Source organism: Pantoea sp. ACRSC (assembly GCF_022346785.1).
Taxonomy (GTDB): domain Bacteria; phylum Pseudomonadota; class Gammaproteobacteria; order Enterobacterales; family Enterobacteriaceae; genus Pantoea; species Pantoea alvi.
The window spans coordinates 113757-226190 of the sequence record NZ_JAKRNN010000003.1 but is presented as its reverse complement, the minus strand read 5'-3'; the positions used below and the strand labels follow the sequence as shown (position 1 = coordinate 226190).

The 112434-nt window shown below is 60.3% G+C and carries 102 protein-coding genes and 1 pseudogene (2 of these 103 running past the window's edge); 40 read left to right on the top strand and 63 right to left on the bottom strand.

Annotated elements, in window-relative coordinates; genetic code table 11:
• The 4 genes in view from tauD to tauA are tightly spaced (at most 11 nt apart) and all read right to left on the bottom strand, a layout consistent with a single transcriptional unit that may run on beyond the window.
• A protein-coding gene (gene tauD, locus MHZ97_RS05815; protein ID WP_103796378.1) for a taurine dioxygenase crosses the window boundary here: on the bottom strand, positions 1-61 show its start. Its footprint begins 779 nt before the window's first position; only the first 61 of its 840 coding nucleotides appear in the window; its start codon is at positions 59-61; the stop codon falls past the left edge of the window.
• On the bottom strand, positions 58-885 hold the full coding sequence (gene tauC, locus MHZ97_RS05810; protein WP_103796377.1) for a taurine ABC transporter permease TauC: 828 nt from the start codon (positions 883-885) through the stop codon (positions 58-60). Before tauC ends, tauD begins: the two co-directional genes overlap by 4 nt.
• Positions 882-1649, bottom strand: a complete 768-nt coding sequence (tauB, locus tag MHZ97_RS05805) for a taurine ABC transporter ATP-binding subunit (RefSeq protein ID WP_224481600.1) — start codon at positions 1647-1649, stop codon at positions 882-884. The genes tauC and tauB overlap by 4 nt, the downstream gene beginning before the upstream one ends.
• Before the next feature lie 11 nt (positions 1650-1660).
• A complete protein-coding gene (tauA, locus tag MHZ97_RS05800) occupies positions 1661-2641 on the bottom strand; it encodes a taurine ABC transporter substrate-binding protein (RefSeq protein WP_199187330.1) in 981 nt (326 codons plus the stop codon).
• A 237-nt stretch (positions 2642-2878) separates the two neighbouring features.
• On the opposite strand from tauA, the pseudogene MHZ97_RS05795 reads away from it, so the two are divergent.
• Positions 2879-3858 (top strand): annotated as a pseudogene (locus tag MHZ97_RS05795) (LacI family DNA-binding transcriptional regulator).
• A 1-nt stretch (position 3859) separates the two neighbouring features.
• Here MHZ97_RS05795 and MHZ97_RS05790 read toward each other — a convergent pair.
• A complete protein-coding gene (locus MHZ97_RS05790) occupies positions 3860-4462 on the bottom strand; it encodes a LysE family translocator (protein WP_103796373.1) in 603 nt (200 codons plus the stop codon).
• A gap of 58 nt (positions 4463-4520) precedes the next feature.
• On the opposite strand from MHZ97_RS05790, the gene MHZ97_RS05785 reads away from it, so the two are divergent.
• The 3 genes from MHZ97_RS05785 to MHZ97_RS05775 all read left to right on the top strand — a co-directional run bounded on the left by MHZ97_RS05785 (position 4521) and on the right by MHZ97_RS05775 (position 6683).
• Positions 4521-5537, top strand: coding sequence for a hydrolase (locus MHZ97_RS05785; RefSeq protein WP_239314885.1), 1017 nt, complete (start codon positions 4521-4523; stop codon positions 5535-5537).
• Complete coding sequence (locus MHZ97_RS05780; RefSeq protein WP_033753035.1) at positions 5534-5752, top strand: YheU family protein; 219 nt, start codon at positions 5534-5536, stop codon at positions 5750-5752. Before MHZ97_RS05785 ends, MHZ97_RS05780 begins: the two co-directional genes overlap by 4 nt.
• A 61-nt stretch (positions 5753-5813) precedes the next feature.
• Positions 5814-6683, top strand: coding sequence for a phosphoribulokinase (locus tag MHZ97_RS05775; protein ID WP_103796371.1), 870 nt, complete (start codon positions 5814-5816; stop codon positions 6681-6683).
• Positions 6684-6908: 225 nt separating this feature from the next.
• Here the strand turns inward: MHZ97_RS05775 and MHZ97_RS05770 are convergent, their stop codons facing one another.
• Positions 6909-7313, bottom strand: coding sequence for an OsmC family protein (locus tag MHZ97_RS05770; protein ID WP_103796370.1), 405 nt, complete (start codon positions 7311-7313; stop codon positions 6909-6911).
• Positions 7314-7614: 301 nt separating this feature from the next.
• Here MHZ97_RS05770 and crp point away from each other — a divergent pair, with 301 nt between their 5' ends.
• Together crp and MHZ97_RS05760 are read left to right on the top strand one after the other, a co-directional pair.
• A complete protein-coding gene (gene crp / locus MHZ97_RS05765) occupies positions 7615-8247 on the top strand; it encodes a cAMP-activated global transcriptional regulator CRP (RefSeq protein ID WP_000242758.1) in 633 nt (210 codons plus the stop codon).
• Between the two features lie 58 nt (positions 8248-8305).
• On the top strand, positions 8306-10381 hold the full coding sequence (locus MHZ97_RS05760) for a YccS/YhfK family putative transporter (RefSeq protein ID WP_103796368.1): 2076 nt from the start codon (positions 8306-8308) through the stop codon (positions 10379-10381).
• Here the strand turns inward: MHZ97_RS05760 and MHZ97_RS05755 are convergent, their stop codons facing one another.
• From MHZ97_RS05755 to ppiA, 5 genes are all read right to left on the bottom strand, one after another.
• Positions 10382-11602, bottom strand: coding sequence for an aspartate aminotransferase family protein (locus MHZ97_RS05755; protein ID WP_103796367.1), 1221 nt, complete (start codon positions 11600-11602; stop codon positions 10382-10384). It abuts the gene before it with no gap.
• An 88-nt stretch (positions 11603-11690) separates the two neighbouring features.
• Positions 11691-12266, bottom strand: a complete 576-nt coding sequence (locus MHZ97_RS05750; protein WP_239314886.1) for an aminodeoxychorismate synthase component II — start codon at positions 12264-12266, stop codon at positions 11691-11693.
• A gap of 41 nt (positions 12267-12307) precedes the next feature.
• A complete protein-coding gene (locus MHZ97_RS05745) occupies positions 12308-12904 on the bottom strand; it encodes a putative adenosine monophosphate-protein transferase Fic (protein WP_239314887.1) in 597 nt (198 codons plus the stop codon).
• Positions 12891-13073: a YhfG family protein gene (locus MHZ97_RS05740; protein ID WP_033753059.1), complete on the bottom strand. Its 183-nt coding sequence runs from the start codon at positions 13071-13073 to the stop codon at positions 12891-12893. Before MHZ97_RS05740 ends, MHZ97_RS05745 begins: the two co-directional genes overlap by 14 nt.
• A 112-nt stretch (positions 13074-13185) precedes the next feature.
• Positions 13186-13758, bottom strand: a complete 573-nt coding sequence (ppiA, locus tag MHZ97_RS05735) for a peptidylprolyl isomerase A (protein ID WP_103796364.1) — start codon at positions 13756-13758, stop codon at positions 13186-13188.
• Positions 13759-14020: 262 nt separating this feature from the next.
• Here ppiA and tsgA point away from each other — a divergent pair, with 262 nt between their 5' ends.
• The 4 genes from tsgA (at position 14021) to cysG (ending at position 19725) form a co-directional block, all read left to right on the top strand.
• Positions 14021-15199, top strand: coding sequence for an MFS transporter TsgA (tsgA, locus tag MHZ97_RS05730; RefSeq protein WP_103796363.1), 1179 nt, complete (start codon positions 14021-14023; stop codon positions 15197-15199).
• A gap of 212 nt (positions 15200-15411) precedes the next feature.
• A complete protein-coding gene (gene nirB, locus MHZ97_RS05725) occupies positions 15412-17952 on the top strand; it encodes a nitrite reductase large subunit NirB (protein ID WP_103796362.1) in 2541 nt (846 codons plus the stop codon).
• Positions 17949-18275 (top strand): nitrite reductase small subunit NirD, encoded by a 327-nt coding sequence (gene nirD / locus MHZ97_RS05720; RefSeq protein WP_103796361.1) that lies wholly within the window; start codon positions 17949-17951, stop codon positions 18273-18275. Before nirB ends, nirD begins: the two co-directional genes overlap by 4 nt.
• 85 nt (positions 18276-18360) lie before the next feature.
• A complete protein-coding gene (gene cysG / locus MHZ97_RS05715) occupies positions 18361-19725 on the top strand; it encodes a siroheme synthase CysG (protein ID WP_239314888.1) in 1365 nt (454 codons plus the stop codon).
• Positions 19726-19849: 124 nt separating this feature from the next.
• Here cysG and trpS read toward each other — a convergent pair whose 3' ends face one another.
• From trpS to pilM, 12 genes are all read right to left on the bottom strand, one after another.
• The gene (gene trpS, locus MHZ97_RS05710) at positions 19850-20854 is read right to left on the bottom strand and encodes a tryptophan--tRNA ligase (protein WP_103796359.1); all 1005 of its coding nucleotides are present in this window, start codon (positions 20852-20854) and stop codon (positions 19850-19852) included.
• A gap of 13 nt (positions 20855-20867) precedes the next feature.
• On the bottom strand, positions 20868-21548 hold the full coding sequence (locus tag MHZ97_RS05705; RefSeq protein WP_103796358.1) for a phosphoglycolate phosphatase: 681 nt from the start codon (positions 21546-21548) through the stop codon (positions 20868-20870).
• Positions 21532-22215, bottom strand: coding sequence for a ribulose-phosphate 3-epimerase (rpe, locus tag MHZ97_RS05700; protein WP_103796357.1), 684 nt, complete (start codon positions 22213-22215; stop codon positions 21532-21534). The genes MHZ97_RS05705 and rpe overlap by 17 nt, the downstream gene beginning before the upstream one ends.
• A 67-nt stretch (positions 22216-22282) precedes the next feature.
• Positions 22283-23095 (bottom strand): adenine-specific DNA-methyltransferase, encoded by an 813-nt coding sequence (gene dam / locus MHZ97_RS05695; protein WP_103796402.1) that lies wholly within the window; start codon positions 23093-23095, stop codon positions 22283-22285.
• 94 nt (positions 23096-23189) lie between these two features.
• A complete protein-coding gene (locus MHZ97_RS05690; protein WP_239314889.1) occupies positions 23190-24242 on the bottom strand; it encodes an SPOR domain-containing protein in 1053 nt (350 codons plus the stop codon).
• 72 nt (positions 24243-24314) lie between these two features.
• Positions 24315-25403 carry a 3-dehydroquinate synthase gene (gene aroB / locus MHZ97_RS05685; RefSeq protein ID WP_103796355.1) on the bottom strand — a complete coding sequence of 363 codons (1089 nt, stop codon included), beginning with the start codon at positions 25401-25403 and terminating at the stop codon, positions 24315-24317.
• A gap of 38 nt (positions 25404-25441) precedes the next feature.
• On the bottom strand, positions 25442-25963 hold the full coding sequence (gene aroK, locus MHZ97_RS05680; RefSeq protein WP_033753090.1) for a shikimate kinase AroK: 522 nt from the start codon (positions 25961-25963) through the stop codon (positions 25442-25444).
• A 361-nt stretch (positions 25964-26324) separates the two neighbouring features.
• On the bottom strand, positions 26325-27608 hold the full coding sequence (gene hofQ, locus MHZ97_RS05675) for a DNA uptake porin HofQ (protein ID WP_239314890.1): 1284 nt from the start codon (positions 27606-27608) through the stop codon (positions 26325-26327).
• On the bottom strand, positions 27547-27930 hold the full coding sequence (locus MHZ97_RS05670) for a HofP DNA utilization family protein (RefSeq protein WP_239314891.1): 384 nt from the start codon (positions 27928-27930) through the stop codon (positions 27547-27549). The genes hofQ and MHZ97_RS05670 overlap by 62 nt, the downstream gene beginning before the upstream one ends.
• Positions 27920-28414, bottom strand: coding sequence for a hypothetical protein (locus MHZ97_RS05665; protein ID WP_239314892.1), 495 nt, complete (start codon positions 28412-28414; stop codon positions 27920-27922). Before MHZ97_RS05665 ends, MHZ97_RS05670 begins: the two co-directional genes overlap by 11 nt.
• The gene (locus MHZ97_RS05660) at positions 28407-28949 is read right to left on the bottom strand and encodes a PilN domain-containing protein (RefSeq protein WP_239314893.1); all 543 of its coding nucleotides are present in this window, start codon (positions 28947-28949) and stop codon (positions 28407-28409) included. The genes MHZ97_RS05665 and MHZ97_RS05660 overlap by 8 nt, the downstream gene beginning before the upstream one ends.
• Entirely contained in the window at positions 28949-29764 is an 816-nt protein-coding gene (gene pilM / locus MHZ97_RS05655) for a pilus assembly protein PilM (RefSeq protein WP_239314894.1), read from the bottom strand. Before pilM ends, MHZ97_RS05660 begins: the two co-directional genes overlap by 1 nt.
• A 117-nt stretch (positions 29765-29881) precedes the next feature.
• Between pilM and mrcA the strand changes: the two genes are divergently transcribed.
• Positions 29882-32431 carry a peptidoglycan glycosyltransferase/peptidoglycan DD-transpeptidase MrcA gene (mrcA, locus tag MHZ97_RS05650; protein WP_224481597.1) on the top strand — a complete coding sequence of 850 codons (2550 nt, stop codon included), beginning with the start codon at positions 29882-29884 and terminating at the stop codon, positions 32429-32431.
• Positions 32432-32663: 232 nt separating this feature from the next.
• Here the strand turns inward: mrcA and nudE are convergent, their stop codons facing one another.
• A complete protein-coding gene (gene nudE / locus MHZ97_RS05645) occupies positions 32664-33230 on the bottom strand; it encodes an ADP compounds hydrolase NudE (RefSeq protein WP_103796401.1) in 567 nt (188 codons plus the stop codon).
• A gap of 392 nt (positions 33231-33622) precedes the next feature.
• Between nudE and MHZ97_RS05640 the strand changes: the two genes are divergently transcribed.
• The 5 genes from MHZ97_RS05640 to pckA all read left to right on the top strand — a co-directional run bounded on the left by MHZ97_RS05640 (position 33623) and on the right by pckA (position 39717).
• Positions 33623-35758: an intracellular growth attenuator family protein gene (locus MHZ97_RS05640; RefSeq protein WP_239314895.1), complete on the top strand. Its 2136-nt coding sequence runs from the start codon at positions 33623-33625 to the stop codon at positions 35756-35758.
• 85 nt (positions 35759-35843) lie between these two features.
• Entirely contained in the window at positions 35844-36506 is a 663-nt protein-coding gene (gene yrfG, locus MHZ97_RS05635; RefSeq protein ID WP_103796347.1) for a GMP/IMP nucleotidase, read from the top strand.
• 12 nt (positions 36507-36518) lie between these two features.
• Entirely contained in the window at positions 36519-36926 is a 408-nt protein-coding gene (hslR, locus tag MHZ97_RS05630; RefSeq protein WP_103796346.1) for a ribosome-associated heat shock protein Hsp15, read from the top strand.
• 19 nt (positions 36927-36945) lie between these two features.
• Positions 36946-37818 carry an Hsp33 family molecular chaperone HslO gene (gene hslO / locus MHZ97_RS05625; protein ID WP_239314896.1) on the top strand — a complete coding sequence of 291 codons (873 nt, stop codon included), beginning with the start codon at positions 36946-36948 and terminating at the stop codon, positions 37816-37818.
• A gap of 279 nt (positions 37819-38097) precedes the next feature.
• A complete protein-coding gene (pckA, locus tag MHZ97_RS05620) occupies positions 38098-39717 on the top strand; it encodes a phosphoenolpyruvate carboxykinase (ATP) (protein WP_239314897.1) in 1620 nt (539 codons plus the stop codon).
• Positions 39718-39753: 36 nt separating this feature from the next.
• Here pckA and envZ read toward each other — a convergent pair whose 3' ends face one another.
• Positions 39754-41112: a two-component system sensor histidine kinase EnvZ gene (gene envZ / locus MHZ97_RS05615; RefSeq protein WP_103796344.1), complete on the bottom strand. Its 1359-nt coding sequence runs from the start codon at positions 41110-41112 to the stop codon at positions 39754-39756.
• Positions 41109-41828 carry a two-component system response regulator OmpR gene (ompR, locus tag MHZ97_RS05610; RefSeq protein WP_001157751.1) on the bottom strand — a complete coding sequence of 240 codons (720 nt, stop codon included), beginning with the start codon at positions 41826-41828 and terminating at the stop codon, positions 41109-41111. Before ompR ends, envZ begins: the two co-directional genes overlap by 4 nt.
• A gap of 531 nt (positions 41829-42359) precedes the next feature.
• On the opposite strand from ompR, the gene yjbE reads away from it, so the two are divergent.
• From yjbE to MHZ97_RS05590, 4 genes are all read left to right on the top strand, one after another.
• Positions 42360-42599 (top strand): exopolysaccharide production protein YjbE, encoded by a 240-nt coding sequence (gene yjbE, locus MHZ97_RS05605; RefSeq protein ID WP_103796343.1) that lies wholly within the window; start codon positions 42360-42362, stop codon positions 42597-42599.
• Positions 42600-42753: 154 nt separating this feature from the next.
• The gene (gene greB / locus MHZ97_RS05600; protein ID WP_239314898.1) at positions 42754-43230 is read left to right on the top strand and encodes a transcription elongation factor GreB; all 477 of its coding nucleotides are present in this window, start codon (positions 42754-42756) and stop codon (positions 43228-43230) included.
• A 100-nt stretch (positions 43231-43330) separates the two neighbouring features.
• Complete coding sequence (locus tag MHZ97_RS05595) at positions 43331-45658, top strand: Tex family protein (protein ID WP_103796341.1); 2328 nt, start codon at positions 43331-43333, stop codon at positions 45656-45658.
• 134 nt (positions 45659-45792) lie between these two features.
• On the top strand, positions 45793-47484 hold the full coding sequence (locus MHZ97_RS05590; RefSeq protein ID WP_239314899.1) for an alpha-amylase family glycosyl hydrolase: 1692 nt from the start codon (positions 45793-45795) through the stop codon (positions 47482-47484).
• On the opposite strand, the gene MHZ97_RS05585 is transcribed toward MHZ97_RS05590, so the two are convergent.
• The gene (locus MHZ97_RS05585) at positions 47485-47754 is read right to left on the bottom strand and encodes a YdgH/BhsA/McbA-like domain containing protein (protein WP_103796339.1); all 270 of its coding nucleotides are present in this window, start codon (positions 47752-47754) and stop codon (positions 47485-47487) included. It abuts the gene before it with no gap.
• Between the two features lie 169 nt (positions 47755-47923).
• Positions 47924-48700, bottom strand: a complete 777-nt coding sequence (bioH, locus tag MHZ97_RS05580; protein WP_239314900.1) for a pimeloyl-ACP methyl ester esterase BioH — start codon at positions 48698-48700, stop codon at positions 47924-47926.
• Between the two features lie 35 nt (positions 48701-48735).
• Here bioH and gntX point away from each other — a divergent pair, with 35 nt between their 5' ends.
• A complete protein-coding gene (gntX, locus tag MHZ97_RS05575) occupies positions 48736-49416 on the top strand; it encodes a DNA utilization protein GntX (protein WP_239314901.1) in 681 nt (226 codons plus the stop codon).
• A 58-nt stretch (positions 49417-49474) separates the two neighbouring features.
• The gene (gene nfuA / locus MHZ97_RS05570) at positions 49475-50050 is read left to right on the top strand and encodes a Fe-S biogenesis protein NfuA (RefSeq protein WP_239314902.1); all 576 of its coding nucleotides are present in this window, start codon (positions 49475-49477) and stop codon (positions 50048-50050) included.
• Between the two features lie 43 nt (positions 50051-50093).
• Here the strand turns inward: nfuA and malQ are convergent, their stop codons facing one another.
• From malQ to glpE, 4 genes are all read right to left on the bottom strand, one after another.
• Positions 50094-52166: a 4-alpha-glucanotransferase gene (malQ, locus tag MHZ97_RS05565; RefSeq protein WP_103796335.1), complete on the bottom strand. Its 2073-nt coding sequence runs from the start codon at positions 52164-52166 to the stop codon at positions 50094-50096.
• Positions 52167-52497: 331 nt separating this feature from the next.
• Positions 52498-53256, bottom strand: coding sequence for a DeoR/GlpR family transcriptional regulator (locus MHZ97_RS05560; protein WP_033753150.1), 759 nt, complete (start codon positions 53254-53256; stop codon positions 52498-52500).
• A 32-nt stretch (positions 53257-53288) separates the two neighbouring features.
• The gene (gene glpG, locus MHZ97_RS05555) at positions 53289-54113 is read right to left on the bottom strand and encodes a rhomboid family intramembrane serine protease GlpG (RefSeq protein ID WP_239314906.1); all 825 of its coding nucleotides are present in this window, start codon (positions 54111-54113) and stop codon (positions 53289-53291) included.
• Positions 54114-54146: 33 nt separating this feature from the next.
• Entirely contained in the window at positions 54147-54473 is a 327-nt protein-coding gene (gene glpE / locus MHZ97_RS05550; protein WP_239314903.1) for a thiosulfate sulfurtransferase GlpE, read from the bottom strand.
• A 227-nt stretch (positions 54474-54700) separates the two neighbouring features.
• Here glpE and glpD point away from each other — a divergent pair, with 227 nt between their 5' ends.
• The gene (gene glpD, locus MHZ97_RS05545; RefSeq protein WP_103796333.1) at positions 54701-56209 is read left to right on the top strand and encodes a glycerol-3-phosphate dehydrogenase; all 1509 of its coding nucleotides are present in this window, start codon (positions 54701-54703) and stop codon (positions 56207-56209) included.
• A gap of 1268 nt (positions 56210-57477) precedes the next feature.
• Here the strand turns inward: glpD and glgP are convergent.
• From glgP to asd, 6 genes are all read right to left on the bottom strand, one after another.
• Positions 57478-59925, bottom strand: coding sequence for a glycogen phosphorylase (gene glgP / locus MHZ97_RS05540; protein ID WP_103796332.1), 2448 nt, complete (start codon positions 59923-59925; stop codon positions 57478-57480).
• 21 nt (positions 59926-59946) lie between these two features.
• Positions 59947-61380, bottom strand: coding sequence for a glycogen synthase GlgA (gene glgA, locus MHZ97_RS05535; RefSeq protein ID WP_103796331.1), 1434 nt, complete (start codon positions 61378-61380; stop codon positions 59947-59949).
• Positions 61381-61450: 70 nt separating this feature from the next.
• Entirely contained in the window at positions 61451-62737 is a 1287-nt protein-coding gene (glgC, locus tag MHZ97_RS05530; RefSeq protein WP_103796330.1) for a glucose-1-phosphate adenylyltransferase, read from the bottom strand.
• A 10-nt stretch (positions 62738-62747) separates the two neighbouring features.
• Positions 62748-64724 (bottom strand): glycogen debranching protein GlgX, encoded by a 1977-nt coding sequence (glgX, locus tag MHZ97_RS05525; RefSeq protein WP_239314904.1) that lies wholly within the window; start codon positions 64722-64724, stop codon positions 62748-62750.
• Positions 64721-66904 (bottom strand): 1,4-alpha-glucan branching enzyme, encoded by a 2184-nt coding sequence (gene glgB / locus MHZ97_RS05520; RefSeq protein ID WP_239314905.1) that lies wholly within the window; start codon positions 66902-66904, stop codon positions 64721-64723. Before glgB ends, glgX begins: the two co-directional genes overlap by 4 nt.
• A 357-nt stretch (positions 66905-67261) precedes the next feature.
• On the bottom strand, positions 67262-68371 hold the full coding sequence (gene asd / locus MHZ97_RS05515; RefSeq protein WP_103796327.1) for an aspartate-semialdehyde dehydrogenase: 1110 nt from the start codon (positions 68369-68371) through the stop codon (positions 67262-67264).
• Positions 68372-68589: 218 nt separating this feature from the next.
• Here asd and MHZ97_RS05510 point away from each other — a divergent pair, with 218 nt between their 5' ends.
• Together MHZ97_RS05510 and MHZ97_RS05505 are read left to right on the top strand one after the other, a co-directional pair.
• The gene (locus MHZ97_RS05510; RefSeq protein ID WP_103796326.1) at positions 68590-69183 is read left to right on the top strand and encodes a YhgN family NAAT transporter; all 594 of its coding nucleotides are present in this window, start codon (positions 68590-68592) and stop codon (positions 69181-69183) included.
• Between the two features lie 114 nt (positions 69184-69297).
• Positions 69298-70038, top strand: coding sequence for a carbonic anhydrase (locus MHZ97_RS05505; RefSeq protein WP_103796325.1), 741 nt, complete (start codon positions 69298-69300; stop codon positions 70036-70038).
• Positions 70039-70078: 40 nt separating this feature from the next.
• Here MHZ97_RS05505 and gntU read toward each other — a convergent pair whose 3' ends face one another.
• From gntU to MHZ97_RS05485, 4 genes are all read right to left on the bottom strand, one after another.
• Positions 70079-71419, bottom strand: a complete 1341-nt coding sequence (gene gntU / locus MHZ97_RS05500) for a gluconate transporter (RefSeq protein ID WP_103796324.1) — start codon at positions 71417-71419, stop codon at positions 70079-70081.
• A 2-nt stretch (positions 71420-71421) separates the two neighbouring features.
• Positions 71422-71958, bottom strand: coding sequence for a gluconokinase (gene gntK, locus MHZ97_RS05495; RefSeq protein ID WP_103796398.1), 537 nt, complete (start codon positions 71956-71958; stop codon positions 71422-71424).
• 139 nt (positions 71959-72097) lie between these two features.
• Entirely contained in the window at positions 72098-73093 is a 996-nt protein-coding gene (gene gntR, locus MHZ97_RS05490) for a gluconate operon transcriptional repressor GntR (protein WP_103796323.1), read from the bottom strand.
• A 92-nt stretch (positions 73094-73185) separates the two neighbouring features.
• Entirely contained in the window at positions 73186-73881 is a 696-nt protein-coding gene (locus tag MHZ97_RS05485; protein ID WP_103796322.1) for a pirin family protein, read from the bottom strand.
• A 353-nt stretch (positions 73882-74234) separates the two neighbouring features.
• Here MHZ97_RS05485 and MHZ97_RS05480 point away from each other — a divergent pair, with 353 nt between their 5' ends.
• Complete coding sequence (locus MHZ97_RS05480; RefSeq protein WP_239314658.1) at positions 74235-74726, top strand: GNAT family N-acetyltransferase; 492 nt, start codon at positions 74235-74237, stop codon at positions 74724-74726.
• A gap of 32 nt (positions 74727-74758) precedes the next feature.
• On the opposite strand, the gene ggt is transcribed toward MHZ97_RS05480, so the two are convergent.
• Positions 74759-76513 carry a gamma-glutamyltransferase gene (gene ggt / locus MHZ97_RS05475; RefSeq protein ID WP_103796319.1) on the bottom strand — a complete coding sequence of 585 codons (1755 nt, stop codon included), beginning with the start codon at positions 76511-76513 and terminating at the stop codon, positions 74759-74761.
• Positions 76514-76700: 187 nt separating this feature from the next.
• On the opposite strand from ggt, the gene MHZ97_RS05470 reads away from it, so the two are divergent.
• Positions 76701-76979, top strand: a complete 279-nt coding sequence (locus MHZ97_RS05470) for a DUF2756 domain-containing protein (protein WP_103796318.1) — start codon at positions 76701-76703, stop codon at positions 76977-76979.
• Here the strand turns inward: MHZ97_RS05470 and ugpQ are convergent.
• From ugpQ to MHZ97_RS05420, 10 genes are all read right to left on the bottom strand, one after another.
• Positions 76976-77719, bottom strand: coding sequence for a glycerophosphodiester phosphodiesterase (ugpQ, locus tag MHZ97_RS05465; protein ID WP_239314659.1), 744 nt, complete (start codon positions 77717-77719; stop codon positions 76976-76978). The genes MHZ97_RS05470 and ugpQ overlap by 4 nt on opposite strands.
• Entirely contained in the window at positions 77716-78789 is a 1074-nt protein-coding gene (locus MHZ97_RS05460) for a sn-glycerol-3-phosphate import ATP-binding protein UgpC (protein WP_224481594.1), read from the bottom strand. The genes ugpQ and MHZ97_RS05460 overlap by 4 nt, the downstream gene beginning before the upstream one ends.
• A gap of 2 nt (positions 78790-78791) precedes the next feature.
• Positions 78792-79637, bottom strand: a complete 846-nt coding sequence (gene ugpE / locus MHZ97_RS05455) for a sn-glycerol-3-phosphate ABC transporter permease UgpE (RefSeq protein WP_239314660.1) — start codon at positions 79635-79637, stop codon at positions 78792-78794.
• Entirely contained in the window at positions 79634-80521 is an 888-nt protein-coding gene (ugpA, locus tag MHZ97_RS05450; RefSeq protein WP_103796315.1) for a sn-glycerol-3-phosphate ABC transporter permease UgpA, read from the bottom strand. The genes ugpE and ugpA overlap by 4 nt, the downstream gene beginning before the upstream one ends.
• A 61-nt stretch (positions 80522-80582) precedes the next feature.
• A complete protein-coding gene (gene ugpB, locus MHZ97_RS05445) occupies positions 80583-81899 on the bottom strand; it encodes a sn-glycerol-3-phosphate ABC transporter substrate-binding protein UgpB (protein ID WP_103796314.1) in 1317 nt (438 codons plus the stop codon).
• 414 nt (positions 81900-82313) lie between these two features.
• Positions 82314-83027, bottom strand: a complete 714-nt coding sequence (gene livF / locus MHZ97_RS05440) for a high-affinity branched-chain amino acid ABC transporter ATP-binding protein LivF (protein WP_103796313.1) — start codon at positions 83025-83027, stop codon at positions 82314-82316.
• Between the two features lies 1 nt (position 83028).
• A complete protein-coding gene (gene livG / locus MHZ97_RS05435) occupies positions 83029-83796 on the bottom strand; it encodes a high-affinity branched-chain amino acid ABC transporter ATP-binding protein LivG (RefSeq protein ID WP_103796312.1) in 768 nt (255 codons plus the stop codon).
• Positions 83793-85061 (bottom strand): high-affinity branched-chain amino acid ABC transporter permease LivM, encoded by a 1269-nt coding sequence (locus MHZ97_RS05430; RefSeq protein WP_103796311.1) that lies wholly within the window; start codon positions 85059-85061, stop codon positions 83793-83795. Before MHZ97_RS05430 ends, livG begins: the two co-directional genes overlap by 4 nt.
• Positions 85058-85984, bottom strand: a complete 927-nt coding sequence (gene livH / locus MHZ97_RS05425; RefSeq protein ID WP_239314661.1) for a high-affinity branched-chain amino acid ABC transporter permease LivH — start codon at positions 85982-85984, stop codon at positions 85058-85060. The genes MHZ97_RS05430 and livH overlap by 4 nt, the downstream gene beginning before the upstream one ends.
• A gap of 71 nt (positions 85985-86055) precedes the next feature.
• Entirely contained in the window at positions 86056-87183 is a 1128-nt protein-coding gene (locus MHZ97_RS05420; protein WP_103796310.1) for a branched-chain amino acid ABC transporter substrate-binding protein, read from the bottom strand.
• A gap of 401 nt (positions 87184-87584) precedes the next feature.
• Between MHZ97_RS05420 and panM the strand changes: the two genes are divergently transcribed.
• On the top strand, positions 87585-87971 hold the full coding sequence (panM, locus tag MHZ97_RS05415) for an aspartate 1-decarboxylase autocleavage activator PanM (RefSeq protein ID WP_239314662.1): 387 nt from the start codon (positions 87585-87587) through the stop codon (positions 87969-87971).
• 39 nt (positions 87972-88010) lie between these two features.
• Here the strand turns inward: panM and rpoH are convergent, their stop codons facing one another.
• The 4 genes from rpoH to ftsY all read right to left on the bottom strand — a co-directional run bounded on the left by rpoH (position 88011) and on the right by ftsY (position 92218).
• Positions 88011-88868: an RNA polymerase sigma factor RpoH gene (gene rpoH / locus MHZ97_RS05410; RefSeq protein ID WP_033753215.1), complete on the bottom strand. Its 858-nt coding sequence runs from the start codon at positions 88866-88868 to the stop codon at positions 88011-88013.
• Between the two features lie 245 nt (positions 88869-89113).
• Positions 89114-90097 (bottom strand): permease-like cell division protein FtsX, encoded by a 984-nt coding sequence (ftsX, locus tag MHZ97_RS05405; RefSeq protein ID WP_103796396.1) that lies wholly within the window; start codon positions 90095-90097, stop codon positions 89114-89116.
• Positions 90087-90755 (bottom strand): cell division ATP-binding protein FtsE, encoded by a 669-nt coding sequence (gene ftsE, locus MHZ97_RS05400; RefSeq protein WP_033753218.1) that lies wholly within the window; start codon positions 90753-90755, stop codon positions 90087-90089. The genes ftsX and ftsE overlap by 11 nt, the downstream gene beginning before the upstream one ends.
• Positions 90756-90760: 5 nt before the next feature.
• Positions 90761-92218: a signal recognition particle-docking protein FtsY gene (gene ftsY / locus MHZ97_RS05395; protein ID WP_239314663.1), complete on the bottom strand. Its 1458-nt coding sequence runs from the start codon at positions 92216-92218 to the stop codon at positions 90761-90763.
• Between the two features lie 235 nt (positions 92219-92453).
• On the opposite strand from ftsY, the gene rsmD reads away from it, so the two are divergent.
• Both rsmD and MHZ97_RS05385 read left to right on the top strand, forming a co-directional pair.
• Positions 92454-93053: a 16S rRNA (guanine(966)-N(2))-methyltransferase gene (gene rsmD, locus MHZ97_RS05390; protein WP_103796307.1), complete on the top strand. Its 600-nt coding sequence runs from the start codon at positions 92454-92456 to the stop codon at positions 93051-93053.
• Complete coding sequence (locus MHZ97_RS05385; protein ID WP_033753227.1) at positions 93043-93315, top strand: DUF1145 family protein; 273 nt, start codon at positions 93043-93045, stop codon at positions 93313-93315. Before rsmD ends, MHZ97_RS05385 begins: the two co-directional genes overlap by 11 nt.
• A 69-nt stretch (positions 93316-93384) precedes the next feature.
• Here MHZ97_RS05385 and MHZ97_RS05380 read toward each other — a convergent pair whose 3' ends face one another.
• Positions 93385-93741 (bottom strand): DUF2500 domain-containing protein, encoded by a 357-nt coding sequence (locus MHZ97_RS05380; RefSeq protein WP_239314664.1) that lies wholly within the window; start codon positions 93739-93741, stop codon positions 93385-93387.
• A 158-nt stretch (positions 93742-93899) separates the two neighbouring features.
• Between MHZ97_RS05380 and MHZ97_RS05375 the strand changes: the two genes are divergently transcribed.
• Together MHZ97_RS05375 and MHZ97_RS05370 are read left to right on the top strand one after the other, a co-directional pair.
• Complete coding sequence (locus MHZ97_RS05375; RefSeq protein ID WP_103796305.1) at positions 93900-94529, top strand: lysoplasmalogenase; 630 nt, start codon at positions 93900-93902, stop codon at positions 94527-94529.
• Between the two features lie 86 nt (positions 94530-94615).
• Complete coding sequence (locus MHZ97_RS05370) at positions 94616-96913, top strand: zinc/cadmium/mercury/lead-transporting ATPase (protein ID WP_239314665.1); 2298 nt, start codon at positions 94616-94618, stop codon at positions 96911-96913.
• A gap of 12 nt (positions 96914-96925) precedes the next feature.
• Here MHZ97_RS05370 and tusA read toward each other — a convergent pair whose 3' ends face one another.
• Complete coding sequence (gene tusA, locus MHZ97_RS05365; RefSeq protein WP_103796303.1) at positions 96926-97177, bottom strand: sulfurtransferase TusA; 252 nt, start codon at positions 97175-97177, stop codon at positions 96926-96928.
• A 202-nt stretch (positions 97178-97379) separates the two neighbouring features.
• On the opposite strand from tusA, the gene MHZ97_RS05360 reads away from it, so the two are divergent.
• Both MHZ97_RS05360 and MHZ97_RS05355 read left to right on the top strand, forming a co-directional pair.
• Positions 97380-98045, top strand: coding sequence for a 7-cyano-7-deazaguanine/7-aminomethyl-7-deazaguanine transporter (locus MHZ97_RS05360; RefSeq protein WP_103796302.1), 666 nt, complete (start codon positions 97380-97382; stop codon positions 98043-98045).
• Between the two features lie 117 nt (positions 98046-98162).
• Positions 98163-98717: a DcrB family lipoprotein gene (locus tag MHZ97_RS05355; RefSeq protein ID WP_103796395.1), complete on the top strand. Its 555-nt coding sequence runs from the start codon at positions 98163-98165 to the stop codon at positions 98715-98717.
• Positions 98718-98976: 259 nt separating this feature from the next.
• Here the strand turns inward: MHZ97_RS05355 and iolC are convergent, their stop codons facing one another.
• Complete coding sequence (gene iolC / locus MHZ97_RS05350) at positions 98977-100890, bottom strand: 5-dehydro-2-deoxygluconokinase (protein WP_239314666.1); 1914 nt, start codon at positions 100888-100890, stop codon at positions 98977-98979.
• Between the two features lie 535 nt (positions 100891-101425).
• Between iolC and iolD the strand changes: the two genes are divergently transcribed.
• From iolD to MHZ97_RS05330, 4 genes are all read left to right on the top strand, one after another.
• The gene (gene iolD / locus MHZ97_RS05345) at positions 101426-103366 is read left to right on the top strand and encodes a 3D-(3,5/4)-trihydroxycyclohexane-1,2-dione acylhydrolase (decyclizing) (RefSeq protein ID WP_103796300.1); all 1941 of its coding nucleotides are present in this window, start codon (positions 101426-101428) and stop codon (positions 103364-103366) included.
• Between the two features lie 58 nt (positions 103367-103424).
• A complete protein-coding gene (locus MHZ97_RS05340; RefSeq protein WP_239314667.1) occupies positions 103425-104441 on the top strand; it encodes a Gfo/Idh/MocA family oxidoreductase in 1017 nt (338 codons plus the stop codon).
• Positions 104442-104498: 57 nt separating this feature from the next.
• Positions 104499-105395: a myo-inosose-2 dehydratase gene (gene iolE / locus MHZ97_RS05335; RefSeq protein WP_239314668.1), complete on the top strand. Its 897-nt coding sequence runs from the start codon at positions 104499-104501 to the stop codon at positions 105393-105395.
• 230 nt (positions 105396-105625) lie between these two features.
• On the top strand, positions 105626-106465 hold the full coding sequence (locus MHZ97_RS05330) for a MurR/RpiR family transcriptional regulator (RefSeq protein ID WP_103796297.1): 840 nt from the start codon (positions 105626-105628) through the stop codon (positions 106463-106465).
• 69 nt (positions 106466-106534) lie between these two features.
• Here MHZ97_RS05330 and iolB read toward each other — a convergent pair whose 3' ends face one another.
• Positions 106535-107350, bottom strand: a complete 816-nt coding sequence (iolB, locus tag MHZ97_RS05325; RefSeq protein ID WP_103796296.1) for a 5-deoxy-glucuronate isomerase — start codon at positions 107348-107350, stop codon at positions 106535-106537.
• 84 nt (positions 107351-107434) lie between these two features.
• A complete protein-coding gene (locus MHZ97_RS05320; RefSeq protein WP_103796295.1) occupies positions 107435-108940 on the bottom strand; it encodes a CoA-acylating methylmalonate-semialdehyde dehydrogenase in 1506 nt (501 codons plus the stop codon).
• Between the two features lie 399 nt (positions 108941-109339).
• Here MHZ97_RS05320 and MHZ97_RS05315 point away from each other — a divergent pair, with 399 nt between their 5' ends.
• Complete coding sequence (locus MHZ97_RS05315; protein WP_239314669.1) at positions 109340-110155, top strand: TIM barrel protein; 816 nt, start codon at positions 109340-109342, stop codon at positions 110153-110155.
• Between the two features lie 90 nt (positions 110156-110245).
• Here MHZ97_RS05315 and MHZ97_RS05310 read toward each other — a convergent pair whose 3' ends face one another.
• Positions 110246-111463 (bottom strand): MFS transporter, encoded by a 1218-nt coding sequence (locus MHZ97_RS05310; protein WP_239314670.1) that lies wholly within the window; start codon positions 111461-111463, stop codon positions 110246-110248.
• A gap of 194 nt (positions 111464-111657) precedes the next feature.
• Between MHZ97_RS05310 and MHZ97_RS05305 the strand changes: the two genes are divergently transcribed.
• Positions 111658-112434, top strand: the 5' portion of a protein-coding gene (locus MHZ97_RS05305) for an AI-2E family transporter (RefSeq protein ID WP_103796292.1). 270 nt of this gene lie beyond the right edge of the window; only the first 777 of its 1047 coding nucleotides appear in the window; the start codon lies at positions 111658-111660; the stop codon falls past the right edge of the window.

Genomic DNA, 112434 nt, shown 5'->3' with positions numbered 1-112434 from the left:
CATTCGTCACCTGCGCGCCGATATAAGGGCCGAGCGCGGTAATGTTCAGCTTTTCGTTCATTGTTGTTCTCCGTTCCAGGGCGTCAACCGACGCTGCAGGGCGCGCAGCCCCAGTTCTAAGGTAAAGGCAATCAGCGCAATCACCGCGATACCCGCCAGCACCACGTCGGTCGCCAGAAACTCGCCGGCGGACTGCACCATAAAGCCAAGCCCGCGCGTCGCGGCGATCAGTTCGGCGGCCACCAGCGTCGACCAGCCGACGCCAAGACCGATGCGCAGACCGGTCAGGATCTCCGGCAGCGCGCCAGGCAGGATCACCCAGCGCAGTAGCTGCCAGCGGCTGGCGCCCAGCGACTGAGCGGCGCGAATGCGCACCTGCTGCGTATTGCGCACCCCCGCCAGGGTCGAGAGCGTTACCGGCGCAAAAATCGCCAGATAGATCAGCAGGATTTTGGAGGTCTCCCCGATGCCGAACCAGATCACCATCAGCGGCAAATAGGCGAGCGGCGGGACGGGGCGGTAGAGCTCAATCAGCGGGTCGAGCAGGCCGCGCACCGCCGGACTCAGGCCCATCGCGATGCCGACCGGAATGCCGATGGCCGCCGCGGCGAACAGGGCAACCAGCATGCGCGTCAGGCTGGCAGCGAGATGCTGCCACAGCGTGGCGTCCATAAAGCCCTGCGGACTGGCGATCAGCAGCAGCTTGCTCAGCACCTGCTGCGGCGCCGGCAGAAACAGCGGGCTAATCAGGCCCAGCGCCGTGATGCTCCACCAGATCAGCAGCAGCAGCGCCAGACTCAGCAGGCTCAGGCTGAACGAGCGGGAAAAAGGCCAGCGCAAGCGCCGACGCGCCACCGTGGTTTTGTCGTTGATCACCGCGCTCATGCAAAGGCCTCCCGCTGCTCGAATACCCGGCTCAGCACATATTCGCGCTGCGCAATAAAAGCGGGATCGGATTTAATGGCGCGGCAGGGTTCGCCGGCGGCAAAACGCTGCCCGAAGTTAAGCTTCAGGCGCTCCAGGATGCGGCCCGGCCCGGGCGAAAGCAGCAGCAGCTCGCTGGCGAGAAACACCGCCTCTTCGATATCGTGCGTGATAAGGAAAATTTGCTTGCCGCTGTCGCGCCACAGCGTCAGCAGCAGCGTCTGCATCTGCTCGCGGGTAAAGGCGTCCAGCGCGCCGAAAGGCTCGTCGAGCAGCAGCAGCTGCGGATCCGCCGCCAGCGCGCGGGCGATGCCGACGCGCTGCCGCTGGCCGCCGGAGAGCTGCCAGATGGGGCGGTTTTCCGCCCCTTCCAGCCCGACCTTTTTAATCAGCCGGCGTGCGATGGCGTTACGTTCGCCGCGCGCCATCCCGGCGAGCTGCAGACCAAAAGCGACGTTGTCCAGCACGTTACGCCACGGCAGCAGCCCCTCATGCTGAAACACCACGCCGCGCTCCGCGCCTGGCCCGCTGATGGTTTTCCCCTCCAGCGTGATGCTGCCGGACTCCACCGGCAAAAAGCCGGCGATCAGGTTAAGCAGCGTGGTTTTGCCGCAGCCCGAGGGACCGAGCGCCACCAGCAGTTCGCCTTTATCGATCTGCAGATTAATATCCTGCAGCGCCGGGCGTCCGTCATAACGGGCGTTGAGGTGAGCGATGCGCAGCATGAGGCTTCTCCTTACTGTTTCGCCAGCGGCTCGACAAAGCGGCTGGTTACGAAGTCGCTGTAGTCAGCATTCGCCTGCGGCACTTTGCCCTGCTCTTTCAGGAAGTGCGCCGTATCGACAATTGCTTTATTTACCGGCTTGCCCAGCTGTTCAATCTGCTGCTGCGCCGTGAGATAGGTATTGCCTTTCACCAGCTCCGGCACCTGCGCTTCCGGCACGCCGCTCAGGCGAGACAGCTTGCTCAGGTTAGCCGGCTGCTTCAGCCAGCCATCCGGGTTATCGATATAGGATTTCTGCGCCTCAAGGGCGCTGCGGGCGAAGGCGGTCACCACGTCAGGATGCGCTTTGGCAAAATCTTTGCGCACCACCCAGACGTCAAGCGTCGGCGAGCCCCACTGCCCGACCTGAGAGGAGTCCGTCAGCACTTTGCCCTCTTTCTCCAGCTGGTTGACGGCGGGCGCCCAGACGTAGGCGCCGTCGATATCACCGCGCTGCCAGGCGGCGATAATCGCGGGCGGCTGCAGGTTCACCAGCTGCACCTCGGTCGGCTTGATGCCCCAGTGCTTCAGCGCTGCCAGCAGGCTGTAGTGGGTAGTGGAAATAAAGGGCACGGCGATGCGCTTGCCAATAAGATCTTTCGGGCCGCTGATGCTTTTCTTCACCACCAGCGCCTCAGAGTTGCCGAGCTGGGAGGCCAGCAGGAACGCCTCGATGGGCAGCTGCTGCGTGGCGGCTACCGCCAGCGGGCTGGAGCCGATATTGCCGATCTGCACATCCCCCGACGCCAGCGCGCGCAGCACGCCTGCCCCGCTGTCAAACTTGCGCCAGTCAACGGTCGCGCCGCTCTCTTTGGCAAAGGTGTTATCCGCCTGCGCCACCTTGGCCGGCTCGGCGGAGGTCTGATACGCCACCGTCACGTTGACGGCCTGCGCCTGAAAAACCAGCAGCGAAAGCGCTGCGGCCAGAAGGGTTAAAGGTGTTTTTACTGCCATGATGTCGCACTCCGCCGGGGTCCTGTGATGGGCGCAGTGTCGCCAGCGACGATGATTTCATAAAGGAATTAAAAATTATTCTTAATAAACAGATGTTCTTAGATCATGATCGGCAAAGCTGATGCGAAATCTGGCATTAGATCCCCCATTATTCAGACAAAATGGCAGGCGCTCACATTGCCGCTGTGCTATTGATAGAGCTCTATTATTAACTGGTGTAAAAAGGGTTGCGGCAACATGTCCATCGAGAAGGTCGCGCTGCTGGCGGGCGTATCAAAAGCAACGGTCTCCCGCGTGCTTAACCAACATCCCGGGGTTAAAGCGGATACGCGCGATCGGGTGCTGGCGGCGATCTCCGCCAGCGAATATCAGCCTAATTTACTGGCGCGCCAGCTGCGTACCGCCCAGAGCAATATGCTGCTGGTGCTGATATCCGATATCACTAACCCCTTCTGCTCGCGCGTGGTGCAGGGCATCGAGGCGGAAGCGGAGGCGCAGGGCTACCATATACTTCTTTGCAACTCCGCCTCGCAGCTGCGGCGTGATTCCGCCTGGCTTGGGCTGCTGACCGGTAAAGTGGTGGATGGGGTGATCACCATGGATGCGGCGTCCGCGCTAAAGGATATCGCCGCCATTATCGGCGACGCGCCTGGGTGCAGTGTGCGGAATACGATCCCGCGATACCCGCCTCTTCCGTCGCTATCGATAACCGCGACGCGGCGCAGGAAACGGTGCGCTATCTGGCGGGCAAAGGCCGCCGCCGTATCGGGCTGGTAAACAGCGATATGCGCTACCTCTATTCGCATCAGCGTGAGGCGGGCTATCGCGCAGGGCTGGAGGCGCTGGCGCTGCCGTGGCACGGCGTCGCCTATGCCGAGGAGATTTCATGCGAAGCGGGCAGCCGGGCGCTGCGTCAGCTTTTGCAGCAGCCCGAACCGCCCGACGCGGTGCTGGCGGTCTCGGACGTGCTGGCGGTGGGCGTTATACACGCCGCGCTGGAAGCGGGTCTGCGCGTACCGGAAGATCTTGCGGTGGTGGGCTTTGACGGCATTCCCTTCACCAGCAGCCTGAATCCGCCGCTTACCACCGTCGAACAGCCGATGTATCAGCTTGGCGCGCGCAGCGTTCAGCTTTTGCTGCAGCGCATCCGCCGTCCGGCGTCGCCAGTAACCCATGAGGTGTTGCCGTGGAAGCGCGTCGAGCGCGCCTCCAGCTAGCTCAGCGCCAGATTAGCAGCACGCAGGCGGCGGTCAGCAGCCCCATCGCCAGGTTAAAGAGGGTCCAGGCGCGGCGGCTGCGCAGGATGCGGCCAATCAGCGCGCCAAAGCCGATCCAGATAACCCCCGCCACCAGGTTAACCAGAAACATGCCGAAGCTGATGGCCGTGACCGAGTGCAGGTAGGCGGAGCCGGCGAGGCTGAAGCTCGCAACCGCCCCCAGCGCCATCAGCCAGGCTTTTGGATTGATCAGCTGCAGCAGACCGCCCTGCCAGAACGGCATCGGTTTCGGCGGCGCGTCGCCGCTCTCCAGCTCTTCATAGGCGGCGGTGGCGATTTTCCACGCCAGCCAGAGCAGATAAAGACTGCCGGCGATTTTCAGGATAAGGTGCAGCGCGGGATAGAGCAGGATCAGGCCGCCAACGCCGAACGCCACCATCAGCAGCATCACCTGCATGCCGATCATAATGCCGATCATTAACGGCAGCGTGCGCCAGAAGCCGAAATTGGCGCCGGACGCGGTGAGTAACATATTATTAGGTCCTGGCGTGATAGCGGCCACCCAGAGAAAACCTAACATTGAGAAAAACAGGCTCAGTTCCATGAACGGGCGCTCCTTACCCCCAGATTCGCAACAAGCCTAACGAAGCTAACAGTGTGATATGGATCAGACAAGTACTGGCGATATGAATTTTACTCCTGACGCATCGACGAGCTTTATGCCGCCGCGCGCCCTGCGCAATCCCCATCTGCAGACGGTGCTGCCGCGGCTGGTGCGTCGCCGTCTGCTGCTGCGTCCGCACTGGCAGCGCCTCGACCTGCCGGACGGCGACTTTGTCGATCTCGCCTGGAGCGAAGATCCGCAGCAGGCGAGCCATAAGCCGCGCGTGGTGCTGTTTCACGGTCTGGAGGGCAACTTCCACAGCCCTTACGCTCACGGGCTGATGCACGCCTGTCAGCGCCACGGCTGGCTCGGCGTGGTGATGCATTTTCGCGGCTGCAGCGGCGAGCCGAATCGCCTGCATCGCATCTATCACTCCGGCGAAACCGAAGACGCCGCCTTTTTTCTGCGCTGGCTGAAAACGCGCTGGGGCGAGGCACCAACCGCCGCGGTAGGGGTGTCGCTCGGCGGTAATATGCTGGGCTGCCTGCTCGGCGCGCTGGGAGACGACGCGCCGCTCGACGCAGGGGTGATCGTTTCCGCGCCGCTGCTGCTGGAGCCGTGCAGCCTGAAGCTGGAACAGGGCTTCTCACGCTTTTATCAGCGCTATCTGCTCGACCAGCTGAAAAAGAACGCCGAGCGCAAGCTGCGCGCCTGGCCGGGCACGCTGCCGGTAGACCTGCCGCAGCTCAGGGCGCTGCGTCGCCTGCGCGACTTCGACGACGCCATTACCGCTCGCGCCCACGGCTTTCTTGACGCGGCCGACTATTACCGTCGCGCCAGCGCCATGCCGCTGCTGAAAAATGTGCGCAAGCCCTTGCTGATCATTCACGCGAAAGACGATCCTTTTATGACTGACGAGGTGATCCCGCAGGCGGAACAGCTCTCAGCCAGCACGACCTATCAACTCACGCCGCATGGCGGACACGTTGGCTTTGTCGGTGGCACGCTGCGTCAACCGCAGATGTGGCTCGAGCAGCGTGTGCCGCAGTGGCTTACACAGTGGCTCTCATCATGATTATTCCCTGGCAACAGCTCGATCCCGATACCCTTACCAACCTGATTGAAGCCTTTGTGCTGCGCGAAGGCACCGACTACGGCGAGCAGGAGCGCAGCCTGGCGCAAAAGGTGGCCGACGTGCGCCGCCAGCTGGAGCGCGGCGACGTGGTGCTGGTCTGGTCGGAACTGCATGAAACCATCAATATTATGCCACGCAGCGAATTTCGCGGCTGATGCGCCAACGCACTTTTCGTGTTAACAATGCTCATCGCCCGACTTCACAGGGAGCTTTTTTATGTCAGCACGACACCCGATTATTGCGGTAACCGGCTCAAGCGGCGCCGGCACCACCACCACCAGCCTGGCGTTTCGTAAAATTTTTCAGCAGCTCAATCTGCACGCCGCCGAGCTGGAGGGCGACAGCTTCCACCGCTATACGCGGCCAGAAATGGATATGGCGATCCGTAAGGCGCGCGATTTAGGACGCCATATCAGCTATTTCGGCCCGGAGGCCAACGACTTCGGCCTGCTGGAGCAGACCTTTACCGACTACGGCAACGCGGGCAAAGGGCAGTCGCGCAAATATCTGCACACCTACGACGAAGCCGTGCCCTGGAATCAGGTGCCCGGCACCTTTACGCCCTGGCAGCCGCTGCCGGAAAATACCGACGTGCTGTTTTATGAAGGGCTGCACGGCGGCGTGGTGACGCAGCAGCATAACGTGGCGGAGAAGGTCGACCTGCTGGTGGGCGTGGTGCCGATCGTTAACCTGGAGTGGATCCAGAAGCTGGTGCGCGACACCAGCGAGCGCGGCCACTCACGCGAGGCGGTGATGGACTCGGTGGTGCGCTCGATGGAGGATTACATCAACTTCATTACGCCGCAGTTTTCACGCACCCATATTAACTTCCAGCGCGTGCCGACCGTTGATACTTCAAACCCGTTTGCCGCGCGCGAAATTCCGTCGCTGGATGAGAGCTTCGTGGTCATTCACTTTCGCGGGCTGGAGAATATCGACTTCCCCTATCTGCTGGCGATGCTGCAGGGCTCGTTTATTTCGCATATGAATACGCTGGTGGTGCCGGGCGGCAAGATGGGTCTGGCGATGGAGCTGATTATGGCGCCGCTGGTGCAGCGGCTGATGGAAGGCAAGCAGATCGCCTGACCAGGTCTGGCGCGGTCGCGGGTAGCAAGGCCCGATCGCAAAGATGCAAAAAACGGCCTCCCTGCCAGCTCGCCCCGCGCGTATACGCCCCTCATCCTTGAGGGGCGCCCGTAAACGGGCCAACGCGTTGCGTTGTTCAAAAACGCTCCCGGCGTTTTTGTCCATGGCGCGGGACGCTTTGCTCTTCGGCCCTTGCCACCCGCTCCTTACGTACAGTGCGCTTTTTTACAGCGCGACCACTTCATAGCTATGGGTAATCTCAACGCCCTTGCCCAGCATCAACGCCACCGAACAATATTTTTCCGCCGAGAGATCTACCGCGCGCGCCACGGCTTTATCGCTCAGCGCCTTGCCGGTCACCACAAAATGCAGATTGATATGGGTAAACAGGCGCGGCGCCTCTTCACGACGCTCCGAGGTCAGTTTAACCTCACAGTCCACTACCTCGTTGCGGCCCTTCTGCAATATGGAAACCACATCGATGGCGCTACAGCCGCCCGTCGCCATCAGCACCATTTCCATTGGACTTGGCGCTTTATCGCCGGAGTTACCGTCCATCAGGATCTGATGCCCTGACGCCGACTCGCCGAGAAAGGTTAATCCTTCGATCCACTTCACTCTTGCCTGCATGTTTCCACCTCAAGAATAGCCCTTTTGCCGCCAGAGTACGCGTTCACCTGGCAAACAGCAATCCAGAGTAATCCCCCCTTTGCTGAAGCGAGACAACAGAAGACAGTCGGCAAAAGCTGTGCTACAAACAGTGCTGAAAATAGTTCGTTCTGTTAAGGACGAAGACGGGACACATCAAGCGCCTGGCGCAAAATAAGGCCCGAATAATCTCCTTTAGGGGAAACGCTTAAAGCTTTCATCGCCTTGCAGGGACAAGTTCCCCCCGCGTTTTGGGCACGATTACAACAGAGGATAATAGCGAATGGTTCTCGGCAAACCGCAAACAGACCCTACACTCGAATGGTTCCTGTCCCATTGCCATATTCACAAATATCCATCCAAAAGTACGCTGATTCATCAGGGTGAGAAGGCTGAAACCCTCTACTACATCGTGAAAGGTTCCGTTGCGGTGCTGATCAAAGATGAAGAGGGCAAAGAGATGATCCTCTCTTACCTGAATCAGGGTGATTTTATCGGCGAGCTTGGCCTGTTTGAAGAAGGCCAGGAGCGTAGCGCCTGGGTACGCGCGAAAACCGCGTGCGAAGTAGCGGAAATTTCCTACAAGAAATTCCGTCAGCTTATTCAGGTGAACCCGGATATTTTAATGCGTCTCTCTTCGCAGATGGCGCGCCGTCTGCAGGTTACCTCGGAAAAAGTGGGCAATTTAGCTTTCCTCGACGTGACCGGACGTATTGCACAAACCCTGCTTAACCTGGCGAAGCAGCCAGACGCCATGACGCATCCCGACGGCATGCAAATCAAAATTACTCGTCAGGAAATTGGCCAAATCGTTGGTTGCTCACGCGAAACCGTGGGCCGCATTTTGAAAATGTTGGAAGACCAGAACCTGATTTCCGCACACGGCAAAACCATTGTCGTTTACGGCACCCGCTGATTTCCTCTCACTCACGGCGTGATGTTACCGTCACGCCGTTACTGCCTGTAGTGAAGTGATGTGGCGTCGAATCATCTATCACCCCGAAGTTAACTATGCCCTGCGGCAGACGCTGGTGCTCTGCATTCCGGTGGCGCTCGGCTGGCTGTTCGGCGATCTGCAAAAAGGCCTGCTCTTCTCTCTTGTACCCGCCTGCTGCAACGTTGCGGGTCTGGATACGCCCCATAAGCGCTTCTTTAAGCGTCTGATCGTTGGCGGCTCGCTGTTCGCCCTCGGCAGCTTTCTGATCCAGCTGTTAACCCTGAAAGGCGTGCCGCTGCCTGTCGTGCTCTTTGCGCTGCCGCTGCTGCTGGGCGTCACCGGCGAAATCAGCCCGCTTCACGGCCGCCTGCTCTCCGGCACGCTGGTGGCGGCTATCTTTACCCTGAGCCTGATTGGCCGCATGCCGATCTACGTGCCGCCGCTGCTCTATATCGGCGGCACGCTCTGGTACGGGCTCTTTAACTGGTTCTGGTTCTGGCTGTGGAAAGAGCAGCCGATGCGCGAAACCCTGAGCCTGATCTACCGCGAACTGGCGGACTACTGCGACGCGAAATATACCCTGCTGACCCAGCTCACCGATCCGGAAAAAGCGCTGCCCCCGCTGCTGGCGCGCCAGCAGAAAGCGGTCGATCTGATCAACACCTGCTATCAGCAGATGCATATGCTCTCCGCCAGCCGCGACAACAGCCATAAGCGGCTGACGCGCGCGTTTCAGGTGGCGCTCGACCTGCAGGAGCATATCTCCGTCAGCCTGCACCAGCCGGAAGAGGTACAGAAGCTGGTGGAGCGCAGTCATGCGGAAGCGGTGATCCGCTGGAACGCCAAAATTATCTCGGCGCGGCTGCGCGCCCTGGCCGACGCCATCCTTTATCACCAGCTGCCGAGCCGTTTCGATATGGAGAAGCCGCTCGGCGCGCTGGAGAAGATCGCCCGTCAGCACCCCGATAATCCGGTAGGCCACTTCTGCTACTACCACTTCAGCCGCATCGCGCGCGTGCTGCGCACGCAAAAGCCGCTCTATCAGCGCGACCTGATGACCGACCGCCAGCGTCGCCTGCCGCTGCTGCCCGCGCTGCGCAGCTATCTGTCGCTGAAGTCCGCCGCGCTGCGCACCGCCGCGCGCTTCGCCGTGATGCTGATGTTCGGCAGCGCGCTGGCGATGCTGTTCGATATTCCCAAGCCCTACTGGATCCTGATGACCATTATGTTTGTCAGCCAGAACGGCTACAGCGCCACGCGGGTGCGCATCCAGCACCGGGCGCTGGGCACCTTCGCCGGCCTGGTAATCGCCGCCGCCTCGCTGCGCTTCGCGGTGCCGGAATCGCTGGTGCTGCTGTTTATGCTGGCGGTAACGCTGGTTAGCTATCTGGTAACGCGCAAATACTACGGCTGGTCGATGATCGGCTTTACCGTGACGGCGGTCTATTCGCTGCAGCTGCTGTCGCTGAACGGCGCGCAGTTTTTACTGCCGCGCCTGATGGACACGCTGATGGGCTGCCTGATCGCCTTCGGCGGCATGCTGTGGCTGTGGCCGCAGTGGCAAAGCGGACTGCTGCGTCAAAACGCCCACGACGCGCTGGAAGCCTATCAGGATGCGCTACGGATGCTGCTGGGGCCGGAGCAGGAGGCGAAGCAGCTGGCGTATCAGCGTATGCAGGTTAATCAGGCGCACAATGCGTTGTTCAACTCGCTCAATCAGGCGATGCAGGAGCCGGGCTTTAACGCGCAGTACCTGAAAGATATGCGCCTGTGGGTCACGCACAGCCAGTTTATCGTCGAACATATCAACGCCATGACGATCCTCGCCCGTGAGCACACCATGCTGACGTCGGATCTGGCGCAGCGCTATCTGCAGTCGTGCGAAATCGCGCTGCAACGCTGCCAGCAGCGGCTGGAGTATGACGGGCCGGGATCGCAGACCAACGTGATGGCGGGCGTGGAGAACCTGGATGAGGGGCCGACGACGATTCTGGAACAGCATGTGAAGCGCATTCTGGAGCACCTCAACGTTATGCATACCATCTCGTCACTGGCCTGGAGCCAGCGGCCGCACCACGGTCGCTGGCTGATAAGACATTTACGGAAAGGGTAATCAGGCCGACAGCGCGCGCTCTACCGCCCGGGCGAAGCGCGCCATGCCCTCTTCGATATCGGTGGGCTCAATTACCAGCGACGGCGCAAACCGGATCACGTCGGTGCCCGCCACCAGCACCATCAGCCCTTCCGCCGCCGCCGCGTTAAGAATGTCGCGCGCTTTACCGGCGTGCTGCGGCTTCAGCGCCGCGCCAATCAGCAGCCCTTTACCGCGAATATCTGAGAAAAGATCCCGCTTCGCGTCGAGCGCCTTCAGCGCCGCGACAAACTGCTCGCGCCGCGCCTGAACGCCTTCCAGCACCTCTGGCGTATTGATCACATCCAGCGCCGCTTCCGCGACCGCGCAGGCGAGCGGGTTACCGCCGTAGGTGGTGCCGTGTACCCCCGGCGACATGGTAGAGGCGATATCATGAGTCGTCAGCATGGCGCTGACCGGAAAGCCGCCGCCCAGGGCTTTGGCGGTGGTAAGAATATCTGGCGTCACGCCGTAGTGCTCATAGGCGAACAGCTTGCCGCTGCGCCCCATGCCGCTCTGCACCTCATCCAGCACCAGCAGCGCATTATGCTTATCGCACAGCGCGCGCAGCCCCTGCATAAACTCTGGCGTAGCGGGCATCACGCCGCCCTCGCCCTGAATCGGCTCGACCACGATGGCGCAGGTATGGTCGTCGATAACCGCTTTTACCGCGTCGAGATCGTTAAAGGGAACGTGCACAATATCCGCCGGTTTCGGCCCGAAGCCGTCGGAGTATTTCGGCTGGCCGCCGACGGAAACGGTAAACAGCGTGCGGCCGTGAAAGGCGTTGTGGAAGGCGATGATTTTGCTTTTAAACGGGCTGTGGCGCTGGCAGGCGTAGTAGCGCGCCAGCTTGAAAGCGGCCTCGTTCGCTTCCGCGCCGGAGTTGGCGAAGAAGACGCGATCGGCGAAGGTGGCGTCGATAAGCTTGCTGGCGAGGCGGAGCGCAGGCTCGTTGGTAAAGACGTTGCTCAGATGCCACAGGGTTTCGCCCTGGGTTTTCAGCGCCTCCACCAGCGCCGGATGACAGTGGCCCAGCGCCGTAACGGCGATGCCGCCGGAGAAGTCGATATACTCTCTGCCCTGCTGATCCCAGACGCGGCTGCCCTTGCCTTTGACCGGCACGAACTGCGCGGGTGCATAAACAGGCAAAATGACGTTATCGAACGTTTCCCGCGTTACCGCAATTTTCTCCGCTGCCATCGACGACCACCTTTGATTATTTATTAAGCCACAGTGAAATAATAGTCATAAAATATGCATAATAAATCAGTCAAAGGCAAACATAACTTCAGGATTCAAGAAAATTACGCAGCAGCTGGTGCCCCTGCTCGCTCAGAATGCTTTCCGGATGAAACTGCACGCCCTCCAGCGCCATCTCGCGGTGGCGAAAACCCATAATCTCATCCGGCTCGCCCTCTTTCAGGCTCCAGGCGGTCACTTCGAACTCGTCAGGCAATGAGTCCCACGCCACGATCAGAGAGTGGTAGCGCGTAACGGTCAGCGGATGGTTGAGGTTGCGGAACACGCCGCGCTGATTGTGGGCGATAGCGGAGGTTTTGCCGTGCATCGCCTGGCGGGCGCGCACTATCTTCGCGCCGTAGGCCTGGGCGATCGCCTGGTGACCCAGGCAGACGCCGAGCACGGGAATGCGCCCGGCGAAGTGGCGAATCGCCGCCATCGAAATGCCTGACTCGTCAGGGGTGCAGGGCCCCGGCGAAATCACCAGATGCGACAGCGGCAGCGCCGCCATCTCTTCCAGCGTGATGGCGTCGTTGCGAACTACGCGTACCTGCGCGCCAAGCTCGCAGAAGTACTGATAAAGATTCCAGGTAAAGGAGTCATAGTTGTCGATTAGCAGCAGCATAGTCCGTCCTGACTGAGAAAACCGCCGCTATTCTACGCCTTTTACAGGCTGGCGCGACTCACGATGCTGGCGAATACCGCCTCCAGCGGCGCCAGATCGCCATCCGCCCCCGCCTGGTTAGCCTCGTGCCACTGCGCCGGCTCGACGTTCTGCCACGCCAGGAAATAGCCGGCGTGCAGCGCCAGCTGCTCGAAGAAGATGCGCTGGGCGCGCCCGTTACCTTCACGGAACGGATGCAGCATCGCAATTTCGCAGTAGTAGTGCGCGATGCGCGCCACGAAATCCGTCTGCTCCAGGTTGCGCAGCCCCTCTTCCTCTTCCAGCGCGTCCATCAGCGTATTGCCCTCTTTTTCGATGTACTCGAAGTGGCAAAACGGCGTGTCGTCGCGCCAGATATCGATGGTGCGCAGCTCGCCCGCCCAGGCGTAGACATCCTGGAACAGCGTGCGGTGAATATGGCGCAGGAAAGGCAGACCAATGGTGGCCGGGCCCAGCTCCAGCGTGGCAAGGCGCGCGGCGCTGAACGCCAGCTCCGCCTTGCGCAGCTGGGCGGCGTCGTGGATATCCAGACGGTTTTTCAGCGCGTCGTCGTTCTGCCACAGATAGGGATCGCGGGCAACGCTGCTATTCGGCGCCATACTGCCTCCTCAGCGAATCGAGCCGCGCTTCGGCCGCGTCAGCCTGTTCATAAGCGCTGGCGGGCTCCGCCAGGGTTAAGCCGTCCAGCCGACAGCTCGCCTGATAGCTGGCGACGCGTCGCTGCTGCCAGAGCGTATTTTTCTGTTTCTCGGTGAGTTTGTTTGCCATGCCGCCTCCTGCTCAGGGTTGTCCACACTCTCGAAAGCTGAGTATAGGAGCAAATTTTTCCTTTGCCGGAGACGGACAAGGCGAGGCCGCCAGAGGATGGCGGCGCTACAGGTCAGGGCAGGACTTTGGCAGAAAGGATAACTACCGGTTTTACCGGCACATTTTGATAGGGGCCGACATCTTTGGTCGGCACCTGAGAAATTTTCTCGGCTACGTCCATGCCTTTCACAATTTTACCAAATACCGCGTAGCCGAAGTCGCGCTGGCCGTGGTCGAGGAAGGCGTTATCGGCGACATTAAGAAAGAACTGGCTGGTGGCGCTGTCTTTATCGGCGGTGCGCGCCATAGAGATGGTGCCGCGCAGGTTACGCAGACCGTTGTCCGCTTCATTCTTAATCGGCGCATTGGTCTGCTTCTGCTGCATATCGGTGGTGAAACCGCCGCCCTGCACCATAAAGCCCGGGATCACGCGATGGAAAATCGTGTTGTTGTAAAAACCGCTGTTAACGTAGTCGACGAAGTTCTTCACCGATACCGGCGCTTTTTGGTTATTCAGTTCGAGTTCAATATTACCGGCAGACGTGGTTAACAGGACGTGCGTATCGCCTTTGGCGGCCAGTGCCGAAGCGGAAACGGAGGAGAGCGCAAACAGGGCGATCGCCGCTGTAAGAGTACGTTTAAGCATGAATGAGTCCTTACCTTGGAGAGCAGCTTTTAACGAGACTGATTGTAAAGAGCATAAAATACAAGAGCCAGCGTTTTACCGTTATTTACGCACGGGTTGCTCAGGCCGCAAGAATGGCTCGCGCAAACGTTTTCGTGATGCAAATCACATTATGAATGAAATATGAAATCGGATTTTCAGTCTTTATTTATTAAGATCACAGTTCCGTTTACACTTTCTGACAGTTTTACGCCGCCCTCTCTGGTTTCCACAGGTTCACAACATGACAAATCGTAATCGTATCGGGCTTACCTGGATAAGCTTTTTCTCGTACGCGCTGACCGGCGCGCTGGTGATCGTCACCGGCATGGTCATGGGCGACATCGCGAAGGATTTCCAGCTGCCGATTGAAAGCATGGGAAATACCTTTACCTTCCTGAACGCCGGTATTCTGGTTTCGGTATTTCTGAACGCCTGGCTGATGGTCATCGTGCCGCTGAAGCGCCAGCTGATTTTCGGCTTTATTCTGATGGTGCTGGCGGTGCTGGGCCTGATGACCAGCCGCGATCTCTCTGTCTTCTCGCTCTGCATGTTCGTGCTGGGCGTGGTCAGCGGCATCACCATGTCGATCGGCACCTTCCTGATCACCCATCTGTATGAAGGCCGCCAGCGCGGCTCGCGCCTGCTGTTTACCGACTCCTTCTTCAGCATGGCCGGCACGCTCTTTCCGGTGCTGGCCGGTATCCTGCTGGCGCGCGCGCTGCCGTGGTACTGGGTCTATGTCTGCATCGGGATTATCTACGTTGCCATTTTCATCCTGACGCTGTGCGTCGAGTTCCCGGTGCTGCGCAAGCCGGAAAACAGCCCGACGGCGGAGAAAGAGAAATGGGGCGTTGGCGTGCTGTTTCTCTCGGTGGCCGCGCTCTGCTATATCCTCGGCCAGCTCGGCTTTATCTCCTGGGTGCCGGAGTATGCGACCAAGACCATGGGCATGGATATCGCCAGCGCAGGCCAGCTGGTCGGCAACTTCTGGACCGCCTATATGATCGGCATGTGGGTCTTCAGCTTCCTGCTGCGCTTCTTCGATCTGCAACGCATCCTGATGGTGCTGGCGGGTCTGGCGACGCTGCTGATGTACTGGTTCGTCAGCGCCACGGACGCCAGCATGCTGCGCTGGGTGATTATGATTCTGGGCTTTAGCTCCAGCGCCATCTACACCACCATTATTACGCTCGGCTCGCTGCAGACCAAAGTCGCCTCGCCCAAGCTGGTGAACTTTATTCTCACCTGCGGTACCGTCGGCACCATGCTGACCTTCGTGGTGACCAGCCCGATCGTGAAGCAGAGCGGCGTTCACGCTGCACTGCTGACGGCGAACGGTCTCTACGCCGTGGTGTTCGTGATGTGCGTGCTGCTGGGCTTTGTCACCCGACATCGCCAGCATGGCCACGTTATGCACTAATGCAACAGGGCGGCTCAGGCCGCCCTGTTCTTTTCCGCCTGCGAAAATGTGATCCAGCGCTTTTTTTCAGTAAATCGAACAACTTACAAAAAGTGCTTCAGAAACAGCAATATAACTCAAAATAGGTATACAGGAAGGCGCTTGATGTATATCAATATCAGCTAAAAACGGCGCGCTATTGTAGCCTCAATTCCCGCAATCTTGAGGCAAGCATGAGCAAGCACAATGTCGTCGTTATCGGTAACGGCATGGTTGGGCATCGCTTTATTGAGGAACTGATCGACAAAGCCGAACCCGATCGGTTTGCGTTAACCGTCTTCTGTGAAGAGCCCCGCGTCGCCTATGACCGCGTTCACCTTTCCGCTTACTTTTCTCACCATACCGCCGAAGAGCTCTCTCTGGTCCGCGAAGGCTATTACGAAAAACATCAGGTCAACCTGCTGCTGGGCGAGCGCGCCATCACCATCAATCGCGACGAGAAGCTGATCCACTCCAATACCGGCCGCGCGGTAAGTTACGACACGCTGATTTTCGCCACCGGCTCCTATCCCTGGGTCCCGCCGATAGCCGGCGCGGAAGGCGCAGACTGCTTCGTCTATCGCACCATCGAAGATCTTAACGCCATTGAGGCCTGCGCGCGCCGCAGCAAACGCGGCGCGGTAATCGGCGGCGGCCTGCTCGGCCTCGAAGCCGCCGGCGCGCTAAAAAACCTGGGCGTTGAAACCCACGTGATTGAGTTCGCGCCGGTGCTGATGGCGGAGCAGCTCGACGTTCAGGGCGGCGAGCTGCTGCGGCGAAAAATCGAAGAGATGGGCGTGCAGGTGCACACCAGCAAAAATACCCGCCAGATCGTGCATCACGCCGCGGGCGGCAAAACGCTGGAGTTCGCCGATGGCAGCACGCTGGACGTGGACTTTATCGTCTTCTCCACCGGCATTCGTCCGCAGGACAAGCTGGCGAAGCAGTGCGGCCTGGCGCTCGGCCAGCGCGGCGGTATCGCCGTAGACGACCGCTGCCGCACCAGCGATCCGGCGATCTACGCCATCGGCGAGTGCGCCGCCTGGCAGGATCGCGTGTTCGGCCTGGTGGCGCCGGGCTATAAAATGGCGCAGGTCGCAAGTGACGCCTTAACCGGCCGCGACAGCCTCTTCCAGGGCGCCGATATGAGCGCCAAACTCAAGCTGCTGGGCGTGGACGTCGGCGGCATTGGCGACGCGCGCGGCCGTACGCCGGGCGCGCGCAGCTACGTCTGGCTGGATGAAAGCCGCTCCATCTACAAACGCCTGGTCGTCAGCGCCGATGGCAAAACCCTGCTCGGCGCGGTGCTGGTGGGCGATACCAGCGACTACGGCAATCTGCTGCAGCTGGCGCTCAACGCTATCCCGCTGCCGGAAAACCCAGAGGGTCTGATCCTGCCCGCCGGCAGCGGTGAAAAACCGGTAATGGGCGTCGAGTCGCTGCCGGACAGCGCGCAGATCTGCTCCTGCTTCGACGTCAGCAAAGGGGATATCATCAAGGCGGTTCAGGCCGGCTGTCACACCGTCGCTGCGCTCAAGAGCGAAACGCGCGCCGGCACCGGCTGCGGCGGCTGCATTCCGCTGGTCACCCAGGTGCTGAACGCCGAGCTGAGCCGTCAGGGCATTGAGGTCAACAACCATCTCTGCGCCCACTTCCCCTACTCGCGTCAGGAGCTCTATCACCTGATCCGCGTCGAGGAGATTAAAACCTTCGACGCGCTGCTGGCGAAATATGGCACAGGCTACGGCTGCGAAGTCTGCAAACCTACAGTAGCGTCGCTGCTGGCGTCGTGCTGGAACGACTTTGTGCTGGCGCCGCAGCATACGCCGCTGCAGGACAGCAACGACCTCTTCCTGGGCAATATTCAGAAAGACGGTACCTACTCGGTGATCCCGCGCTCGCCCGGCGGTGAGATCACCCCGCAGGGTCTGAAGGTCATTGGCGAGGTCGCCGAACGCTACAGCCTCTACACCAAAATCACCGGCTCTCAGCGCATCGGCCTGTTCGGCGCGCAGAAAGACGATCTGCCCGCTATCTGGTCGCAGCTGATCGCTGCGGGCTTTGAAACCGGCCAGGCCTACGCCAAAGCGCTGCGCATGGCGAAAACCTGCGTCGGCAGCACATGGTGCCGCTACGGCGTCGGCGACAGCCTCGGCTTCGGCATTGCGCTGGAGAATCGCTATAAAGGCATCCGCACGCCGCATAAAATGAAGTTCGGCGTCTCCGGCTGCACGCGCGAATGCGCCGAGGCGCAGGGCAAGGATGTCGGCATTATCGCCACGGAAAAAGGCTGGAACCTCTACGTCTGCGGCAACGGCGGCATGAAGCCGCGCCATGCCGACCTGCTGGCGGCCGACCTCGATAGCGATACGCTCATCGCCTACCTTGACCGCTTTATGATGTTCTATATCCGCACCGGCGATCGGCTGCAGCGCACCTCGCTGTGGCTGGAGAGCCTGGAGGGCGGCATCGACTACCTGCGCAGCGTAATCGTTGACGACAAGCTGGGTATCAACGCCAGACTGGAGGCGGAGCTGAGCGAGATCCGCGCCCGCGTGCGCTGCGAGTGGAAAGAGGCGGTGGAGGATCCCACCGTGCAGACGCGCTTCGCCCACTTTATCAACGCGCCGCAGCGCGATCCCAACGTGCAGATGGTCGCCGAGCGCAGCCAGCATCGTCCGGCGCGGCCGGAGGAGCGCATCGCCGTTACCCTGATTGAGGAGAACGAAGTATGAGCCAGTGGACGCCCGTCTGCGATCTGCAGCAGATCCTGCCCGCTACCGGCGTATGCGCGCTGGTGAATAACCAGCAGATCGCCATTTTTCGGCCGTACGATAATAGCGAGCTGTTCGCCATCAGCAATATCGATCCCTTTGCCCAGGCGAGCGTGCTGTCGCGCGGCATTATCGCCGAGCATGAAAACTGCCTCTGGGTCGCCAGCCCGCTGAAGAAGCAGCGTTTTCGCCTCAGCGACGGCTACTGCATGGAGGACGCGTCGCGCTCAGTCGCCGCCTATCCGGTGCGGGTCAACGCGGGCAAGGTCGAGGTTTGCGCCTGACCCCCTTCTCGCCCTGATGCTATGCTACGCCGCCGACGCCCGCGCGTCGGCGGCCAGCCCTCTCTTCTCGCTTTCAGGATGCGCTATGGACTACTTTCCTCTTTTTTGTCGCCTGCAGGGCAAGCGCTGCTTGCTGGTGGGCGGCGGCGATGTCGCCGAACGCAAAGCGCGCCTGCTGCTGGCGGCCGGCGCCGATCTGCATGTCGGCGCACTGCACTTTTCCCCTGCGTTTCAGCAGTGGGCCGATAGCGGCGAGCTGACGCTGATCTCAGGCGCGTTCAACGACGCCTGGCTGGATGCGTGCTGGCTGGTGGTCGCCGCCACCGATGACGATACGGTGAATCAGCAGGTGGCGCAGGCCGCCGAAGCGCGCCGCATTTTCTGTAATCTGGTGGATGCGCCAGAGCAGGCCAGCGCGATTATGCCGTCGATTATCGACCGATCGCCGCTGATGGTGGCGGTCTCTTCCGGCGGACGCGCGCCGGTGCTGGCGCGTCTGCTGCGCGAAAAAATCGAGGCGATGCTGCCGCAGCATCTTGGCCAGCTGGCGTCGCTGGCGGGCACCCTGCGCGCGCGCGTTAAGCAGCGTTTCGCGTCGATGGCGCAGCGGCGCTTTTTCTGGGAGCGCTTTTTCACCAGCGATCGGCTGGCGCAGACGCTGGCCAACGGCGACGGCGCGCGCGCCGGGGAGCTGGTCGACGCGCTGTTCAGCGAGGCGCTGCCCGCTCAGGGCGAAGTGACGCTGGTGGGTGCCGGGCCGGGCGACGCGGGGCTGCTGACGCTGAAAGGGCTGCAGCAGATCCAGCAGGCGGACGTCATTGTCTATGACCGACTGGTCTCCGGGGAGATCCTGAATCTGGTGCGCCGCGACGCAGAGCGCATTTTCGTCGGCAAGCGCGCCGGACACCACTGTGTGCCGCAGGAGCAGATTAACCAGCTGCTGCTGGAGCAAGCGCAGCGCGGCAAACGCGTGGTGCGGCTGAAAGGCGGCGATCCCTTTATCTTTGGCCGCGGCGGCGAGGAGCTGGAGGCGCTGGCGCAGCACCATATTCCCTTTAGCGTGGTGCCGGGTGTCACGGCGGCGTCAGGCTGCTCAGCCTACAGCGGCATTCCGCTGACGCATCGCGATCATGCCCAGAGCGTGCGGCTGGTGACCGGCCATCTGCAGCAGAAGAACGCGCTGGAGTGGGAGAAGCTGGCCGCCGAGCAGCAGACGCTGGTGTTCTATATGGGGCTGTCGCAGGCGCCGCATATTCAGCAGCAGCTGATGCGTCACGGCATGCGCGCGGATATGCCGGTGGCGCTGATTGAGAACGGCACCAGCACGCGGCAGCGCGTGGTGACCGGCACGCTGGATCGGCTCAGCGAGCTGGCGCAGCAGGTAGAGAGCCCGTCGCTGATTATTATCGGCAGCGTGGTAGCGCTGCGCGATCGGCTGCGCTGGTTTTAGGCAGGACGCGGAAACGAATTTAAAACCTTTGAGCTGGCTGAAACAGGGCGCCAGCGCGGATGAGGTGGCTTTACTGCAGGATGAAAAAAGCGGGATAGCCTCCCGCTTTGACTTTTTGATCTAATCAGGGCGCGGCAACAAAGCCGATCGCTTCATACACCTTCTTCAGCGTCTCCTGCGCGCGCTCACGCGCTTTCTGCGCGCCGTCGCGCATAACCTGCTCCAGGAAAGCTTCGTCGTTGCGATAGCGATGGTAGCGCTCCTGCAGCTCGGTGAGCATGCCAGATACCGCGTCCGCTACCGCGCCTTTCAAGTGGCCATACATCTTGCCTTCAAACTCCGCTTCCAGCTCGGCGATAGTTTTGCCGGTGACGCCAGACAGGATATCGAGCAGGTTCGACACGCCCGCTTTCTCTTTTACGTCGTAACGCACTACCGGCGGCTCTTCGGAGTCGGTTACGGCGCGTTTAATTTTCTTCACCACCGACTTCGGATCTTCCAGCAGGCCGATGACGTTATTGCGGTTATCGTCCGATTTCGACATCTTGCGCGTCGGCTCCAGCAGCGACATCACGCGCGCGCCCGATTTTGGAATAAACGGCTCAGGCACGCGGAAAATATCACCGTAGAGGGCGTTGAAGCGCTGCGCGATATCGCGGCTCAGCTCAAGATGCTGCTTCTGATCTTCCCCTACCGGCACCTGATTGGTCTGGTACAGCAGAATATCCGCCGCCATCAGCACCGGATAATCAAACAGCCCCGCGTTGATGTTCTCTTCGTAGCGCGCCGACTTGTCCTTGAACTGCGTCATGCGGCTCAGCTCGCCGAAGTAGGCGTAACAGTTCAGCACCCAGCTCAGCTGCGCATGTTCCGGCACGTGCGACTGCACGAAAATGGTGCTCTTGCTGGGATCGATGCCGCAGGCGAGATAGAGCGCCAGCGTATCGAGCGTCGCCTTGCGCAGCGCCGCCGGATCCTGACGAACGGTGATCGCGTGCAGATCGACGATGCAGTAAATGCAGTGGAAATCGTCCTGCATCTGCACCCACTGACGCAGCGCACCCATATAGTTGCCAATGGTAAGTTCGCCGGACGGCTGTGCGCCGCTGAAAACAATGGGTTTGCTCATACTTGTGTCCTGATTAGTGCAGCCCGAGAAGGGGCAAAAGTTCATCAAAAGAGTCGAGGGTCAAGTCAGGTTTGCTGTCGGCAATCGGCTCGCCGTAGTTATAGCCATAGGTCATGGCGACGTTCGGCACGCCAGCGGCCTGCGCCGCCTGAATATCGTTGCGTGAATCGCCGACAAACAGCAGCTGGCTCGGCAGCACGCCGAAACGGCCCAGCACCAGAAAAATCGCGGCAGGATGCGGCTTCTTCACGATGACGTCATCGCCGCCGATAATCAGCGTAAACGCCTCGGCGATGCCGAGCGATTCCAGCAGCGGGGCGACGAACGGCGTCGGCTTATTGGTGACGATCGCCAGCGGCAGCCCTTTGGCATGCAGCGCCAGCAGCGTCTCTTTCACCTGCGGGAACAGCGTGCTGCCCGCTTCCACCGTCGCGGCGTAGTGTTTGTCGAACAACGCGCGCGCGTCGCGCTGTTCATCGGGCTGCGGCTCGCGGCCCAGCGCCCAGTTCAGCGCGCGCGACATCATGACGTCCGCGCCGTTGCCGATCCAGGTTGAGACGCGCTCCACGCCCGCTGGCGGCAGCTGCAAATCAGCCAGCGCCAGGTCGATCGCCTGCGCCAGACCGGGCGCGCTGTGTACCAGGGTGCCGTCGAGGTCGAACGCCAGCGCGCGAATATCAGTGAAATGAGCCATTAACCTTCTCCAGTTCGTGACGCATTTCATCAATCACTTTCTTGTAGTCGGGATGGCCGAAAATCGCCGAACCGGCGACGAACATATCTGCACCGGCGGCAGCGATCTGCGCAATGTTGTCGATTTTTACGCCGCCATCCACTTCCAGGCGAATGTTATAGCCGCCCTGATCGATGCGCCTGCGCGCTTCGCGCAGCTTATCCAGCGTGCCGGGAATAAAGGACTGGCCGCCGAAGCCCGGATTCACTGACATGATCAGGATCACGTCGAGCTTATCCATCACATAATCGAGATAGCTCAGCGGCGTCGCAGGGTTGAATACCAGACCCGCTTTGCAGCCGTGCTCTTTGATCAGCTGCAGCGTGCGATCAACGTGCTGGCTCGCTTCGGGATGAAAAGTGATATAGCTGGCGCCTGCTTTGGCGAAATCCGGGATCAGCGCATCGACCGGCTTAACCATCAGATGCACGTCAATCGGCGCGGTAATGCCGTAGTCGCGCAGCGCTTTCAGCACCATCGGCCCCATCGTCAGATTGGGAACGTAGTGATTGTCCATCACGTCGAAATGCACCACGTCGCCGCCGGCGGCTAACGCTTTTGCGGTATCTTCACCCAGGCGGGCAAAGTCCGCCGAAAGGATTGAAGGGGCCAGCAAATATTGTTTCATCCGATTCTCCCAATGTTGTGCGCCAGCCTTGCTGACTGGCGTAATGCCTGGTCGCGGACGAAACAGACTAGCAGTAAAGTGCCAGCAGTTCGTCGACCTGTGTGCGACCCGTTATGCTTCGGCTGATCGAACGCCGCGCTTTCACCACATGTAATACTGCATCCTGATACCAGAGACGCGTCAGAGCGGTATCGTGATTCGAGATCAAAACCGGTATGCGGCTCTCTATCGCCAGCCGCGACGCCAGCTCCGCCAGATGCTGCTGCTCGCGCAGGCTAAAGCTGTTGGTGTGGTAGGCCGTGAAATTGGCCGTCGCCGACAGCGGCGCGTAGGGTGGATCGCAATAGACCACCGAACCCGCCTGCGCACTGGTCAGGGTAACATCGTACGATTCGCAGACAAAGGTCGCCTTTTGCGCGCGCTCGGCAAACCACAGCAGCTCCGCTTCCGGGAAGTAAGGCTTGCGGTAGCGGCCGAAGGGCACGTTGAATTCGCCGCGCAGGTTATAGCGGCACAAGCCGTTGTAGCCGTGACGGTTCAGATAGAGAAACAGCAGCGCGCGCTCATAGGGATCGCGGCTGGCGTTAAAGGCGGTACGGCGCAGGTAGTAGCACTCCGACGTATTGCCCTCCGGCGAAAACAGCCGACGCGCATCCTCGATAAATGCCGCGCTGCGGTGCTTAACGATGTTATAGAGATTGATCAGGTCGCTGTTGATATCCGCCAGATGGTAGCGCTCGTAGTCGGTGTTGAGAAACACCGAACCCGCGCCGACAAAAGGCTCAATCAGGCAGTCGCCTTGCGGCAGATGACGACGGATATCCTCCATCAGGGGATATTTGCCTCCTGCCCATTTCAGGAAAGCGCGATTTTTCTTCATGCTGTCGTGGTTATACATCTTATTGTGGAGCTGTGGCGGACCGACAGCAGAACGGCGCTTAACAACGGGGCCGGCTTCGCCGGCCCCACATGGTTTACTGGCTGGCTTCTTTCTTAACCTGACTTACGGGCTTCACCCAGGGATTCTGCGCGCGAACTTCCGCAGGCAGCGAGGCGACGGCGCGTCGGGCGTCCGCCGAGGTGGCGTAAGAGCCGCTCACCAGCACGTACCACGGCTGGCCGTTGCGGGTGGTTTTATAGACATGATAGCCGCTGAGGTTCTGCTTCTTCGCCCAGGCGTTCAGGCTCTCTGCGCGCGAGGCACCGCTCAGCTGCAGGGTGTAATTGCCACCCGGCACAGATTTGGCTGCGCCACCGCTGCCGGTCGCGCTGCTGGCTGCTGTGCTGCTGCCTGTCGCGCCGTTAAGCGCTGGACGCGCCGGCGTGGTATGGGTGCGGCTGTCGCTGGCTGCGGGTCGGCTGGCGGTTGAGGATTTATGCGCAGGTTCGCGTGACGTATGCGTCTGTGCGGCGGGACGCTGCGTGGCCGGACGCGTCGCCGCAGGCGCGCTAATGGTGCTGTTGCTGCTGTTGCCGGCGCTGCCGCTAATGGTCGCAGGCGCGGTCGGCAGCGAGCTGCCGCCCTGTGCGGCGCTATCAACCTGCTGCTGCTGATTAGTTAGCGCGCTGTTGAGATCCCCTGGCAGGGTTACGCGCTGCTGACTGGCAGGCGCTTCAACCGGCACCGCCTGCGTCGGCGTAGAGGAGACGGGCGGCATAGAGACGTCGCGCGGCGTACTGCCGTCGGCCGGCGCGCTGCCTGTCGCGGCGTTTTCCGCAGGCGCGGTCTGACCGCCGCTCATTGTGGTTGAGCCTGAGAGATCGATGCTTTTCTCGCCGCCGTTTCCACCCGCAGAAGAGGGGGCGCTACCGGCGCCGTTTCCGGCGGTCGGCTTGCTCTCATCCGGGCCTTTCAGCGCCGATCCGATGCCGAGCACCAGCAGCAGCAGCACCAGGATGCCGATGCCCATCATCATATGCTGGCGTGAAACCGGCACTTTAGGGGTAGAAGACGTCTTACGCGGGCGCGAGGGACGGCGGTCGCTGGCGTCAGGTTTTAACTCGTCTTCGGGTTTAAACTCATCCATTTTGCCTCCTCCGTAAAGCGGCATTCGGCCATGCGCACCCCGCGCGCCGCGTCACCACTTAACTGCTTATGTTCAGGGTTTCTGACAGTCGTTAATCGCAGCCAGCACCATATCATGCGCCACGCCGCCGCGCACTTCAGAGCGGCCTAACGCCAGCGGCAGCACCAGCCGCAGCTCGCCCGCCAGCACCTTTTTGTCGCGCAGCATATGCGGCAGATAATCCTCCGCCTTCATGCTTTCCGGGCCGTGCACAGGCAGACCTGCGCGCTGCAGCAGCGCGATAATCCGCTGGGTGTCGGCTTCGCTGAACTGGCCCAGACGCTGCGCCGTGCGCGCCGCCATAACCATCCCCGCTGCGACGGCTTCGCCGTGCAGCCAGTTGCCGTAGCCCATATGCGCTTCGATAGCGTGGCCGAAGGTGTGGCCCAGATTGAGCAGCGCGCGCTGGCCGTGTTCATGCTCGTCGGCCGCCACCACCTCCGCCTTAAGCTCGCAGCAGCGGCGAATGCACCAGGCTGTCGCCTGTTCATCCAGCGCCAGCAGCGCATCCAGATTTTGCTCCAGCCAGCTAAAGAACTCGCCGTCCAGAATAATGCCGTACTTGATCACTTCGGCCAGGCCTGAAGCAAGCTCGCGCGGCGGCAGCGTGCGCAGACAGTCGGTATCGATCACCACCGATGCAGGCTGGTAGAAGGCGCCGATCATGTTTTTGCCTAACGGATGGTTAACGGCCGTTTTGCCGCCGACCGACGAATCGACCTGCGACAGCAGCGTGGTGGGCACCTGAATAAAGCGCACGCCGCGCTGATAGCTGGCGGCCGCAAAGCCGGTAAGATCGCCGATCACGCCGCCGCCCAGCGCAATAAGCGTGGTGTCGCGGCCGTGCGGCTTTTGTAGTAACGCGGTAAAGACTTCATCCATCACGGCCAGCGTTTTGTACTGCTCGCCATCGGGTAGAATCACCTGGTCCACTTTGACGCCTGCGGCCGTCAGCAGCGCCGAGAGCTTATCAAGATAGAGCGGCTCCAGCGTCTGGTTGGTAACCAGCATTGCATTGTCGCCCGCCTTTAGCGGCCAAAAAGAAGCCGGATCCTTGAACAGTCCGGCGGCAATGGTGATGGGATAGCTACGCTCTCCCAGTGAGACGGTGATCTTCTCCATGATGCTCGATACCTGTTACTGAGCCTTTCGGCGTTAGATCAGTTTTTTTCCAACATGTGGATAATCTGGTTGGCCACCACTTTCGCACTTTGATCGTCAGTACGAATGGTGACATCCGCGATCTCTTCATAGAGCGGGTTACGCTCGCCCGCCAGCGCTTCCAGTACTTCACGCGGCGGCGAATCAACCTGCAGCAGCGGACGCTTTTTATCGCGTTGCGTGCGTGCCAGCTGTTTCTCGATGGTGGTTTCAAGATAGACCACGACACCACGGGCGGAGAGACGATTGCGTGTTTCCCGAGATTTGACGGAACCGCCGCCGGTCGCCAGGACAATGCCCTGCTTTTCGGTCAGCTCGTTAATGATTTTTTCTTCGCGGTCACGAAATCCAGCTTCGCCCTCGACGTCAAATACCCAGCCCACATCCGCTCCGGTACGTCGCTCAATTTCCTGATCGGAATCGAAAAATTCCATATTGAGTTGCTGAGCTAACTGACGACCAATAGTGCTTTTGCCGGCACCCATCGGCCCAACCAGAAAGATATTGCGTTTCTCTGCCATTTTGTCGGTATTACTAAGAATTCGTTGATGATACCCCGCGTGCAGCTAAATAGCTGGCGGGACAGGAACTGAGACCTCATGAGCGTTAGCAAGAGTCAGACGAAAAATTATCTCAACACTCAAGGGCGTTTGGCAACCGAATAAATCGCCCTCCGGCATTCCCCTTGCGGGGCCGGTGTGCGATATGCGAAACGATGCGCATTAGCGCTGCGCTTTTTACGCGCCGCCTTCAGAAGAGATATCTGACCCTGACGGATACGCGCCGTCGGGACGGTTACAGCGTTCTAAAAATCGCTAAACCTTGTAAGCTAATTCTTGTCCTGCGTCAACGCAGTTGGCACTGGGGAGCGCATTTTCCGGTTTATCCGGCGGTAAGCGCTGCTTCCCTGACCAATCGCGGCGTAATGAAGATAACCAGCTCACGCTTTTTATTTTCCGCCGTCTGATGGCGAAACAGCGATCCCAGCAGCGGAATATGGCCCAGCACCGGCACGCGGCTTTCGCCCTGGCTGCGCTGCTGCTGAAAAATACCGCCCAGCGCCAGGGTTTCACCATCTTTTAGCGTGACCTGGGTTTCAATCTCCTGCTTATCAATGGAGAGGATGCTGCCGTCGCCGTTTTCAACCACGCGGCCCGGCACGTTCTGGCTGATGCGGATTTTCAGCTGAATGCGTCCGTTGCCCAGCACGTTGGGTGTGACCTCCATGCCGAGCACCGCCTCTTTGAATTCGATGGTGGTCGCGCCGCTGTTCCCCGCCGAGACCTCATAGGGGATCTCGCTGCCCTGCTTGATCGTCGCCTTCTGCTGATGTGAGGTGAAGAGGCGCGGGCTGGCGATAATCTCAACCTGGTTTTCCTGCTCCAGCGCGCTCAGCTCCAGATCGAGCAGCCGTCCGTCGACCCGCGCCAGCGTTACGCCTGCGGTTATGCCCGGCGCATTTGCCGCCAGCGGAATCGTTAGCCGGGGGTTGCGCAGCGCAGCGGTCATCGCATCCGAACTGGCCGGCAGGCTCCAGTTCACCCCAAGCTCCCGCAGCCTCTCCTCGCTAATGGTAACGATATGCGCCGCCAGCTCTACCTGCTCAAGCGGCACATCAAGCGCCTGCAGCCAGCGTTCGGCATCCCTGAGCGCCTCCGATGTATCGCGCAGCAGCAGCGCGTTGGCGCGCGCGTCGAGGGTCACGCTGCCGCGCGGCGTCATCAGCGATGGCCGCGCCCCCTGAAAGCTGCGGTAGACCTGCGCCGCGCTGGCGTAGCGTAGCGTGACGGCGCGCAGCGCCAGCGGTGCCTGCTGCGCGCTGACCGCCTGCGCCTGCTGCTCTTTTCGCTGCCGCCAGCTGTCGGGATAGATCAGCAGCACCTTCTCCTCTTCCACAACGGTAAGCTCCGCCAGCCGCGTCACCAGCGACAGCGCCTGTCGCCAGGGCACATCCTCGAGCCGCAGCGACAGCCTGCCCTCCACCCCAGGGGCGATAAGCAGATTAACGCGCTGGTAATCCGCCAGCGCCTGCAGAATGCGCTCGACCGGCGCGTCGTCGAAATTAAGGCTGAGCCGCGGATCATGTTCGCCGTCACTGGCGTTATCACTGGCCTGCGCGGGCATCAGCCAGAGGCACACCAGCAGTAAGAGAGCCATCCTGAGCATAAGCGCTTCCTTTGAGAGAGAGTGTGACGCTGTGCAACGCGCAGTCGCTGCCTGTGGTGAACGTCAGGCTGCGCGGCGCGATGGCGCTCAGTCGCCAGCCCGGCAGCGACAGGGGATCCGCCGCCGCGATCTTAATCACTGCGTCCTGCGGCGACGTCAGCCAGGCGCGCAGGCGCGGCGCACGTCCCAGCACGCCCTGCAGCCGCCACCCGGTAAGCGCTGCTGGCGGCTGGCACCGGCTATCCGGCGGCTGAAACGGATCGCGCGGCGCGGCGTGGAGCAGGGATGCCGCCAGCCAGAGAAGCAGCCATTTAGCGCGCATCGTCGCTCTCCAGCCAGAGTTTCGCCTGCACCTTTCCCTGCCGCGCCTCCAGCAGGAAGCGCGCGGGAGAGGGTGTTGTGGTGCGCGCCAGCTCGGCAAACAGCGGCAGAAACTGCTCCCACCCCAGCAGCAGCGTCAGGGCGCGCGGCTCCGATTCGGGCTGCCAGGCCTCCAGCTGGCTGCCGCGCGCCGCCAGAACGGCGTCGAGCGGCGCGGCGTGAGACGACGCCTCAGGTGGACGCGCGCTTTCGGCGAGCTGCGCACGCAGCTGCGCCTCGTCTGGCAGCGTACGGAGCTGCGCCAGCCGCTGCTGGTATTGCTGTTCAAGCCGGGCGATATCGGCGCGCAGCGCCTGCTGCGCTAAACGCTGCGGCCGCAAAAGCAGCAGCCATACCGCCAGCGCCAGCACCGCGCAGCACGCCGCCATCGTGACTGTCTGCTGGCGCAGCGGCAGATGGAACCAGCGCTCCAGCACGCTATTCATCGGCGGGCTCCGCAAGACGCGCGCGCAGCGCAAAGCGGTAAACGCCATCTGGCTGACGCTCGACGTTGCCCTGCCGCACCGCCGCGAAGAGCGCCACCTCGTCGAGACGCCGCCGCAGTTCGCCTATCGCCCGCATCTCCTGCGCCCGCCCCTCAATGCGCAGCTGCGTCGGCATCTTCTCCACCCGTTCCAGCCAGATGCGCTCGGGCAACAGCGCCGGCAGCATCTGCCAGAAACGATGCCAGCGCATCAGGTCATCGGCATGACGCCGCGCGCGCTGCCACCTTGCCTGCTGAACCGCCAGCTGCTGCTGCAGGTCGCGCCGCTGGCTCATCCGCAGAGCGATTGCCGTCAGCGCGTCGTGCGCCTCGTTCTGCGCGCTTCGCAGCTGCTGTCCGACGCGGTCGAGACGCCAGAGCGCTGAGGCCGCACTCACAGCCAGCAACAGCAGCAGCGCCGCCGCCAGCCCAAGAAGGGTGCGCCGCTGGCGGCGCAGGCGCGCCTGGCGCCACGGCAGCATATTCACCGCGATCATCAGCTGTCCTCCGGGCGCAGCGCCAGCCCGGCGGCGATGCAGAATGCCCCCTCCTGCTGCGGCAGCGGCGGCTGGCGATAAGCGAAGAGGCTGAACGGCGAGAAAGCGGAGTAGGCGTCGGGCAGCTGAGCAGGTGACGGGGCGCAGCCGTACAGCGTGCGGGCCTGAGGAAAACAGCGCTGCCTTACGGCCTCGGGTGCGCTCTCCAGGCTGGCGCTGCCGACGACGCTCTCGCTGGCGCGGCTGTACCAGAGCCACTGCGCGTCATGACAGACCAGCAGCGCGGCGGCGGCGTCCAGCCCTGCGGCGCGTGCCGTCAGCGCCAGCGCATGGGTCGTTAGCTCAAACACCGCCGGACGCAGCGCGCTCTGCCGCAGCGGCGTCAGCCAGCGGGCGATCGCCTCCTGTCGGGCGGCGGTCACGTAGAGCTGGTGGTCCGCGTCGCTGGCGCGGTAGTCGAGCGCCAGCGCTTCCGGCTCGAGCGGAAAGAGGCGCTGCGCCGCCGCCGTCACGTAACGTCCCAGCGCAGGCTCCTGCAGACGCTGGGTTGGCAGCGCCAGCGGCCGCTGCAGCACCAGCTGTGCCGGCAGCCCAACGCGCAGCGAATAGCGCTGTGGCAGCTGCTGTTGCAGCAGGCGCAGGGCCGCCTGTAATTCAGGCGAAGATTGCAGCACGCCGTTTCTTAACGTATCTTGCGGCAGCCCTTGCTGCCACCAGCGGCACAGCTGCCAGCCGCCGCGCCGGCGCTGTATAGCGAGAGCGCAGAGCTGCGTATTCTGAATATCCAGTCCGACTTGCCATGTCTGTAAAGCCATGCGCGCGATCTCCTTATCTACAGGGGTAAAAGGACATATCAAAGCGTCTGGCTTGCCTTTATACTACCGCGCGGTTGTTTATAAACTGCTCAAACGACAACAGATGGGAAACTCCAGGTGAAGTTCGTAAAGTATTTATTAATCCTTGCAGTGTGTTGCATCTTGCTGGGAGCTGGCTCGATTTATGGCTTGTACAAATATATAGAGCCGCAGCTGCCCGACGTTAACACGCTGAAAGATGTGCGCCTGCAGACGCCCATGCAGGTGTACAGCGCGGACGGCGAACTGATCGCCCAGTACGGCGAGAAACGCCGTATACCGCTGACTCTGCAGCAGATGCCGCCAGAGCTGATCAAAGCCTTTATCGCCACGGAAGACAGCCGCTTCTATGAGCATCACGGCGTGGATCCGGTGGGCATTTTCCGTGCGGCCAGCATCGCGCTGATGTCCGGCCATGCCTCGCAGGGCGCCAGCACCATTACCCAGCAGCTGGCGCGTAACTTCTTCCTGAGCCCTGAGCGCACGCTGATGCGCAAAATCAAGGAAGCGTTTCTCGCCATCCGCATTGAGCAGCTGCTGAATAAAGATGAGATCCTTGAGCTCTATCTGAACAAGATCTATCTCGGCTACCGCGCCTATGGCGTCGGCGCCGCCGCGCAGGTCTACTTCGGCAAACCGGTAGATCAGCTTTCGCTGAGCGAAATGGCAATGATCGCCGGCCTGCCGAAGGCGCCCTCTACCTTCAACCCGCTCTACTCCCACAGTCGCGCGCTGGCGCGTCGCAATGTGGTGCTGTCGCGCATGCTGGATCAGAATTACATCACCCAGCAGCAGTACGATGAAGCGCGCAGCGCGCCGCTGGATGCCAGCTATCACGGCCCGGAAATCGCCTTCTCGTCGCCCTATCTGAGCGAAATGGTGCGTCAGGAGATGGTGAAGCGCTACGGCGACGGCGCCTACAACGACGGTTACAAGGTCTATACCACCGTAACGCGTCGTCTGCAGCAGGCGGCGCAGGAGGCGGTGCGCAACAATGTGCTGGCCTACGATATGCGTCACGGCTACCGTGGGCCGACCAGCGTGCTGTGGAAAGTGGGCGAACCCGCCTGGAGCCAGGAGCAGATCCTGAAAGCGCTGAAGCCGCTGCCGGCTTACGGTCCGCTGCTGCCAGCCGTGGTGACGCAGGCCAGCAGCGACGAAGCGACCGCGATGCTGAAAGATGGCACCAGCGTCTCGCTGGGCCTCGCTGGCGTCCGCTGGGCGCGCGCGTTTAAATCGGATACCGTGCAGGGCCCAACGCCGAAAAGCGTCACCCAGGTGGTGCAGACGGGTCAGCAGATTTGGGTGCGTAAAGTCGATAACAGCTGGTGGCTGGCGCAGGTGCCAGACGTCAACTCCGCGCTGGTGTCGCTCGATCCGCAAACCGGTGCGGTGCGCGCGCTGGTTGGCGGCTTCGACTTTAATCAGAGCATGTTTAACCGCGCCACCCAGGCGCTGCGTCAGGTCGGCTCCAACATCAAGCCGTTCCTCTATACCGCCGCAATGGATCGCGGCCTGACGCTGGCCTCTATTCTGAACGACGTGCCGATTTCGCGCTGGGATGCGGGCGCGGGCGCCGACTGGCGACCGAAAAACTCGCCGCCTACCTATGACGGCCCGATTCGTCTGCGTCAGGGTTTAGGCCAGTCGAAAAACGTGGTGATGGTGCGCGCCATGCGCGCGATGGGCGTCGATTACGCGGCGGAATATCTGCAGCGCTTCGGCTTCCCGCCGCAGAACATCGTGCATACCGAATCGCTGGCGCTCGGCGCGGCCTCCTTTACGCCAATGCAGGTGGCGCGTGGCTACTCGGTGATGGCCAACGGCGGCTTCCTGATCGACCCTTACTTCATCAGCAAGATTGAGAACGAGCAAGGCGGCGTTATTTTCGAAGCGAAACCGCGCATCGCCTGTCCGCAGTGCAATCTGCCGGTAATCTACGGCGAAACCCGCAAGGCGCTGGCGCTGAACGAGGAGAGCGTGGAAAACGTCGCCACCTCCGATCAGAACCAGAACCAGCCTGCGCCGCAGCCGGCGCTGGAGCAGGTTCCCGCTCAGCCGCAGCCGGACGGTCAGCAATATGCGCCGCATGTGATCAACACCCCGCTGTCGTTCCTGATCAAGAGTGCGCTTAACTCCAATATCTTTGGCGAACCAGGCTGGATGGGCACCGGCTGGCGCGCATCGCGCGATCTGAAACGCAACGATATCGGCGGCAAAACCGGCACCACCAACAGCTCGAAGGATGCCTGGTTCTCTGGCTACGGCCCTGGCGTGGTGACGTCGGTGTGGATCGGCTTTGACGACGCGCGCCGCGATTTAGGCCGCAGCACGCTGTCAGGCGCCATCCCGGACCAGATTTCCGGCTATGAAGGCGGCGCGAAAAGCGCGCAGCCGGCGTGGGATGACTATATGAAGAGCGCGCTGGAGGGCGTGCCGGAGCAGCCGCTGACGCCGCCGGACGGCATCGTCACGGTGACCATCGATCGCAGCACCGGCAAGCTGGCCAACGGCGGCGGCAATACGCGCCAGGAGTATTTCATTAACGGCACCCAGCCGACGGAATACTCGGTGCATGACGTCGGCACCACCATTATGGATAACGGCGAGAGCCACGAGCTTTTCTAAGCCCGGCAGCCAGTAGCAAAAAAGACCGACAGTGATGTCGGCCTTTTTTATATGCAATGTGCGGGTGAGATGGCCCGATCGCAAAGACGCAAAAAGCGGCAGCCCTGCCAGCTCGGCCCGCGACATCCCTGTCGCGGGACGCTTTGCTCTTCGGGCCATCTCACCCGCTTGCAAGCCTTTCAGCTGCCTGTAAGAGGATAACCCATACCTCTTTCAGGCTGTGTCATTCCCGTCAGTAACTCAGTCGCCCCTGCTGCACCAGCCACTCGCGTACCAGGAAGAGCGCGCTGACGTTGCGCGCCTCGCGGAAATCGGGCTCCTGCAGCAGCGCCAGCAGGTTGTCCAGCGGCCAGCGATGCTCAATAAGCGGCTCTGGCTCGTCACCCTCCAGCCGTTCAGGGTATAACCCCTCCGCCACCACGATATTCATCTTGCTGGAGAAGTAGGAAGGCGCCATGGTCAGCTTGCTGAGAAACTCCAGCTTCTCCGCGCCAAAGCCAACTTCCTCTTTCAGCTCGCGGTTTGCCGCCTCGAAGACGCTCTCCCCTGGATCGATCAATCCTTTGGGGAACCCCAGCTCATAGGTTTCCAGCCCAACTGCGTACTCCTGAATTAGCACCACCTCGCCGTCGATAATCGGAACAATCATCACCGCCTCGCGCTCGGAAGGCTTCATGCGCTCATAAACGCGCCGCGCGCCGTTGCTAAAAGCGAGATCGACTGACTCAACGGTGAACAGCCGCGAGCGCGCCACGGTTTCCACTTTGAGGATGTCGGGTTTATTTAACGGGTTCTTCATATCAGCCTCAGACATTCGACGCCGCGCGGTGCGGGAAAAAAATTAGCTTACCTGACCACAGGCGATTGTGCGACAGCGAGTTTAGCCTCAGCGCGCTACGCCGCGCCGCATCAGGCTCTGACGGACACGGCTGCGCCAGTTAACGCTTTTGCAATAAGTCAACATAGCGCGTTAAAATTCAGAAAAGACCGATGTTTAATTCAGTTTCTGCCGGTTAACATTCGGACAAGGCATGCTGAATTAACTTCTAATTTAATGATTTTGCGCGTTATTTCCTCTGGCATTTAGCTTGTCAGAATAGTTTATTCCCGCCAAAATTGTCTTAAATAACAGTTCTATCTGGGAGCATTAGTCCAAAGTGAAGGCAGGATTTTGGCTGCATTGAACAACGCATGAGCACAATCCTTATTGTATTGGTCATAGTGCTGGTCTGCTCAGGTTTGGCAGGTATCGGCTTTTGGTACGCTATGCGGCATCGGCCGCCGTTGGCGAAACCGCTGCCATTTATCAGTCCGCCCTGCCGCAAACTCACCGACGACGAACGTCATGCGGTGGAAAAATACGTCGCCTCGCTTGCGAAGCAGTCGCGTCCCGCCGTACCCGGTGAAAAGCATCCCCTCTTCGACAATCTGACGCTTACCGCGCAGAGCAACAACGTCTATCCCGTGACGCGCGCCATTACCCGCTATGGCCTGTCGACCGACGATCCCCACAGGTGGCGCTACTATCTTGATGAAGTAGAAGTGCATCTGCCGCCGCACTGGGAACAGTATATAACCGACGAGAACTACGTTGAGCTGATCCGCACCCAGACCATTCCGCTGGTGATCTCGCTTAACGGCCACTCGCTGGTTAACTACGGCACCGATCAGCCGTCGCTGCCGGCGCTGGTGCGTCCTGGCTCAACCAACGCCTCGATACGTAAAGAAGAGAGCGAAAACGTCGAGCTGGTGCAGGTGCGTAAAGAGACGCTGGAAGAGTATCAGCTGACGCGGCCGGACGGGACGCGCGAGGCGGTGACCATCACCTTCGCCTTTCTGCTCTTTTTTATCAGCCTGCTGGTGCCCGCCTCGCTGATGGGCTGGCTGGCGCTGCTGGGCTGCGCCATGATCGGCGCCAGCGTCTGGTCGCTGTTCCATATTCCGGCACAAAAGCGCATGCGCGACATTCACTGTCTGCGCGGCGCGCCCAAGCGCTGGGGCCTGTTCGGCGAGTCGAATCAGGAACAGAGCAATATTACGCTGGGCATTATCGATCTCGCCTACCCTCCGCACTGGCTACCCTATGTGGCTCACGATCTCGGCCAGACGACCGATATTGAGATCTACCTGAATCGTCAGGTGGTGCGTCAGGGGCGCTTTTTGTCGCTGCAGGACGAAGTGCGCAACTTCCCTATCCAGCGCTGGCGCAAAAACGTGGTGCTGGCCTGCGGCTCGCTGCTGGTGATGGCGCTGCTGATTAGCTGGATCCCGCTCAGTATGCCAATCAAGCTCAGCATGGCCTGGATCAAGGGCACCGAGAGCCTGGAAGTGAACGACGTGAATAAGCTGGCGGCGCAGTCGCTGCACGTTGGCGATATTTTAAAAGTTAACGGCACCGGCATGTGCTCCGTCCCCGATAACTACCAGAGCAACCGCAGCTACGCCTATATGCCGTTCGACTGCTCGGCCGTCTACTGGAACAACGCCTCGCCGCTGCCCGAGCCGCAGTCAGATATTATCGATAAGGCCTCGGCGCTGCTGGAGGCGACCACGCGCCAGCTGCATCCGGAAACCAATACCGATCCCAAGCTCAACCCGCAGCTCGCCTCGGCGATTGAGAAATCGGGCATGATCCTGCTGGACGACTTTGCTGACCTGGTGCTGAAAACCCAGGATCTCTGCAGCCAGCAGCAGGACTGCGTGCGGCTGAAGAATGCGCTGGTGAATCTCGGCAACGCCAAAGACTGGGATACGCTGGTGCGCCGCGCCGACTCCGGGCAGCTGAACGGCATGAATGTGCTGCTGCGTCCGGTCAGCGCCGAAGCGCTGGAAAACCTGGTTAATACCGCTACCTCCAGCTTTTTCTTTCGCGAGACGCGCCGCGCCGCAGAAAACCTCAACAGCCCGCCGCCGGGCGGATTCCTCATCGTCAGCGATGAGGGACGCCAGCTGGTGAATCAGCCGCAGCCTACGGTGTCGCTGTTCGATCTCGATGCGCCGTCGCAGTGGCGCGAACTGCAGCGCCTCTCCGGCATGCTGCTGCATACGCCGTTCAGCGCCAGCGGCATTATCACCAGCCTGTCGGTTGACGCCAACGGCACGCACCATATCGCGCTGCACAACGAACCGGACGCGATGGCGATGTGGCGCTATCTCGGCACCACCCTGCTGCTGGTGGTTCTGCTGGCCTGCGCGCTGGTCAACGCGCTGCTGGCGCTGCGCCGCATCCACCGCAACCGCCAGCGCATGGCAAATATTCAGCAGTACTACGACAAGTGCTTTAACCATAATCTCAGCACCATGCAGAGCGTACGCTCGATGTTCTGACGCAGCGGCGCCACTCGGCGCCCTGCTCTCTCCCGCCCCTTTCTGTGCTACCCTGTCGCCCGCTTTTTATCGGAGAACCTGCCTGATGACGCTGAACTGGGCGCAAATCGATACCGTGCTGCTGGACATGGACGGCACCCTGCTGGACCTGGCGTTCGACCGCCATTTTTGGCTGGAGCATGTGCCGCTAACGCTGAGCGAAACCCGCGGCATTACACTGGCGGAAGCAGAGTCGCTGATCGCCGCAAAGTACCAGGCAGTGGCGCATACGCTAAACTGGTATTGTCTGGACTACTGGGCGGCGGAGCTGGCGCTGGATATTCGCGCTATGACCTATGCAAAGCGAAGCCTGGCGGCGATGCGGGAAGATACGGTGCCGTTTTTGCAGGCGCTGCGTCGGGCGGGAAAACGCACCATTCTGCTCACCAACGCCCATCCCTATAACCTGGATATCAAACTGGCGCAGACGGGTCTTGCGCCGCACCTTGATTTATTACTTTCCACCCATACCTTTGGGTATCCGAAAGAGGACCCGCGCTTGTGGCAGGCGGTGGAGCAGCATACCGGATTTGATCGTCCGCGAACGCTGTTTATTGATGACAACGAGACCATTCTCGACGCGGCGAAAAGCTGGGGCATCGGCTGGTGTTTAGGCGTCAGCAACCCCGACTCCGGGCGTCCCGATCAGGTCTTCCAGCGTCACGCGGCGGTCCGCGACTATCGCACCCTGTGCAGCGCGCTGGCGTAAACGGGAGCAGCAATGAAAGAGAAAAGCAGCGAAGGCGTGCGCCTCGACAAATGGCTCTGGGCGGCGCGCTTCTACAAAACGCGCTCGCTGGCGCGCGATATGATCGAAGGCGGCAAAGTGCACTACAACGGCCAGCGCAGCAAGCCGAGCAAGCTGGTCGAGCTGGACGCAGAGCTGACGCTGCGCCAGGGCAACGACGAGCGCACCGTGATCGTTACCGCGCTGAGCGACAAGCGCGGCCCGGCCGAGGTGGCACAGCAGCTCTACAGCGAAACCGCCGCCAGCATTGAGAAGCGGGAAAAGGTGGCGCTGGCGCGTAAGATGAACGCGCTCACCATGCCGCATCCCGATCGCCGCCCCGATAAAAAAGAGCGCCGCGATTTGATGAAATTTAAATTAACGGGCGACGACCAGGCCTAGCCCCAACGAGAGAAAATTTATGTCTGTACAAGATCAACTGCATCGTTACCTGTTTGAGAATGTGGCCGTGCGCGGCGAGCTGGTGAATGTCAGCCACACCTGGCAGGAAATCATCAAATACCATGACTATCCGGCCCCGGTGCAGACGCTGCTGGGCGAGCTGCTGGTCGCGACCAGCCTGCTAACCGCCACGCTGAAATTTGACGGCGACATCACGGTGCAGCTGCAGGGCGACGGCCCGCTCTCGCTGGCGGTCATCAACGGCAATAACCGCCAGGAGCTGCGCGGCGTCGCGCGCGTGAAGGGCGATATTCCTGCGGACGCCACCCTGAAAAGCATGGTCGGCACCGGCTATCTGGCGATCACCATTTCGCCGGAGAAAGGCGAACGCTATCAGGGCGTCGTCGGTCTGGAAGGCGAGACGCTGGCCGCCTGCCTGGAAGACTACTTTATGCGTTCCGAACAGCTGCCGACCCGCCTGTTTATTCGCACCAATGAAAAAGGCGCCGCGGGCATTCTGCTGCAGGTGCTGCCGGCGCAGGATACGCAGACCGAAGACTTTAACCACCTGGCGACGTTGACCGAAACCGTGAAGAGCGAAGAGTTGATCGATCTGCCGGCGACCGACGTGCTGTGGCGCCTCTACCATCAGGAAGAGGCGACGGTGTTCGATCCGCAGCCGGTGAGCTTTAAATGCACCTGCTCGCGCGAACGCTGCGGCGAAGTGCTGAAAACCCTGCCTCAGCATGAGGTGGACGAGATCATCGAAGAGGATGGCCAGGTCGATATGCACTGCGACTATTGCGGCACGCACTACGTCTACGACGCGGTCGACATTGCGGCGATCCGCAAAGGCGGCGCGGAAGGCGAAAACAGCGACAGCATCCACTGATTTATCTTCGGGCGGCTTTGCCGCCCTTTTCCCTCCCCGCCATATCCCCTTAATTTACAAAGTAAAATAACCCGCCCGCGCGAACTTTAGTTTCAAAAGCGGCTCTTTTTGCTGCTTAACGCGCCCTGGTTCGCATTTCTGACGGACAACGCTTTTCCCACAGGCTCAGAAGAGTACACTGCGCGCGATCGTGCATCCGCCCAGCAGCATGGCGACGGCGTGCGCGGCACCTCTAACTATTCGCCTGTGCAGTACCAAAACGATTTAAGGAGCAGTCACATGCGCGTTACCGGCCTGACCTCGCAAGATCTTGCCGCTTTGGGCATCGAGGGCACCACCGAAGTGGTCCACAACCCCGATTTCGATACGCTGTTTACCGAAGAACTCCGTCCCGAGCTGGAAGGTTATGCGCGCGGCACCCTGACGCAAAGCGGCGCAGTGGCGGTGGATACCGGCATTTTTACCGGTCGCTCGCCAAAGGATAAATATATCGTCCGCGACGACACCACCCGCGACACGCTGTGGTGGAACGATCAAGGAACAGGCAAAAATGACAACCAGCCGCTGTCGCAGGAGACCTGGCAGCAGCTGAAAGCCTGCGTTACCCAACAGCTCTCCGGCAAGCGTCTGTTTGTGGTCGACGCGTTCTGCGGCGCTAATGCTGACTCACGCCTCAGCGTGCGCTTCGTCACCGAAGTGGCCTGGCAGGCGCATTTCGTCAAAAATATGTTTATTCAGCCGAGCGAAAGCGAACTGGCCGCCTTTAAACCTGACTTCGTGGTGCTGAACGGGGCGAAATGCACCAACCCCAACTGGCAGGCGCAGGGGCTGCACTCGGAAAACTTCGTGGCCTTCAACCTGACCGAAGGGATGCAGCTGATCGGCGGCACCTGGTACGGCGGCGAGATGAAAAAAGGGCTGTTCGCGGTAATGAACTACCTGCTGCCGCTGCGCGGCATCGCCTCGATGCACTGCTCGGCCAACGTCGGCAAAGCGGGCGACGTCGCGGTCTTCTTCGGTCTTTCCGGCACCGGTAAAACCACCCTTTCCACCGACCCGGAACGCCAGCTGATTGGCGATGACGAGCACGGCTGGGACGACGACGGCGTGTTTAACTTCGAAGGCGGCTGCTACGCCAAGACCATCAGACTCTCTGAGCAGGCTGAGCCGGAAATCTATCGCGCTATCCGCCGCAATGCGCTGCTGGAGAACGTGGTGGTGCGCGAAGACGGCAGCGTCGATTATGACGACGACAGCAAAACCGAGAACACCCGCGTCTCCTACCCGATCGACCATATCGACAATATCGTGCGTCCGGTCTCGAAAGCGGGCCACGCGAAGAAAGTGATCTTCCTGACCGCCGACGCCTTCGGCGTGCTGCCGCCGGTGTCGCGCCTGACGCCGGAACAGACGCAGTATCACTTCCTTTCCGGCTTTACCGCCAAGCTGGCGGGCACCGAGCGCGGCGTCACCGCGCCGACGCCGACCTTCTCTGCGTGCTTCGGCGCGGCGTTCCTGACGCTGCACCCGACGCAGTACGCAGAGGTGCTGGTGAAGCGTATGCAGGCGGCAGGCGCACAGGCGTACCTGGTCAACACCGGCTGGAACGGCAGCGGCAAACGCATTTCGCTGAAGGATACCCGCGCGATTATCAACGCGATTCTGGCTGGCGAGCTGGACGATGCCGAAACCGAGACCCTGCCGGTATTTAACCTTCAGGTGCCGAAAGCGCTGGGCCAGCTCAACGCCGCCACGCTCGATCCGCGCAGCAGCTGGGAAAGCGAAGAGAAGTGGCAGGAAGCGGCGCGCGATCTGGCGCAGCGCTTTATCACCAACTTCGAGAAGTATACCGATAACGCGGCAGGCGCCGCGCTGGTTAAAGCAGGTCCGGTGCTGTAAACCTTCGGGCGCGGCGATCGCCGCGCCCGCTTACTCTCAGCTCTGCGTCGTACCGCTGCTGCCCGGCGCAGCCTGCTCCGACAGCGGCAGCCAGGCGCGAATGCGCAGTCCGCCGCGCTCGCTCTCACCAATCTCCAGCGATCCCTGATGCGCATCGATAATGCGCTGCACAATCGCCAGCCCAAGGCCAGTGCCGCTGGTGCTGCGCGCGCTGTCGCCGCGTACAAAGGGCTGCAGCAGATGGGTCAGCTGCTCCGGCTTGATACCCGGGCCGTCATCCTCGACCTGGAACCAGGCGCGATGCAGTTCGCGACCGCTGCTCACCTTGATCCAGCCATTGCCGTAGCGCGCCGCGTTCACCACCAGGTTCGCCACCGCACGCTTGATCGACAGCGGGTTAATATCGAGCATCAGCTCTTCCGGCATCACGGCGTTCTCAATCTCGCGCTCATAGCCGCTTTCCGCCGCCACCACCTCACCCAGCACGCTGTTGAGATCGGCGCGCTCGGTCTGGATCTCCTGGCCAGTGCGCAGATAGTCGATAAACTGCTCAATAATGGCGTTGCACTCTTCGATATCTTTATTGATCGATTCGGCGAGATAGCCATCCTCCGCACTCATCATCTCGGTTGCGAGGCGAATGCGCGTCAGCGGCGTGCGCAGGTCGTGGCTGACGCCCGCCATCAGCAGGGTGCGATCGTCCGCCAGCTGCTTCACGCCAGAGGCCATCTGGTTAAAGGCGCGCGTAACCGAACGCACCTCCGAGGCACCGTACTCGCGCAGCGGCGGTGGAATAATGCCTTTGCCGACCTGCAGCGCCGCGTGCTCCAGGTCCACCAGCGGTCGGTTCTGGATGCGGATAAACAGCCAGGCGCCGCCAATCGCCAGCAGCATAATCGCCAGGGTGTAGCGGAACAGCGGCGAGAAGTCGCCCTGATGGATTTCCGTCAGCGGCACGCGCACCCAGATATCGGGCGAGAGCCAGGTTTTCAACCAGACCACCGGCGAGTTTTTATTGACCTCGACGCGCACGTCGGTGGGCCCGCCAAGCTGCTGGCCCATCTGCTCACTCAGAAATTCATAGTGCTGCGCCCAGCGCAACCCGCTCTCTTCGGCTGCCGCGTTGGTATAGAGCGAAATACCCAGCTCGCGATAGATCTCGCGGCGAAACGCGGGCGGCACTTCCAGCTGCGTACCATCTTCCAGCTGCAGCCGGTCGGTCATCAACATGCGCACTTCATACGCCAGCACCTTGTTGAACTGCTGCAGGCTGGGAAGAATGGCGAAGTTGAGCACCACCAGATAGGTCGTTACCAGGCTGACGAACAGCAGGGTAACGATCAACAGCAGGGTGCGGGCAAACGAGCTGCGAGGCGAGAAGCGCAGTCGCCTCATGCTTTAGAACCGTCCGGAACGAATACGTAGCCCAGGCCCCAGACCGTCTGGATATAGCGCGGATGCGCCGGATCTTCTTCTACCATGCGGCGCAGGCGGGAAATCTGCACGTCGATAGAGCGCTCCATCGCGCTGTATTCGCGTCCGCGCGCCAGGTTCATCAGCTTGTCGCGCGACAGCGGTTCGCGCGGGTGGCTCACCAGCGCCTTCAGCACCGCGAACTCACCGCTGGTAAGCGGCATCGGCTCATCTTCGCGGAACATTTCGCGCGTGCCGAGGTTCAGCTTAAATTTGCCGAACGCGATCACCGCCTCTTCCTGCGAAGGGGCACCCGGCAGCTCATTGGCCTGACGGCGCAGCACGGCGCGGATGCGCGCCAGCAGCTCGCGCGGGTTAAACGGCTTAGGAATATAGTCGTCGGCACCGATCTCCAGCCCAACGATACGATCGACCTCTTCGCCTTTCGCCGTCACCATAATAATCGGCATCGGGTTGCTCTGACTGCGCAGACGACGGCAAATCGACAGGCCGTCTTCGCCCGGCAGCATCAGATCCAGCACCATCAGGTGAAAGGATTCGCGGGTCAGCAGACGATCCATCTGCTCGGCGTTGGCGACGCTGCGCACCTGAAAGCCCTGCTCGGTGAGATAGCGTTCCAGCAGCGCACGCAAACGCATATCGTCATCAACGACCAGAATTTTGTAGTTCTCTTGCATTTTCTACTCCCAAAGGCGCCATTGCCTGAGCCGATATTGTTAAAAAAAGTTGTCTGTCTGGGACAGTCATTAATGGTTTATATTCTAGCCGAAATTGTTACAAAGCATATTAAACAGGAGCTTATCTTTAATTTTAGCGCTGCGTTGAGAGCAAAATCACGCGGTTAAGCGCTGCGGCTCAGGCTTGCGGCAAATCTGAAAGTCAGGCGATTTTTCTCGCCATCGGCGGTCGCAAAATCGCCCCCGTTATTAATCAAACTTGCAGATCAACCAGTTAACGCGCGATTTGACTTTAGCGCCATTCGCCGCCTTGCCCGGCTGTGGCAATTTTAGCCAGCCCGGCCCGCCAACAGCATAAAATACCAGCCTTTGCGCGCGGTGCCGCATGCTTCTCTCGGATTTGCGCTATTTTTATTGCAATTCAGACCATTTAAAAATAAAGCCCGCTAAATCAATCAGTAAAGCTCTCTTTCCGCCCTGGGGGAATTGCACCACACTGCTTTCACTCGCTTCACTACAGGGAAAGCAATAATGAAAAAAACGTTGTTAGTGCTGGGTGCGCTGGCCACCCTCGTTCTGAATCCGGCCCTGGCGGCGACCGCAACCGGCGAAGCTGCCGGCGCGCAGGCTTCCACCACCGCACAGGGCAACTCTAACGCTATCGGCGTCGGCGCCGTTGCTGCGCTGCTCGGCGTGGCGCTGGCGACCGCTGGCGGCGGCGACAAAGGCACCTCTTCTTCTACCACCACCGCCACCGTGGCGGGAAAATAACGATTTAAGCCCTTTTTTCTTTTTGTACCTGCCCCTTTCGCCACCGGGGAACGACACAAAGGGTTTTCACCGTTGAAAACCTGTTCCCCGACTCTTTTTTGCCGCGCCTGCTTTGCTTTACACTGCCTGCTTTTCCGCTTCTGAGTCGATACGTATGAAAACCCGACTGATCACCCGTGAAGGCTTTAATAAGCTGAAAGCCGAGCTCGACTATCTCTGGCGCGAAGAGCGTCCCGAAGTCACAAAAAAAGTGACCTGGGCCGCCAGCCTCGGCGATCGTAGCGAAAACGCTGACTATCAGTACAACAAAAAACGCCTGCGCGAAATCGATCGCCGCGTACGTTACCTGACAAAAAGCCTCGAATCGCTGCGCATTGTCGACTATTCACCGCAGCAGGACGGCAAAGTCTTTTTCGGCGCCTGGGTAGAGGTGGAGAATGACGAGAGCGAGGTAAAACGCTTTCGCATCGTCGGCTACGATGAGATTTTTGGCCGCAAAGACTATATCTCTATCGACTCGCCGATGGCGCGCGCGCTGCTGAAAAAAGAGCCGGGCGACGCCGTGACGGTAGAGACGCCGCTGGGTCCCGCGCTCTGGTACGTCAACGAGATTTCCTATCCGGACGCCTGATTCAGAATATCGCTGAAAGCCGCCCCCATCGCTGGCAATTTCACTTTTCAGTCCGTATAACTGTCCCCTGTTTTTTAACCCTGTAAGCAAGACAGAATCGATGATGAAAGATCTCAGCCACATTATTGCCAGTGAGCTGCAGGCGCGTGCGGAGCAAGTTGAAGCCGCCGTACGTCTGCTGGACGAAGGGAACACCGTGCCGTTTATCGCACGCTATCGTAAAGAGGTGACCGGCGGTCTGGATGACACCCAACTGCGTCAGCTGGAGACGCGCCTCGGCTATCTGCGCGAGCTGGAAGAGCGCCGCCAGTCGATTCTGAAGTCCATTGACGAGCAGGGCAAACTCACCGGCGAACTCGCCAGCGCCATTAACGGCACCCTCAGCAAAACCGAACTTGAAGACCTCTACCTGCCCTATAAGCCCAAACGTCGCACCCGTGGCCAGATCGCTATTGAAGCCGGTCTGCAACCGCTGGCCGAGAGCCTGTGGCAGGACGCGTCGCAGGATCCCGAACAGCTCGCCGCACAGTATGTCGATGCGGACAAAGGGGTCGCCGACGTCCGCGCCGCGCTCGACGGCGCCCGCTATATCCTGATGGAGCGCTTCGCCGAAGACGCCACGCTGCTGGCGAAGGTGCGCGACTACCTGTGGAAAAACGCGCATCTGGTATCGCGCGTGGTGGAGGGCAAAGAGCAGGAAGGGGCAAAATTCCGCGACTACTTCGATCATCACGAAGCGCTGAATAGCGTGCCGTCGCACCGTGCGCTGGCGATGCTGCGCGGGCGTAACGAGGGCGTGCTGCAGCTGTCGCTGAACGCCGATCCGCAGTTCGACGAGCCGCCGCGCGAAAGCTACGGCGAAACGCTGATCGCCGAGCATCTTAACCTGCGCCTCAACGGCGCCCCTGCCGACGCCTGGCGCAAGGCGGTGGTGAGCTGGACCTGGCGCATCAAGGTGATGCTGCATCTGGAAACCGAGCTGATGGGCACGGTGCGCGAGCGCGCCGAAGACGAAGCGATCAACGTATTCGCCCGTAACCTGCACGATCTGCTGATGGCGGCGCCGGCGGGCATGCGCGCCACCATGGGCCTCGATCCCGGCCTGCGCACCGGCGTCAAGGTTGCGGTGGTGGACGCCACCGGCAAGCTGGTGGCGACCGATACCATCTATCCGCACACCGGCCAGGCTGCCAAAGCCGCCACCGTGGTTGCCGCGCTCTGCGCCAGACATCAGGTAGAACTGGTGGCGATCGGCAACGGCACCGCCTCGCGCGAGACGGAGCGCTTCTTCCTTGAGGTGCAGAAACAGTATCCGCACATTACCGCGCAGAAGGTGATCGTCAGCGAAGCGGGCGCCTCGGTCTATTCCGCCTCGGAGCTGGCGGCGCTGGAGTTCCCGAACCTCGACGTCTCGCTGCGCGGCGCGGTCTCAATCGCCCGACGCCTGCAGGACCCGCTGGCGGAGCTGGTGAAAATCGATCCGAAATCGATCGGCGTTGGCCAGTATCAGCACGACGTCAGCCAGAGCCAGCTGGCGAAGAAGCTGGATGCGGTGGTGGAAGACTGCGTAAACGCCGTCGGCGTCGATCTCAATACCGCCTCCGTGCCGCTGCTGACGCGCGTTGCCGGTCTGACGCGCATGATGGCGCAAAATATTGTCAGCTGGCGCGACGAAAACGGCCGTTTCCAGAACCGTCAGCAGCTGCTCAAAGTGAGCCGTCTCGGCCCGAAAGCCTTTGAACAGTGCGCCGGCTTCCTGCGCATCAACCACGGCGACAACCCGCTCGACGCCTCAACGGTTCACCCGGAAGCCTATCCGGTGGTGGAGCGCATTCTGGCGGCGACCGAGCAGGCGCTAAGCGATCTGATGGGTAACCCCGCCAGCCTGCGCAACGTTAAGGCGGTCGACTTTACCGACGAGCGCTTCGGTCTGCCGACCGTTACCGACATTATCAAAGAGCTGGAAAAGCCGGGCCGCGATCCCCGTCCTGAATTTAAAACCGCGCAGTTCGCCGAAGGGGTCGAAACCCTTAACGATCTGCTGCCGGGCATGGTGCTGGAAGGCGCGGTGACCAACGTCACCAACTTCGGCGCCTTTGTCGATATCGGCGTGCATCAGGATGGTCTGGTGCATATCTCCTCCCTGTCGGACAAGTTTGTTGAAGATCCGCATCAGGTGGTGAAAGCGGGCGACATCGTGAAGGTAAAAGTGCTGGAGGTCGATCTGCCGCGCAAACGCATCGCGCTTACCATGCGTCTGGATGAGCAGCCGGGCGACAGCAACGCGCGCAGCAGCGCCCGCAGCGCACCGCGCGACAGCGCACGTCCAGCCGGCGGCGCCAAACCGCGCGGCCGTCAGAACAGCCAGCCTGCGGGCAACAGCGCAATGGGCGATGCGCTGGCGGCGGCGTTCGGCAAAAAACGCTAAACCCCACGCGCGCCCGACTGATTCTGGATCGGGCGCGCGTAACCACCTCTGTAAAGTTGAAAATCCCTCCCTGAGCGCTACGCTGAAAACACGCCTGCATAAAAAACAACCCGGGACGTGGCACCCAATTCGCGATGGAAACGATCACAGCGCTGCTCGACAAAATCTATGCTGATACCTTTCCTCAGGCAGCGCGCGAGCGCTTACTGAGTCACATTATTGCTGCACGCGACGCCGTTAAGCTGCCGCGCAAGGCGCACTGGGACGAGCAGGATATCGTGCTGATCACCTACGCCGATCAGTTTCGCGAAGCGGAGGTGCCGACGCTGCAGAGCTTTTCCCGCTTCTATCAGCAGCATCTGCAGTCCACCTTTCCGCTGGTGCATCTGCTGCCCTTTTTCCCCTACTCCTCCGACGACGGCTTTTCCGTTATTGATTACCATCAGGTCAACCCGCTGTGCGGCGACTGGCCAGATGTCGCCAGCCTGCATCAGGAAACGCGTCTGATGTTCGACTTTGTCTGCAACCACATGTCTGCCCACAGCGCCTGGTTTAAACACTATCTGGCGCTCGATCCCGGCTGGGACGACTTCTTTATCAGCATGCCGCCCGCCACCGATCTCAGCGCCGTGACGCGGCCGCGCACCTCGCCGCTGCTGACGCCGTTCGAGATGGCGAACGGCGAAATGCGCTTTATCTGGACTACCTTCAGCGCCGATCAGATCGATCTTAACTTCGGCAACCCCGAGGTGCTGATCCGCATGGTGGACGTGCTGCTCGACTACCTGCAAAAAGGGGCGGACTATGTGCGCCTCGACGCCGTTGGCTATATGTGGAAAACGCCCGGCACGCGCTGCATTCATCTGGAGAAAACCCATCTGCTGGTGAAGCTGTTTCGCGCCATTGCTGATATCGTCGCGCCCGGCACGGTGATCATTACGGAAACCAACGTGCCGCATAAAGACAACGTCAGCTACTTCGGCAACAGCCACGACGAAGCGCAGATGGTCTATCAGTTTTCGCTGCCGCCGCTGGTGCTGCACGCTATCCACTCCGGGTCAGGACGCGCGCTGCGCCAGTGGGCGGGGGCGCTGGAGCCTGGCCAGGGCGGCACCACCTTTTTTAACTTTCTCGCCTCGCACGACGGCATCGGCCTTAACCCGGCGCGCGGCATCCTCTCTGAGGTAGAAATTGTGGCGCTGGTGCGCGATCTGGCGCTGGAGGGGGCGCTGGTCTCCTATAAAAACAATCCCGACGGCACCACCAGCCCCTATGAGATCAACGTCTCCTATCTTGACGCGCTCAACCATCAGAACGACGACGACGACACGCGCCTGCGCCGCTTTCTGCTGGCGCACGCGATTCTGCTGGCCTTTCCCGGCGTGCCCGCTATCTATATCCAGAGCATCCTCGGCTCGCGCAACGACTACGAGGGCGTTAAAGCAGCGGGCCACAACCGCGCCATCAACCGGCAGAAGTTTGATTTAAAGACGATCGAAGCGGCGCTGGCGGACGGCGACAGCCTGCGCCACGCCATCTATACCCGCCTCAGTCAGCTCATCCAGCTGCGCACGCGCCAGCCCGCCTTTCATCCCGATAATCCCATGAGGCTCTACGACAGCGATAACGCCTTGCTGGTGCTAAGGCGTCATCCGCCGCAGCAAGAGGATAGCGGCCTGCTGTGCGTGTTTAATCTGAGCGCTAAAACGGTGGAGGTGACGCTGCCGGAGGCGCGCCTGTTTCAGGATGCAATCACAGAGAGGAAAATTGATGGCACCCAGCCACTTACGCTGGATGCCTGGCAGTTTGTCTGGCTGCGTAGCTGATTACTTGTAGACTTCCGCGGTGGCGCTGAATTTGCCGTGTTCACGACCGGCGATCACCAGGTAGTATTTGCCTCCTTTTTCATCAGCCTTTTTAGAGAGTTCGCGTTTGGCGTCCATCGGCGAGGTGGTTTCCGCCGTGGTGTTCACCGTACCGATCTTCTCAAGATTCATTTTTTTCACTTCTTCTTTGGTCACTTCCTTGGCCGCAACCGCCGAAAACGACACTGCGCCCATTACCATTGAAGCTACAACCCATTTCATCACCTTCATTACAGTACCCCTCATTCATTTCCGTTATGTGAGATGTAAGCAGACGCCGGATGCGTCAGGCGAGATGGAACGGCATTATCCTCTCCCTGGATAATTCACATCATTAAGCGGCCATGCCTACCCGGAAAGTATTATCGCTGATGAGAAAATTGCCAGCGTCGCGCCCGGTTTAACGATAAAACTCCTTCCAGAAATCAAGAATATGCTGGCAGAAGGCGTCCGGGTGCGAAATAAAGGGCGCGTGCGCGGCTTTTTCCATCACGACGGAAGGCGAAGCGGGAAGCGCAGCGTCGAGCAGCGACGCGATGCGACGCGGCACCAGGCCGTCCAGCGCGCCATACAGACGTAAAAACGGCATGGCGAGCTGCGGCAGCCGATCGCGCAAATCGACCTCGCGCAGGATCGCCAGCCCGCCGTCGAGTACCGCCACCGGCGGCATCGGCTGCGCCAGCACCACCTCTTTTAAGCGGCGCGCATCCTGCCGGGCGCTGTCGGTGCCCAGCGTCTGCAACGCCAGGAAACGCTCGACGGTGCGCTGGAAGTCGCTGTTAAGCTGCGTGCGGAAAGTCGCTAACGTCTCCGGCTTAATGCCCGGCCACGCCTCACCGGCGGTAAAACAGGGCGAAGAGGCGACGCTGATCGCTCCCGCGATCTGCTGCGGCGCGCGCAGCGCCAGCTCGGTCGCCACCAGCCCGCCCAGCGACCAGCCCAACAGCAGCGCGCGCGGCGGCAAATGGGGCAGCAGCAGCTGCGCCATCTCCGCCAGCGAAAGCGCGCCGAACCCCTGGCTGCGGCCATAGCCCGGCAGATCGACCAGGTGCAGGCGGAAATGGGGGCTGAGTCGCGGCACGATGCTTTGCCACACCTCCGCGTTCAGCCCCCAGCCGTGCAGCAGCACAAGATCCACATTTCCTTCTCCGCAGGTGCGCCAGTAAAGCGAGGTCATCAGTTACTATCCCGTAAAAGGTTAAGGAGGCCGCTATGCTACCAATGCCCGCCCTCTGTTGGCTATGTCGGCTGCCGCTGCGCGTCGCGGTACATGGATTGTGCAGCCCTTGCCTGCGCACCCTGCCGCCGCTGCCGATCCTCTGTCCGCGCTGCGGCCTGCCCGCCGCATCCTCTCGCGTCGCCTGCGGCCGCTGCCTGCGATCGCCGCCTCCCTGGCAGGCGCTGGTCTGCGTCAGCGGCTATCAGCCGCCGCTGCGCCGCTGGGTGCATCAGCTGAAGTTTTCCGGCGTAACCGCACTCAGGGTGATGCTGGCGCGACTGCTTTTGCTAAGCTGGCTGGACGCTCACCGCACGCGCGGGCTGACGCGGCCAGATTTGCTGCTCTGCGTGCCGCTGCATAAAAGCCGCGCCTGCCGACGCGGCTATAACCAGGCGGCGCTGCTGGCCCAGCCGCTGGCGCGCTGGCTGGGTTGCGAATTTTGCGACGGCGTGCGCCGCAGGCGACGCGGCGCGCTGCAGCACCAGCTACCCGCCTCGCAGCGCCGCCGCAACGTGCGCGGCGCCTTTCGCCTTGAAATCGACGTGCGCGGACGCCATATCGCGCTAATAGACGATGTGGTGACAACGGGGCATACCGTAGGAGAGATCGGCCGCATTTTGCTGGCGCAGGGGGCGGCCAGCGTACAAATATGGTGCCTGTGCCGTACCTTGTAGAGCGTCGGTGATGGGCGTATTATAACCAACTAAATTAGTCAACTATTGAGCAATTGCCATGATCCGAATTACAGACTCTGCCCAGGAGCACTTCGCTAAACTGCTGTCAAAACAGGAAGATGGCACCCAGATTCGCGTATTCGTTATTAACCCGGGTACGCCGACCGCCGAGTGCGGCGTCTCTTACTGCCCGCCGGACGCGGTAGAAGCGACCGACACCGAGCTGAAGTTCGAGAAGCTTTCGGCCTACGTTGATGAGCTGAGCGCGCCTTACCTTGAAGACGCCGAAATCGACTTCGTGACCGACAATCTCGGCTCTCAGCTGACGCTGAAAGCGCCGAACGCCAAAATGCGCAAAGTCTCTGACGACGCGCCGCTGGCGGAGCGTGTTGAGTACCTGCTGCAGGCGCAGATTAACCCGCAGCTCGCCGGTCACGGCGGTCGCGTCTCGCTGATGGAGATCACCGACGACGGTTTCGCCATCCTGCAGTTCGGCGGCGGCTGCAACGGCTGCTCGATGATTGACGTCACTCTGAAAGATGGTATCGAGAAAGAGCTGCAGGCTGCTTTCCCGGAACTGAAAGGCGTGCGCGATATCACCGAGCACCAGCGCGGCGAGCACTCCTACTACTAATCGCCTCGACGCGCGACAGTCCCTGACCGTCGCGCGCCATCCGCTATTCCCCTCTGCGCGTCTGACTCACCGCCTTTAACAGCTTCGTCACCGCTTTATCCGTAAAGATCGCCTCCAGCGGCTGCGCCAGCTTGCGTCGCCAGTTGGGGTATTGATCAACGGTGCCCGGCACGTTCACCGGGGTGGTCATCCCTATCCAGTCTTCAGGCTGCAGGCCGAGCAGCGCGCTGCCGGTTGCCGCGAGAAATTTATGCATCGCCAGATTGAGGGCGGGCGTCATCGCCAGCTTATCCGCCTGACGCGCGCTGCGCGCCGGCATCGCGCCCGCCTGATGCAGTGCGTCCAGCAGCGCCTGTTTCTGTTTCGCGCGCTGTTCATGCAGCGACTGCAGCACCTCTTTGCCGGGATAGAGCTTGAGCTTCTCCCCCAGCGCGAAGTCGCCCGCGTTCCAGAAGCCGCTCAGCGTCGGCAGATCGTGCGTGCTGGCGCTGGCGATCGACTGACGCGGATAGTCACCGGGCAGACGATAGCTGCCGTCGCGCTGCTGCTCAAACCACATCACTTTCCATGAAAACACGCCGCTGGCGCGCAGCAGGCCGACAATTTCCGGCGGTACCGTCCCGAGATCTTCGCCAATAACCATGCAGCGATGCCGCTGGCTCTCCAGCGCCAGAATGCCCAGCAGATCCTGTACCGGATAGCTGACGTAGGCGCCTTTATCGGCAGTTTCTCCTTTTGGCACCCACCACAGCCGCAGCAGCGCCATAACGTGATCGATGCGTAGCGCGCCGCAGTCGCGCATATTGGCGCGCAGCATGTCGATAAAAGGCTGATAGCCACGCGCCCGCATCACGTGCGGATCCATCGGTGGCAGGCCCCAGTTTTGTCCCAGCGGTCCGAGGCGATCCGGCGGCGCGCCGACCGAGGCTTCCAGGCGATAGAGCTCAGGATCGTGCCAGGTCTCTGCGCTGCCTTCCGCCACGCCCACCGCCAGATCGCGATAGAGCCCTACCGTCATCTTCAGCGCCTGGCTGCGCGCCCAGCACTGAGCGAACTGGGTTTGCGCCAGCCACTGCAGCCACTGCCAGAAGGCAATCTCCTCTTCATGGGTTTCGCACCAGCGCTGTACCTCAGGCGACTGGCTGTTGCGCCAGCTTTCCGGCCAGGCGGGCCAGCCCCAGGCGTCCGCATCTCCGGCGCGGCGCTCCGCCTGCAGGCCGTCGTAGGCCGCCTGATAGCGCAGGCTGTCGCCGCCGTCATCAACGAAGGCGGCGAATGCCTGCCGCTGCGCGTCATCTTCCGCGCGCAGGCTGAACTGCGCCCAGGCGTGACGCAGCGCGGCAAGCTTCAGCGCCATCACCGTTTCGTAATCAACAAATTCGCTATCGCGCGCTTTTGCCAGCGCGCGCTGGGTTTTCGCCGCTTTCCACCACTTTTGCGCCGCGGCGCTCTGCTGAAAATCTTCCAGCTGCGCCACGCTGATATAGATAATGTTCAGCCAGCGGCGCGACGAGGGGCTGTAAGGACTGGCGAAATCGGGTGTTGCGGGATAGAGCGCATGCAGCGGATTAAGCCCGACGAAGTCACCGCCCTGGCGCGCCACCTGCTCCAGCAGCTGCTGCAGATCGCCAAAATCGCCGATGCCCCAGTTATCGGCGGAGCGCACGGTATAGAGCTGCACCAGCGCGCCCCAGCGCTTCTCGCCGTTGCGCAGCGGCGCGGGCAGCCAGCAGCGGCGCGGCGTCAGGATCAGGCGCGTCTGCCACTGCTTCCGGCCTTTAGTCAGGGTCAGCTGGTGATAGCCATGCCCGAGCGGCGACGGCAGCTTAAAAGGCTCGCCGGCCTCAAGTTCACCGCTAAACTCGCGGCCCTTTTCGCTGCGCAGCCGCCACTGATAGCGGCCGCGCCCTTCCGGGTTAAGCTGGCGCGCTGCGCCGCCGCTCAATACCTGCACCGGCGGCAGCGGCGCACCCTTCTCTTTTGTGGCATCGCCCATGACCGCAAGCAGCGCGCGCTTGGTTTCGTCGCTGATGGCTTCCGGTTCGCCTTTGGCGTTGGTATAGGTCAGGGAGATTCCGGCGGCTACTGCCGCGCGATCCAGTGCGCTCTCTTTCATGCTGTCCCCTTAGCGTCTTCATCCAATGCCATTGAGTTGCGGTGTGATAGATGTTTGCGCGCAGGCAAACAGAGCATTAAGTAAAGACGGCGCTGGGGAAAAAATCGACAGGAAACAAAGAAAAAGGCGGGCTGATCAGAAACGCAAGCAACGAGCGGAAGGGTCTGAAGCGCAACAGGGACAACGGCGGGAGCGCGTTTAAGCAACGCAACGCGTTGGCTGTTTGAGGCGCACCTCAACGATGAGGTGCGTATTTATGCGGGTCGAGCCGGCAAAGATGCTGCTGTTACGCCGGTGCGATGGCACCAGCTCAGAGGCACCTTTTGCGCAATCAGCAGAGTTCGAGCTGCACCTCATGCTGCTCAATCACCTTCATAATGCTGGCGGGCGGCTGCTTGTCGGTATAGAGCTGGTCGATCAGCCCCATATTGCCGAGATTTACCATTGCGTTGCGGCCGAATTTCGAATGGTCAACCACCAGCATCACGCAGCGTGAGTTTTCGATAATGGCGCGCTTGGTGCGCACCTCGTGGTAGTCAAACTCCAGCAGCGACCCGTCCATATCGATGCCGCTGATGCCGAGGATGCCGTAGTCGAGGCGGAACTGAGAGATAAAGTCGAGGGTCGCTTCTCCCATAATGCCGCCGTCGCGCGTGCGCACTTCGCCGCCTGCGATAATCAGGCGAAAATCGGGCTTACACATCAGCAGCGTCGCCACATTGATATTGTTGGTTACCACGCGCAGATTCTTATGGTTCAGCAGCGCATAGGCCACCGCCTCCGGCGTCGTGCCGATATCGATAAACAAGGTCGCGCCGTCTGGAATTTCGCTGGCGACGCGTTCGGCGATGCGCGCTTTTTCCGCCGACCACATCATCTTACGTTCCTGCCAGGCGGTATTTTCAGAACTGGACGGCAGCGCCGCGCCGCCGTGATGGCGCTGAATTTTATTCTGATCGGCGAGGTCGTTGAGATCGCGACGGATGGTTTGCGGGCTTACCTCAAAATGTTCTACCAGCTCTTCGGTACTGACATATCCCTGACGCCGGACCAGATCGATAATGGCGTCATGACGTTGCGTCTGCTTCACATTACTCTCCTGTTTTCTCTTCTTATCCGGCGCTAACGGCGCCGCACTGCACGGGTGTCGACAAAGGCCATCGCCAGCCCGACCAGCAGACCGGCGACGTGGGCGCCGTTGGCGATGGCGAGCCCGAACGCGCCATACCAGCCGATCACCAGCCACACAATAGCGAAACCAATCAGTCCGCGTTCCAGATAGACGCCGCTTTCAGGGTCGCGCTCGCCGCGCAGCCAGCAGTAGCCCATCAGCGCATAGACTACGCCCGACAAACCGCCGAACCAGATGCCGCTAAATTTCGCCTGTACGAAGCCGCTGAGCAGCGCCGAGATCAGCATAATGACAAACAGCTTGCCGCTGCCGAGCCGCTTCTCCACCGCGCCGCCGAGATACCACCACCACATCAGGTTGAACAGGATATGCAGCAGCGAAAAGTGCAGCAGCGCATGGCTGAACCAGCGCCACACCTGAAGATACTGGCCCGGCCCGTCCGGCCAGCTCAGCCACAGCAGCACCGTCTGATCGCCAAAAATCTGCATCAGGATAAATACCGCGATACAGGCAAAAAGCACGGCCATGGTGAGCGGACCGGCGCGATCGCGAATATTGCCCCACAGGTTGCTGCGCTCGTAGCGCAGGCCGCTTTTGGTGTTACCGGTATGCCAGCTGGCGGCCTGATAGCGAGGATGGTCCGGCTGGCGCACGAACTGCTGAAGTTCGTTTTCGACCATTTCAAGCTGGCTCTCGTCATCGAGCAGGATGAGGTAGTGACCATCCTGCTCAATGCGCAGCGCGACGCCGCGCGTCGCCATATAGTCGACAAACGCCTGCGCCATGCGCGGGTTATTAAACTGCGTAATACGCACCATTACTCACTCTCCTTGTTCATCAGGCGCGGCTCACGCGTCGCCGGTGACAACCTGCGCCGGAAACGCGGCGCGCCAGGCGTCAAAACCGCCATCGATGCTGTAGGCGGCGCTGAAGCCCTGACTCAGCAAATATTGCGCGGCGCCTTTGCTGCTGTTGCCGTGATAGCACATCACCAGCACCGGCAGCTCGCGGCTGGCGCTGGACAAGAAGTCGTTAAGGTTGCCGTTGCTCAGGTGCAGTGCCTTTTCCGCATGGCCGAGGGCGAAGCTCTGCGGATCGCGAATATCGACCAGCTGCGCGCCCTGTGCCAGATGTTCGTTGGCCTGCTGAACGTTAATGCATTCGAAGGTTTCCATGATTCTCTCGTTAAGACGTCACAATTACCCTCTAGTGTAACCCGATAAGCAGTCCCAATAACCTGACAAAGGGTCCGGCTTTGTATTTATTTATCAACAAGAATGTTAGCTATATCACGCTAAAATGTTTTTACCACGTTAAACACTGGCATCAATGTTGGTTTGCGATTATGATTATGCTCGAAAACGAACATTAATGAACTATTCCGAACATCGGAGGAGATGACGTGGAAACCAAAGACCTGATCGTGATCGGCGGCGGCATCAACGGTGCCGGCATTGCAGCAGACGCTGCAGGACGCGGCCTGTCAGTGCTGATGCTGGAGGCGCGGGACCTGGCTTGCGCGACCTCTTCCGCCAGTTCAAAGCTGATTCACGGCGGCCTGCGCTACCTCGAACACTATGAATTCCGTCTGGTCAGCGAGGCGCTGGCCGAGCGTGAAGTGCTGCTGAAGATGGCACCGCATATCGCTTTCCCGATGCGCTTCCGTCTGCCGCACCGTCCCCATCTGCGTCCGGCGTGGATGATCCGCGCTGGCCTGTTTTTATACGATCACCTCGGCAAACGCACCAGCCTGCCGGGCAGTAAGAGCCTGCGTTTTGGCGCGGATTCGGCCCTTAAGCCGGAAATCACGCGCGGTTTCGAATATTCAGACTGCTGGGTAGACGATGCGCGCCTGGTAGTATTGAACGCACAGGAAGTGGTGAAGCGCGGCGGCGAGGTGCGTACCCGCACTCGCGTGACGCGCGCCTGGCGTGAAAACGGCCTGTGGATGGTGGAAGCGGAAGATGTCGACAGCGGTAAAACCTATACCTGGCGCGCAAAAGCGCTGGTGAATGCGGCTGGCCCCTGGGTTAAGCAGCTGTTCGACGACGGCCTGAAGCTGAAATCGCCTTACGGCATTCGCCTGATTAAAGGCAGCCATATCGTGGTGCCTCGCGTGCATAACGAGAAGCAGTCTTACATTCTGCAGAACGAAGATAACCGCATCGTGTTTGTTATTCCGTGGATGGACGATTTCTCCATTATCGGCACCACCGACGTGGAATATAAAGGCGATCCGAAGAACGTCAAAATCGACGAGAGCGAGATCGACTATCTGCTCAAGATTTACAACAGCCACTTCAAGAAGCCGCTGGCGCGCAACGACGTGGTCTGGAGCTACTCCGGCGTGCGTCCGCTGTGTGACGATGAATCTGATTCACCGCAGGCGATTACCCGCGACTATACGCTGGACGTGCGCGACGATAACGGTCAGGCGCCGCTGCTGTCGGTGTTCGGCGGCAAGCTGACCACCTACCGTAAGCTGGCTGAGCACGCGCTGGAGAAGCTGACGAAGTATTTCCCTGATGCTGGTCCGGCATGGACGAAAAACTGCGTGCTGCCGGGCGGCGATATTGCCGGTACCCGTGAAGATTACGCTGCCAGCCTGCGTCGTCGTTATCCGTTTATTACCGAAGGTATGGCGCGTCATTTCGCCCGCACCTACGGCAGCAGCACTGAGACGCTGCTCGACGGCGCGACTCGCCTTGAGGACCTGGGCGAGAACTTTGGTCACGATTTTTATGAAGCCGAGCTGCGCTATCTGGTGCAGAACGAGTGGGTGCGCGAACTGGATGACGCTATCTGGCGCCGCACCAAGCAAGGGATGTGGCTGAACGAGGCGCAGCAGGCGCGCGTGGCGGAGTGGCTGGCGATGCATAGCCAGAAGCCGAGTTTGTCGCTGGCGAGCTAAAGAAGAGTTAGATTAACGGGGCGATAGCCCCGTTTTTTTTTGCCTGCTGGGCAGGCGGATCAGGTTCGCTGCGCGAATGGGGGCTGAGCGGGGTTCCGCCCGATGGGGGGGTTGACTGCGCGGCAGGCGGCTTGTGTTCGCTGCGCGAACGGGCGCTGAGCGGGGGCCGCCCGCTGGGGGTTGACTGTGCAGCAGGTGACTTTTGTTCGCTGCACGAACGGGCGCTGAGCGGGGGCCGCCCGCTGGGGGGTTGACTGCGCGGCAGGTGAGGCTCTGAGCGGGTTCCGCCCGCCAGGCGGCAGGGAGTTTCAGCAGCTCCGCTGCCGGCGTGCGTGTTAAGGGGCTCGCCAGCCCCTTAACAATCCCGGCTTCCGGCAGCCTCCACGCCGCGCTCCGCGCGGTTCCTTCGTTGCTTACGTCGGCCGCACGGACCGGTCGGGACAGGCCGTCCTGGCCTGGCCCTCCCTCTCGCCGACGTCCTGTCGGCTCGCCCTGGCCGCCGTGCGCACCTCAGCGTGTCGGATGCCTCTGATACTGCCCCGCCTGTAATTTCCCTGTTTTTTATTAACGGCTGCGTTGTCTGTATGCAGGATGCAGGGTTCGCCCTTACAGCGATAAGGTTGCGATTTTTATTAACGACGGTGTCGTCTGAATACATGCTTCACGCTTGCAGCGACAAGGTTGCAGTTTTTATTAACGGCTGTGTCGTCTGAATACATGATTCACGCTTACAGCGATGAGGTTACGATTTTTATTAACGACGGCGTCGTCTGTATGCAAGGTTCACGCTTTCAGCGATAAGGTCGCGCCTTTAAGAGTCAGGATGTGCAGCGGGGATTGTGGGGGCCATCGCAGCCGCTGAGCGGAGGAAGGATTTCAGGACGAGCGGCAGGGATGCCGCGAAGAGGCTGGCATGAGCCAGGGATGGCGAATCCAGCCGGTCCGTCAGAAATCCTGACAGAGCGAAGGAACCCGCGCAGCGGGCGGGTGAGCTGGCCCAGGGCGCGGGTGCAGGGCCGGCGCCTACCGGCCCTGCTCGGTCGCCCGCAGAGGGCGAAATGAAACTGCCCGGCTGCCGGGCGAACGAAACCTGCTCAGAGCCGCCTGCGCAGCAGGCATCCCGCCCAGCGAACGAGCCCCGCTCAGAGCCGCCTGCGCAGCGGGCAACCCACCAGCCGAACGAAACCCGCTCAGAGCCACCTGCGCAGCAGGCAACCCGCCAGCCGAACGAAACCCGCTCAGAGCCGCCTGCGCAGCACGCAAACCCCTCACAACCTCACTGGCTTAATATGCCAAATCTCATCCGCATACTCCTGAATCGTACGGTCAGAAGAGAAATACCCCATATTGGCAATATTCAGCGCAGCGCGACGCTGCCACTCCTCCGGCTTACGATAGAGCTCATCCACCTTATCCTGGGTATCCACATAGCTGCGGTAATCCGCCAGCAGCTGATAGTGGTCGCCAAAGTTCACCAGCGAATCGAACAGATTGCGGTAGCGGCCTGGCTCCTGCGGGCTGAAAACGCCCGAGGCGATTTGCGTCAGCACCTGATGCAGCTCGGCATCCTCTTCGTAATATTTACGCGGGTTGTAACCGCCGCTGCGCAACGCTTCGACCTGCGGCGTGGTATTGCCGAAAATAAAGATATTCTCCTCACCCACATGCTCCAGCATCTCTACGTTGGCACCGTCCAGCGTGCCGATGGTCAGCGCGCCGTTAAGCGCGAACTTCATATTGCTGGTGCCCGACGCCTCGGTGCCCGCCGTCGAAATCTGTTCGGAGAGATCCGCCGCCGGAATAATGATCTGCGCCAGGCTGACGCTGTAGTTCGGGATAAACACTACCTTCAGCTTGTTCTTCACCTGCGGATCGTTATTGATCACGCTCGCCACATCGTTGATCAGGTGAATAATATGCTTGGCGGTGTAGTAGGCCGAAGCCGCCTTGCCGGCAAAGATATTCACGCGCGGCACCCAGTCAGCGCTGGGATCGGCCTTGATACGGTTATAGCGGGTGATAACGTGCAGCACGTTCAGCAGCTGACGTTTATATTCATGGATGCGCTTGATCTGCACGTCGAACAGCGCGTGGGGATCCAGCACCACATCCATATTCTTCGCCACCCAGTCCGCCAGGCGGCGCTTGTTATCAAACTTGGCGTCGGCAACTTTCTCGATAAACGCCGGATAGTCGATCTGCTGGTTCAGCTCGGCGAGCTGGCTAAGATCGGTACGCCAGGTGCGGCCAATCTCCTCATCCAGCAGTTCCGACAGCGCCGGGTTAGCCAGCGCCAGCCAGCGACGCGGCGTCACGCCGTTGGTCTTGTTGCAGAAACGGCCCGGGAACAGACGCGCAAAGTCGGCGAACAGCGACTGCACCATCAGATTGGAGTGCAGCTCAGAGACGCCGTTAACCTTGTGGCTCACCACCACCGCCAGCCACGCCATACGAATACGGCGGCCATTATTCTCATCAATGATCGAAATACGCGACAGCAGATCCCAGTCATCGGGGTAGTACTCCTGAATGGTCTTCAGGAAGTAGTCGTTGATCTCGAAAATAATGCCGAGATGGCGCGGCAGGATCTTGCCGATCATCTCTACCGGCCAGGTTTCCAGCGCCTCGCTCATCAGCGTGTGGTTGGTGTAGGAGAAGACCTGACAGGTTACTTCAAACGCATCGTCCCAGGTGAACTTGTGCTCGTCGATCAGCAGACGCATCAGCTCCGGGATCGCCAGCACCGGATGGGTATCGTTAAGGTGGATGGCGATCTTGTCCGCAAGGTTGGACCAGGTTTTGTGCATCTGCCAGTGACGGTTAAGGATATCCTGCACCGTGGCGGACACCAGGAAATACTCCTGACGCAGACGCAGCTCGCGTCCCGAGTAGGTTGAATCGTCGGGATAGAGCACGCGCGAGACGTTTTCCGAGTGGTTTTTATCTTCTACCGCAGCAAAGTAATCGCCCTGGTTGAATTTGCCCAGGTTGATTTCGTTACTCGCCTGCGCGCCCCACAGGCGCAGCGTATTGGTGGCGTCGGTGTCGAAGCCGGGAATGATTTGATCGTACGCCATCGCGACGATCTCTTCGGTTTCCAGCCAGCGGACCTTCGCTCCCTCATGCTGAATGCGGCCGCCGAAGCGCACCTTGTAGCGCGTGTTGTAGCGCTGGAACTCCCAGGGGTTGCCATACTCCAGCCAGTAATCGGGCGACTCTTTCTGCTCGCCGTCGATAATATTCTGCCGGAACATGCCGTAATCATAGCGGATGCCGTAGCCGCGTCCCGGCAGGCCCAGCGTGGCGAGCGAGTCGAGAAAACAGGCGGCCAGTCGCCCCAGCCCGCCGTTACCGAGGCCGGGGTCGTTCTCTTCTTCCATCAGATCGGCAAGATTTAGTCCCATCTCGTCCAGCGCCTGATTGAGATCGTCATAAATGCCCATTGCCATTAAAGCGTTGCCCAACGTCCGGCCCAGCAGAAACTCCATCGACAGGTAGTAAACCTGGCGGACATCCTGCGACAGCTGCGCGCGGCTGGAGCGCAGCCAGCGCTCCACCATGCGGTCGCGCACCGCCAGCAGCGAGGCGTTGAGCCAGTCATGCTGGTTCGCCACGGAAGGATCTTTACCGATGGTAAACATCAGCTTATAGGCAATCGAGTGTTTCAGCGCTTCGACCGTCAGTGTCGGCGACGTATAGGTGAAAGGAGCATTCATATCAGTTATCCCAATCTCTGGTTACAGCAAACGTTGGTAAAGATCGCGGTAGGCCTGCGCGGCCACTTGCCAACTGAAATCCATCCCCATCGCCTGTCGCTGAACGTAACGCCAGAGAGAAGGCCGCGACCACAATACAAAAGCACGTCGAATCGCCCGCAGCAGCGACCAGGCGTTACTGTCTTCAAAGCTGAATCCGCTGGCGATGCCGTCGGCCAGGTTCTCCAGCGAGCTGTCGTTAACCGTATCGGCCAGGCCGCCCGTGCGCCGCACCAGCGGCAGCGTGCCATATTTGAGACCGTAGAGCTGCGTCAGCCCGCAGGGTTCAAACCGGCTCGGCACCATAATGACGTCCGCGCCGCCGACGATGCGGTGCGAGAAGGCTTCGTGATAGCCGATCTGCACGCCAACGCTACCGGGATGCTCCGCTGCCGCCGCAAGGAAGCCCTGCTGCAGCTCCGCGTCGCCCTGTCCCAGCAGCACCAGCTGGCCGCCCTGCGCCAGCAGGCCTGGCAGCGCCTCCAGCACCAGGTCCAGCCCTTTTTGCCGCGTCAGACGGCTGATCACCGCAAACACCGGCACGCTGTCGTCCACCTTCAGCCCCATGGCGATCTGCAGCTGCCGTTTGTTCTCCGCCTTCGCCTCCAGCGTGTCGCGGTTGTAGCGCGCGCTGAGCAGCAGATCGTGCGCCGGATCCCAGATACCGGGATCGACGCCGTTAAGAATGCCGCTCAGGCGCCCTTCACGCAGCCGCTGCTCCAGCAGCGACTCCATACCGTAGCCAAATTCCGGGCGCGTAATTTCATGCGCATAGGTCGGGCTAACGGCGGTGATATGGTCGGCGTAAAAGAGGCCCGCCTTCAGATAGGAGATCTGTCCGTAGAACTCCAGCCCGTGCATGTCGAAAAAGGATCGCGGCAGCTCAATTTCGTCCAGATGGCGCGCGTTGAACAGCCCCTGATAGGCCAGGTTGTGGACGGTAAACACCGATTTCGCCGGACGTCCACGCGCCTCCAGATAGGCGCAGGTCAGGCCCGCATGCCAGTCGTGCGCATGCACGATATCGGGCCGCCAGTAGGTGTCGAGCCCGCTGGCGATTTCGCATCCCATCCAGCCCAGCAGCGCGAAGCGCAGATAGTTATCCACATAGGCAAACTGCGACGTATCGTGATACGGGCTGCCGGGCCGGTCATAAAGCTCCGGCACGTCGATCAGATAGATGCCGACGCCGTTGAAATGACCAAACAGCAGCCGTGTCGGACCGGCAAAAGTCTGCAGCTCGGCCACCACCTCCGTTTCAGGGATCCCTTTGCGCAAATCGGGAAAAGCGGGCAACAGCACCCGCGTATCCGTTCCATCCGCAATCTGCGCCTGTGGCAATGCCCCAACAACATCAGCCAACCCGCCGGTTTTTAGCAGCGGAAAAAGTTCTGAACAGACATGTAAAACCTGCATCCTCGGCCTCTTAATAAGTGATCGGGCGCGATCCTCGCGTCGATTATATGGTGCTTGTTATCGTTGTCGGCTACGCGCTGGCCAGCCTGGCAAGCATGGCGCGTGTGACCAGAACGATCCCCTCTTCTGAACGGTAAAACCGACGACTATCCTCGTCAGGATTCTCTCCTATCACCATACCTTCCGGCAGTACGCAGGCGCGGTCGATCACGCAGCGACGCAGACGGCAGGAGCGTCCTACCACCACGTCCGGCAGCAGTACGGCGGAATCGATATTGCAAAACGAGTTAACGCGCACGCGCGGGAACAAGACGGAATTCACCACGACCGAGCCGGAGATGATGGTGCCGCCAGAGATCAGCGAATTCATCGTCATGCCGTGGCTGCCCGAGCGATCCTGCACGAACTTAGCGGGCGGCAACGGCTCCATATGCGTGCGGATCGGCCAGGTAATGTCGTACATATCCAGTTCCGGCGTCACAGATGCGAGATCGAGGTTAGCGCGCCAGTAGGCTTCCAGCGTCCCGACATCGCGCCAGTAAGGCGGCGAATTTTCATCCTGCTGTACACAGGAGAGCGTAAACGAATGGGCGTACCCTTCGCCGCTCGCCACCACTTTCGGCAGAATATCTTTACCAAAGTCGTGGTTGGACTCCGGCTCCTGGAGATCTTCCTCCAGCAGCTGATAGAGATAATCGGCGTTAAACACGTAGATCCCCATGCTGGCCAGCGCCTGCGTATCGTCGCCGGGCATGGCGGGCGGCTGCGGCGGTTTCTCTACAAAGTCGATCACTTTATTGTGTTCATCCACCGCCATTACGCCAAAGGCGGTCGCTTCGTGCAGCGGCACGGGCAGACAGGCGATGGTGCACTTCGCGTTGGCGTCGACGTGGTCGAGCAGCATGCGCGAATAGTCCATTTTATAAATATGATCCCCGGCCAGAATCACGATGTACTGCGCCTGATAGCGGCGAATAATGTCGAGGTTCTGGGTCACGGCGTCAGCGGTGCCGCGATACCAGTGTTCAGTCTGCGTTCGCTGCTGCGCCGGCAGCAAATCCACAAATTCATTCATCTCTTCGTTGAAGATAGACCAGCCGCGCTGAACGTGCTGCGTTAGCGTATGCGACTGGTACTGCGTTATCACGCCGATGCGGCGGATGCCCGAGTTAATGCAGTTCGAAAGAGCAAAGTCGATGATGCGAAACTTGCCGCCAAAGTGCACCGCGGGCTTGGCGCGTTTAGCGGTCAGGTCTTTCAGGCGCGTGCCTCTTCCCCCGGCGAGGATCAGCGCAACCGTCTGTGTAGGGAGCTGGCGGGCCAGCATCAGGTGATCGGTTCTGTCTAACTTAACCATGTCTGACTCCTTATGATTGCTTTTGGAACACGCACACACCGTGTGCGGGACCATGCCAGACAGTCGACAAAATGGGGTTGTCATCCCCGGCGAAAGGAGGAACGGCACGCCATTCTCCGTCTGGTAAGGCGATGTCACTCACCGAATCCGTGGCGTTTATTGTTATTAACCAGCGGCCGGAGAGCAGGATCTGCATTCTGTGCGCCTTCTGCTCCCACTCCTCTCGCTGCAGTGGTTTGCCGCTGGCATTGAACCACTGCACATTGCCGTCGCCCTCTTGCCACCAGCGATCGGCGGTTAACGCCGGGATCTGCTGACGCAAACGGATCAGGGCGGCGGTAAATTCTACCAGACTGCTCTCTTCTTCCTGCCAGTCGAGCCAGGTCAGGAGGTTATCCTGACAGTAGGCGTTGTTGTTGCCGTGCTGGCTGTGGCCGCGCTCGTCGCCGGCGAGCAGCATCGGCGTGCCCTGCGCCAGCAGCAGCGACGTCAGCAGCGCATGCGTGCTCAGGCGGCGGCGCTCGATCACGTCGAAGCTGGCGCGCAGCCCTTCCACGCCGTGGTTATGGCTGCAATTGCCGTTGCTGCCGTCGCGGTTATCCTCGCCGTTGGCCTGGTTATGCTTGTGGTTAAAGCTCACCACATCGCGCAGCGTAAAGCCGTCATGCGCGGTTATCAGGTTGACGGCGGCGTGCGGCAGGCGGCCGTCACGCTGAAACAGGTCGCTGGAGGCGGCAAAGCGGCGGGCGAACGCGCCGTTGCTGACGTCGCGATGCAGCCAGAAGCGCCGCATATCGTCGCGGAAATGGTCGTTCCATTCGGCGAACAGCGGTGGAAAATTGCCGACCTGATAGCCACCCGGCCCGATATCCCAGGGTTCAGCGATCAGCTTGACCTGAGAAAGCAGCGGGCAGGCTTTGATCGCCTCAAACAGCGGCGCGTGCGCCGAAAAATCGGGGGTGCGCCCCAGCACCGGTGCCAGATCGAAGCGAAAGCCGTCAACATGGCAGACGCGCACCCAGTAGCGCAGCGCCTCCAGCGCCCAGTTCATCACCTCGGTGTCGCTGAGGTTGAGGGTATTGCCGCATCCGGTCCAGTTTTGATACTCGCCCTGCGGCCCCAGCCAGTAGTAGCTGGCGTTATCGACGCCGCGCTGCGACAGCGTCGGGCCGATCTCCTCCAGTTCAGCGGTGTGGTTGAACACCACGTCCAGCAGCACCTCAATCCCTGCCGCATGCAGATTCTTTACCGCCTGCTGAAACTCCTCCAGCGGCGACGCGCTCTGCTGCGAGGCGTAGCGCGGATTGACGGCCCACAGCGCAAAGGGGTTATAGCCCCAGTAGTTGCTTAGCCCGAGACGCTGCAGGCGCGGCTCGCTGGCGAAATGGGCTACCGGCAGCAGCTCCAGCGCGGTTACGCCGAGATGGCGCAGGTAATTCACCATAACAGGATGGCCAAGCGCAGCGTAAGTCCCGCGCAGCGATTCCGGAATTTCCGGATGTCGCTGCGTCAGGCCGCGGACGTGCGCCTCGTAAATCACCGTGTTGCCCCAGGGGGGGCGCGGGGCGACATCCCCTTCCCAGTCGAAGTCCTCCGCCACCACCAGCGACTTAGGGGCCACGGCGGCGCTGTCCTGCTCGTCAGGCTGCTCGATACCGCCGTAGAGACGCGGGTCGTCCGCTACCTCGCCCTCAACCGCGCGGGCGCAGGGATCGACCAGCAGCTTGGCGGGATTAAAGCGGTGTCCGCACTCCGGCGCCCAGGGGCCATGAACGCGAAAGCCGTAGCGCTGGCCCGGTTTAAGCGCGGCCGCGTAGCCGTGCCAGATATCGCCGGTTCGCGCAGGCAGATCGAAGCGCCGCTCTTTGCCATCATCAAACAGGCAAAGCTCGACGCGCGCGGCATGCCGGGAGAAGAGCGTAAAGTTAACGCCCTTACCGTCGTAACTGGCGCCTGGCGGCTCAGCACGTCCCGGAAGCAGCGTCATTCCGCCTCCTTCACCAGCCAGATTGTCGCGAGCGGCGGCAGCGTCAGCGACAGCGACTGCGGCCGGTTGTGGCTGGCGATCTCATCGGTATGCACCACCGGATTGCGCGTATCGCTGCCGTGATAGCTGTGCTGATCGGTGTTGATCACTTCGCGCCAGCTCCCCGCCTGATTAACGCCGAAGCGATAGTTATGGCGCGGCACCGGCGTAAAGTTACTGGCAACAATGATTTCGTTGCCGTCGCGGTCGCGGCGCACAAAGACGAAGACGGAGTTTTCGCGATCGTCCACCACCAGCCACTCAAAGCCAGCCGGGTCGAAATCGAGCTGGTACATCGGCGCGAAGTGGCGATAGGTATGGTTAAGGTCGCGCACCAGTCGCTGCACGCCGTGGTGCCAGTTATCCGCCCCCTCCAGCAGATGCCAGTCCAGGCTGACGTCGTGGTTCCACTCTTTGCCCTGGGCAAACTCGCCGCCCATAAACATCAGTTTCTTGCCGGGGAAGGCCCACATCCAGCCGTAATAGGCGCGCAGGTTAGCGAACTTCTGCCAGGGATCGCCCGGCATACGGTCCAGCAGCGACTTCTTGCCGTGTACCACTTCGTCGTGCGAGAGCGGCAGCACGAAGTTTTCGGTGTAGTTGTACATGATGCCGAAGCTCATCAGGTCGTGATGATGACTGCGGTAGACCGGATCAAGCTTCATAAAGTCGAGCGTGTCGTGCATCCAGCCCAGGTTCCACTTGTACCAGAAGCCGAGGCCGCCCGATTCCGGCGGACGCGATACGCCGTTGAAGTCGGTGGACTCTTCGGCGATGGTGACGGTGCCCGGTGCGGCGCGTCCCAGCGTGCGGTTGGTGTAGCGCAGGAAGGCGATAGCTTCGAGATTCTCCCGCCCGCCGTAGTGGTTCGGCACCCATTCGCCTTCAGCGCGGCTGTAGTCGCGGTAGATCATCGAGGCCACCGCATCGACGCGCAAACCGTCGATGCCGTAACGCTCCAGCCAGTAGAGCGCGTTGCCCGCCAGATAGTTACTTACCTCGCGGCGGCCAAAATTGTAGATCAGGGTGTTCCAGTCCTGATGATAGCCTTCGCGCGGATCGCTGTGCTCATACAGCTCGGTGCCGTCGAACTTCGCCAGGCCGAAATCGTCGCTGGGGAAGTGGCCCGGCACCCAGTCGAGCAGCACGTTGAGGCCCGCCTCGTGCGCGGCGTTGATGAAATAGAGGAACTCGTCACGCGTACCGAAGCGACGCGTCGGCGCATACATGCCGAGCGGCTGATAGCCCCAGCTGCCATCAAAGGGATGCTCATTGATCGGCATCAGCTCGATATGGGTAAAGCCCATCTCTTTGACATAGGGCACCAGCTGCTCCGCCAGCTCTTTGTAGCTGAGCCAGAAGTTGTTGTCGGTATGGCGACGCCATGAGCCAAGGTGAACTTCATAGATGGAAATCGGCGCGTCAAATTCGTTGCGCGCCTTGCGCTCTTCGGCCATTTCGACCTTTGGCGGCAGGCCGCAGATGGTCGACGCGGTTTGCGGACGCATCTGCGCCTCGAAAGCGTAAGGATCCGCCTTGATACGCAGCTGGCCGCTGTTATCGACGATTTCGAATTTATAGAGCTGGCCGTTATACGCGCCGGGCACAAACAGCTCCCAGATGCCCATTTCGCGGCGGAAGCGCATCGGATGGCGACGGCCGTCCCAGAAGTTGAAATCGCCCACCACCGAAACGCGCTGCGCGTTGGGTGCCCAGACGCTGAAGCGCGTGCCGTGCACGTCGTCAATCACCGCGCCGTGCGCGCCCAGGGTTTCGTAGGGGCGCAGATGGGTGCCTTCCGCCAGCAGCCAGGCGTCCATCTCCTGCAGCAGCGGCCCGAAGCGATAGGCGTCGTCGATCAGGTTCTGCTGACCGTGCCAGTTCACCGCCAGCTGGTAGCGAAACATATTCTTGCGGCGCGGCACCACCGCGCTGAAAAAGCCGCGCGAGTCGAGGCATTTCAGCTGGGCGACTTTGCGCCCGGTATTGGTTTCAATTACCCATACTTCCGAAGCGTCGGGCAGCAGCGCCCTGACTTCCAGCCCGTTGGCTGTCTGGTGCATCCCCAGCAACGCGAAGGGATCGGAATAGTTACCCGCAAACAGGGCATTGATCGCCAGGCGATCGGGAAGCTCTGACATGACTTTCTTCCTGTGATTATGTGGCAGGCGAAATGAGCGCGGCCTAAGCCATGCATCAGGTGCGCTGCTCTTCATTGAGCCATGCGTACAACGGCAGAGAAAGGAAACCACTCCGTGGGAAAAGAACTTTGCCGTGTACAACAACTATTCAGTGCGAAATGCAAAACAGTCAACAACCGGCACATCATGGTTAAATCATAGCTTGGGCTTGCAAGTTGCCAGGGCAGAAAACAAAAAATTGTTAGCGGGGACGTAAAAAAGGGAAGCCGATCACTTACAGAAGGTAAGTTGTTTGACTTATTTCAGAATAATCAGGCAAAAAGCCGGGAGACTCCCGGCTTCGCTTAGTTTTTTCTGTTAGTCGACCAGCAGTCGCAGCATGCGGCGCAGCGGCTCGGCGGCGCCCCACAGCAGCTGATCGCCAACGGTAAAGGCGGAGAGATATTCCGGCCCCATATTAAGCTTGCGCAGACGGCCGACCGGCGTGGTCAGCGTGCCGGTGACCGCTGCGGGCGTCAGCTCACGCATGGTCAGCTCGCGGTCGTTGGGCACCACTTTCACCCATTCGTTGTGCGATGCCAGCAGCTGTTCAATTTCTGCCAGCGGCACATCTTTTTTCAGCTTCAGGGTAAACGCCTGGCTGTGGCAGCGCAGCGCGCCGACGCGCACGCACAGGCCGTCAACCGGAATGGTTTTCTGGGTGCCGAGGATCTTGTTGGTTTCCGCCTGGCCTTTCCACTCTTCGCGGCTCTGGCCGTTGTCGAGCTGCTTGTCAATCCAGGGGATCAGGCTGCCGGCCAGCGGCACGCCGAAGTTATCGGTCGGCAGCGTGCCGGAGCGGGTCAGCTCGGTGACGCTGCGCTCGATGTCGAGAATGGCCGATGCCGGATCCTGCAGCGAGGTGGCGACGTGGTTATGCAGCATGCCCATTTGGGTCAGCAGTTCACGCATATGGCGCGCCCCGCCGCCGGATGCCGCCTGGTAGGTGGCAACCGAGGCCCACTCCACCAGATCCTGAGCAAACAGGCCGCCCAGCGACATCAGCATCAGGCTAACGGTGCAGTTGCCGCCGACAAAGGTATTAATGCCCTTATCAAGGCCCTGACGAATCACCTGATGGTTCACCGGGTCGAGAATAATGATGGCATCATCTTTCATGCGCAGCGTTGAGGCCGCGTCAATCCAGTAGCCCTGCCAGCCGCTTGCACGCAGCTTCGGATAGACTTCACTGGTATAATCGCCGCCCTGACAGGTGATAATAATATCCAGCGCCTTAAGCGCGTCGATATCAAAAGCATCCTGCAGCGCACCGGTGGACTTGCCGCCAAACGTCGGCGCAGCCTGTCCCAGCTGCGAAGTGGAGAAGAAGACCGGATTGATAACGTCAAAATCACGCTCTTCGCTCATGCGCGACATCAGCACGGAGCCGACCATACCGCGCCAACCAATAAAACCTACATTCTTCATTTTCTGTCCGTCTCAGTCAGCGATAACGGCTGACCTGCTTACCGAAGGGAAGAACGGAATGGGTTTTCACTCCGCTCTGCGTCATAAATGGATTTACCTGTGCCCAACAACTCTACAAAATGCAGCTTTTCTGGCAAGTGAATTAATTCGATTGCGCCAATTTTTTCAGCAGCGCAGCTAATAACCTCGCGTCGGGATGTAAGGAATAACCAAAAAAAATGACTGAAATGATTTCTGCGACCATTTTACTGCTTCTTATTATGGATCCGCTGGGCAACCTGCCGATTTTTATGTCGGTGTTAAAACATCTGGAGCCAAAGCGTCGGCGCGTGGTACTGATCCGCGAGCTGCTGATTGCGCTGGTGCTGATGCTGCTGTTTCTCTTCGCGGGGGAGCGCATTCTGACTTTCCTAAACCTGCGCACCGAAACGGTGTCGATTTCCGGCGGCGTGATCCTGTTTCTTATCGCCATTCGCATGATTTTCCCGTCCGAGGAGAGCAGTACCAGCGGCTTACCGGCTGGCGAAGAGCCCTTCCTGGTGCCGCTGGCGATCCCGCTGGTCGCCGGCCCGTCGCTGCTGGCGACGCTGATGCTGCTGTCGCATCAGTATCCTAACCAGATGGGGCACCTGGTCGGGGCGCTGCTGCTCGCCTGGGGCGCCACGGTGACCATCCTGCTGCTTTCAGGGCTATTTTTACGGCTGCTGGGCGATAAAGGGGTCAACGCGCTGGAGCGTCTGATGGGGCTGATTTTGATTATGCTGGCGACGCAAATGTTCCTCGACGGCATTCGCGTCTACCTGAAATTATGATGTAGCGCAAAGTTAGGTCTGATTAATCGCTTTGTTTTTAAAGGCTTTTTGTCTTGATTGTGGTTCCTGCGTATTATCGCGCGGCGATAAAAGACTACACATCAGGACCTGACAATGAAAAATAACCAACCCGCTCAACCTTCTCGCCGCGCCGTTCTGAAAAAGACGCTGGCGGTCTCCGCTCTGTCGGTCACCGGCGTCGGCGCGCTGGCGCTGCCCACCATCGCTTTCGCGGCCTCTCTCAGCAAAGAAGCGCGCGATGCGATGACGCCAGATGCGGTTATTGAGCACTTTAAGCAGGGCAACCTGCGCTTTCGTGAAAACCGTCCGGCAAAGCATGACTACCTGGCGCAGAAGCGCAACAGCCTGACCGGTCAGTATCCGGCGGCGGTGATCCTGAGCTGCATCGACTCGCGCGCGCCGGCGGAGATTGTGCTGGACGCCGGGATCGGGGAAACCTTTAACGCGCGCGTCGCGGGCAACATCAGCAACCGCGACATACTGGGCAGCATGGAGTTCGCCTGCGCCATTTCCGGTGCGAAAGTGGTGCTGGTGATGGGACACACGCGCTGCGGCGCGGTGCGCGGCGCCATCGATAACGCCGAGCTGGGCAATCTGACCGGTCTGCTGGATGAGATTAAGCCAGCCATCGAGAAAACCGTCTACGGCGGCGAGCGTAGCGGCAGCAACTATGCGTTCGTCGATGCAGTGGCGCGGAAAAATGTCGAGCTGACCATTGAAAACATCCGCAACAACAGCCCGGTGCTGAAGCAGCTGGAAGAGCAGAAGAAAATCAAGATTGTCGGCAGCATGTACCACCTCTCCGGCGGCAGGGTTGAATTTTTCGAGGGATAACGAGCAAGCCGCCGCGCGCTGAGGCGCGGCGGTTCAGGCGTTACGACAGCAGCTGAAAGGCGATCATGCCGACAATGGCGCCGACGGTGCCGAGGATAGTTTCCATCAGCGTCCAGGTCTTCAGGGTTTCCCCTTCGGTGGCGCCGGTAAAGCGGCCAAACAGCCAGAAGCCCGCATCGTTAACGTGGCTGATAATAATAGAGCCACCGCCGATACAGACAGAAAGCGCCGCCAGCTGCGCGCCGCTGTAGTGCAGCGGTTCAATTACCGGCATGACCAGCCCGACCGTGGTGAGGCAGGCGACCGTAGCGGATCCCTGAATCACGCGCACCGCGCCGGAAAGGATAAAGCAGGCGAGCGCAACAGGCAGCCCCGCGCCGGTCAGCGCATGGCCGAGTACCGGGCCGACGCCGGAATCCACCAGCACCTGCTTAAACACCCCGCCCGCGCCAATCACCAGCAGAATAATGCCCGCGGGCTGCAGCGCACTGCCGCAAACCTGCATCACCTTCTCTTTATCCATACCCTGACGGTAAGCCAGGCCATAAATCGCCACCAGACAGGCGATCAGGATCGCCGTAAAGGGATGGCCGATAAACTCCAGCCACTCATAGAGAGAAGAGCCCTGCTCGGTAAAACGCGCGCCGATGGTCTTTAGCCCCACCAGCATCAGCGGAAACAGGATCAGCGCCAGGCTGAAGCTGAACGACGGCAGCTTCGCCGGGTCGACGTCCGGCTGATGATCTTCCGGCGGCGCGCTAAAGGTCACGCGGCGCGCAATCAGCGAGCCGAACAGCGGACCGGCGATCAGCATGCCGGGAATAGCGGCGCACAGGCCAAGCAGGATCATCCAGCCGAAGTCGGCGTGCATCTGCGAGGCGAGCAGCATCGGCGCCGGGCCGGGCAGCAGGAAGGCGGCTGAGGCCGCCACGCCAGCAAACAGCGGGATAACCAGCTTCACCAGGTTATCCTGGGTGCGGCGCGCCACGGCAAACGCGATGCTGATCAGCAGCACCACCGCTACCTCAAAGAAGAGCGGCAGCGCGCAGATCAGGCCGGCGATGCCCATGGCGTAGTGCGCGCGGCTTTCGCCGAAGGTTTTCAGCATGCGGATCGCAATCTGATCCACCGCACCTGTCTCATGCAGAATTTTGCCGAACATCGCGCCCAGCGCGACGACGATAGCGAGGAACCCCAGGGTGCCGCCCATGCCTTTCTGCATGGTATCCGCAATCTTGTCCAGCGGCATGCCGGAGAAGAGGCCAGCACCAATTGAGACCAGCATCAGGGCAACAAAGGCGTGCATACGCGCTTTCATCACCAAAAAAAGCAGCAGCAGGACGGAGCCTGCTGCGGTTAACACCAGCGTTGCGGTACTCATGACTAACCCTTGTTGATGGCTTTCCCGATAGCCGCAACCGTAGCCGCAACAACGTCGTCAACTGAATGATTGATATCGACCGTCAGCACGTCCGGCTCGTCTGCGCCCGGCTCTTCCAGCGTCGCGAACTGCGTCACCAGCATCTGCGGTTTAAAGAAGTGGCCCTTACGCGCCTTCAGGCGTGACTCGATAGTGTCGAAATCGCCCTTGAGGTAGATAAAGCGCAGGTTGTCGTTGCCCTGGCGCAAAATGTCGCGGTAACGCTTTTTCAGCGCTGAGCAGACGATAATGGAGATCGCCTGGGTACGCTGCATGGCGAACGCGGCGTCGTTAAGCGCCTGCAGCCACGGCTGACGATCGTTATCGTCCAGCGGATGGCCTTCCGCCATTTTCATGATATTGGTGCGCGGATGGAGAAAATCACCGTCGAGAAAGGCGGTGTTGAGCTGATGAGAAACCTGGTTGGCGACAACGGACTTACCGCTGCCTGAGACGCCCATCAAAATAAACACATGATGCGACGAAGATTGAGTAGTCATTTTTCTGCTCCGGCAGGTCAGTTTGCCAATGTTACCGATAACAATGCTGGCTGCCATTGTGTGAAGCCCATTACAGGCTGGCAACCCTGTTTAACCGGAAAAGCACGAAAGTGTGAACTGACTCATAAAAACGTCACATTCAGATGCTGCCGCCTTCGCTGATGTCAAAACCGATATCCAGCGGCGCGGAAACGCTGACGTCGCCGCCGATTCGCGCCAGCAGCATGGCGGCCGCTTCACGTCCCATGCGTTCTCGCGGCGTCAGGACGGTCGCCAGTTTTGGCGTTACCACCTGACTAATATCATGGCCGTGAAATCCGGCAATCGCCATTTGCGACGGCACTTTCAGCCCCTGACGCTGACATTCGAACATTGCGCCGACCGCCAGGTCGTCGTTGGTGCAGAACAGGCTGTCGGTTTGCGGATAGCGGCGCTGCGCCTCGCACAGCAGCATGCCGCCGGCGCTAAAAGAGGAGGCCTCTTCCATCATCACGCTGTGCGGCTCCAGCCCCGCTTCGCGCATCGCTTTCTCGTAGCCCTGCTGTTTCTGCAGGGTGCGCTCATCGAGGCGCGCGCCCAGGTAAACCGTATGGCGATGCCCTTTGCGCAGAATGGCGTGGGTCATCTGCCGCGCCGCCTCGACGTTATCGAACCCCACCGCCATATCGAGGCAGGGGGAGACGCTGTCCATCATCTCAATTACCGGGATCCCCGCCACTTCCAGCATGCGCAGCGTGGCCGGCGTATGGGTGCGCTCGGTCAGAATCACGCCGTCGATATTCCAGCCCAGCAGCGAACGCAGCTGCAGCTCCTCTTTTTGCGGGCTATAGCCGAAGTGGGCCACCAGCGTCTGATAGCCCGCCTCATCGGTTACCGCTTCGATGCCGCGCAGAACGTCGGCGAATACCTGGTTAGTCAGCGAGGGGAGCAGCACGCCGATGGCGCGGCTGGTGGCGTTGGAGAGCATATCCGGCGCGCGGTTGGGTATGTAGCCCAGCTCATCAAGCGCGACGGCAATCTTGTCGCGCAGCGGCGCGGAAACCTGCTCGGGGTTGCGCAGGTAGCGGCTGACGGTCATTTTCGTTACGCCGACACGATCGGCAACGTCCTGTAATACCGGTCTTTTTTTCTTCATCGTAAGCGCCCAGGGTCACAATTACGACGAGTCTACCACTATTCAGCAGGAGAATTGTAAACCGGGCGCGACAGTGCGCGCCCCGTCACCGCTTAGACCGGCGGCAGATCGAACAACAGCACTTCGGCGTCGCTGCTCGCTTCAATCGTCAGGCTCGCCTCATCCCAGACCGCGAAAGCGTCGCTGGCGCGCGCGGTTTCACCGTTAACGCGGATCTCCCCTTTGACCACCTGAATCCAGACGCGGCGGCCCGTTTCAAGGGCGACCTCATCTTTTTCACCCGCGCTAAATACCCAGCGCGACAGCGTCATATCCTGATAGACCTTGAGCGAGCCTTCCCGCGCGTCCGGCGTCAGCACCAGCTGGCGGCCTTTTACATCCGGGAAGCGGCGCTGGGCGTAACGCGGTTCGATGCCGGTACGCTCTGGAATAATCCAGATCTGATAAAGGTGCAGCGGGTCGCTGCTGCTGGCGTTGTACTCTGAGTGACGCACGCCAGTGCCCGCGCTCATGATCTGAAATTCGCCCGCCGGGATCTGCTCTTTGTTTCCCATGCTGTCCTGATGCTCTACGGTGCCGGAGAGCACATAGGTCAGGATCTCCATATCTTTATGCGGATGGGTGCCGAAGCCCTGTCCGGCGGCGACGATATCTTCGTTAATCACGCGCAGCGCTGAAAAGCCCATAAAGTTGGGGTCGTGATAGCCAGCGAAAGAGAAAGTGTGCCAGCTTTCCAGCCAGCCGTGAGTCGCGTGGCCGCGTTCTTCTGCTTTGCGTAAGTAAATCATGTTCGGTTCTCCTCAATGTTTTAAACCAGTCTGAACCGGAGGCGACCCTATTGATAGCTGAAAAACTTCACGCCTCTGTTCAAAAAAGGTGAACAAGCGCAAGCAGGAAGGTGAGCGGAGCTGAATGATACGGCGGGCAAAAAAAAGCCAGCGTTAAGCTGGCTAAATAATACTGGAAGCAATGTGAGCAATGTCGTGCTTTCCGGTTTGCCTGAGGACGCCCCGAGAACGCATCGCAATAATAATCATTATCATTCGCGTCTGTAAAGCCTTTTCCGATCTTTTCGGTTGATTATTAATAAGATTTCCTTGATGTTTTAAAGGGTTTTCCCGCCAACGCAAGGAGAAGGATAATGAGCGAGATTGTGGTGCGACACGTGACGCCTGAAGATGCCGCCGCCTTAATGCATATCTACAGCCAGCCGGACACCATGGCGAATACGCTACATCTACCGCTACCTTCGCTGCAAAAATGGCAGCAGCGGCTAAGCAACCTCTCTCCCACGGGACATTCGCTGGTGGCCTGCATCGAAGAGAAGGTGGTCGGGCAGCTGACGCTAGAGGTGATCGCGACGGCGCGCCGCCGTCACTGCGCCACCCTGGGCATGGGCGTGGATTACGCATATCGCAATCGCGGCGTCGGCAAGGCGCTGCTCGGCGCGGCGGTCGATCTGTGCGATAACTGGCTGCAGGTTACGCGCATGGAGCTAACGGTATTCACCGACAATCCTGCCGCTATCGCGCTCTATCGCCATTTTGGCTTTGAGATCGAAGGCACGGGGAGAGGCTTCGCCATGCGGCAAGGCGAGATGGTCGACGCGCACTATATGGCGCGTCTGAAGTAACACAGGGGCCAGACTGGCCCCTGTACTGTTCGTTAGTACCCCGCGCTTAAATCCCCTGGGGTACGCGGGTCCGAAGCACCGTAGAGCGTGCCGTCCGGCCCAATCATAATGCTCTGCGTACTGCCCATCGCCGGCAGCACCTTCACATGCTGCCCTTTATTCTCCAGCAAACGCAGCGTATCCGGGCTAAACCCCTTCTCAACGCGCAGCTGATCCGGCAGCCACTGATGGTGGAAGCGCGGCGCATTGGTCGCTTCCGCGACGTTCATTCCGAAATCGATGCTGTTTACCACCATTTGCAGCACGGTCGTAATAATACGGCTGCCGCCCGGACTGCCGGTCACCAGCCAGGTTTTGCCCCCTTTCGCCACAATCGTTGGCGACATCGACGAGAGCGGGCGCTTGGCGGGCTGCACCGCATTGGCCTCGCCGCCTACCAGGCCGTAGACGTTTGGCGTGCCCGGCTTGGCCGAGAAGTCATCCATCTCATTGTTCAGCAGGATACCGCTGTTGCCCGCCACGATGCCGCTGCCGAAATTGGTGTTGAGGGTATAGGTCACTGCGACCGCCGTGCCCTGCTTGTCCACCACCGAGAAGTGCGTGGTCTGGTTGCTCTCATAGGGCTCCAGCTTGCCAGGTTTAATCTCGCTAGACGGGCGCGCTTTCTCGATATTGATCTGCTGCGCAATCGACTTCGCATAGGCTTTGCTGGTCAGCGCCTGCCACGGCACCTTCACAAAATCGGGATCGCCGAGGTACTCGGAGCGGTCGGCGTAGGCATACTTCTCCGCTTCGGCAATGACCTGCATCGCGTCGGCGCTGCCAAAGCCCATCTTCGCCAGATCGAAGTTTTCCAGGATATTCAGGATCTGCACAATATGAATGCCGCCCGATGAGGGGGGCGGCATCGAGAAGACCTCGTAGCCGCGATAGGTGCCGCTGACCGGTTTACGCTCGACGGCACGGTAGGCCGCCAGATCCGCTTTGCCGATCAAACCGCCGTGCTGCGCCATCTCGCTGGCGATCTCATCGGCGATTGCGCCCTTATAGAAGGCGTCCGGGCCCTGCTGCGCAATCAGCTGCAGGCTATGGGCGAGATTTTTCTGCACCAGACGATCGCCCTTCTGCCACGGCGTGCCGTCAGGCTTAAAGAAAATCGCCTTGCTGTTGGGGTGAGAGAGCAGTACCTCCTTGCCGTAGGTTTTCAGATCGTCCGCCAGCGCGTCGTTAACGACGTAGCCTTCGCGCGCCAGTTTGATCGCCGGCGCCAGCAGCGTGCTGAGCGGCAGCGTGCCATATTTTTGCGCGGCCAGCGCAAAGCCCGCCACGCTGCCCGGCGTGCCGGAGGCGAGATGCGAGGTCAGCGACAGCTTGCTGTCGGCGTTGCCCTGTTTGTCGAGGAACATATCGCGCGAGGCGCGGCCCGGCGCCATTTCGCGGAAGTCGATAGCGGTGGCGCGGCCGGATGCGGTGCGCAGCAGCATAAAGCCGCCGCCGCCGAGATTACCCGCCTGCGGATGCGTCACCGCCAGCGCGAAGCCGACGGCGACAGCGGCGTCAACCGCGTTACCGCCCTGGCGCAAAATATCCACGCCAACCTGCGTTGCCAGCGCATCAACCGAGGCGACCATGCCGTTCTGCGCCCTGACCGGATGAAAGGTATCATCCTCAACGCCATAAGAGACGGGCGACGCGCTGGCGGGCGCGGCCGCATCAGCGGCGCTGACCACCGTTAAACTCATCATCACAGCCCAGCCAAGCTGGCGTATATTTCCTCGCATCATCATCCCTCTACCCTTTTCAGTTGTTTACATTTGTTATTACGCAGGCAAGTGTTTACAAATACAGCAAAAAAATAACATCTAAGTCAAATTCAGTACGTTCCTGGGGGAGAAGTTTGTGAGATTGCTAAACTTATAGCTGCGGCCACGGCGCATCACACGCCGATGCGGCCGCCTTGACGGAGGAAGTCACATGAAAAAATGGTTAATCGTCTTTGCCGCGCTGCTGCCGCTCAGCAGCATGGCCAATATGCTGAACAACACAAATCAGCCTAATCAGCCGGGCTATAACCCAAGCCAGCAGCGTATGCAGACGCAGATGCAAATCCGGCAGCAGCAGCAGCAGAGCAAACTGCAGCAGGATCAGCAGCAGCAGACGCAGCAGATACAGCGCAAACTGCAGGAGCAGCGCAGCAGCGCCCAGCAGCGCGTAATCAACACGCAGCCGGGACAGCAGCAGAACGCTAACTAACGGAAGTCGGGGCCGATGATGTCGATGCGATCGGTGCAGATGGCGTCAACGCCCCATTTCAGCAGGGTACGCGCCCGATCCGCATCGTTCACGGTGTAGACCAAAATATGCAGGCCGGCGGCCTTCAGCACCGCGACGCGCCCGGCATCGAGCAACTTATGGTTAAGGTGAATCGAGACGCAGTCCAGCGCGGCGGTTTTTGCCTGCCAGGCCTCATCCCATTCATCCAGCAGCAATCCACGCGGCAGATCCGGCTGCGCCTGCCTCGCCGCCTCCAGCGCCTCATAAGAGAACGACGACAGCAGCGGCGCGGTCATGCCTTGCCACAGCGTTTTCGCCGCATCGGCGATAGCGCGGCCGGTTTCCGCTTCGCTGCCGGTGGTGGGTTTGATTTCGATATTGGCCATCATGCGGTGCTGGCGACAGCGCGCCGCCACGTCAGAGAGCAGCGCCAGCGGCTCGCCGTCAAAAGCTTTACTGAACCAGCTGCCCGCATCGAGCTGCACCAGCTTGCTCCACGGCTGTTCGCCCGCCACGCCCCAGCCGTTGCTGGTGCGATCCAGCGTGTCGTCGTGCAGCAGGAAAATCTGCCTGTCCTGCGACAGCTTGGCGTCGAATTCGATCATGGTGTGCCCCCACTCCGCGCCGACGTCGATCGCTGCCAGGGTATTTTCCGGGGCCAGTTTGCCGCCGCCGCGATGGGCGACGATATGAGGATAGGGCCAGCTGTGTGTGCTCATTCCAGACGCTTTCCGGTAGTTGAATCGAAATAGTGTAACGCATCCGATGAGAGATGCAGCCATAGCGTGCTGCCCGCCTGCGGGCGGTCGCTGTGCGGCAGACGCACCACCAGCGGCGTTTCGCCGATGCGCCCGTGTGCCAGGTTATCCGCGCCGAGCAGCTCCAGCGTTTCTACGCGCAGCGGAATGCCCTCGCGCTCGCGCGGACTGACCTGCACATGTTCAGGACGGATGCCGAGCGTGACGGCGCGATTCGCCCACTTCGCCTTGATATCGCCGAGCGGCAGAGAGTAAGAGTTGTCGATAGTAAAACGCGTGCCGTCGCTGCCGATATGGCCTTCAATCAGGTTCATCGCCGGCGCGCCAATAAACGAGGCGACGAAGCGGCTGGCGGGACGCTCGTAGATCTCTACCGGCGTGCCGATCTGCTCGACAAATCCCTTGTTCAATACCATGACGCGCTGCGCCAGCGTCATCGCCTCTACCTGATCGTGCGTCACGTAGAGGCTGGTGGTTTGCAGGCGACGGTGGAGCTGCTGCAGCTCCAGCCGCATCTGTACGCGCAGCCGCGCGTCCAGGTTGGAGAGCGGCTCGTCAAACAGAAACACCGCTGGCTCACGCACGATGGCGCGCCCCATCGCCACGCGCTGGCGCTGGCCGCCGGAAAGCTCGCGCGGACGCCGGGTCAGCAGCTGATCCAGCTCCAGGCTGCGCGCCGCCTCCAGCACGCGCAGGCGGATATGCTCTTTGCTCATGCCGCGGATCTTCAGCCCGTAGGCCATGTTTTCTTCGACCGTCATATGCGGGTAAAGCGCGTAGTTCTGGAACACCATAGCGATGCCGCGATCTTTCGGCTCCAGCTGGGTGACGCGCCTGTTGTCGATATAGATATCGCCGGAGGTCACGCGCTCCAGCCCTGCCACCATGCGCAGCAGCGTCGATTTGCCGCAGCCGGAGGGGCCAACCATCACCATAAATTCGCCGTCGTTAACGGTGACGTTAAGCGGCTGAATAATTTGATTCTTGCCGTCGTAAGACTTGGTTACCGCCTGAAGGGTTACGCCTGCCATGCCTATTTCTCGCTCTCGACCAGGCCACGCACGAACGCGCGCTGCATGACCAGCACCACCACCATCGGTGGGATCAGGGTTAATAACATTGCCGCCATCACTTCGTTCCACTGCGTCGGCGAACCGCTGGTGGAGATCATGCTTTTGATCCCCGCCACCGCGGTGCTGAGCGAGGCGTCGTTGACGATCAGCAGCGGCCAGAGATACTGATTCCAGCCGTAGATAAAGGTGATGACGAACAGCGCCGCCAGGTTGGTTTTCGACAGCGGCAGCACGATATCCCAGAAAAAGCGCAGCGCGCTGGCCCCGTCGATGCGCGCCGCCTCGATCAGCTCGTCCGGCAGCGACATAAAGAACTGGCGGAACAGGAAGGTCGCCGTGGCCGACGCCATTAGCGGCAGCGTCAGGCCGCTGTAGCTGTCGAGCATATTGAGATCGGCGATCACCTGCACCGTCGGGAAAATACGCACCTCAACCGGCAGCATCAGCGTAATAAAGATCATCCAGAAAAAGAGCGTGCGCAGCGGAAAGCGAAACCAGACCAGCGCAAAGGCGGAGAGCATCGACACCGTGATTTTGCCGACGGTAATGCTGAACGCCATAAGCAGACTGTTAAGCAGCATCAGGCTAAACGCCGGGCCGCTGCCGTTAACGCCCTGGGTCCAGATGCGCGAGATGTTCTCCCACAGGTGAGTGCCGGGGATCAGCGTCATCGGCACCTGATAGACCGCCTCGTTATCCAGGGTAGCGGCGACGAAGGCGACATAAAGGGGAAACAGAATAGTAAGCACGCCCAGCACCAGCAGCGTGTGGCTGAAGATATCCAGCCCGCGACGGTTTTCAATCATTGGTACTGCACCTTACGCTCAACGAAGCGGAACTGAATAACGGTCAGGCCGATCACCAGCAGCATCAGCACCACCGACTGCGCCGCCGAAGAAGAGAGATCCAGCCCGGTAAAGCCTTCGCGATAGATCTTGTAGATCAGCGTGGTGGTGGCCTGCACTGGCCCGCCGCCGGTCGCGGCGTCGATAACCGGAAAGGTGTCGAAGAAGGCGTAGATCAGGTTCACCACCAGCAGGAAAAAGCTCACCGGCGTAATCAGCGGCAGCGACAGGTTGAAGAAGCGACGCACCGGGCCTGCGCCGTCGATCGCCGCCGCCTCTACCAGCGATTTCGGGATCGACTGCAGCGCGGCGAAAAAGAAGAGAAAGTTGTAGCTCATCTGCTGCCAGATCGAGGCGACGACAATCAGAAACATCGCCTGCCCGCTGTTCTGCGCATAGTTCCAGCTGTAGCCAATCTGGTTCAGGAAGTGGCTAATCAGGCCGAGGCCGGGATTGAACAGAAACATCCACAGCACCGCTGCGACAACCGGCGCCACCGCATAGGGCAGCAGCAGCAGCGTCTGGTAGAGCTTGCGCAGGCGTATGACATAATCCACCAGCGCCGCCAGCAGCAGCGACAGCACCATGCCGCACAGGGTGACCAGCGCGCTGAAGACTATCGTGGTCCAGAAGGCGTCGAGGTAGTAGCTGTCCTGAAACAGGCGCGTGAAATTTTCCAGGCCGACAAAGGTGCTGGAGATGCCGAACGGATCGAGGTTCTGGAGCGAATACCACAGGGCTTCGCCCGCGGGCCAGAGGAAAAAGATGGCGGTAATCAGCAGCTGCGGCAGCACCAGCAGATAGGGCAACAGGCTGGTGCGAAACACCGGGCGAGATGAAGACATAGCGTACTCTGTCTGAGAAAGAGAGAGGGCCGGCACGCACCGGCCCTTTGCACGTCACAGGTTATTTCACCTGCTGTTCAAAGCGGCGCAGCAGTTCGTTGCCGCGCTTCACCGCGTTATCCAGCGCGGCCTGCGGCGACTGCTTGCCGGTCCAGACCCCTTCCAGCTCTTCGTCAACCACGGCGCGGATCTGCTGCATATTGCCAAGACGAATGCCTTTGGTGAACGGCAGCGGATCTTTGTTCAGCATCTGACGCGTTGCGATATCCGCGCCCGGGTTCTTGTCGTAGAAGCCCTGCTGTTTGGTCAGCTCGTAGGCAGCGGTGGTAATGGGCAGGTAGCCAGTTTTCTGATGCCACTCGGCGGCGATTTCCGGCTGTGCGAGGAACTGCATAAATTCCGCAGCACCCTTGTAGGTGTTGGCATCTTTGCCTTTCATCACCCACAGGCTGGCGCCGCCGATAAGGGCGTTCTGCGGCGCGTTGGGCACGCTCTCGTCATACGGCATCATGCCGACGCCGAAGTTGAATTTGGCGTAGTGTTTGATATCGGCCAGTGAACCGGAGGAGGCGGTGGTGATGCCGCAGTCGCCGTTATAGAACTTGGCGGTCGGTTCATCTTTGCGGCCAAAATAGGTGAAGTCGCCCTTCTTGTTCATCTCCTCCAGCATCTGGATATGGCGCACCTGCACCGGACCGTTAAATTCCAGCTGCGCATCGGTGCCGTCAAAGCCGTTGTTTTTGCTGGCGACCGGCAGCGCGTGCCAGGCGCTGAAGTTTTCAATCTGGATCCAGCCCTGCCAGCCGCTGGCGTAGCCGCAGCTCATGCCCGCTTTACGCAGGGCGTCGGCATCTTTTGCCAGCTCCTGCCAGGTTTTCGGCGGCTGATCCGGGTTCAGGCCCGCTTTTTTAAAGGCGTCTTTGTTGTAGTAAAGCACCGGCGTGGAGCTGTTGAATGGCTGAGAGATGAGGTGGCCGCTGCTGTCGCTGTAGTAGCCCGCCACGGTCGGCACGAACTGTTTTTCATCAAAGGGAATGCCCGCGTCCCTGAAGACCTGATGCACCGGCACGATCGCCTTCGAAGCCATCATGGTGGCGGTGCCAACTTCGTAAACCTGCAAAATGGCTGGCGCTTTGCCGGTACGCACCGCTGCGATGCCTGCCGCCAGGCTCTGCTCGTAGTTGCCTTTGTAGGTCGGCACGATTTTATAGTCGGGGTGCGCCTGATTGAAGCGCTGCGCCAGAGAGTCGACCTCTTTGCCTAACTCGCCCTCCATCGAGTGCCAGAAAGGAATTTCCGTGGCGGCCAGCGCGTTGCCGCTGATGGCCAGGCCCAGAACCACACTCATCAGTCTGATTTGTGTCTTAAACACGGACATAGAATTTTCCTGTGCAGGTAGGTACGCGCGATATCACGCATTTTTTGTTCGCGAAGTAACATGACACGGGAAAATGACGGATTAATAACAGCAACATGACAGCCGGATGACGGCAAGATGAAGGGGGTTTTAGCAGAAGCGGCGCAGCCAGGCCTTATTCAACGCTGAAGGCCGTCGGTGTCGCAGCCAGATTACGGGCGGCCAGCGCGCAGTCACCGGAGCGTACACATTGTACGTGAGGATGACGAGCACTGCCCAACCGCAATCTGGCAAGCAAGCCAGGCCTTATTCAACGCTGAAGGCCGTCGGCGGCGCAGCCAGTTCGACAACGGCCAGCGCGCAGCATCCGGAGCGTACTAAAGTACGTGAGGAATGCGAGCACTGCCCGCTGCCGAAATGGCAAGCAAGCCAGGCCTAAGCCCCCAAATAAGCGCTGCGGACGGCTTCGTTGGAAAGCAAAGCGTCACCCGTATCTTCCAGCACCACGTGCCCGTTCTCCAGCACATAGCCGCGATCCGCCAGCTTCAGCGCCTGGTTGGCGTTCTGCTCTACCAGGAATATCGTCATTCCCTCTCTGCGCAGCTGCTCAATGGTGTCGAAAATCTGCTGGATAATAATCGGTGCCAGCCCCAGCGACGGCTCATCCAGCAGCAGCAGACGCGGCTGGCTCATCAGCGCGCGCCCAATCGCCAGCATCTGCTGCTCGCCGCCGGACATGGTGCCCGCACGCTGAATTTTACGCTCCGCCAGCCGCGGGAAAAGCTCATAGACGCGCGCAATGCGCGACTGATACGCCTGGCGGCTGGCGAAAAAGCCGCCCATCGCCAGATTCTCCTCTACGGTCATGCGCGAAAAGACGCGGCGGCCTTCCGGCACGATGGCGATCGCCTCGCGCATGATGCGCGCGGTTTGCCAGTCGGTAATCGCTTTGCCGTCAAAGGTAATGCTGCCCTGGGTGGCGCGCGGCTCGCCGCACAGGGTGCCGAGCAGCGTGGTTTTACCCGCGCCGTTGGCGCCAATCAGCGTAACGATTTCACCCTGGCTGATATGCAGGCTGACGTTGTGCAGCGCCTGGATTTTGCCGTAGTGCGCGCTGACGTTGTTCACGGATAACATCGGGTTTGCCATGTTACGCCTCTCCTAAATAGGCTCGGATCACATCCGGATTGTTACGCACCTCTTCCGGCGTGCCGTTGGCCAGCGGCGTACCCTGGTTTACCACATAGATACGGTCGGAAATGCCCATCACCAGCTTCATATCGTGTTCTATCAGCAAAACGGAAACCTTGTGCTCACCGCGCAGTTCGGCGATCAGCTCATCCAGCTCGCGCGTCTCTTTCGGGTTAAGCCCGGCTGCCGGTTCGTCCAGCATCAGGATCTCCGGGCGCGTCACCATACAGCGGGCGATCTCCAGACGGCGCTGCTGGCCGTAGGCCAGATTGCCCGCCTGGCGGTTGGCAAGGTCGAGCAGCCCGATGCGCTCCAGCCAGGTAGCGGCGCGATCCAGTGCTTCGCTCTCACCGCGACGAAACGCCGGGGTTTTGAGCAGGCCAGAAAAGAGGCCGCTTTTCAGATGCTGATGCTGCGCCACCAGTAGGTTCTCAATTACCGTCATCTCACGAAACAGGCGAACGTGCTGGAAGGTGCGCACCATGCCCATGCGGGCGATCTTCTGGCCAGGCAAGCCTTCCAGGTGCTGTTCGCGCAGCTTAATGGTGCCGCCGGTCGGCTTGTAGAAGCCGGTCAGGCAGTTAAAAACGGTGGTCTTCCCGGCGCCGTTCGGACCGATCAGCGAGACGATCTCCTGCGGACGCAGCTCCAGCGCCACGTTATTGACCGCCAGCAGGCCGCCGAAGCGCATCATCAGGCCTTCAACGGCTAATAAAGGCTGACTCATGCCTGCTCTCCTTGTTTCTGCTTCAGTTTCAGGTGCGGGCGCTTCATCGGCAGCAGCCCCTGCGGGCGCCAGATCATCATCAGCACCATCAGCCCGCCCAGCACCAGCATGCTGTATTCATTCAGGTCGCGCATCAGCTCTCGCGACACCACCAGCAGGATAGCGGCGAGGATCACGGCAAACTGCGAGCCCATGCCGCCCAGCACCACAATCGCCAGCACAAAGGCGGATTCGACGAAGGTAAAGGATTCCGGGCTGACAAAGCCCTGGCGCGCGGCGAACAGCGTTCCCGCGAAGCCGGCAAAGGCGGCACTGATGGTAAAGGCGGTCAGCTTGATGCGCGTCGGGCTGAGGCCCAGCGAGCGACAGGCGATCTCATCTTCGCGCAGCGCTTCCCACGCGCGGCCCAGCGGCATACGCAGCAGGCGGTTAATCACAAACAGCGTCAGCGCCACCAGCAGCAGCGCCACCAGATAGAGAAAAATCACCCGGTCGCTGGGGTCATATTTCAGACCGAAGAAGTCGTGGAAGGTGCTCCAGCCCCCTTCAGAGACTTTGCGGCCAAACTCCAGGCCAAATAGCGAAGGCTTGGGGATCTGCGCGATGCCGTTAGGACCGCCGGTAATGGCGGTGTTGTTCAGCAGCAGAATGCGCACGATCTCGCCGAAGCCGAGCGTAACGATCGCCAGATAGTCGCCGCGCAGGCGCAGCACCGGAAAGCCGAGCAGCAGCCCGAACAGCGCCGAGACGATGCCTGCCAGCGGCAGACACTCCCAGAAGCCGAGGCCAAAGTAGTGATTCAGCAGCGCGAAGGTATAGGCGCCGATGGCGTAGAAGCCGCCGTAGCCGAGCACCAGCAGACCCGAGAGGCCAACCACCACGTTCAGCCCCAGGCCCAGCATGACGTAGATCAGTGTCAGGGTGGCGATATCCACCGCGCCGCGCGAGACGAAAAAGGGCCAGGCCACCGCCACGACGATCAGCGCCAGCATAAACAGCTTCTGCTTTGGCGTAGAGCCGTCGATGCCGGGCAGCACCAGCGCCGGGCCGGACAGCTTTTTCAGGCCGGACTGCCAGAACGGGCGCAGCAGCTGGAACAGGAACACCACGCCGCAGCCGACGAAAATCCAGTTCCAGCGCACGTCGCCGGCGCTCTGCACTACCAGCTGCGTGCCGTCGAGGCCAAGCCGCATCCCCATAAAGAAGCTGGCCAGCACCAGCAGCATCACCGAAGAGAGCAGCGCATTGATAAAGGAGGATTTCATACTTTTTCAACCTCCGGGCGACCCAGGATGCCGGTCGGCATCACCAGCAGCACCACAATCAGCAGCGCGAACGACACCACGTCTTTATATTCGGTGCTGAGATAGGCGGAGGTCAGCGCTTCGGCGATGCCGAGCACCAGGCCGCCAATCATCGCGCCCGGAATGCTGCCGATGCCGCCCAGCACCGCGGCGGTAAAGGCTTTCATCCCGGCCATAAAGCCGATAAAGGGGTTAATTGAGCCGTAGAACTGGCCGAGCAGCACGCCCGCCACCGCCGCCATCGCTGCGCCGATCACAAAGGTCAGCGAAATGACGCGGTCGGTATTGATGCCGAGCAGGCTCGCCATCTTCAGGTCTTCGGCGCAGGCGCGGCAGGCGCGTCCCATGCGCGAATAGCGAATAAACAGCGTCAGCGCCATCATCGCCAGGAAGGTCACCAGCCAGATAACGATCTGCATGGTGGAGATGGTGGCGGCGAAGCCGTTGCTCTGCCCCAGCGTCCACTGGCCGGTAATCAGGCTCGGCAGCGCGAGGTCGCGCGAGCCCTGCGTCAGGCTGACGTAGTTTTGCAGGAAGATCGACATGCCGATAGCGGAGATCAGCGCGATCAGACGCTTTGAGGATCGCACTGGCTTGTAAGCAACGCGCTCAATGCTCCAGCCGTAGGCGCTGGAGATCAGGATCGCCATGACAAAGCCGGCGGCGATCATCAGCCAGCCGGTGTCGATGCCCATCATCATCAGGGCGGCGATCACGATAAAGGAGACATAGCTGCCGATCATATAGACCTCGCCGTGGGCGAAGTTGATCATGCCGATAATGCCGTAAACCATGGTGTAACCAATGGCGATCAGCGCGTAGGTGCTGCCGAGGGTAACCCCGTTAAGCATCTGCTGAATAAAATAAAGAAACTGCTCGGACATAGTGAAGACCTGCATAAGAACGGGAAAATCCCCTGCCGACGCGGCAAGGGATTGGTCTGCCGGTGGGACGATTACTTAACCGCGGTTGAAGAACCGTCTTTGTGCCATTTAAATACACCGAACTCGAAGCCTTTCAGATCGCCTTTCTGATCCCAGCTCAGGTTGCCCATCACCGTCGGGACTGGTGCGCCCGCCTTCAGGTTTTTCGCAATCTCTTCCGGCTCGTCGCTCTTGCTGCGTTCGATGCCGGCCGCCAGCGACTGGATCGCCGCATAGGTGGTCCAGACGAACGGGCCGGTCGGATCTTTGCGGTTCTGCGCGCTGTTGGTTTTGATGGCGTCGACGATCGCCTTGTTCTCCGGCAGCTGGTCGTAGCGCTTCGGCAGCGTTACGTAGATGCCTTCCGAGGCGTCGCCCGCGATATTAGAGAGCGAGGCGTTGCCCACCCCTTCCGGCCCCATAAAGCCAGCGTTCAGGCCAGCCGCTTTCGCCTGGCGCAGGATCTGGCCCATTTCCGGGTAGTAGCCGCCGTAGTAAACGAAGTCGACGTTCTCTTTCTTCAGGCGCGCAATCAGCGTGGAGAAGTCTTTATCGCCTGCGGTGATGCCTTCAAACAGCACCACGTTGCCGCCTTTGGCCTTCAGGGTTTTCTGCACCGACTCCGCCAGTCCCTGACCATACTGCTGCTTGTCATGCACCACAGCGATACGCTTAGGCTTGATCTGATCGAGGATGTAGTTTGCGGCGGTCGGCCCCTGGTCGGAGTCCAGGCCGGTGGTGCGCATAATGGTTTCGTAACCGCGCGCGGTCAGCTCAGGCGCGGTGGCCGCCGGGGTAATCATCAGCACGCCTTCGTCGTTATAGATGTCAGACGCAGGCTGAGTAGAAGAGGAGCAAAGGTGGCCGATAACATATTTAATGCCGTCGTTGACGACTTTGTTCGCCACCGCCACGGCCTGTTTCGGGTCGCAGGCGTCGTCATACTCTACGCCCACCAGTTTGTTGCCGTTTACGCCACCTTTGGCGTTGATATCCTTAATCGCCTGCGCGGCGCCGGTGAACTGCATATCACCATACTGCGCGACCGGGCCGGTGACGGCGCCGACAATGGCAATTTTGATGTCGGCAGCCAGGGCGGCGTGGCTCATCGCCAGCGCAACGCAACCCGCCAGTAATGCGCGGCCTTTACTCATTTTCATGCGGACTTCCCCATCTTGTTGTGTCTGTGATTTGTGGTTTGCTAGCGCCTACCGGATAAAGCCGAAAAATGATGTTTATGAATGATTTAGCGTGCTTTTCCGGTATTTTTTGGTAATAAGGCTTTATTTTTCAGGTTATTAAACAGGAAGTTTCTTCTGTAAATCAACTGACACATTGGGAAATGGCCAGCCGAAACAGCATAATCATCTGGTTGTTATGCAGACCTTACGGCCATTTATCCAGCGCGTTATGCTGGCTTTTGCGCCGCTTATTGTTCTTTATCTCCTCTATCCTGGCATCAAGGCCATCTTTTGACCTGTTTTCAAGTTAAAAAAGTGACGGCGCTCTGACTGTATAAATTCGCTACACTATGCCCTTTCGACTAGTACAGGTGTTTGTTATGAAACTCACTATTCTGCGCCTGACCACCCTGAGCGCGCAGGACCGCATCGATCTCGCGAAAATCTGGCCGGATGAGGATATCGCCGTGCTGGAAAGCAGCCTGAACGAAAACCACCGTCTTTATGCCGCGCGCTTTAATGCGCGGCTGCTGGGGGCGCTAAAACTGACGCTTGTCGGCACGCAGGGGAAGGTTTCGCAGCTGGAGGTGCGCGAGGTCACGCGACGTCGCGGTGTCGGTCAGTATCTGCTGGAGGAGACGATGGAACAGAACGGGTCGATTTCTCACTGGTGGGTCGCCGATGATGGCAGTGCGGATCAGCGCGAACGCGCCGCCTTTATGCAGGCCTGCGGTTTTCGCGCGCAGGCGGATGGCTGGGTTAAATAGCGGGCAAAAAAAAGGGCGACTGCGCGTCGCCCCTTTTCGTTATGCTTCTATCGCCATGCGTAGTTTTTTCATGGCGTTCTTTTCCAGCTGCCGCACGCGCTCGGCCGAAACGCCGTAGCGGTCCGCCAGCTCCTGCAGCGTGGTTTTGTTATCTTCGTCCAGCCAGCGGGCGCGGATAATGTGCTGGCTGCGCTCGTCGAGGCCCTGCATCGCATCGCTCAGCTTATCCGCCGCGTGCGATTCCCAGTTATCCTCTTCGATGCCGTCGGCGAAGTCTGAGGTTTTATCCTGCAGATAGAGCACCGGCGCCATCGCTTTGCCTTCGCCACTCTCATCGTCGGCGGACATATCGAAGGTCATATCCTGCGCGGCCATACGCGATTCCATTTCACGCACGTCTTTGCTGCTTACGCCCAGTTCACGCGCCACCATCTCGACTTCGTCCTGATTGAACCAGCCCAGACGCTGCTTGGTTTTACGCAGGTTAAAGAACAGCTTGCGCTGCGCTTTCGTGGTAGCAACCTTCACGATACGCCAGTTACGCAGCACGTATTCGTGAATCTCGGCTTTAATCCAGTGCACGGCAAAAGAGACCAGACGCACGCCCACTTCAGGGTTAAAGCGACGCACCGCCTTCATCAGGCCGATGTTACCTTCCTGAATCAGGTCCGCCTGAGGCAGGCCGTAACCGGAGTAATTACGAGCGATATGAACTACAAAGCGCAGGTGAGACAGGATCAGCGTCTTAGCCGCATCCAGATCGCCCTGGTAATGCAGCCGTTCAGCCAGCGCTTTTTCCTCTTCTGCCGACAGCATCGGCCAGACGTTGGCGGCCCGAACGTAAGATTCCAGGTTGCCAAGAGGAGCAATAGCTAAAGTTTGCATTTCTTTGGTCATTCAAACCCTCACAGTGATTATTAAGTTGCTGCGTCTTCCCTAATGAGCAGACGTTACCTTAAGTCAACGCCGCGGGAAATCCGAAAGCAATCTGTGCTACTTAGAGTAGCTAAGTTATCCACAAGTTCAATTATAGCGGTGAATATTTTACACACAGATGACGAGGCGGGGAGAAGAGATCGGTTCCTCTGCGCCCGGATCGTCGGCAGCAGAGGAACATTATACCAAAAAAACGTTGCAGGCGGTTACTGGGGCGTAAAACGACGTAAATGTTGCACCGTCGCCAGCCAGGCGGCGATCCAGCCGATAATTGCAGCGATCAGCAGCAGCAGCAGACCTTCGTCCCACGAGAAGCCTTCCAGCGAGAAGGTGGTGCCGAAAACCTGCGCCACCTGCGCTACCACCGACTGCAGGCGCAGCACCAGCACTTCGGAAAGGATCAGCGACAGCACCGCGCCGCTTAGGCCGAGCAGCGCCCCGCCGTAGAGGAACGGCCGCAGAATAAAGCCGTCGGTGGCGCCGATCAGCTTCTGCACGTTGATGGTGTCGCGCCGGGCAAAGATGCTGAGCCGCACGCTGTTACCGATCACCAGGAACACCGCGATAATCATCAGAATGCCGATCATCGAGGCGACCTGGCCCACCAGCCCGGTCAGCGCCGCAAGGCGAGCGAACCAGCTGTCGTCCATGCGCACCTCGTCGACGCCCTGCACTTTCGCAACGCTGTCGCGCAGGTTCTGCATGGTATTCGAATTCTGGAAGTTAAGCTTCGGCGTAATGATCGCCACCGCCGGCAGTGGATTCTGCTCCAGCATATCCATCGCGCCGCCAAAGCCCGACCAGTTGCGGAACTCGTTCAGCGCCTCTTCCCGCGTCAGGTAGTTAACATTATCGACGCCGTCGACCTGCTTCAGCTGCGCCACCACGTTTTCGGCGGCGGTGTCGTCCAGCGTTTTCGACAGATAAACCGTCAGCTGCGGCGCGGGATACCACTGCGTCGCGGCCTGGCTAACGTTTTTCCACACCATGTAGCAGACGCTGGGCAGCGTCAGCGAGATAGCGATCACCATCACGGTCAGCAGCGTCGCCAGCGGCTGACGATACATATCGGACAGGGTGCCGCGCCACGCGTAACGCCACTGTTCCTGCCAGCCGCCCTTCAGCGCTTTGCTTTTAGAGGGCGCTTTCGCTTTTGGCGCAGCGGGGCGCTTATTGCGTTTATTGACCATCGTGGCCTCCATGCAGACGTCCCTGATTGAGCGTCATAACGCGATAGCGACGACGCGCGATCAGCCCGCTGTCGTGCGTCGCCATCAGTACGGTGACGCCTACGCGGTTGAACTCTTCAAACAGACGCAGGATATCTTCCGACAGCGCGTCGTCGAGGTTGCCGGTCGGTTCGTCCGCCAGCAGCACTGCGGGCTTGTTTACCACAGCGCGCGCAATGCCGACGCGCTGCTGTTCACCGCCGGAGAGCTGAATCGGAAAGCTTTTCGCCTTGTCGAGCAGACCGACCTTATCCAGCGCCGCCGAGACGCGACGGCGAATATCTTCGCCGCTGGCGCCGGAAATAATCAGCGGGATCGCCACATTGTCGTAAACCGAACGATCCATCAGCAGATGGTGATCCTGAAAGATCATGCCAATCTGGCGACGCAGGAACGGCACCTCGCTGTGGCGCAGCCGCGAAATATCGTGACCGCTAAACCAGATATGGCCCGCGCTCGGCCGCTCAATGCCACAAATCAGCTTCAGCAGGGTACTCTTACCGGCGCCGGAATGGCCGGTCAGGAACGCCATTTCGCCCGGCCGCAGATGAAAATCTACGCCCTGCAGCGCCTGACGCCCGCCGAGATATGCCTTACTGACCTCTTCAAAGCGAATCATCCCAATTAGTCCTCTCGGGCAAACAGTGCCTCAATAAAATCCTCGGCCTTAAAGGGCCGTAAATCTTCTATGCCTTCTCCGACGCCAATGTAGCGAATCGGGATGCCGAACTGATCGGCGACCGAGAAGATCACGCCGCCTTTCGCCGTGCCGTCCAGCTTGGTCAGGGTAATACCGGTCAGGCCGACCGCTTCATGGAACAGCTTCGCCTGGCTGATAGCGTTCTGGCCGGTGCTGGCGTCAAGGGTCAGCATCACTTCGTGCGGTGCCTCCTCGTCCAGCTTTTTCATCACGCGGGTGATTTTCTTCAGCTCTTCCATCAGGTGCGATTTGTTCTGCAGACGGCCCGCCGTATCGGCGATCAGCACGTCAACGCCGCGCGCCTTCGCCGCCTGGATAGCGTCGAAGATCACCGAAGCGGAATCGGCACCGGTATGCTGCGCCACCACAGGGATATTGTTACGCTCTCCCCATACCTGCAGTTGTTCCACCGCCGCGGCGCGGAAGGTATCGCCCGCCGCCAGCATCACCGATTTGCCCTGCGCCTGATACTGGCGCGCCAGCTTGCCGATAGTGGTGGTTTTGCCGACGCCGTTGACGCCGACCATTAGGATCACAAACGGCGTTTTGCCGCTGACTTCGAGTGGCGCATCCACCTTCGCCAGGATACTGGACATTTCAGCTTTCAGCAGGCCGTAAAGCGCTTCCGCATCGCGCAGCTGCTTGCGGTTCGCCTGCTGCGTCAGATTAGTGATGATGCGACGCGTGGTCTCCACGCCGACGTCGGCGATCAGCAGCTGCTCTTCCAGCTCTTCGAACAGCTCATCGTCGATTTTTTTGCCGCGGAACAGGCTGATAAAGCCAGAGCCGAGGTTCTGACGCGTTTTCACCAGGCTGCGCTTCAGGCGCGCAAAGAACCCCTCTTTGGTCGGACGTTCCTGCTCCTGGGAAACGATCGGCGCGGCGGCGAGCGGCAGATCGCTGACGGTATCGTGCGCCTCTTCACCGGGGTGGATCTCATGGGCGGCTTCTTCGGCGATAACCTCTTCGGCCGCCTCGTCCTGCGGCGCTTCCGCCAGCGCCAGCGCGGCCAGCTCTTCATCATCCAGCGGCTGCTCCTCTTCGGGCAGCGTTTCCGGCACTATCTCGTCTACGACGGGCGGCGGCGCCAGCGTCGGCTCCTCTTCCGGTACGATCTCCTCCAGCGGCGCGATAATCTCCGCCTCCTGCGCTTGCTGGACAATCGCTTCCGGCTCCTCGGCGACCTGCGCTTCCGCAGGCGCTTCGCGCTGCGCCTCGGCAACCTGCTCGGTCACCTCAACAGTATGCGCCGCGTCAGTTTCCGCCTGCGTTAATGCCGAATCCTGCGGCGCGTGTTCAGGCGTTTCCGCAGGCTGTTGCGTCTCTTCTTCTTTGCCAAATCCCAGCCAGGAAAAAAAGCCACGTTTTTTCTCTTTTGCCATTGTGTGACGACACTCCTCGATGGCTTAATCCCGGTCGCTCGCTGTTCCCAGGGGATAAAAATTAGCTCTGGTTTTCACCGCCGAAAGGGCGAAAAACGGCAGAATTATGTATGACTTCAGCAACTCACTAGTCTAACACTTTCCAGCCAGCGCACCACAGCACCCTTTTTTACCGTTTCTTCTCATCCGTTCGCCCGTTAAACTACGCAACAAATTATGACGAGTTGTGAGTAAGATGAGTAAAACCCCGCGTGGCACAGGCGGTGCCGGACAAATCCGCATCATTGGCGGCCAGTGGCGCGGACGTAAACTGCCGGTGCCCGACAGCGCCGGGCTGCGTCCCACCACCGATCGCGTTCGTGAAACGCTGTTTAACTGGCTGGCGCCGGTTCTGCAGCAGGCGCGCTGCCTCGACTGTTTCGCCGGCAGCGGCGCGCTGGGCCTGGAGGCGCTGTCGCGCTTTGCCGGTTCGGTGACGCTGCTGGAGCTGGAACGTCCGGTAGCGCAGCAGCTGGAGAAGAATTTACATACCCTGCGCGCCAGCGACGCGCAGGTGATCAACGCCAATACCCTTACCTGGCTGGCCGCTGCCGGCGAGCCTTATGACGTGGTGTTCGTCGATCCGCCCTTCCGCAAAGGGCTGCTGGAGCAGACGCTGCAGCTGCTGGAGCAGAATGGCTGGCTGGCGGACGAGGCGATGATTTATGTAGAGAGCGAAGTAGAGCACGGCGCACCGCCGGTACCCGCAAGCTGGGCGCTGCATCGCGAGAAGATCGCCGGACAAGTGGCGTATCGTTTATATCACCGACAACAAGAGACATCCGATGTTGCTTAATTTAGGCCGCCTGTTAATGCTGTGCGTCTGGGCTTTTTTACTCTTTAACCTGGTCGATCCCTACCCCAAACCGCTGCGCTATTTTATCCACGTTGCGCTGTTCTTTATGATCCTGATGCACGGGCTGCAGCTGACGCTGCTGCGCGCCACCCAGCCGAAAGACGCGCCGCCGATCGATCGCTGGACGCAGACCAAAATCTTTCTGTTCGGCGTATTTGAACTGCTGGCGTGGCAGAAAGCGAATTTCCCGAAGAAGAAGTAAGCGCCGCTTTCAGCCCGCTGACAAAGTCGGCAAGCAGGTGAGACAGACCAACGAGCAAAAGCGCGCTGTTTAGCGCGTTGGCGTAAAGCTGACGAAGCGCGATCCCTGCATCTTCAGCTCGCCCTTCGTGCCGGTATCCATCTGGTTGTAATCACGCTCGCTTACAATCGCTTTAATGTCGCTGGCGCCGTTCAGGGGATGAAACCAGGCTTCGTAACGCATATCTTCGCCCGCGATCACCTCGCGCTGGCGCGAACGCCGGTTGGGCGACGGATACTCCCGCTTGGTCTTCACCTTCACCATCAGCGAGCGCACCGGCGAAGCGTCGTTCACCGCCGACTCGCGCCGCTGCTTGATAAACTGACGGGTCGCCAGCACGGCGATAACGGCCAGTACGATAAAAAAGAGTAGCGGTGGTTTGCTCATGGTTTTTTCTCGTCTCGTTAAGCTTTGAAAAGCAATGCGCCTGAAGCATACAACCAGAGTTGCCTGATTGTCACATCGCGAGGCCGTAACCTAAACTAGGATCGACTTACTGGGAATTTTCACCATCTGATGGACAGGTTGTCCTTAAGGGAGCGGCAATGCTTTGGTCATTTCTTGCGGTACTTTTCTCCGGTTGGCTCTATGTTGACGCATCCTATCGCGGCCCACAGTGGCAGCGGTGGCTGTTCAAACCCATCACGCTGCTGCTGATGGTGGGCTGGGCCTGGCAGGCGCCCGTGCTGAAACCTACCGATTACCTGATTATTGCCGGACTGATCGCCACGCTGGTCGGCGATGCGCTGCTGCTACTGCCGCGCCAGCAGATGCTCTATGCGCTGGGTGCCTTCTTTCTTTCTCACCTGCTTTACACCATCTGCTTCGCCGCCGGTATGACGATGACCTTTTACTGGCCGATTCCGCTGACGCTGCTGATTATCGGCGCTGTCACCATCGCCACCATCTGGAGTCGTCTTGAGACGCTGCGCTGGCCGGTTTGCACGCTGATCGGCATGACGCTGGTGATGACCTGGATGGCAGCCGAGCAATATTTCTTCCGTCCTGACGACGACAGCTTCACCCTGGTGGTAGGCGCGAGCCTGCTGCTGCTGGCAAATATCGTCTGGTTCGTCAGCCACTATCGCCGCCGCTTCCGCGCCGACAGCGCCATCGTCGCCGCCTGCTACTTTGCCGGACACTTTATGATTGTCCGCTCGCTGTGGCTCTTATGATGTAAAACCGGTCTTGACTCTGGAGTCGACTCCAGAGTGTAGGATGCAGTAGCGGGCGGGATCGCCCGTCCGTTACTGGAGGTTTTATGCAGCATCATCATTCTCATGCCTGCGGCTGCGGCCGCTCTCGCCATACCCATTCCGCCACCAAACCGCTGTGCGCCCTGCCTGCTGCCTCGTCCGCACGGCTTAATATCAGTGCCGCCTCCCCCGTTCAGCCAGCCTGCGGCGGCGGTTGCTGCGAGGCGGCGGACGAGAGTCCCGGCGGCGACAGCGATTGCGGCGACGGCGACAGAGAGAGCGACAGGCAAGGCGCCTGGCGCCATAGCTGGCGCGTCAGCGGCATGGACTGTCCCAGCTGCGCCCGCACCGTTGAAACCGCCGTCAGCCAGCTGCCCGAGGTGTTACGCACCCGCGTCATCTTCGCCAGCGAAAAGCTGCTGGTGGAGGCCAGCGCCGATGTTGCCGCCGCCGTTGAACAGGCGGTGGCGCGCGCTGGCTTCTCGCTGGTCGGCGACGCGCCGACGCCCCGCCCCGCCTCCCGCTGGCGCGAAAACCGCGCCCTGCTGCTGCTTGCCGTACTGATGCTCGCCAGCGTAACGCTGAGCCAGTTTATGCCGCGCTGGGGCGACGGGCTGTTTATTCTCACGACGCTGATCGGCCTGTGGCCGGTGGCGCGCAGCGCATGGCGACGCGCGCGCAGCGGTTCCCCTTTTACTATCGAAACGCTGATGAGCGTCGCCGCCGCCGGCGCGCTGCTGATCGGCGCCCACGCCGAGGCGGCAATGGTGCTGCTGCTGTTCCTGCTGGGTGAACGGCTGGAAGCCTTTGCCGCCGCCCGCGCGCGCAGCGGCGTGACGCAGCTGATGGCGCTGCGCCCGGAAAACGCCACGCGGCTCAGCGGCGGCGGGCGGGAAACCGTGGCGCTGGCGGCGCTGCGTCCCGGCGACGTTATCGAAGTGGCCGCGGGCGGGCGCCTGCCGGTAGATGGTCGCCTGCTGAGCGACGAGGCGAGCCTGGACGAAAGCGCGCTGACCGGCGAATCGCTGCCGGTAACGCATGAAAAAGGGGATGCGCTGCTGGCGGGCGCGACCAGCGTGGATCGCCTGATTCAGCTCGAAGTAACTTCTGAACCCGGTGCCAGCGCTATCGACCGTATTCTGACCCTGATTGAAGAGGCGGACAGCCATCGCGCGCCGGTGGAGCGCTTTATCGATCGCTTCAGCCGTCTCTATACGCCGTTGATTATGCTGCTGGCCGCGCTGGTGATGGTGGCACCGCCGCTGCTCGGTTTCGGCGACTGGCTGCCGTGGATCTATAAAGGGCTGACGCTGCTGCTGATCGGCTGCCCCTGCGCGCTGGTGATCGCAACGCCCGCCGCCATTACTTCCGGCCTCGCCGCCGCCGCGCGCCAGGGCGCGCTGATCAAAGGCGGCGCGGCGCTGGAGCGCCTTAGCCAGGTACGCGCCTTTGCCTTCGACAAAACCGGCACCCTGACCCAGGGCAAACCGCAGGTCACCGCCGTACTCTGCTTCGCCTCCGCCTCACAAGATGAGCTGCTGGCGCTGGCGGCGGCGGTGGAACAGGGCTCAACGCATCCGCTGGCGGCCGCGATCGTCGCGGCCGCCGCCGAGCGGCAGCTGGCACTGCCCTGCGCCAGCCATCAGATGACGCTGGCGGGCAGCGGCATCGCCGCGCAAATAGAGGGCGCGCAGGTGGAACTGCTCTCCCCTGGCCGCGTCGAGACATTAAGCGCCGCGCAGCGCGCGCAGATCCTGCAACAGGAAGAACAGGGGCAAACGCTGGTGGCGATCCTGCGCGACGGCGATCCGCTGGGGGCGATTGCGCTGCGCGATAACCTGCGTGCCGACGCGCGCGCCGCGCTGGCGACGCTTAAGAAGATGGGCATTGAGAGCCTGATGCTCACCGGAGACAACCCGCGCGCGGCGGCGGCGATCGCCCGCGAACTCGAGATCGACTTTCGCGCCGGCCTGCTGCCTGGCGACAAGGTTGATGCCATTCGCGCGCTGGGCCAGCAGCACCCGCTGGCGATGGTCGGCGACGGCATCAACGACGCGCCCGCGATGAAGGCGGCCACCATCGGCATCGCCATGGGCAGCGGCAGCGATATCGCACTGGAGACCGCCGACGCCGCGCTGACGCGCGATGCGTTGCCGCTGCTGCCGTCGCTGGTCGCGCTGGCGCGACGCACGCGCGCCACGCTGCGGCAAAATATCGCCATTGCGCTGGGGCTGAAGGCGCTGTTTCTGGTGACGACGCTGCTGGGGCTGACCGGCCTGTGGCTGGCGGTGGTCGCCGACTCCGGCGCAACGGCGCTGGTGACCGCTAACGCGCTGCGGCTGCTGCGCGCGCGTCACAGGTAGCGCGCCCGACGATCAGGCGCCGAGGCCCTTCTGGATCAGGTAGTGATAAGGCAGGGTCTCGGTCTGCTGCGCCAGCAGGCGATGCTCCATAAAGCGGCAGAAGCCGGGAATATCGCGCGTGGTAGCCGGATCGTCGGCGATAATCAGCAGCGTTTCCCCATCCTGCATGGTGCGGACCGTTTTACGCACCATCATTACCGGCTCCGGGCAGCGCAGGCCCAGGGCATCCAGCTGATGGTCGGCATGGGAGAAGTTGTCGCTCATAAATCACTCGGTTCTAAACAGGGGCGCTCATTTTAACGCGCCGCCCCGCAGACGCAAGACGAGAACGATTGCGTTAAAATTAACCATTGCGTAAATAGCACAACGCGGTAAGATGCCGCGGTTTTTAACATTGATACCGTCGCGCTGGCTCAGTTTTGCGCGGCAATGGGTTCCCTCACCCCAATATGAAAAAGGTCCAACGATGATCGCATTTTCTTCGCGTCAGCGTCAGCACGCGCTGATCTGGCTCTCCCTGTTTCACCTGCTGGTGATTATCTCCAGCAACTATCTGGTGCAGCTGCCGGTTTCTATTTTCGGCTTCCATACCACCTGGGGCGCCTTTAGCTTCCCGTTTATCTTTCTGGCCACCGATCTGACCGTGCGTATTTTCGGCGCGCCGCTGGCACGCCGCATTATCCTCGCGGTGATGGTTCCGGCGCTGTTTGTCTCCTATCTGGTCTCCAGCCTGTTCTATCAGGGAGAGTGGCAGGGCCTGGCGACGCTGCAAAACGTTAACCTGTTCGTCGCGCGCATCGCCTGCGCCAGCTTTATGGCCTACGCGCTGGGGCAGATCCTCGACGTTCACGTCTTTAACCGCCTGCGCCAGCTGCCGCAGTGGTGGATTGCGCCGGGCTGCGCAATGTTCCTCGGCAATATCAGCGATACGCTCGCCTTCTTCTTTATCGCCTTCTATAAGAGCACAGACCCCTTTATGGCCGCGCACTGGGTTGAGATCGCGCTGGTGGACTACAGCTTTAAAGTGCTGATCTGCCTGGTCTTCTTCCTGCCCGCCTATGGCGTGCTGCTCAATGCGATGCTGAAACGTCTGGCGGAGCGCTCGCAGCGCCCGCAGATAAATTTCGGCTAAGCGGCGATAGAGCCTTTCGCCATCACCCGCTAAGATCTGCTGACAATCGGGCGGTTGCTTTTGCCGCCTGATTCGAGTTGTATGAACGCCTTACTGGAATCAAATAAAGGGATTCAGATGCGAAACTTAGTGAAATATGCGGGAATTGGCTTACTGGTGCTGGGCCTGGCGGCCTGCGATCAGAAGAAAGATGACGCCACCGGCAGCAACGGCACCAGCGCCAGCCAGTCGGCGCAGAACGTAACGCTGCTGGACGGCAAGCTGAGCTTCTCGCTGCCGGCAGGCATGTCGGACAAGAGCGGCAAGCTGGGCAACCAGACGACGAATATGCATGTTTACGCCGATGAAACCGGCGCGCGTGCCGTGATCGTTATCGCCGGCGAAGCCACTAACGAAGGGCTGGATGTGCTGGCGCAGCGTCTGGAACAGCAGCAGCGCAACCGCGACCCGCAGCTGCAGGTGGTCTCTGATAAAGCGATTACCCTGAAAGATCAGCCTGCGCAGCGTCTGGACAGCGTGGTCTCTGCCAATAACCAGACCTCCTGGTCCTCGGTGATTCTGGCGAAGGTCGACGGCAAACTGCTGACGCTGCAGATTACCCTGCCGGGCGACAACCAGCAGCAGGCGCAGAGCGATGCGGACAGCATCATTCAGAGCATTACGCTGAAATAAGCTATTGAAAGAAAAACGACGGGATTCTTCCCGTCGTTGAGGTGAGCGGCATTGTGCTGACGCGTGAGACATAACCCAATCGCAAAGTCACTTATGCATCCATGCTCGCTCGCCCCGCGCGGATCCGCACCTCATCCCTGGGGTGCGTCCGTTACCGGGCCAAGGCTATGCGTTTTTGCCCCTGGCGCAGGACGCTTCGCTCTTCGGCTTATGCCTCCCGCTTTTAAGCTTTTGTGCCGTCTCTATAACCAGCCCGCGACTAACCGCGTGCAGCGCGCCAGTAGCCGATCAGCCGCAGATAGTTGCCCTTCACCTTCTCTACCAGCGCCGCATCATCCAGCTCGCCCTGCAGCCACTGGCGCGACGGCTGGCCGAAAATAGTGCGCCCGACCGCAAAGCCTTTTACCCACGGGGCCTGCGCCGCCGCGGCGAAACCCGCCTTTAACGTCTCTTCCGGCGCGTCGAGACCCAGCAGCAAAATGCCACGACAGTGAGGGTCTTGCTGCTCAATCAGACCGCCGATCGCCTGCCAGCTCTCTGCCGACAGCGGCGGCAGCTTCCACCAGTCGGGCTGAATACCCAGCTGATAGAAGTGGCTGAGGATAGTGAGATAGTGGGCTTCGTTACGATCGGGATTGCTTTCGGGCAAAATCACCTCAAGCAGCAGCTCATGCCCGCTCTTGTTGCAGCCTTTCCAGACGTCGAGCACCAGCTCGTCCTGCGCTTTGCGCATCTCGGCGCTGTCGTCCGGATGATAGAACACCAGGCATTTCACGACGTGCTCGGCGGGCCAGTCAGTCAGCTGCGAGCCGATATTGCCGTGCTCCAGCCGCAGCGGCCGCGAGCCGGGCATCTCAATGGGACGACCAATCCACCAGCCCCGGCCAGTAATAGCGTTCAGCGCTTTCTGGCCGTAAGTGGTATCGGCCAGAATGCCGCTCTTGCTCTCCAGTCCGGCATCGCGCGCCGCCTCTTCCGCGGCCTTTAGCAGCAGCACTTTCAGCGCCGGGATCCTGCTCTCATCGACGCCCGCTTCACGCGCCATATCGGCCAGCTGTTTGCGATGGTCGAACGCAAAGACGTTCAGCTCCGGCCAGCGCTGTTTGCGGGTGGTGACGCGATGCAAATGGTTAAGACGCTGATCGAGATCGGGGCGTTTTACCTGCTGGTCGCGGCTGAGAAAATCATCCAGCTCCGCTTTGGTCGGCATCGCCGGCGCGCAGCCGTGACGCGACACCACCAGCGCGCCGCAGGCATTGGCGTAACGGCACGCCTGCTCCCAGCCCTCGTCGTTGAGCCAGCCGCGCAGCAGGCCAGACATAAAGGCGTCGCCGGCGCCCAGCACGTTAAGGACGTCGACCCGCACGCCGCTGTGCAGGCGCGTCTGCTCCCAGCTATCGGGGATCTCGCCCTCGAACACTACGCAGCCCAGCGGACCGCGCTTGCACACTAGCGTCGCCTGCGTCGCCTGGCGCACGCTTCTTAGCGCCGTCAGCGTATCGGTGCTGCCGCCCGCAATATGGAACTCCTCTTCCGTCCCGACAATCAGGTCGAAATAGTGCAGCACTTCCTGCAGCTGGCGCGTTACCTGCTGCGACGCGATAAACCGCGTTTCACCGTCGCCGAGCGAGGTCAGCCCCCACAGAACCGGGCGATAATCAATATCGAGCGCGGTGCGCAGGCCGTTGCGCTTTGCGATATCGAGCGCTTTCAGCACCGCGGCGCGCGTCTGCGGATGCGACAGATGGGTGCCGGTCACCGCCACCGCGCGTGAGGCGTTAATAAACTCCTCGTCGATATCTTCCGGCACCAGCCCCATATCGGCGCAGTTGTCGCGGTAGAAAATAAGCGGAAAGCTCTCTTCATCTTTAATCCCAAGGATCACCAGCCCGGTGAGGCGCTGCTTATCGGTAATCAGTCCCTCGGTATTGCAGCCTACGCGATTCAGCTCTTCGCGCAGAAAGCGGCCGTTGTGCTCGTCGCCTACGCGCGCCAGCATCGCCGACTTTAGTCCCTGGATCGCGGTGCCGTAGGCGACGTTGCCGGAGGAGCCGCCGAGATATTTGGCAAAGGTGCTCATATCCTCCAGCCGCGCCCCAATTTGCTGACCGTAAAGGTCGACGGCGATGCGTCCAATACAAATCACATCAAGCCGCTTCTGTTGTGTACTCATACCTGTGTTTTCCTTCTGTGATTAGCAGACACGCGGGCAAGAGAGCCGACCTCCCGGCGTGCGTCTGGGTTTTTGCCCTTGCCAGACTGACGATAAGGCGAGTATGAGGAATAAAAATTCCAAACACAATATGAAATGAAACGTCCGTCGCGATTTTGTGAACCAGGTAAAACTCTGCGCCGCCTGCGCATTCTGTGCGCCATGTTTCCTCTGTTTCGCGCCGTTTCAGGGCTGCACAGCGGGCGACCCTCGCGACGCTGCCCTGCATGAAAGCCGCTGAAATAGAATGAAATTATTCATGTCTGTCGCTTTTCTCGCTTCTTGTTTCAGTTGGCCTGCTGTCGCGAACGGTGAGCGGCACGTTTCGCGGTTAAATTTGATCTCAATCGCAAAATGAAATGTTTCTTCTGTAATCGTATTTTATGAAAAATATATTTGTTTATAATCGCTTCACGTTTCAGTTACCTGCGGTCGCTTTCGCGGCACGCCACGTCGCTAACCTGCCACCAGGTTGCAGCATGTAAAGGAAAAGCATATGGCCACCATCAGAATGACCACCGCGCAGGCGCTGGTTAAGTTCCTTGATAATCAATACATTAATGTCGACGGCGTGGAAACCAGGTTCGTAAAAGGCCTCTTCGCCATCTTCGGTCACGGCAACGTGCTGGGGCTGGGACAGGCGCTGGAGCAGGATAGCGGCGATCTGATTGTCTATCAGGGTCGCAATGAACAGGGCATGGCGCACGCTGCGATGGGTTTTGCCAAACAGTCTCTGCGCCGCCAGATTATCGCCTGCAGCTCGTCGGTCGGGCCGGGCGCCGCCAATATGATCACCGCCGCGGCCACCGCCACCGCTAACCGCATTCCTTTACTGCTGCTGCCGGGCGACGTCTTCGCCACGCGTCAGCCCGATCCGGTGCTGCAACAGATCGAGCAGAGCCACGATCTCAGCATCAGCACCAACGACGCCTTTCGCGCCGTCAGCAAATACTGGGATCGCGTCAGCCGTCCTGAACAGCTGATGACCGCCTGCATTAACGCGCTGCGCGTGCTCACCGATCCCGCCGAAACCGGCGCGGTAACCATCGCCCTGCCGCAGGACGTGCAGAGCGAAGCCTGGGATTTCCCGGACTACTTCTTCCAGAAGCGCGTACACCGTCTCGATCGCCGCCTGCCGACCGCCGCGCAGCTTGATGACGCGCTGGCGCTGATCGGCCGCAAGCGCAAGCCGATGATCGTGCTGGGCGGCGGCGTGAAATATTCCGAAGCGGGCGAGGCGCTGCGCCAGTTTGCCGAGCGCTATCAGATCCCCTTCGCCGAAACGCAGGCGGGCAAAGGCACCATCGTCTCCGATCATCCGCTTAACGTCGGCGGCGTCGGGGAAACCGGCTGTCTGGCCGCCAACCTGCTGGCGAAAGAGGCGGATCTGGTGATTGGCGTCGGCACGCGCTACACCGACTTTACCACCGCCTCAAAATGGATTTTCCAGCATCCCGAGGTCAGCTTCCTGAACGTCAACGTCAGCAACTTCGACAGCTACAAGCTCGACGGCGTGCAGCTGCTGGCCGACGCGCGCGAAGCGCTGGTGGCGCTGGAGGCGGGGCTGGCGGATAAAAATTACAGCAACGACTGGGGCGATCAGATCGCCCAGGCGCAGAGCAAACTGCTGAAAGAGACGCAGCGCGTCTACCAGGTGGAATACAGCGGCGACGGCTTTATTCCCGAAATTGCCGACCATCTCGATCGCGACGCGGTGTTCGCCGAATTCAATCGCCTGACCCAGTCGGTGCTCACCCAGAGCCGCGTGCTCGGCACGCTAAACGAGCAGCTCCCAAAGGATGCGGTGATTGTGGCGGCAGCGGGCAGTCTGCCGGGCGATCTGCAGCGCGTCTGGCGCACCCGCGACTACAACTCGTACCACGTTGAGTACGGCTACTCCTGCATGGGATATGAGGTAAACGCCGCGCTGGGCGCGAAGCTGGCGCAGCCGCATCGCGAAGTCTACGCGCTGCTGGGGGACGGCTCTTTTATGATGCTGCACTCCGAGCTGGTCACCTCCATTCAGGAACGCGCCAAAATTAACATCGTGCTGTTCGACAATATGACTAACGGCTGCATCAACAACCTGCAAATGGAACACGGCATGGACAGCTTCAGCACCGAGTTCCGCTTCCGCAACCCGGAAGGCGGCAAGCTGGACGGCGGCTTTGTGCCGGTAGACTTCGCCGCCATCGCCGCCGGTTACGGCTGCAAAACCTGGCGCGTCACTACGCTGGAGCAGCTGGCAACCGCGCTGGAAGAGGCGCGCCAGTCGCCGGTATCGACCCTTATCGATATCAAGGTGCTGCCGAAAACCATGGTGCACAAATATTTCAGCTGGTGGCACGTTGGCGTGGCGCAGGCCTCGACCTCCGAACGCACCCAGGCGGTGGCGCAGAAGCTGAACGCCCATCTCGACCAGGCGCGCAAATACTAAATTCCGGCCGGGATTAGCCGGCCTTTTATTCCTCGCTATGAACCCTACAGGTGTAATTATGACTTTGAAACTTGGCGTTATCGGTGCCGGCGCGATCGGTCAGGAACATATTCGTCGCTGCAACAATGTCCTGCAGGGGGCAAAAGTGGTGGCGGTATCAGATATTAACGTCGACGGCGCGCGCGCCGCGCTGCAGCGTCTGAATATTCAGGCCGAGGTTTACGCCGATGGCTATCAGGTGATCCAGTCGCCGGAAGTCGATGCGATTCTGGTGACCTCCTGGGACCCGACGCATGAAGAGTTTACGCTGGCCGCCATCGCCGCCGGTAAGCCGGTGTTCTGCGAAAAGCCGCTGGCGATGAGCGCGGAAGGCTGCCGCCGCGTGGTGGACGCGGAGATCCAGCACGGCAAGCGTCTGGTACAGGTCGGCTTTATGCGCCCTTACGATGCGGGCTATCGCGCCCTGAAAAAGGTCATTACCGACGGCGGCATCGGCGAGCCGCTGATGCTGCACTGCGCGCACCGCAACCCGACGGTGCCAGAGAGCTACACCACCGATATGGCGATCACCAACACGCTGATCCACGAGCTGGACGTGCTGCGCTGGCTGACCAACGACGACTATAAAAGCGTGCAGGTGGTTTTTCCGCGCGTGACGTCGAAGTCGCACGCGCGCCTGAAAGATCCGCAAATCGTGCTGTTCGAAACGCAAAAAGGGGTGCGCATCGACGTCGAGATCTTCGTTAACTGCGCCTACGGCTACGACATCCAGTGCGAGGTTGTCGGCGAAACCGGTATCGCGAAGCTGCCGGAGCCCGCCTCGGTGCAGCTGCGCAGCGAAGCGAAACTCTCCACCACCATTCTGACCGACTGGAAAGATCGTTTTATCGAGGCGTACGACGTCGAACTGCAGGCCTTTATCAACGACGTGAAGGCGGGTGAACTGACCGGCCCGTCCGCCTGGGACGGTTTCGCCGCCTCGGTGGCGGCCGACGCCTGCCTGAAAGCGCAGCAGAGCGGTGCCATCGAGCCGGTTGAAATGCCGCCCCGCCCCGCCTTCTACGACAAAAAATAAGCCTTTCCCTTTCCTTGCGGGCGGCTGCGGCCGCCCTGACCCGTCGGGACGAAAAAGATGAACAAAGAGAACGTAAAACTGGCCATTGCGCCGATCGGCTGGACCAACGACGATATGCCGGAGCTGGGCAAAGAGAACACCTTTCAGCAGACGGTCAGCGAAATGGCGCTGGCGGGCTTTACCGGCAGCGAAGTCGGCAGCAAATATCCGCGCGATCCGGCGATCCTGAAGCCGATGCTCGATATTCGCGGCCTTGAGATTTGCAACGCCTGGTTCAGTACCTTCTTCGCCAGCGGCGAAAAAGCGAAGACCATTGATGAATTCGTTAATCATATGAATTTTCTGCACGCCATGGGCGCGCGCGTCATCGGCTGTTCCGAGCAGAGTAAAAGCATTCAGGGCACCACGCTGCCAGTGCTGGAGCAGAAGCCGCTCTTTACTGACGAAGAGTGGCGCCTGACGGCCGAAGGCTACAACGAGCTGGCGGAGATTGCCGCGGCGAAAGGCATGCGCGTGGCGCTGCATCACCATATGGGCACCGGCATTCAGACCCTGGAAGAGATCGACCGCTTTATGGCGCTAACCAGCGATCGGGTCGGGCTGCTGTATGATACCGGCCATATTTACTACTCCGAAGGCTCGCAGCAGGCGATGCTCGACGTGCTGCAAAAGTATCTGCCGCGTATTTTCCACGTTCACCTGAAAGATGTGCGCGACGAGATTGTCGCCGAGGTGCGCGATAACCACCTCTGCTTCCTCGACGGCGTTAAGAAAGGCACCTTTACCGTGCCGGGCGACGGCGTTATCGACTTTAAGCCTGTGTTTAAGATCCTGGATGAGTATGGCTATAAGGGCTGGATGGTGGTTGAAGCGGAGCAGGATCCCGCGCTGGCCAACCCGTTCGAATATGCGGTGAAGGCGCGCAAATACATTTGCGAAAACGCCGGACTGTAACGGCATTTGCCAGGCCCTGCTGCGCGGCGCAAAGGCGTGTAGCAGGACCTGTTTCGCTTTTTCCTCCGCTTTTCACCGCTATTTCCGCCACAATCCCTGCATTATGTGAGGTAATTCATAAAGCGATGAAATAAACCCCGCTGTGGGCGCAAACAAATGAAATTTTCCATCCATCTGGTACTATAGCGCTCATTATCCAGCCATTTTTCTTTTTTTAACGGGCCGAAGTAATGACCAATAACCCTACCCAACTCTCCCTGTTACAGGATGATATTCGTCGCCGCTACGAAACGCTGAGCAAGCGCCTGAAGCAGGTGGCTCGTTATATTCTTGATAACAGCAACAGCATCGCCTTTGATACCGTAGCGTCGATTGCCGCGCAGGCTGACGTGCCGCCGTCGACGCTGATTCGCTTCGCCAACGCGTTCGGCTTTAGCGGCTTCAACGAAATGAAACAGGTTTTCCGTCAGCATCTGATGGAAGAGACGGTCAACTATACCGAGCGCGCGCGCCTGTTTCGCCAGACCGCCACCGACGACGCCGCGACCTCGCCGGAAAGCCCGGTGGAGATCCTGAATGTCTTTACCATGGTCAACAGCCAGGCGCTGCAGCAGCTGGCGATGCAGGTCAATCCCGACCAGCTCAACAAAGCGGTGCAGCTGCTGAACGACGCTGAAAACATCTATGTTATCGGCCTGCGACGCTCGTTTAGCGTCGCCTCCTATCTGGTCTATGCGCTGCGTCATCTTGAACGTCGCGCTTTCCTGATCGACGGCCTGGGCGGGATGTTCACCGAGCAGCTGAGCCTGGTAAACCCGAAAGATGTGGTTATCGCCATCAGCTACTCGCCCTACGCGCGCGAAGCGGTAGAGCTGGTTGAGATGGGCGCGAAGCGCGGCGCGCATCAGATCGCCATTACCGACAGCCAGGTCAGCCCGCTGGCAGCCTTTAGCGACGTCTGCTTTGTGGTGCGGGAAGCGCAGGTAGATGGATTCCGTTCGCAGGTCGCCTCTCTCTGCCTGGCGCAGACGCTGGCGGTATCGCTGGCGCTGAATAACGCTAACAGCTGATCGCCCTTCTCCGGCAGCAAAAAGGGCAATACTGTGATTGCCCTTTTTGCTCTCTGCGCGTCGCCCTGGCTATTCGCGAGGGTAGTTATCACTGTTAACCCAGGCGTGATCCTTCTCCCAGGTAAACTTCCACAGCCGCACCGGGCCAGCCATAACGTTGAGGTAGTAGTTGTTGTAGCCCGCAATGGTGGCTACCGGGTGATAGCCGCGCGGCACCATCACCACGTCGCGGTTATAGGGCGCCATACACTCGTCCAGCGAGCGGTCCTCGGTGTAGACGCGCTGCATGGCGAAGCCCTGCTCTGGATCGAAACGGTGATAGTAGGTCTCTTCCAGACAGGTTTCGTTTTCGCTGTTTTCCTCGTCGTGCTTATGACTTGGATAAGAGCTGGTATCGCCTTCGTTGGTATAGACCTCCACCACCAGCAGGCTGTCGGCCGGTTTGTTATCCGGCAGAATATTGTGTACCAGACGCTGATTGCGTCCCTTGCCGCGCTGCTCAACGCCGACGTCCGCTGGCGCGATCAGGCGCGCCGGCAGATTGCCCTGGCCTGGCGCGCTGCAGACCGCCAGCTCCAGATCGCTGTCGGCGACGATTTCCACCTCGTCGTGGTGCGGCACATAGACTGAATAGGGCGGCACGCGCTCAAACGGCGACATGCGCTTGCCGATGCCGGGAAATTCAGCGTGGCGCGTTTTCACCGAGGCGAGCCCCGCTACCAGCACCAGGCAAAGCTCTTTATCGCCGCTGCTCAGCTGCAGCCTCTCCCCTTTTTTCAGCAGATAAGCGTCAAAGCCGACATAGCGCCATCCCGCGCTTTCCGGCGTAACGTGCTGGATGCGGCCGCTGGCGTCCGGCTGCTGCGCTTTTGCAAGAAAAGACATCCCCACTCCTCTTTTTTAGTCTGAAAACAGGCAGCTACAGCTGCGTTGCCGCAGAGCTGTAGCTGGAATTGCTGTCTGATGCGCTTAGCTCAGGGTTGGCATGCTGAACTCCGAGACCGTCTGCTGGCCGCTCGGCCAGCGCGCGGTGGCGGTTTTCATGCGGGTATAGAAGCGCACGCCGTCCGGGCCGTGTACGTTGAGCGCGCCGAACACCGAACGCTTCCAGCCGCCGAAGCTGTGAAACGCCATCGGCACCGGCACCGGCACGTTGACGCCGACCATGCCCGCTTCCACATCCTGCACAAACTCGCGCGCGGTATTGCCGTTGCTGGTAAAGATGGCGCTGCCGTTGCCGAACTCATGGCTGTTGACCAGCTGCAGCGCGCTGGCGTAGTCCGGCGCGCGCATAATGCTCAGCACCGGCCCGAAAATCTCTTCACGCCAGATGGTCATCTCCGGGGTAACGTTATCGAACAGCGTGCCGCCGACGTAGTAGCCTTCCCCGTAGCCCGGCACCTGGAAATTGCGGCCGTCGACCACCAGCTTCGCGCCCTCCTGCTCGCCCTTGTCGATATAGCCCAGCACCTTTTTCTGATGCGCGGCGGAGACGACCGGCCCCATCTCATTCTCTTCGGCGCCCTGGTTAATGCCTGGCCCGACGCGCAGCGCGTTGATCAGCGGCGTCAGGCGCGCAATCAGCTTATCGGCGGTATCGTCGCCAACTGCAACCACCACCGGCAGCGCCATGCAGCGCTCGCCGGCCGAGCCGAACGCACCGCCCATAATGGCGTTTACCGTGGCGTCGAGATCGGCGTCCGGCATCACGATGGCGTGGTTTTTCGCCGCGCCAAACGCCTGTACGCGCTTGCCGTGGGCGCTGGCGGTTTTATAGATATGCTCGGCGACGCCGGAGGAGCCAACGAAGCTCACCGCCGCAATGCGCGGATCTTTATAGAGCTGCTCGGCATCTTCGTTCGAGGAGTGCACCACGTTAAACACGCCGTCCGGCAGGCCCGCCTCTTTCAGCAGCTCCGCCATGCGCACCGCCGCCGAAGGATCGAGCGCGGGTGGCTTGAGCACAAAAGTATTGCCGCACGCCAGCGCGATGGGGAACATCCAGAGCGGCACCATCGCCGGAAAGTTAAACGGCGTAATGCCCGCCACCACGCCAACCGGCTGCATCAGCGAATAGCTGTCAACGCCGGAGCCGACGTTAGCGGAATATTCACCTTTAATCAGATGCGGAATGCCGCAGGCGAACTCCACCACTTCCAGCCCGCGCGTCAGCTCGCCCTGCGCGTCCGACCACACTTTACCGTGCTCAGAGACGATCAGTTCGGCCAGCTCGTCGCGATGCTGCTCCATCAGCGCCTTAAAGTTAAACAGCACGCGGGCGCGGCGCAGCGGTGAGGTTTTCGACCAGGCGGGAAAAGCCTCATGGGCAATTTTAATCGCCTCGGCGACTTCCGCCCCGGTGCTCTGAGTCAGCTCGCGCACCACTTTGCCGGTCGCCGGATCGTAAACAGGGATGGTTTCGTTGCTGGCGCTGTAGGTGATCTGACCGCCAATGAAGTTTCCTGTGATGTTCATTTCATAGCCTCTTGAGATATGTAAGTTCCCTGCAGCGCCTCTGCGTAACGACGCTGTCTGACCAGGCAAAACCGAAAGCATGCTATGAAGCTATTACAGTGAAATAAATTTTTCAAATAAAACTTTTTGGAAAATTCCCTTTTAGCGGCATGGATCGCATTTTTGCCGCTGCTGCAAAAAAGCGCGCGCTGGCGGGCCCCAGCGCCTGAGTTCCCCTGAGGTTTACAGCAGATTTCCGCCCTGAAAAAGCGAACAGAAGCGGCGCGGCAACGGCGAAAAATGAAATTAATGCGAGGCAGATCTCAACCTTTACATTCCATAATTCACTATTTATGAAATAAATGTTTTCTTTGCCCTCAGTTTATTTCCTCTCTCTTGCCTCACTACAGGAGCCGCAGCATGGCCATCGATCCAACCCGTTTCTGTATTAACCGTAAAATCGCGCCAAATCTTTCATTAGAGGCGTTTTTTCAGCTGGTTCAGCGTCTGGGACTGAACAAGGTAGAGTTGCGTAACGATATGCCGAGCGGCAAGGTGTGCGACGACCTGACCGCTGAGCAGACGCGCGAGCTGATAGCGAAATACAATATTGAGGTGGTGACCATCAACGCGCTCTATCCCTTTAACCGCGTGGATGAGGCGCTGCTGGCGAAAGCCGACGCGCTGCTGCGTGACGCGCAGGCCATCGGCGCCCGTGCGCTGGTGATGTGTCCGCTGAACGAAGGCGTCGAGATTGCGCCGGAAGAGACGCTGGCGGCGCTGCGCACGCTGGCACCGCGCTTTGCGCAGCATGGCGTCCAGGGGCTGGTTGAGCCGCTGGGCTTCCCGGTCAGCTCGCTGCGCTCGGCGGTGCAGGCGCAGCAGCTGATCCGCGACGCGCAGGTGCCGTTTAAGCTGGTGATCGACACCTTCCACCATCATCTGTATGAGCATGCCGAGCAGGAGTTCCCGGCGGAGATCGACGTCGATATGATTGGTCTGGTGCATCTTTCCGGCGTGGAGGACAGGCGCGCCACCGCAGAACTCACCGATGAAGAGCGCATTATGCTGAGCGACCAGGATGTGCTGAACAGCGTGGCGCAGGTGAAGCGGCTGGAGATGCTTGGCTATAAAGGCGTCTACGCCTTTGAGCCCTTCTCCTCCGAGCTTAACAGCTGGACCCCCGCGGAGATTGAGCGCCAGATTCGCCACAGCATCGCGCTGCTGCAGGCCTGACTCTTGCGCGGCGGGCCGGTTGCCCGCCGCGTCGCCCTACCCTTATCTGTGTCTTGCGACACGTTTTGGCCTCGGTCGGAGGCCGCTTTTTTACCCTTCCTTCGCCTCTTGCGACGTGGCCGGCAGCCGCCGCGCCAGCCGCAGGGTGCAGAACAGCCCCAGACAGACCAGCAGCGCCGTCAGCAGATAGACCAGCGGGACGCCTGCAAAACTCATAATAAAGCCCGCGACCGGGCCGGTGATGCCCAGCGCTAAATCCATAAAGGCGGTGTAGGTCGCCAGCGCGCTGCCCTGATTCGCCTGCGGCACCGCTTTTACCGCCACCACGCCAAGCGCCGGAAAGACCAGCGAAAAGCCGGCGCCGGTCAGCAGCGCGCCGCTTTTCGCCATCCAGGGATCGAACGCGCCCGCCACCAGAAACAGCCCAAGCGCCTCGACAGCCAGGCAGGCGCTGGCGACCCGCAGTCCGCCAAAACGGTTAATCGCATTCGGGAACAGCAGCCGGGTACCGACAAAGGCTGCGCTGAACAGCGTCAGCGCGAAGGCCGCGCCGTCCCAGCCCTTTGCCTGATAGAACAGGGTAATAAAGGTGGCGATAACGCCGAACCCCGCCGATCCCATTGCCAGAATCAGACCGAAGCCGTAAATCTTGCCAAGCACGTCGCGAAACGGCAGCGGGCGGGCGCGGCTGCCCTTCACCGCCGGACGCGGCAGCGCCAGCGCAATCGCCAGCACGCAAATAGCGATAATCACCAGCGAAAGCAGCAGCAGCCCACCCTGACGGTAGATAATGACCCCCAGCGGCGCCCCCAGCGCCATCGCGCCATAGGTGCAGATGCCGTTCCAGGAGATAACGCGGCCGATATGCAGCGAACCGACGCGCGCCACGCCCCACAGCGAGGCGCCGGTGCCGGTGAAGCTCTGGCCGACGCCAAGAATCACGCGTCCGAGGCAGAGCAGCGCCAGGCTGACGACAGACGCCGCCGCAAGCCAGGTCGCCAGCAGATAGCAGAGGCCGCTGAGCAGCACGCCGAACAACCCCAGCACCACAATGCGCTTCGGCCCCCAGATATCGGCGTAGCGCCCGGCGTGAGGACGGCTCAGCAGCGTCGCCACATACTGCAGGCTGATCACGACGCCCGCCCAGAAGGCGCTGTAGCCGAGCTGGTCATGCACCAGGCCCGGCAGCACCGCCAGCTGCAGGCCGATGGTGAGGTAGCTGGCGAAGTTATAGATAACGATGGAAATAATCAGCAGGGTCAATCCAATACCCCTGTAAGCAGGTTCCGCTGCAGGTTGATCTGGCATGAAAAAGTGCGCTCCTGGTTGATTAAATTTTTACAGGCAGGAGATCTCACTATACGCTTTTTCGCCGTACACGCATCCGCGAGGATATTCAGGGTTGAATTCTCTGATTTGCGCTCCGCTTTTACAGCCGAATCAGACGGTTAATTACCTTTCAGCTACACTACTCTCTGCGGTCTGGCTTTTCAGGAGAGGGGATGAACGAAATACAGCAGGAAAAAATTGGGCAAAATATTCTGACTAAGCTGGCGATGCTGGTGATTATTCTCGCTGGCATCCGCGCCGCCTCCGATATTATGGTGCCCTTCTTACTGGCCGCCTTTTTCGCCATTGTGCTCAATCCCATCGTGACCTTCCTGATGCGGCGTGGCTGGCGGCGCGGGCTGGCGATCACGGTGGTGATCTCGGTGATATTTATCGTGATTTTACTGCTGGTGGCGGTGCTCGCCAGTTCAGTCAGCGAGTTCTCCGATATCTACCCGCAGCTGCGCGCCACCCTGGAGCAGAAGATGAGCGTGGTGCAGCACCTGGCGTCAGGCATCGGCATTCACGTCTCCACCAGTACGCTGGTGCAGCGCTTCGATCCCAATATGCTGATGTCGTTCGCCACCGTCGCGCTGACGCAGTTCTCCGGCATGATGAGCAATTTCGTGCTGCTGATCCTGACGGTGGTCTTTATGCTGTTCGAAGTGCACCATCTGCCCTATAAAATGCGCAACGCGCTGACCAATCCGCAGATCCGCATCGCCGGGCTGCACCGGGCGCTGAAAGGGGTGACGCACTACCTGGCGCTGAAAACGCTGATCAGCCTGATTACCGGCGTATCGGTATGGGGCTGCCTGTTTCTGCTCGATATCAAGTTCGCGCTGCTGTGGGGCGTGGTGGCCTTTATCCTTAACTATATTCCCAATATCGGCCCGATTATCGCCGGCATTCCGCCGGTGCTGCAGGCGCTGCTGCTCAACAGCCCTTAC

What these genes read in the sequence shown, in the direction of transcription:
- tauC (WP_103796377.1), bottom strand. Translation starts at nt 885, where the DNA reads ATGAGCGCGGTGATCAACGACAAAACCACGGTGGCGCGTCGGCGCTTG.
- tauB (WP_224481600.1), bottom strand. Translation starts at nt 1,649, where the DNA reads ATGCTGCGCATCGCTCACCTCAACGCCCGTTATGACGGACGCCCGGCG.
- tauA (WP_199187330.1), bottom strand. Translation starts at nt 2,641, where the DNA reads ATGGCAGTAAAAACACCTTTAACCCTTCTGGCCGCAGCGCTTTCGCTG.
- MHZ97_RS05790 (WP_103796373.1), bottom strand. Translation starts at nt 4,462, where the DNA reads ATGGAACTGAGCCTGTTTTTCTCAATGTTAGGTTTTCTCTGGGTGGCC.
- MHZ97_RS05785 (WP_239314885.1), top strand. Translation starts at nt 4,521, where the DNA reads ATGGATCAGACAAGTACTGGCGATATGAATTTTACTCCTGACGCATCG.
- MHZ97_RS05780 (WP_033753035.1), top strand. Translation starts at nt 5,534, where the DNA reads ATGATTATTCCCTGGCAACAGCTCGATCCCGATACCCTTACCAACCTG.
- MHZ97_RS05775 (WP_103796371.1), top strand. Translation starts at nt 5,814, where the DNA reads ATGTCAGCACGACACCCGATTATTGCGGTAACCGGCTCAAGCGGCGCC.
- MHZ97_RS05770 (WP_103796370.1), bottom strand. Translation starts at nt 7,313, where the DNA reads ATGCAGGCAAGAGTGAAGTGGATCGAAGGATTAACCTTTCTCGGCGAG.
- crp (WP_000242758.1), top strand. Translation starts at nt 7,615, where the DNA reads ATGGTTCTCGGCAAACCGCAAACAGACCCTACACTCGAATGGTTCCTG.
- MHZ97_RS05760 (WP_103796368.1), top strand. Translation starts at nt 8,306, where the DNA reads ATGTGGCGTCGAATCATCTATCACCCCGAAGTTAACTATGCCCTGCGG.
- MHZ97_RS05755 (WP_103796367.1), bottom strand. Translation starts at nt 11,602, where the DNA reads ATGGCAGCGGAGAAAATTGCGGTAACGCGGGAAACGTTCGATAACGTC.
- MHZ97_RS05750 (WP_239314886.1), bottom strand. Translation starts at nt 12,266, where the DNA reads ATGCTGCTGCTAATCGACAACTATGACTCCTTTACCTGGAATCTTTAT.
- MHZ97_RS05745 (WP_239314887.1), bottom strand. Translation starts at nt 12,904, where the DNA reads ATGGCGCCGAATAGCAGCGTTGCCCGCGATCCCTATCTGTGGCAGAAC.
- MHZ97_RS05740 (WP_033753059.1), bottom strand. Translation starts at nt 13,073, where the DNA reads ATGGCAAACAAACTCACCGAGAAACAGAAAAATACGCTCTGGCAGCAG.
- ppiA (WP_103796364.1), bottom strand. Translation starts at nt 13,758, where the DNA reads ATGCTTAAACGTACTCTTACAGCGGCGATCGCCCTGTTTGCGCTCTCC.
- tsgA (WP_103796363.1), top strand. Translation starts at nt 14,021, where the DNA reads ATGACAAATCGTAATCGTATCGGGCTTACCTGGATAAGCTTTTTCTCG.
- nirB (WP_103796362.1), top strand. Translation starts at nt 15,412, where the DNA reads ATGAGCAAGCACAATGTCGTCGTTATCGGTAACGGCATGGTTGGGCAT.
- nirD (WP_103796361.1), top strand. Translation starts at nt 17,949, where the DNA reads ATGAGCCAGTGGACGCCCGTCTGCGATCTGCAGCAGATCCTGCCCGCT.
- cysG (WP_239314888.1), top strand. Translation starts at nt 18,361, where the DNA reads ATGGACTACTTTCCTCTTTTTTGTCGCCTGCAGGGCAAGCGCTGCTTG.
- trpS (WP_103796359.1), bottom strand. Translation starts at nt 20,854, where the DNA reads ATGAGCAAACCCATTGTTTTCAGCGGCGCACAGCCGTCCGGCGAACTT.
- MHZ97_RS05705 (WP_103796358.1), bottom strand. Translation starts at nt 21,548, where the DNA reads ATGGCTCATTTCACTGATATTCGCGCGCTGGCGTTCGACCTCGACGGC.
- rpe (WP_103796357.1), bottom strand. Translation starts at nt 22,215, where the DNA reads ATGAAACAATATTTGCTGGCCCCTTCAATCCTTTCGGCGGACTTTGCC.
- dam (WP_103796402.1), bottom strand. Translation starts at nt 23,095, where the DNA reads ATGAAGAAAAATCGCGCTTTCCTGAAATGGGCAGGAGGCAAATATCCC.
- MHZ97_RS05690 (WP_239314889.1), bottom strand. Translation starts at nt 24,242, where the DNA reads ATGGATGAGTTTAAACCCGAAGACGAGTTAAAACCTGACGCCAGCGAC.
- aroB (WP_103796355.1), bottom strand. Translation starts at nt 25,403, where the DNA reads ATGGAGAAGATCACCGTCTCACTGGGAGAGCGTAGCTATCCCATCACC.
- aroK (WP_033753090.1), bottom strand. Translation starts at nt 25,963, where the DNA reads ATGGCAGAGAAACGCAATATCTTTCTGGTTGGGCCGATGGGTGCCGGC.
- hofQ (WP_239314890.1), bottom strand. Translation starts at nt 27,608, where the DNA reads ATGCTCAGGATGGCTCTCTTACTGCTGGTGTGCCTCTGGCTGATGCCC.
- MHZ97_RS05670 (WP_239314891.1), bottom strand. Translation starts at nt 27,930, where the DNA reads ATGCGCGCTAAATGGCTGCTTCTCTGGCTGGCGGCATCCCTGCTCCAC.
- MHZ97_RS05665 (WP_239314892.1), bottom strand. Translation starts at nt 28,414, where the DNA reads ATGAATAGCGTGCTGGAGCGCTGGTTCCATCTGCCGCTGCGCCAGCAG.
- MHZ97_RS05660 (WP_239314893.1), bottom strand. Translation starts at nt 28,949, where the DNA reads ATGATCGCGGTGAATATGCTGCCGTGGCGCCAGGCGCGCCTGCGCCGC.
- pilM (WP_239314894.1), bottom strand. Translation starts at nt 29,764, where the DNA reads ATGGCTTTACAGACATGGCAAGTCGGACTGGATATTCAGAATACGCAG.
- nudE (WP_103796401.1), bottom strand. Translation starts at nt 33,230, where the DNA reads ATGAAGAACCCGTTAAATAAACCCGACATCCTCAAAGTGGAAACCGTG.
- MHZ97_RS05640 (WP_239314895.1), top strand. Translation starts at nt 33,623, where the DNA reads ATGAGCACAATCCTTATTGTATTGGTCATAGTGCTGGTCTGCTCAGGT.
- yrfG (WP_103796347.1), top strand. Translation starts at nt 35,844, where the DNA reads ATGACGCTGAACTGGGCGCAAATCGATACCGTGCTGCTGGACATGGAC.
- hslR (WP_103796346.1), top strand. Translation starts at nt 36,519, where the DNA reads ATGAAAGAGAAAAGCAGCGAAGGCGTGCGCCTCGACAAATGGCTCTGG.
- hslO (WP_239314896.1), top strand. Translation starts at nt 36,946, where the DNA reads ATGTCTGTACAAGATCAACTGCATCGTTACCTGTTTGAGAATGTGGCC.
- pckA (WP_239314897.1), top strand. Translation starts at nt 38,098, where the DNA reads ATGCGCGTTACCGGCCTGACCTCGCAAGATCTTGCCGCTTTGGGCATC.
- envZ (WP_103796344.1), bottom strand. Translation starts at nt 41,112, where the DNA reads ATGAGGCGACTGCGCTTCTCGCCTCGCAGCTCGTTTGCCCGCACCCTG.
- ompR (WP_001157751.1), bottom strand. Translation starts at nt 41,828, where the DNA reads ATGCAAGAGAACTACAAAATTCTGGTCGTTGATGACGATATGCGTTTG.
- yjbE (WP_103796343.1), top strand. Translation starts at nt 42,360, where the DNA reads ATGAAAAAAACGTTGTTAGTGCTGGGTGCGCTGGCCACCCTCGTTCTG.
- greB (WP_239314898.1), top strand. Translation starts at nt 42,754, where the DNA reads ATGAAAACCCGACTGATCACCCGTGAAGGCTTTAATAAGCTGAAAGCC.
- MHZ97_RS05595 (WP_103796341.1), top strand. Translation starts at nt 43,331, where the DNA reads ATGATGAAAGATCTCAGCCACATTATTGCCAGTGAGCTGCAGGCGCGT.
- MHZ97_RS05590 (WP_239314899.1), top strand. Translation starts at nt 45,793, where the DNA reads ATGGAAACGATCACAGCGCTGCTCGACAAAATCTATGCTGATACCTTT.
- MHZ97_RS05585 (WP_103796339.1), bottom strand. Translation starts at nt 47,754, where the DNA reads ATGAAGGTGATGAAATGGGTTGTAGCTTCAATGGTAATGGGCGCAGTG.
- bioH (WP_239314900.1), bottom strand. Translation starts at nt 48,700, where the DNA reads ATGACCTCGCTTTACTGGCGCACCTGCGGAGAAGGAAATGTGGATCTT.
- gntX (WP_239314901.1), top strand. Translation starts at nt 48,736, where the DNA reads ATGCTACCAATGCCCGCCCTCTGTTGGCTATGTCGGCTGCCGCTGCGC.
- nfuA (WP_239314902.1), top strand. Translation starts at nt 49,475, where the DNA reads ATGATCCGAATTACAGACTCTGCCCAGGAGCACTTCGCTAAACTGCTG.
- malQ (WP_103796335.1), bottom strand. Translation starts at nt 52,166, where the DNA reads ATGAAAGAGAGCGCACTGGATCGCGCGGCAGTAGCCGCCGGAATCTCC.
- glpE (WP_239314903.1), bottom strand. Translation starts at nt 54,473, where the DNA reads ATGGAAACCTTCGAATGCATTAACGTTCAGCAGGCCAACGAACATCTG.
- glgP (WP_103796332.1), bottom strand. Translation starts at nt 59,925, where the DNA reads ATGAATGCTCCTTTCACCTATACGTCGCCGACACTGACGGTCGAAGCG.
- glgA (WP_103796331.1), bottom strand. Translation starts at nt 61,380, where the DNA reads ATGCAGGTTTTACATGTCTGTTCAGAACTTTTTCCGCTGCTAAAAACC.
- glgC (WP_103796330.1), bottom strand. Translation starts at nt 62,737, where the DNA reads ATGGTTAAGTTAGACAGAACCGATCACCTGATGCTGGCCCGCCAGCTC.
- glgX (WP_239314904.1), bottom strand. Translation starts at nt 64,724, where the DNA reads ATGACGCTGCTTCCGGGACGTGCTGAGCCGCCAGGCGCCAGTTACGAC.
- glgB (WP_239314905.1), bottom strand. Translation starts at nt 66,904, where the DNA reads ATGTCAGAGCTTCCCGATCGCCTGGCGATCAATGCCCTGTTTGCGGGT.
- asd (WP_103796327.1), bottom strand. Translation starts at nt 68,371, where the DNA reads ATGAAGAATGTAGGTTTTATTGGTTGGCGCGGTATGGTCGGCTCCGTG.
- MHZ97_RS05510 (WP_103796326.1), top strand. Translation starts at nt 68,590, where the DNA reads ATGACTGAAATGATTTCTGCGACCATTTTACTGCTTCTTATTATGGAT.
- MHZ97_RS05505 (WP_103796325.1), top strand. Translation starts at nt 69,298, where the DNA reads ATGAAAAATAACCAACCCGCTCAACCTTCTCGCCGCGCCGTTCTGAAA.
- gntU (WP_103796324.1), bottom strand. Translation starts at nt 71,419, where the DNA reads ATGAGTACCGCAACGCTGGTGTTAACCGCAGCAGGCTCCGTCCTGCTG.
- gntK (WP_103796398.1), bottom strand. Translation starts at nt 71,958, where the DNA reads ATGACTACTCAATCTTCGTCGCATCATGTGTTTATTTTGATGGGCGTC.
- gntR (WP_103796323.1), bottom strand. Translation starts at nt 73,093, where the DNA reads ATGAAGAAAAAAAGACCGGTATTACAGGACGTTGCCGATCGTGTCGGC.
- MHZ97_RS05485 (WP_103796322.1), bottom strand. Translation starts at nt 73,881, where the DNA reads ATGATTTACTTACGCAAAGCAGAAGAACGCGGCCACGCGACTCACGGC.
- MHZ97_RS05480 (WP_239314658.1), top strand. Translation starts at nt 74,235, where the DNA reads ATGAGCGAGATTGTGGTGCGACACGTGACGCCTGAAGATGCCGCCGCC.
- ggt (WP_103796319.1), bottom strand. Translation starts at nt 76,513, where the DNA reads ATGATGATGCGAGGAAATATACGCCAGCTTGGCTGGGCTGTGATGATG.
- MHZ97_RS05470 (WP_103796318.1), top strand. Translation starts at nt 76,701, where the DNA reads ATGAAAAAATGGTTAATCGTCTTTGCCGCGCTGCTGCCGCTCAGCAGC.
- ugpQ (WP_239314659.1), bottom strand. Translation starts at nt 77,719, where the DNA reads ATGAGCACACACAGCTGGCCCTATCCTCATATCGTCGCCCATCGCGGC.
- MHZ97_RS05460 (WP_224481594.1), bottom strand. Translation starts at nt 78,789, where the DNA reads ATGGCAGGCGTAACCCTTCAGGCGGTAACCAAGTCTTACGACGGCAAG.
- ugpE (WP_239314660.1), bottom strand. Translation starts at nt 79,637, where the DNA reads ATGATTGAAAACCGTCGCGGGCTGGATATCTTCAGCCACACGCTGCTG.
- ugpA (WP_103796315.1), bottom strand. Translation starts at nt 80,521, where the DNA reads ATGTCTTCATCTCGCCCGGTGTTTCGCACCAGCCTGTTGCCCTATCTG.
- ugpB (WP_103796314.1), bottom strand. Translation starts at nt 81,899, where the DNA reads ATGTCCGTGTTTAAGACACAAATCAGACTGATGAGTGTGGTTCTGGGC.
- livF (WP_103796313.1), bottom strand. Translation starts at nt 83,027, where the DNA reads ATGGCAAACCCGATGTTATCCGTGAACAACGTCAGCGCGCACTACGGC.
- livG (WP_103796312.1), bottom strand. Translation starts at nt 83,796, where the DNA reads ATGAGTCAGCCTTTATTAGCCGTTGAAGGCCTGATGATGCGCTTCGGC.
- MHZ97_RS05430 (WP_103796311.1), bottom strand. Translation starts at nt 85,061, where the DNA reads ATGAAATCCTCCTTTATCAATGCGCTGCTCTCTTCGGTGATGCTGCTG.
- livH (WP_239314661.1), bottom strand. Translation starts at nt 85,984, where the DNA reads ATGTCCGAGCAGTTTCTTTATTTTATTCAGCAGATGCTTAACGGGGTT.
- MHZ97_RS05420 (WP_103796310.1), bottom strand. Translation starts at nt 87,183, where the DNA reads ATGAAAATGAGTAAAGGCCGCGCATTACTGGCGGGTTGCGTTGCGCTG.
- panM (WP_239314662.1), top strand. Translation starts at nt 87,585, where the DNA reads ATGAAACTCACTATTCTGCGCCTGACCACCCTGAGCGCGCAGGACCGC.
- rpoH (WP_033753215.1), bottom strand. Translation starts at nt 88,868, where the DNA reads ATGACCAAAGAAATGCAAACTTTAGCTATTGCTCCTCTTGGCAACCTG.
- ftsX (WP_103796396.1), bottom strand. Translation starts at nt 90,097, where the DNA reads ATGGTCAATAAACGCAATAAGCGCCCCGCTGCGCCAAAAGCGAAAGCG.
- ftsE (WP_033753218.1), bottom strand. Translation starts at nt 90,755, where the DNA reads ATGATTCGCTTTGAAGAGGTCAGTAAGGCATATCTCGGCGGGCGTCAG.
- ftsY (WP_239314663.1), bottom strand. Translation starts at nt 92,218, where the DNA reads ATGGCAAAAGAGAAAAAACGTGGCTTTTTTTCCTGGCTGGGATTTGGC.
- rsmD (WP_103796307.1), top strand. Translation starts at nt 92,454, where the DNA reads ATGAGTAAAACCCCGCGTGGCACAGGCGGTGCCGGACAAATCCGCATC.
- MHZ97_RS05385 (WP_033753227.1), top strand. Translation starts at nt 93,043, where the DNA reads ATGTTGCTTAATTTAGGCCGCCTGTTAATGCTGTGCGTCTGGGCTTTT.
- MHZ97_RS05380 (WP_239314664.1), bottom strand. Translation starts at nt 93,741, where the DNA reads ATGAGCAAACCACCGCTACTCTTTTTTATCGTACTGGCCGTTATCGCC.
- MHZ97_RS05375 (WP_103796305.1), top strand. Translation starts at nt 93,900, where the DNA reads ATGCTTTGGTCATTTCTTGCGGTACTTTTCTCCGGTTGGCTCTATGTT.
- MHZ97_RS05370 (WP_239314665.1), top strand. Translation starts at nt 94,616, where the DNA reads ATGCAGCATCATCATTCTCATGCCTGCGGCTGCGGCCGCTCTCGCCAT.
- tusA (WP_103796303.1), bottom strand. Translation starts at nt 97,177, where the DNA reads ATGAGCGACAACTTCTCCCATGCCGACCATCAGCTGGATGCCCTGGGC.
- MHZ97_RS05360 (WP_103796302.1), top strand. Translation starts at nt 97,380, where the DNA reads ATGATCGCATTTTCTTCGCGTCAGCGTCAGCACGCGCTGATCTGGCTC.
- MHZ97_RS05355 (WP_103796395.1), top strand. Translation starts at nt 98,163, where the DNA reads ATGCGAAACTTAGTGAAATATGCGGGAATTGGCTTACTGGTGCTGGGC.
- iolC (WP_239314666.1), bottom strand. Translation starts at nt 100,890, where the DNA reads ATGAGTACACAACAGAAGCGGCTTGATGTGATTTGTATTGGACGCATC.
- iolD (WP_103796300.1), top strand. Translation starts at nt 101,426, where the DNA reads ATGGCCACCATCAGAATGACCACCGCGCAGGCGCTGGTTAAGTTCCTT.
- MHZ97_RS05340 (WP_239314667.1), top strand. Translation starts at nt 103,425, where the DNA reads ATGACTTTGAAACTTGGCGTTATCGGTGCCGGCGCGATCGGTCAGGAA.
- iolE (WP_239314668.1), top strand. Translation starts at nt 104,499, where the DNA reads ATGAACAAAGAGAACGTAAAACTGGCCATTGCGCCGATCGGCTGGACC.
- MHZ97_RS05330 (WP_103796297.1), top strand. Translation starts at nt 105,626, where the DNA reads ATGACCAATAACCCTACCCAACTCTCCCTGTTACAGGATGATATTCGT.
- iolB (WP_103796296.1), bottom strand. Translation starts at nt 107,350, where the DNA reads ATGTCTTTTCTTGCAAAAGCGCAGCAGCCGGACGCCAGCGGCCGCATC.
- MHZ97_RS05320 (WP_103796295.1), bottom strand. Translation starts at nt 108,940, where the DNA reads ATGAACATCACAGGAAACTTCATTGGCGGTCAGATCACCTACAGCGCC.
- MHZ97_RS05315 (WP_239314669.1), top strand. Translation starts at nt 109,340, where the DNA reads ATGGCCATCGATCCAACCCGTTTCTGTATTAACCGTAAAATCGCGCCA.
- MHZ97_RS05310 (WP_239314670.1), bottom strand. Translation starts at nt 111,463, where the DNA reads ATGCCAGATCAACCTGCAGCGGAACCTGCTTACAGGGGTATTGGATTG.